The organism is Streptomyces zaomyceticus, assembly GCF_014656215.1.
GTDB classification, from domain to species: Bacteria; Actinomycetota; Actinomycetes; order Streptomycetales; family Streptomycetaceae; genus Streptomyces; species Streptomyces zaomyceticus.
In genome coordinates this window covers 457677-571407 of the sequence record NZ_BNBZ01000001.1, presented here as the reverse complement: position 1 = coordinate 571407, position 113731 = coordinate 457677, and the positions used below count along the sequence as shown (strand labels likewise).

At 72.1% G+C, this 113731-nt stretch carries 97 protein-coding genes, 4 tRNA genes, 4 pseudogenes and 1 riboswitch (2 of these 106 only partly in view); of the genes and pseudogenes, 58 read left to right on the top strand and 47 right to left on the bottom strand.

Annotated elements, in window-relative coordinates:
* From IE311_RS02490 to bcp, 3 genes are all read right to left on the bottom strand, one after another.
* Positions 1-837: the 5' portion of an HNH endonuclease signature motif containing protein gene (locus tag IE311_RS02490; protein WP_189829813.1), read on the bottom strand. Its footprint begins 162 nt before the window's first position; 837 of the gene's 999 nt are visible here — the first part of the coding sequence; the start codon lies at positions 835-837; its stop codon lies beyond the left edge, outside the window.
* Between the two features lie 134 nt (positions 838-971).
* Positions 972-2471, bottom strand: coding sequence for a glycine betaine/L-proline transporter ProP (proP, locus tag IE311_RS02485; RefSeq protein ID WP_189829812.1), 1500 nt, complete (start codon positions 2469-2471; stop codon positions 972-974).
* A gap of 169 nt (positions 2472-2640) precedes the next feature.
* Positions 2641-3114 (bottom strand): thioredoxin-dependent thiol peroxidase, encoded by a 474-nt coding sequence (gene bcp / locus IE311_RS02480; RefSeq protein WP_189829811.1) that lies wholly within the window; start codon positions 3112-3114, stop codon positions 2641-2643.
* A gap of 148 nt (positions 3115-3262) precedes the next feature.
* Between bcp and IE311_RS02475 the strand changes: the two genes are divergently transcribed.
* The 3 genes from IE311_RS02475 (at position 3263) to IE311_RS02465 (ending at position 4523) form a co-directional block, all read left to right on the top strand.
* Positions 3263-3583, top strand: coding sequence for a DUF3618 domain-containing protein (locus tag IE311_RS02475; protein WP_189829810.1), 321 nt, complete (start codon positions 3263-3265; stop codon positions 3581-3583).
* Between the two features lie 100 nt (positions 3584-3683).
* A complete protein-coding gene (locus IE311_RS02470; RefSeq protein WP_189829809.1) occupies positions 3684-4022 on the top strand; it encodes a GroES family chaperonin in 339 nt (112 codons plus the stop codon).
* Between the two features lie 77 nt (positions 4023-4099).
* Positions 4100-4169, top strand: a riboswitch (guanidine-III (ykkC-III) riboswitch).
* Positions 4170-4202: 33 nt separating this feature from the next.
* Entirely contained in the window at positions 4203-4523 is a 321-nt protein-coding gene (locus IE311_RS02465) for a DMT family transporter (protein ID WP_093800677.1), read from the top strand.
* On the opposite strand, the gene IE311_RS02460 is transcribed toward IE311_RS02465, so the two are convergent.
* Positions 4517-6910, bottom strand: a complete 2394-nt coding sequence (locus tag IE311_RS02460) for a transglycosylase domain-containing protein (protein ID WP_189829808.1) — start codon at positions 6908-6910, stop codon at positions 4517-4519. The two genes, IE311_RS02465 and IE311_RS02460, sit on opposite strands and share 7 nt — an antisense overlap.
* Before the next feature lie 166 nt (positions 6911-7076).
* Between IE311_RS02460 and IE311_RS02455 the strand changes: the two genes are divergently transcribed.
* The 4 genes and pseudogenes from IE311_RS02455 to IE311_RS02440 all read left to right on the top strand — a co-directional run.
* Complete coding sequence (locus IE311_RS02455) at positions 7077-7877, top strand: ABC transporter permease (protein ID WP_189829936.1); 801 nt, start codon at positions 7077-7079, stop codon at positions 7875-7877.
* Positions 7878-8022: 145 nt separating this feature from the next.
* A complete protein-coding gene (locus tag IE311_RS02450) occupies positions 8023-8799 on the top strand; it encodes an ABC transporter permease (protein ID WP_189829935.1) in 777 nt (258 codons plus the stop codon).
* Between the two features lie 8 nt (positions 8800-8807).
* A pseudogene (locus IE311_RS02445) lies at positions 8808-9786 on the top strand (ABC transporter ATP-binding protein).
* Between the two features lie 6 nt (positions 9787-9792).
* A pseudogene (locus tag IE311_RS02440) lies at positions 9793-11067 on the top strand (DUF445 domain-containing protein); the annotation flags it as partial.
* A gap of 48 nt (positions 11068-11115) precedes the next feature.
* Here the strand turns inward: IE311_RS02440 and IE311_RS02435 are convergent.
* The gene (locus tag IE311_RS02435; RefSeq protein WP_189829806.1) at positions 11116-11415 is read right to left on the bottom strand and encodes a hypothetical protein; all 300 of its coding nucleotides are present in this window, start codon (positions 11413-11415) and stop codon (positions 11116-11118) included.
* 37 nt (positions 11416-11452) lie between these two features.
* On the bottom strand, positions 11453-12538 hold the full coding sequence (locus IE311_RS02430) for a hypothetical protein (protein ID WP_189829805.1): 1086 nt from the start codon (positions 12536-12538) through the stop codon (positions 11453-11455).
* A gap of 158 nt (positions 12539-12696) precedes the next feature.
* Between IE311_RS02430 and IE311_RS02425 the strand changes: the two are divergent.
* Positions 12697-13391 (top strand): annotated as a pseudogene (locus IE311_RS02425) (aspartate/glutamate racemase family protein).
* Positions 13392-13676: 285 nt separating this feature from the next.
* On the opposite strand, the gene IE311_RS02420 reads toward IE311_RS02425, so the two are convergent.
* Positions 13677-13982, bottom strand: coding sequence for a hypothetical protein (locus IE311_RS02420; RefSeq protein WP_189829804.1), 306 nt, complete (start codon positions 13980-13982; stop codon positions 13677-13679).
* Between the two features lie 714 nt (positions 13983-14696).
* Between IE311_RS02420 and IE311_RS02415 the strand changes: the two genes are divergently transcribed.
* From IE311_RS02415 to IE311_RS02395, 5 genes are all read left to right on the top strand, one after another.
* Positions 14697-15392, top strand: coding sequence for a hypothetical protein (locus IE311_RS02415; protein WP_189829803.1), 696 nt, complete (start codon positions 14697-14699; stop codon positions 15390-15392).
* 17 nt (positions 15393-15409) lie between these two features.
* Positions 15410-16837 (top strand): ParB N-terminal domain-containing protein, encoded by a 1428-nt coding sequence (locus tag IE311_RS02410; protein WP_189829802.1) that lies wholly within the window; start codon positions 15410-15412, stop codon positions 16835-16837.
* Complete coding sequence (locus IE311_RS02405) at positions 16834-18660, top strand: DEAD/DEAH box helicase (protein ID WP_189829801.1); 1827 nt, start codon at positions 16834-16836, stop codon at positions 18658-18660. Before IE311_RS02410 ends, IE311_RS02405 begins: the two co-directional genes overlap by 4 nt.
* A 155-nt stretch (positions 18661-18815) precedes the next feature.
* A complete protein-coding gene (locus IE311_RS02400) occupies positions 18816-19106 on the top strand; it encodes a hypothetical protein (RefSeq protein WP_189829800.1) in 291 nt (96 codons plus the stop codon).
* A 92-nt stretch (positions 19107-19198) separates the two neighbouring features.
* On the top strand, positions 19199-20374 hold the full coding sequence (locus IE311_RS02395) for a DNA cytosine methyltransferase (RefSeq protein WP_189829799.1): 1176 nt from the start codon (positions 19199-19201) through the stop codon (positions 20372-20374).
* On the opposite strand, the gene IE311_RS02390 is transcribed toward IE311_RS02395, so the two are convergent.
* Both IE311_RS02390 and IE311_RS02385 read right to left on the bottom strand, forming a co-directional pair.
* The gene (locus tag IE311_RS02390; protein ID WP_189829798.1) at positions 20345-20824 is read right to left on the bottom strand and encodes a very short patch repair endonuclease; all 480 of its coding nucleotides are present in this window, start codon (positions 20822-20824) and stop codon (positions 20345-20347) included. The genes IE311_RS02395 and IE311_RS02390 overlap by 30 nt on opposite strands.
* 26 nt (positions 20825-20850) lie before the next feature.
* On the bottom strand, positions 20851-21858 hold the full coding sequence (locus tag IE311_RS02385; protein WP_189829797.1) for an SEC-C domain-containing protein: 1008 nt from the start codon (positions 21856-21858) through the stop codon (positions 20851-20853).
* 62 nt (positions 21859-21920) lie between these two features.
* Between IE311_RS02385 and IE311_RS02380 the strand changes: the two genes are divergently transcribed.
* On the top strand, positions 21921-22751 hold the full coding sequence (locus IE311_RS02380; protein WP_189829796.1) for a class E sortase: 831 nt from the start codon (positions 21921-21923) through the stop codon (positions 22749-22751).
* Positions 22752-22820: 69 nt separating this feature from the next.
* Here the strand turns inward: IE311_RS02380 and IE311_RS02375 are convergent, their stop codons facing one another.
* Entirely contained in the window at positions 22821-24317 is a 1497-nt protein-coding gene (locus IE311_RS02375; protein WP_189829795.1) for an MFS transporter, read from the bottom strand.
* Between the two features lie 103 nt (positions 24318-24420).
* Here IE311_RS02375 and IE311_RS02370 point away from each other — a divergent pair, with 103 nt between their 5' ends.
* From IE311_RS02370 to IE311_RS02355, 4 genes are all read left to right on the top strand, one after another.
* The gene (locus tag IE311_RS02370) at positions 24421-24957 is read left to right on the top strand and encodes a winged helix-turn-helix transcriptional regulator (RefSeq protein WP_189829794.1); all 537 of its coding nucleotides are present in this window, start codon (positions 24421-24423) and stop codon (positions 24955-24957) included.
* 206 nt (positions 24958-25163) lie between these two features.
* The gene (locus IE311_RS02365) at positions 25164-25460 is read left to right on the top strand and encodes a DUF6412 domain-containing protein (RefSeq protein WP_189829793.1); all 297 of its coding nucleotides are present in this window, start codon (positions 25164-25166) and stop codon (positions 25458-25460) included.
* Positions 25461-25636: 176 nt separating this feature from the next.
* Positions 25637-26377 carry a YidC/Oxa1 family membrane protein insertase gene (locus tag IE311_RS02360; protein WP_189829792.1) on the top strand — a complete coding sequence of 247 codons (741 nt, stop codon included), beginning with the start codon at positions 25637-25639 and terminating at the stop codon, positions 26375-26377.
* Between the two features lie 137 nt (positions 26378-26514).
* The gene (locus IE311_RS02355; RefSeq protein WP_189829791.1) at positions 26515-27372 is read left to right on the top strand and encodes a fumarylacetoacetate hydrolase family protein; all 858 of its coding nucleotides are present in this window, start codon (positions 26515-26517) and stop codon (positions 27370-27372) included.
* A gap of 80 nt (positions 27373-27452) precedes the next feature.
* On the opposite strand, the gene IE311_RS02350 is transcribed toward IE311_RS02355, so the two are convergent.
* Together IE311_RS02350 and IE311_RS02345 are read right to left on the bottom strand one after the other, a co-directional pair.
* Positions 27453-27938: a heme-degrading domain-containing protein gene (locus tag IE311_RS02350; RefSeq protein ID WP_189829790.1), complete on the bottom strand. Its 486-nt coding sequence runs from the start codon at positions 27936-27938 to the stop codon at positions 27453-27455.
* Positions 27935-29056 (bottom strand): Gfo/Idh/MocA family protein, encoded by a 1122-nt coding sequence (locus IE311_RS02345; RefSeq protein ID WP_189829934.1) that lies wholly within the window; start codon positions 29054-29056, stop codon positions 27935-27937. Before IE311_RS02345 ends, IE311_RS02350 begins: the two co-directional genes overlap by 4 nt.
* Before the next feature lie 71 nt (positions 29057-29127).
* Between IE311_RS02345 and IE311_RS02340 the strand changes: the two genes are divergently transcribed.
* The 13 genes from IE311_RS02340 (at position 29128) to IE311_RS02280 (ending at position 42164) form a co-directional block, all read left to right on the top strand.
* Positions 29128-30195 (top strand): ROK family transcriptional regulator, encoded by a 1068-nt coding sequence (locus IE311_RS02340; protein WP_229901664.1) that lies wholly within the window; start codon positions 29128-29130, stop codon positions 30193-30195.
* A gap of 320 nt (positions 30196-30515) precedes the next feature.
* Positions 30516-31550 (top strand): hypothetical protein, encoded by a 1035-nt coding sequence (locus tag IE311_RS02335; protein WP_189829789.1) that lies wholly within the window; start codon positions 30516-30518, stop codon positions 31548-31550.
* 50 nt (positions 31551-31600) lie between these two features.
* On the top strand, positions 31601-32359 hold the full coding sequence (locus IE311_RS02330; RefSeq protein WP_189829788.1) for a GntR family transcriptional regulator: 759 nt from the start codon (positions 31601-31603) through the stop codon (positions 32357-32359).
* Between the two features lie 171 nt (positions 32360-32530).
* Positions 32531-33667 carry a TIGR03364 family FAD-dependent oxidoreductase gene (locus tag IE311_RS02325; RefSeq protein ID WP_189829787.1) on the top strand — a complete coding sequence of 379 codons (1137 nt, stop codon included), beginning with the start codon at positions 32531-32533 and terminating at the stop codon, positions 33665-33667.
* Positions 33664-34350, top strand: a complete 687-nt coding sequence (locus IE311_RS02320; RefSeq protein ID WP_373313726.1) for a phosphonatase-like hydrolase — start codon at positions 33664-33666, stop codon at positions 34348-34350. The genes IE311_RS02325 and IE311_RS02320 overlap by 4 nt, the downstream gene beginning before the upstream one ends.
* Positions 34347-35399 (top strand): ABC transporter ATP-binding protein, encoded by a 1053-nt coding sequence (locus tag IE311_RS02315; RefSeq protein ID WP_189829786.1) that lies wholly within the window; start codon positions 34347-34349, stop codon positions 35397-35399. Before IE311_RS02320 ends, IE311_RS02315 begins: the two co-directional genes overlap by 4 nt.
* A complete protein-coding gene (locus IE311_RS02310) occupies positions 35392-36246 on the top strand; it encodes a 2-aminoethylphosphonate ABC transporter permease subunit (RefSeq protein WP_189829785.1) in 855 nt (284 codons plus the stop codon). The genes IE311_RS02315 and IE311_RS02310 overlap by 8 nt, the downstream gene beginning before the upstream one ends.
* Positions 36233-37030 (top strand): ABC transporter permease, encoded by a 798-nt coding sequence (locus IE311_RS02305; protein ID WP_189829784.1) that lies wholly within the window; start codon positions 36233-36235, stop codon positions 37028-37030. Before IE311_RS02310 ends, IE311_RS02305 begins: the two co-directional genes overlap by 14 nt.
* A 50-nt stretch (positions 37031-37080) precedes the next feature.
* Positions 37081-38139 (top strand): 2-aminoethylphosphonate ABC transporter substrate-binding protein, encoded by a 1059-nt coding sequence (locus IE311_RS02300; RefSeq protein WP_189829783.1) that lies wholly within the window; start codon positions 37081-37083, stop codon positions 38137-38139.
* Positions 38140-38282: 143 nt separating this feature from the next.
* Positions 38283-39821, top strand: coding sequence for an alkaline phosphatase family protein (locus tag IE311_RS02295; protein ID WP_189829782.1), 1539 nt, complete (start codon positions 38283-38285; stop codon positions 39819-39821).
* A 79-nt stretch (positions 39822-39900) separates the two neighbouring features.
* The gene (locus IE311_RS02290; protein ID WP_189829781.1) at positions 39901-40680 is read left to right on the top strand and encodes an HAD-IIA family hydrolase; all 780 of its coding nucleotides are present in this window, start codon (positions 39901-39903) and stop codon (positions 40678-40680) included.
* Between the two features lie 117 nt (positions 40681-40797).
* Positions 40798-41496 (top strand): PT domain-containing protein, encoded by a 699-nt coding sequence (locus tag IE311_RS02285; RefSeq protein ID WP_189829780.1) that lies wholly within the window; start codon positions 40798-40800, stop codon positions 41494-41496.
* Positions 41493-42164: a class F sortase gene (locus IE311_RS02280; RefSeq protein WP_189829779.1), complete on the top strand. Its 672-nt coding sequence runs from the start codon at positions 41493-41495 to the stop codon at positions 42162-42164. The genes IE311_RS02285 and IE311_RS02280 overlap by 4 nt, the downstream gene beginning before the upstream one ends.
* A gap of 746 nt (positions 42165-42910) precedes the next feature.
* Here the strand turns inward: IE311_RS02280 and IE311_RS02275 are convergent.
* Positions 42911-42984 (bottom strand) — tRNA-Lys (locus tag IE311_RS02275).
* Positions 42985-43167: 183 nt separating this feature from the next.
* Here IE311_RS02275 and IE311_RS02270 point away from each other — a divergent pair.
* The 6 genes from IE311_RS02270 to IE311_RS02245 all read left to right on the top strand — a co-directional run bounded on the left by IE311_RS02270 (position 43168) and on the right by IE311_RS02245 (position 51948).
* The gene (locus IE311_RS02270; RefSeq protein ID WP_189829778.1) at positions 43168-44571 is read left to right on the top strand and encodes a peptidoglycan-binding protein; all 1404 of its coding nucleotides are present in this window, start codon (positions 43168-43170) and stop codon (positions 44569-44571) included.
* 1051 nt (positions 44572-45622) lie between these two features.
* On the top strand, positions 45623-47392 hold the full coding sequence (locus IE311_RS02265) for an SPFH domain-containing protein (protein WP_229901663.1): 1770 nt from the start codon (positions 45623-45625) through the stop codon (positions 47390-47392).
* Between the two features lie 129 nt (positions 47393-47521).
* Positions 47522-48115 carry a lytic polysaccharide monooxygenase auxiliary activity family 9 protein gene (locus tag IE311_RS02260; protein ID WP_189829776.1) on the top strand — a complete coding sequence of 198 codons (594 nt, stop codon included), beginning with the start codon at positions 47522-47524 and terminating at the stop codon, positions 48113-48115.
* A gap of 68 nt (positions 48116-48183) precedes the next feature.
* Positions 48184-49923 (top strand): AMP-binding protein, encoded by a 1740-nt coding sequence (locus IE311_RS02255; protein WP_229901662.1) that lies wholly within the window; start codon positions 48184-48186, stop codon positions 49921-49923.
* A gap of 91 nt (positions 49924-50014) precedes the next feature.
* Positions 50015-51355, top strand: coding sequence for a sensor histidine kinase (locus IE311_RS02250; protein ID WP_189829775.1), 1341 nt, complete (start codon positions 50015-50017; stop codon positions 51353-51355).
* Entirely contained in the window at positions 51352-51948 is a 597-nt protein-coding gene (locus IE311_RS02245; protein ID WP_308439787.1) for a response regulator transcription factor, read from the top strand. The genes IE311_RS02250 and IE311_RS02245 overlap by 4 nt, the downstream gene beginning before the upstream one ends.
* Before the next feature lie 111 nt (positions 51949-52059).
* Here IE311_RS02245 and IE311_RS02240 read toward each other — a convergent pair.
* Both IE311_RS02240 and IE311_RS02235 read right to left on the bottom strand, forming a co-directional pair.
* Positions 52060-52133, bottom strand: a tRNA-Lys gene (locus IE311_RS02240).
* Between the two features lie 84 nt (positions 52134-52217).
* Positions 52218-52976 carry an IclR family transcriptional regulator gene (locus IE311_RS02235; protein WP_189829773.1) on the bottom strand — a complete coding sequence of 253 codons (759 nt, stop codon included), beginning with the start codon at positions 52974-52976 and terminating at the stop codon, positions 52218-52220.
* Positions 52977-53359: 383 nt separating this feature from the next.
* Between IE311_RS02235 and IE311_RS02230 the strand changes: the two genes are divergently transcribed.
* Both IE311_RS02230 and IE311_RS02225 read left to right on the top strand, forming a co-directional pair.
* Positions 53360-54433 carry an LLM class flavin-dependent oxidoreductase gene (locus tag IE311_RS02230; RefSeq protein WP_189829772.1) on the top strand — a complete coding sequence of 358 codons (1074 nt, stop codon included), beginning with the start codon at positions 53360-53362 and terminating at the stop codon, positions 54431-54433.
* A gap of 295 nt (positions 54434-54728) precedes the next feature.
* Positions 54729-56426, top strand: coding sequence for a glycosyl hydrolase family 18 protein (locus tag IE311_RS02225; protein ID WP_189829771.1), 1698 nt, complete (start codon positions 54729-54731; stop codon positions 56424-56426).
* 183 nt (positions 56427-56609) lie between these two features.
* Here the strand turns inward: IE311_RS02225 and IE311_RS02220 are convergent, their stop codons facing one another.
* A complete protein-coding gene (locus IE311_RS02220) occupies positions 56610-58553 on the bottom strand; it encodes a putative bifunctional diguanylate cyclase/phosphodiesterase (RefSeq protein ID WP_189829770.1) in 1944 nt (647 codons plus the stop codon).
* 356 nt (positions 58554-58909) lie between these two features.
* Between IE311_RS02220 and IE311_RS02215 the strand changes: the two genes are divergently transcribed.
* On the top strand, positions 58910-60160 hold the full coding sequence (locus IE311_RS02215) for a M6 family metalloprotease domain-containing protein (protein WP_189829769.1): 1251 nt from the start codon (positions 58910-58912) through the stop codon (positions 60158-60160).
* A 71-nt stretch (positions 60161-60231) separates the two neighbouring features.
* Here IE311_RS02215 and IE311_RS02210 read toward each other — a convergent pair.
* From IE311_RS02210 to IE311_RS02195, 4 genes are all read right to left on the bottom strand, one after another.
* Positions 60232-60305 (bottom strand) — tRNA-Lys (locus IE311_RS02210).
* Positions 60296-60922: a hypothetical protein gene (locus IE311_RS02205; RefSeq protein ID WP_189829768.1), complete on the bottom strand. Its 627-nt coding sequence runs from the start codon at positions 60920-60922 to the stop codon at positions 60296-60298. The genes IE311_RS02210 and IE311_RS02205 overlap by 10 nt, the downstream gene beginning before the upstream one ends.
* Before the next feature lie 167 nt (positions 60923-61089).
* Positions 61090-61446, bottom strand: coding sequence for a hypothetical protein (locus IE311_RS02200; RefSeq protein WP_189829767.1), 357 nt, complete (start codon positions 61444-61446; stop codon positions 61090-61092).
* Between the two features lie 131 nt (positions 61447-61577).
* Positions 61578-62192 carry a TetR/AcrR family transcriptional regulator gene (locus tag IE311_RS02195; protein ID WP_189829766.1) on the bottom strand — a complete coding sequence of 205 codons (615 nt, stop codon included), beginning with the start codon at positions 62190-62192 and terminating at the stop codon, positions 61578-61580.
* A 71-nt stretch (positions 62193-62263) separates the two neighbouring features.
* Between IE311_RS02195 and IE311_RS02190 the strand changes: the two genes are divergently transcribed.
* Positions 62264-62872 (top strand): peroxiredoxin-like family protein, encoded by a 609-nt coding sequence (locus IE311_RS02190; protein WP_308439785.1) that lies wholly within the window; start codon positions 62264-62266, stop codon positions 62870-62872.
* On the opposite strand, the gene IE311_RS02185 is transcribed toward IE311_RS02190, so the two are convergent.
* From IE311_RS02185 to IE311_RS02170, 4 genes are read right to left on the bottom strand one after another with little or no spacing between them, the layout of a single operon-like run.
* The gene (locus tag IE311_RS02185) at positions 62856-64217 is read right to left on the bottom strand and encodes an AAA domain-containing protein (RefSeq protein WP_189829765.1); all 1362 of its coding nucleotides are present in this window, start codon (positions 64215-64217) and stop codon (positions 62856-62858) included. The two genes, IE311_RS02190 and IE311_RS02185, sit on opposite strands and share 17 nt — an antisense overlap.
* Positions 64214-65803, bottom strand: coding sequence for a hypothetical protein (locus IE311_RS02180; RefSeq protein WP_189829764.1), 1590 nt, complete (start codon positions 65801-65803; stop codon positions 64214-64216). Before IE311_RS02180 ends, IE311_RS02185 begins: the two co-directional genes overlap by 4 nt.
* Positions 65804-65840: 37 nt before the next feature.
* On the bottom strand, positions 65841-66986 hold the full coding sequence (locus IE311_RS02175; RefSeq protein WP_189829763.1) for a hypothetical protein: 1146 nt from the start codon (positions 66984-66986) through the stop codon (positions 65841-65843).
* Complete coding sequence (locus IE311_RS02170; RefSeq protein WP_189829762.1) at positions 66925-67794, bottom strand: phosphatase PAP2 family protein; 870 nt, start codon at positions 67792-67794, stop codon at positions 66925-66927. The genes IE311_RS02175 and IE311_RS02170 overlap by 62 nt, the downstream gene beginning before the upstream one ends.
* A gap of 143 nt (positions 67795-67937) precedes the next feature.
* On the opposite strand from IE311_RS02170, the gene IE311_RS02165 reads away from it, so the two are divergent.
* Positions 67938-68531, top strand: coding sequence for a histidine phosphatase family protein (locus tag IE311_RS02165; RefSeq protein ID WP_189829761.1), 594 nt, complete (start codon positions 67938-67940; stop codon positions 68529-68531).
* Positions 68532-68633: 102 nt separating this feature from the next.
* On the opposite strand, the gene IE311_RS02160 is transcribed toward IE311_RS02165, so the two are convergent.
* Positions 68634-69920 carry a tetratricopeptide repeat protein gene (locus IE311_RS02160; protein ID WP_189829760.1) on the bottom strand — a complete coding sequence of 429 codons (1287 nt, stop codon included), beginning with the start codon at positions 69918-69920 and terminating at the stop codon, positions 68634-68636.
* A 226-nt stretch (positions 69921-70146) separates the two neighbouring features.
* On the opposite strand from IE311_RS02160, the gene IE311_RS02155 reads away from it, so the two are divergent.
* Together IE311_RS02155 and IE311_RS02150 are read left to right on the top strand one after the other, a co-directional pair.
* Positions 70147-70590 carry a hypothetical protein gene (locus IE311_RS02155; RefSeq protein ID WP_189829759.1) on the top strand — a complete coding sequence of 148 codons (444 nt, stop codon included), beginning with the start codon at positions 70147-70149 and terminating at the stop codon, positions 70588-70590.
* A 183-nt stretch (positions 70591-70773) separates the two neighbouring features.
* Entirely contained in the window at positions 70774-71640 is an 867-nt protein-coding gene (locus IE311_RS02150) for a spermidine synthase (RefSeq protein ID WP_189829758.1), read from the top strand.
* A gap of 52 nt (positions 71641-71692) precedes the next feature.
* Here IE311_RS02150 and IE311_RS02145 read toward each other — a convergent pair whose 3' ends face one another.
* Positions 71693-72271, bottom strand: a complete 579-nt coding sequence (locus IE311_RS02145; protein ID WP_189829757.1) for a hypothetical protein — start codon at positions 72269-72271, stop codon at positions 71693-71695.
* Positions 72272-72349: 78 nt separating this feature from the next.
* Between IE311_RS02145 and IE311_RS02140 the strand changes: the two genes are divergently transcribed.
* The 5 genes from IE311_RS02140 to IE311_RS02120 all read left to right on the top strand — a co-directional run bounded on the left by IE311_RS02140 (position 72350) and on the right by IE311_RS02120 (position 80370).
* Entirely contained in the window at positions 72350-73051 is a 702-nt protein-coding gene (locus IE311_RS02140; protein WP_189829756.1) for a response regulator transcription factor, read from the top strand.
* Complete coding sequence (locus IE311_RS02135; RefSeq protein ID WP_189829755.1) at positions 73048-74454, top strand: sensor histidine kinase; 1407 nt, start codon at positions 73048-73050, stop codon at positions 74452-74454. Before IE311_RS02140 ends, IE311_RS02135 begins: the two co-directional genes overlap by 4 nt.
* A 179-nt stretch (positions 74455-74633) precedes the next feature.
* Positions 74634-76145, top strand: a complete 1512-nt coding sequence (locus IE311_RS02130) for a glycoside hydrolase family 18 protein (protein ID WP_189829754.1) — start codon at positions 74634-74636, stop codon at positions 76143-76145.
* Between the two features lie 224 nt (positions 76146-76369).
* Positions 76370-79039, top strand: a complete 2670-nt coding sequence (locus IE311_RS02125; protein WP_189829753.1) for a cellulose binding domain-containing protein — start codon at positions 76370-76372, stop codon at positions 79037-79039.
* The gene (locus IE311_RS02120; protein WP_189829752.1) at positions 79024-80370 is read left to right on the top strand and encodes an endo-1,4-beta-xylanase; all 1347 of its coding nucleotides are present in this window, start codon (positions 79024-79026) and stop codon (positions 80368-80370) included. Before IE311_RS02125 ends, IE311_RS02120 begins: the two co-directional genes overlap by 16 nt.
* A 105-nt stretch (positions 80371-80475) precedes the next feature.
* On the opposite strand, the gene IE311_RS02115 is transcribed toward IE311_RS02120, so the two are convergent.
* The 4 genes from IE311_RS02115 to IE311_RS37275 form a co-directional block, all read right to left on the bottom strand.
* Positions 80476-80551: transfer RNA gene (locus IE311_RS02115), tRNA-His, on the bottom strand.
* A gap of 118 nt (positions 80552-80669) precedes the next feature.
* A complete protein-coding gene (orn, locus tag IE311_RS02110; protein ID WP_189829751.1) occupies positions 80670-81272 on the bottom strand; it encodes an oligoribonuclease in 603 nt (200 codons plus the stop codon).
* 129 nt (positions 81273-81401) lie between these two features.
* A complete protein-coding gene (locus IE311_RS02105) occupies positions 81402-82571 on the bottom strand; it encodes a helix-turn-helix domain-containing protein (protein ID WP_189829750.1) in 1170 nt (389 codons plus the stop codon).
* 444 nt (positions 82572-83015) lie between these two features.
* Entirely contained in the window at positions 83016-83393 is a 378-nt protein-coding gene (locus IE311_RS37275) for a hypothetical protein (RefSeq protein ID WP_373313724.1), read from the bottom strand.
* Between the two features lie 343 nt (positions 83394-83736).
* Here IE311_RS37275 and IE311_RS02095 point away from each other — a divergent pair, with 343 nt between their 5' ends.
* Together IE311_RS02095 and IE311_RS02090 are read left to right on the top strand one after the other, a co-directional pair.
* Positions 83737-84258, top strand: coding sequence for a universal stress protein (locus IE311_RS02095; RefSeq protein ID WP_015033782.1), 522 nt, complete (start codon positions 83737-83739; stop codon positions 84256-84258).
* A gap of 296 nt (positions 84259-84554) precedes the next feature.
* The gene (locus IE311_RS02090; protein WP_189829749.1) at positions 84555-85118 is read left to right on the top strand and encodes a GPR1/FUN34/YaaH family transporter; all 564 of its coding nucleotides are present in this window, start codon (positions 84555-84557) and stop codon (positions 85116-85118) included.
* A gap of 148 nt (positions 85119-85266) precedes the next feature.
* Here the strand turns inward: IE311_RS02090 and glmS are convergent, their stop codons facing one another.
* Together glmS and IE311_RS02080 are read right to left on the bottom strand one after the other, a co-directional pair.
* Positions 85267-87084 carry a glutamine--fructose-6-phosphate transaminase (isomerizing) gene (glmS, locus tag IE311_RS02085; protein ID WP_189829748.1) on the bottom strand — a complete coding sequence of 606 codons (1818 nt, stop codon included), beginning with the start codon at positions 87082-87084 and terminating at the stop codon, positions 85267-85269.
* A 60-nt stretch (positions 87085-87144) separates the two neighbouring features.
* Positions 87145-87420 carry a hypothetical protein gene (locus IE311_RS02080; protein ID WP_189829747.1) on the bottom strand — a complete coding sequence of 92 codons (276 nt, stop codon included), beginning with the start codon at positions 87418-87420 and terminating at the stop codon, positions 87145-87147.
* A gap of 193 nt (positions 87421-87613) precedes the next feature.
* On the opposite strand from IE311_RS02080, the gene IE311_RS02075 reads away from it, so the two are divergent.
* The gene (locus IE311_RS02075; RefSeq protein WP_189829746.1) at positions 87614-89257 is read left to right on the top strand and encodes a beta-N-acetylhexosaminidase; all 1644 of its coding nucleotides are present in this window, start codon (positions 87614-87616) and stop codon (positions 89255-89257) included.
* 82 nt (positions 89258-89339) lie between these two features.
* On the opposite strand, the gene IE311_RS02070 is transcribed toward IE311_RS02075, so the two are convergent.
* The 10 genes from IE311_RS02070 to IE311_RS02025 form a co-directional block, all read right to left on the bottom strand.
* Positions 89340-91127 carry an IucA/IucC family protein gene (locus tag IE311_RS02070; RefSeq protein ID WP_189829745.1) on the bottom strand — a complete coding sequence of 596 codons (1788 nt, stop codon included), beginning with the start codon at positions 91125-91127 and terminating at the stop codon, positions 89340-89342.
* Entirely contained in the window at positions 91124-91654 is a 531-nt protein-coding gene (locus IE311_RS02065; protein WP_189829744.1) for a GNAT family N-acetyltransferase, read from the bottom strand. The genes IE311_RS02070 and IE311_RS02065 overlap by 4 nt, the downstream gene beginning before the upstream one ends.
* Positions 91651-92934, bottom strand: a complete 1284-nt coding sequence (locus tag IE311_RS02060) for a lysine N(6)-hydroxylase/L-ornithine N(5)-oxygenase family protein (RefSeq protein ID WP_189829743.1) — start codon at positions 92932-92934, stop codon at positions 91651-91653. Before IE311_RS02060 ends, IE311_RS02065 begins: the two co-directional genes overlap by 4 nt.
* Positions 92921-94360, bottom strand: coding sequence for a pyridoxal phosphate-dependent decarboxylase family protein (locus tag IE311_RS02055; RefSeq protein WP_189829742.1), 1440 nt, complete (start codon positions 94358-94360; stop codon positions 92921-92923). Before IE311_RS02055 ends, IE311_RS02060 begins: the two co-directional genes overlap by 14 nt.
* A gap of 186 nt (positions 94361-94546) precedes the next feature.
* Positions 94547-95410: a siderophore-interacting protein gene (locus IE311_RS02050; RefSeq protein ID WP_189829741.1), complete on the bottom strand. Its 864-nt coding sequence runs from the start codon at positions 95408-95410 to the stop codon at positions 94547-94549.
* A gap of 112 nt (positions 95411-95522) precedes the next feature.
* Positions 95523-96683, bottom strand: a complete 1161-nt coding sequence (locus IE311_RS02045) for an acyl-CoA dehydrogenase family protein (protein WP_189829740.1) — start codon at positions 96681-96683, stop codon at positions 95523-95525.
* 8 nt (positions 96684-96691) lie between these two features.
* On the bottom strand, positions 96692-97621 hold the full coding sequence (locus tag IE311_RS02040) for a hydroxymethylglutaryl-CoA lyase (protein WP_229901661.1): 930 nt from the start codon (positions 97619-97621) through the stop codon (positions 96692-96694).
* Positions 97618-99543: an acetyl/propionyl/methylcrotonyl-CoA carboxylase subunit alpha gene (locus IE311_RS02035; protein ID WP_189829739.1), complete on the bottom strand. Its 1926-nt coding sequence runs from the start codon at positions 99541-99543 to the stop codon at positions 97618-97620. The genes IE311_RS02040 and IE311_RS02035 overlap by 4 nt, the downstream gene beginning before the upstream one ends.
* A 23-nt stretch (positions 99544-99566) precedes the next feature.
* The gene (locus IE311_RS02030) at positions 99567-101174 is read right to left on the bottom strand and encodes a carboxyl transferase domain-containing protein (RefSeq protein WP_189829738.1); all 1608 of its coding nucleotides are present in this window, start codon (positions 101172-101174) and stop codon (positions 99567-99569) included.
* Between the two features lie 126 nt (positions 101175-101300).
* Positions 101301-101498 (bottom strand): helix-turn-helix transcriptional regulator, encoded by a 198-nt coding sequence (locus IE311_RS02025; RefSeq protein WP_189829737.1) that lies wholly within the window; start codon positions 101496-101498, stop codon positions 101301-101303.
* Positions 101499-101528: 30 nt separating this feature from the next.
* On the opposite strand from IE311_RS02025, the pseudogene IE311_RS37445 reads away from it, so the two are divergent.
* The 3 genes and pseudogenes from IE311_RS37445 to IE311_RS02010 form a co-directional block, all read left to right on the top strand.
* Positions 101529-103151: pseudogene (locus IE311_RS37445) on the top strand (transposase); the annotation flags it as partial.
* Between the two features lie 408 nt (positions 103152-103559).
* Positions 103560-104162, top strand: coding sequence for an SACE_7040 family transcriptional regulator (locus IE311_RS02015; protein WP_189829928.1), 603 nt, complete (start codon positions 103560-103562; stop codon positions 104160-104162).
* Between the two features lie 73 nt (positions 104163-104235).
* Entirely contained in the window at positions 104236-105012 is a 777-nt protein-coding gene (locus IE311_RS02010) for a phosphatase (RefSeq protein WP_189829736.1), read from the top strand.
* 72 nt (positions 105013-105084) lie between these two features.
* Here the strand turns inward: IE311_RS02010 and IE311_RS02005 are convergent, their stop codons facing one another.
* The 4 genes from IE311_RS02005 to IE311_RS01990 form a co-directional block, all read right to left on the bottom strand.
* The gene (locus IE311_RS02005) at positions 105085-106032 is read right to left on the bottom strand and encodes a cation diffusion facilitator family transporter (RefSeq protein WP_189829735.1); all 948 of its coding nucleotides are present in this window, start codon (positions 106030-106032) and stop codon (positions 105085-105087) included.
* A gap of 24 nt (positions 106033-106056) precedes the next feature.
* Complete coding sequence (locus IE311_RS02000; RefSeq protein ID WP_189829734.1) at positions 106057-106926, bottom strand: acyl-CoA thioesterase; 870 nt, start codon at positions 106924-106926, stop codon at positions 106057-106059.
* Complete coding sequence (locus IE311_RS01995) at positions 106927-108084, bottom strand: acyl-CoA dehydrogenase family protein (protein WP_189829733.1); 1158 nt, start codon at positions 108082-108084, stop codon at positions 106927-106929.
* 82 nt (positions 108085-108166) lie between these two features.
* Positions 108167-109339 carry a helix-turn-helix domain-containing protein gene (locus IE311_RS01990; protein WP_189829732.1) on the bottom strand — a complete coding sequence of 391 codons (1173 nt, stop codon included), beginning with the start codon at positions 109337-109339 and terminating at the stop codon, positions 108167-108169.
* A 163-nt stretch (positions 109340-109502) separates the two neighbouring features.
* Between IE311_RS01990 and IE311_RS01985 the strand changes: the two genes are divergently transcribed.
* Entirely contained in the window at positions 109503-110108 is a 606-nt protein-coding gene (locus tag IE311_RS01985; RefSeq protein ID WP_189829731.1) for a hypothetical protein, read from the top strand.
* Here the strand turns inward: IE311_RS01985 and IE311_RS01980 are convergent.
* Positions 110092-111573: a PucR family transcriptional regulator gene (locus IE311_RS01980; protein ID WP_189829730.1), complete on the bottom strand. Its 1482-nt coding sequence runs from the start codon at positions 111571-111573 to the stop codon at positions 110092-110094. The two genes, IE311_RS01985 and IE311_RS01980, sit on opposite strands and share 17 nt — an antisense overlap.
* 129 nt (positions 111574-111702) lie before the next feature.
* On the opposite strand from IE311_RS01980, the gene speB reads away from it, so the two are divergent.
* The gene (gene speB, locus IE311_RS01975) at positions 111703-112680 is read left to right on the top strand and encodes an agmatinase (RefSeq protein ID WP_189829729.1); all 978 of its coding nucleotides are present in this window, start codon (positions 111703-111705) and stop codon (positions 112678-112680) included.
* 96 nt (positions 112681-112776) lie between these two features.
* Positions 112777-113731, top strand: the 5' portion of a protein-coding gene (locus IE311_RS01970; RefSeq protein ID WP_189829728.1) for a thiamine pyrophosphate-binding protein. Its footprint extends 728 nt past the window's final position; only the first 955 of its 1683 coding nucleotides appear in the window; the start codon lies at positions 112777-112779; its stop codon lies off the right edge, out of view.

The following is a 113731-nucleotide window of genomic DNA, read 5'->3' as shown; positions in this document are numbered from 1 at the left end:
GCCGCACTCGACGCAGCGATACGGGACGCCTACCTCGGTGAGCGCGCGGTGGAGCCGATCGCGGCTTTCGCGCGACGACCCTTCGGGGCGGACCCGGAATACCGTGTGCGCGATGGCTTTCGGCGCCGCGACTCGCACGGTGCCCCACGTGCGTCGTTTGAAGTGCGACGTGTCGAGACCCAGCTCGGCTACTCGGCGTCGTACCCGGCGGTGATTCTGGTCGCTCACCTGGAGACCGAGCGCGCGCATCACGTCGGCGAAGCTGGCGGCAGCAGTCACCGCTGCTCGTAGGCCGTCCTCCGGAACTCCGACGCGCCTGTGAGTGAAGTGGGCGATGTCAATTCCGCGCTTGTGGAGCATGTGCCTGAGCGCGGCCCGGGATCTGCCGTCATCGCCTACGCCCAGCAGGCGCGCCATTGCCCTGATGCTCTGCGTGGCCGCTGCGGCTGTCTTGAGCTCTTCCGTGGTGAACGGAAGGTCCGTGGTCGATCGATTCAGGCCGGGGAACTGCGTCACGTCGATTCCGGCTGCTGCGATCCGTCTGCTGATGTGGGAGAGCGTTCCGGTGGCCGGGGGCACGCCGAGCTTCTGCGCGACCTCGCGGAGCGTCGTAGAAGTGGCGACCGCCTCGGCAATGGCGCTGTCTGTGTACTTGCGCCAGGGGCTTTGCTGCTTGAAATGGCTGGTGTCGATGCCGTACTCGGCCACCTTCGTCTGCAGTGTGCGGCGTCGGCCCCCGCTCTCACCGACGCCGAGGCGGCGCATCAGATCCGCCCACCCGCTCGCCTCCTCCACAACGGCAGTGAGCCGTTCCCTCGTGTACGTGCTCGTCCCCATCGCGTCCCTCCCCAGTTCGGATCCCGTACGGATCAACGACCCGAATATCGGACGGTCACGTCATATCGCGTACGAAAAGCGGAGCGGCCCGCACCGGGGTGTCCGGTGGGGGCCGCTCCGGTGGGAACGCGGGGTCAGAACCTCGGTTCCGGGGCCTGGGACATCACCATTTCCGCCGCTTCCTCCGGGGTCTCCACCGACGGTGGGGAGCCCTCCAGGGGCTGTCGGGCCGTCTCCTTCATGCAGGCCACCGCGATCACTCCGACGAGCGCCGCGCCCATCGCGTAGTACGCCGGCATCAGGCTGCTGCCCGTCGCGCCGATCAGGGCGGTGATCACCAGCGGGGTCGTACCGCCGAACAGCGAGGCCGACAGGTTGTAGCCCACCGAGAGGGAGCCGTAGCGGACGTCCGTCGGGAAGAGCGCAGGGAGCGCCGCCGACATCGTGCCGAGCATGCAGACCAGTGACAGGCCGAGCATCAGCATGCCCGCCGTGATCGCCGGCACGCCGCCCCGGCCGATCAGCAGGAACGCGGGCAGCGACAGCAGGAGGAAGCCCAGCATGCCCGCCATCAGGACCGGCTTGCGCCCGAAGTGGTCGCTCAGGCGACCGACCTGAGTGATGATCAGCATGAGGAGGACCATCACCGCGAGCAGGATCAGCAGCCCGTGGGTCTCGCTGTAGCCGAGCTCGTCGGAGAGGTACGTCGGCATGTACGACAGCAGCATGTAGTCGGTGATGTTGTACGCGCCGACGAGCGCGATGCAGAGGATCAGCGTCGGCCACTGTTCCCGGAATATCCTCGCCAGGTCACCCTTGGTCGTGGTCTCCACGGTGTCGGCCGCCTCCGAGGCGCGCGCCGACTCGCTCTCCAGCTTCTGGAAGGCGGGCGTCTCGTCGAGCCGCAGCCGCAGGTAGAGGCCGACCAGGCCCAGCGGGCCGGCCACCAGGAACGGCACGCGCCAGCCCCACGCCTCCATCGTGTCGGAGCCGAGCCAGGTGGTGAGGGCCGTGACGAGGCCGGCCGCGGCGACGTATCCGGCGAGGGTGCCGAACTCCAGGAAGCTGCCGAAGTAGCCGCGGCGGCGGTCGGGCGCGTACTCGGCGATGAAGGTCGAGGCGCCGCCGTACTCGCCGCCGGTGGAGAAGCCCTGGAGCATCCGGAAGAGGACCAGGAGCGCGGGTGCCCAGAAGCCGATCGAGGCGTACGAGGGGATCAGGCCGATCGCGAAGGTGCCGACGGCCATGAGGATCATGGTCAGTGCGAGGACCTTCTTGCGGCCGAGCCGGTCACCCATCGGGCCGAACACCATGCCGCCGAGCGGGCGGACCAGGAAGGCGACCGCGAAGGTCGCGAACGACGACAGCAGCTGGACCGTGTCGTTGCCGGACGGGAAGAAGACGTGGCCGAGGGTGACGGCGAGGTAGGCGTAGATGCCGAAGTCGAACCATTCCATGGCGTTGCCGAGCGAGGCCGCCTTCACGGCCCGCTTGACCGCCGCCTCGTCGGTCACCGTGATGTCGGTCCGGCGCAGCCGGGGCTTCCGGCGCCGGGTGACGGCCCGGAACAGGTACGGATGGCGCCGCTGGGCCTCGGGATCGGCGGCGGGATCGTCGCGGTCTGTGGCCGGCATGGCCGTACGTCCTCTCTCCGGGAAAACTCCAGAGGACCTTCTGCGCGGTCGTGCCGTTCGCAAACGGAAACCGCCCGGGAATGGGACGTGGGTCACGTCCCGTTCCCGGGCGGTGTGTCACGTCGCCCGGCTCCGGGCGTCGTCACGTCGCCCCGTCCGGGGCGTCCGGTCAGGCTTCGATCGAGAGGTCCCTGAGGATCTTGGCGACGTGGCCGGTGGCCTTCACGTTGTAGAAGGCGTGCTCCACCTTGCCGTCCTCGTCCACGACGATCGTCGAGCGGATCACGCCCGTCACCGTCTTGCCGTAGAGCTTCTTCTCGCCGAAGGCGCCGTACGCCTCCAGGGTCTCCTTCTCCGGGTCGCCGACCAGCGTGACCTTGAGGTTCTCCTTCTCGCGGAACTTCGCCAGCTTCTCCGGCTTGTCCGGGGAGACGCCGATGACGTCGTAGCCCGCGGCCGCGAGGAGGTCCAGGTTGTCCGTGAAGTCGCAGGCCTGCTTCGTGCAGCCGGGGGTGAGGGCGGCCGGGTAGAAGTAGACGATGACCTTGCGGCCCTTGTGGTCCGCGAGGGAGACCTCGTTGCCGTCCGCGTCGGGCAGGGTGAAGGCGGGGGCGGTGTCGCCGGGCTGCAGTCGCTCGCTCATGGCTCTCCTCGGGATGGTTCGCGTACGCGTTCAGAGCCTAATGGGGGTCTGGGACGACCCGAAGGCGACAGAGCTGACAGACTGTCCACAAGGACCGATCAACGACCGGATCACGACCCCACCGGATCACGACTACGGAGGCAGCGCGGTGTCGGATGCCAGGACCCCTGCGCAGATCGAGGCGGACATCGTCCGCCGGCGCGAGCAGCTCGCCGTCACTCTCGACGAGATCGGCATTCGGATGCACCCGAAGACGATCATCGGGGACGCGAAGGCCAAGGTCGCCTCGACGGTCGACCAGACCGCCGGGCGCGCCTTCGTCGCCGTCAACCGGGTCGTCTCGGATGTGAAGGCACGTTTCACCCATGAGGACGGCGCGCCCCGCCTGGAGCGTGTGGTGCCGGCGGCCCTGGTCGCCGTGGCGGTGATCGGGCTGCTCGCCGCGTCCTCCCGCAAGGGCAGGGGATGACCCCTCCCCGCCAGGGGCAGGGGATGACTCCTCCCCGCCACGGGTGGGGGACGACCCCTCCCCGCGGTGGGTGTCACGGCCGGGCAGGTAGGTTCACCCCGTGAGCGAGAACACGCACGACAAGCTGCCCATCCGGATGCTTCACGACCGGGTCCTGGTCCGCACCGACTCCCCGGAGGGGGAGCGGCGTTCCGGCGGCGGCATCCTGATTCCGGCGACCGCCGCCGTCGGCCGCCGGCTTTCCTGGGCCGAGGTGGTGGCGGTCGGTCAGAACGTCCGTACCGTCGAGATCGGCGACCGGGTGCTCTACGACCCGGAGGACCGTGCCGAGGTCGAGGTGCGGGGTGTCGCGTACGTCCTGATGCGGGAGCGGGATCTGCACGCGGTGGCCGCGGACCGGTTCCAGGGCACGACGGACTCGACCGGGCTCTATCTGTAGCCGTGGATCCGCAGCCGTGCGGCTGTGGCGGTGATTTTTCCGGAAGGCCCTGGTGACCACTGTCACCAGGGCCTTCCGTCGTTCTTTGCTAGCCTGGGGACACCCGACGAGACGCGCCGTACCGGGATTCCGACAAGACGACGCACCCCTGTTGTTCCGTCTCGCGGAGGTGTTGTCGTCATGGCCTGGGTTCTTCTTGTCGTCGCGGGTCTGCTGGAAGTCGGCTGGTCGATCGGGATGAAGTACACCGACGGCTTCACGCGGCTCTGGCCCAGTGTGTTCACCGGCGCGGGGATCGTCGCCTCCATGGTGCTTCTCTCGCATGCCGCCAAGACCCTGCCCATCGGTACCGCGTACGGCGTGTGGGTCGGGATCGGCGCGGCCGGTGCGGCGGTGCTCGGCATGGTGGTGCTCGGGGAGCCGGCGACCGCCGCCCGGATCTTCTTCGTCTGTCTGCTCCTGGTCGCCGTGGTGGGGCTCAAGGCGACCTCGGGTCACTGACCGGGGCCGGATCGGGGCGGGGCGGGTCTGCGGGGGGTCGCTCCCGGGCCCGCCTGGCCCGTCTCGCCCGCCTCTCCCGTTCCTCCCGTCGCTCCGGTACCGAAGCCCTCCTCGGCCGTGCCGGGCGTGTCGGCGGTGTCGGGCCGGTGGGGCCTGTCGGGGGTGCCGGCCGTGTCGGGCCGGTCCGTTCCCCGGGGGTCGTCGGGTCGCCCGGTCTTGTTGGCCCTGACGGCCTCCTCGACCCTGTCGGTGCCGTCCCTGCCGTCCCTGCCGTCCCTGCCGTCGACTCCGTCGGTTCCGGTGGCCGCGTCGGTGCCCTCCGGGCCGTCCGGGAACGGTGGTACCGGGGGCATCTCCGTCGCCCCCGGCATCAGCCGGAGGTCGAAGTCCCGCGGCGCGGTCCCCGCCAGGGCCTCGCGGGTGAACTCCCCCCAGATCTCGGCAGGGGGCCCGCCGCCGTTGATCCGGGTCTGTCCGAGGGCTCCGTACAGGGACTCCTGCCGGCCCGTCTCCGGGTCCTGGCTCATCAGGGCGACGACCGTCGCGAGTTCCGGGGTGTAGCCGGCGAACCAGGCGGCCTTGTCGTCCTCGGCCGTGCCCGTCTTGCCCGCGGCGGGCCGGCCGGCGGCCTGCGCGGCCGTTCCGCTGCCCACCTCGACGACGCTCCGCAGGATGGCCGTGGTCGTGTCGGCGGCCTCGCGGCTCACCGCCTGCCGGGTCTCGCCGGCCGGTGCCGTCAGCTCCTGGTCGTCCCTGGTGATCCGTTCGACCAGGGTGTACGTGCCGTGCCTGCCGTGCGCGGCGAGGGTGGCGTAGGCCGTGGCCATGTCGAGGACGCTGGCGGTGGCGGGGCCGAGCGCGATGGAGGGTGAGGCGGTGAGGTCGGGGGTGGAGCCGGGGAGCCCGAGGGCGATCGCGGTCCGCCGTACGTGTCCGGGGCCGACGTCGACGGCCATCTGGGCGTACACGGCGTTCACGGAGAGGTCGGTGGCGGTGCCGACGGGGATCTGTCCGTAGTTCTCGTCGTCCTCGTTGGCGGGGTCGTACGGTCCCCCGTTCCAGCCTTCGACCGGGCGCCGGTTGCTCCCGTCGTAGAGGGTGTGCGGGGTGATGGTTTCGCCGTGCTGGGTCTGGGAGCCGCTCTGTACGGCGGCCGTGAAGACGAAGGGCTTGAAGGTGGAGCCGACCTGGTAGTCGCGGCGGGTGGCGTTGTTGACGTATTGCCGGGTGTAGTCGACGCCGCCGTACATGGCGAGGACCTTGCCGTTCGCGGGGTCGACGGCCGCCGCCCCGACCCGTACGTACCGGTCGGCGGGGACGCGCGTGGGGTCGAGGCGGGTCATGACCCGTTCCTCGACGGCCTGGACGAGTGCGTCCTGTTTGGCGGGTTCGAGGGTGGTGGTGATGCGGAAGCCGCCGCCGGCGAGGGTCTTCTCGTCGACGATGCCGTGGTCGGTGAGGTACTCCTCGACGGCCTGGACCAGGTAGCCGCGCTGTCCGGAGAGGCCGGTCGCGGGGCGGGCGGTCTGGGGAGCGGGGAAGCGGACGCCGGCGCGGTCGGCGCGGGTGAGCCAGCCCTCGGTGACCATGCCGTCGAGGACGTAGTTCCAGCGGGCGACGGCCTTGGCGCGGTTCTCGGGGTGGGTGGTGACGTCGTAGGCGTTGGGGGCCTTGAGGAGGGAGGCGAGGTAGGCGCCCTCGGCGGTGTCGAGGCGTTCGACGTCCTTGCCGTAGTAGGCGCGGGCGGCGGCCTGGACGCCGTACGCGTTCCGTCCGAAGTAGCTGGTGTTCAGATAGCCCTGGAGGATCTCCTCCTTGCTCTTCTCGCGGCCCAGCTTGATCGCGATGAAGAACTCCTTCGCCTTGCGGGTGAGGGTCTGCTCCTGGCCCAGGTAGTAGTTCTTGACGTACTGCTGGGTGATGGTGGAGCCGGACTGGCGGCCCTTGCCGGTGACGGTGTTCCAGGCGGCGCGGACCATCGCCTTGGGGTCGACGGCGCGCGAGGTGTGGAAGTCGCGGTCCTCGGCGGCGAGGACGGCCTGCCGGACGGTGAGCGGGACGCGGTCGAGCCGTACGTTCTCGCGGTTGACCTCGCCGTCCCGGGCGAGGGGGCTGCCGTCGCGGTAGAGGTAGACGTTGGACTGGGCGACGGCGGTGGCGTTGGCGGGCGGGATCTCCACCAGGAGGTAGCCGGCGGCGAAGGCGCCGGCGAGCAGCAGGGTGCCGAGGAGGAGGAGCCCGGAGAGGGTGCGCAGGAGGCGGCGGGGACGGCGCTTCGGTGCGGGGGGTGGCTTCGGTGCGGAGAGGGTGGGGTCCCTCGGCTCCCAGCTCGTCGGGCGGGCTGGCCGGGGGGCGTCGGAGTCGCTCGTGCCGGAGGAAAGGGGCATGGCATCTCATATTGCCCCCAAGGTGACGAAACTCCTGAATGCGACCCGAAGGTGACGGAAAATCCGGTCGCGGTGTCGCCGTGGGCCCCGCTAGGGTCGTGCGCTTCGGCGTTTTTCCGCCTTTGACGGACTTGATGTCCCACGCACCGGAAGGGGGAGCGGCATGCTGCGGCTGTACGCGACGGTGGCCGCGGGCGGCTTCCGGCGTCATGCCACCTATCGGGTGGCGACGGCGGCGGGTGTCTTCACCAACACCGTCTTCGGCTTCATCCTGTCGTACACGTACATCGCCCTCTGGGACGAACGCCCGCAGCTCGGCGGGTACTCCATGGACGACGCCCTCGCCTATGTGTGGATCGGGCAGGCGCTGATCACGGTCTGCGGGATGATGGGCGGCGGCTTCGAGGACGAGCTGATCGAGCGGATCAGGACCGGTGACATCGCGGTCGACCTCTACCGTCCCGCCGACCTCCAGCTCTGGTGGTTCTCGGCCAATCTGGGCCGGTCCGCCTTCCAGCTGCTCGGCCGGGGCGTCGTCCCGATGGCGGTCGGCTGGCTGGCCTTCCGCTTCACGCTGCCGTCGGGGCCGGGGTCCTGGCTCGCGTTCCTGGTGGCCGTGGCGCTGGGCTCCACGGTCAGTTTCGCGATCTGGTACCTGGTGGCGATGAGCGCATTCTGGCTGATGGACGGTCAGGGGGCGGTGCAGATGGCCTGGCTGGGCGGCCTGTTCTTCTCGGGGATGCTGCTTCCGCTGAACGTCTTCCCGGGGGCGCTGGGCGAGATCGCCCGGGTGCTGCCGTGGGCGTCGCTGCTCCAGGTGCCGGCCGATGTGTACCTGGGGAAGTACGAGGGCCTGGGGCTCGTGGGGGCGTACGCCTTCCAGGGCTGCTGGGCGCTGGTCCTGTTCGGCGCGGGTCGGGCGGCGCAGGCGGCGGCGACCAGGAAGGTGGTGGTCCAGGGTGGCTGAGGTCGCGGGCGCGGACCGGCCGGACCGGGCGGACGGCTCGCCCCAGGGAGGCGGGGCGGGCGGGGCGGACCGCTCGTCCCAGGAGGGCGGGGGCCCCGGAGGGCGTACGTACGGACTCCTCGCCGACTCCTGGCGTACGTACCGCATGGTCGCCGGCATGTGGATCCGCTCCACGATGACGTACCGCTCGTCCTTCGTGCTCACGCTCCTCACCAGCTTTTGCGCGACCTTCTTCGACTTCGTCGTCATCCTCCTGATGTTCGGCCAGGTGGAGGGCCTCGGAGGCTTCGCGTTCGCGGAGGTGGCGCTGCTGTACGGGACGGCGGGCACGGCGTTCGGGATCGCCGACCTGACGATGGGCTCGCTGCAGCGGATGGGCAGGCGGGTGCGGGACGGCTCGCTCGACACGTTCCTGCTGCGCCCGGCGCCGCTGCTCGCGCAGGTCGCGGGGGACAAGTTCGCGCTGCGGCGGTTCGGCCGGGTCCTCCAGGGGCTGTTCGTCCTGGTGTGGGCCCTGGTCCTGCTGGACGTGGAGTGGACGCCGCTGAAGGTGGCCCTGCTGCCGGTGACGGTGGTCTGCGGGGCGGTGATCTTCTCGGCGGTGATGGTGCTGGGCGCGTCGGCGCTCTTCTGGATGCAGGACGCGGCGGAGGTGACGAGCTCGTTCACGTACGGCGGGAACAACCTCCTCGCGTACCCGCCGACGATCTTCGCCCAGGACCTGGTGCGGGGTGTCGTGTACGTCGTGCCGCTGGCGTTCGTGAACTGGCTTCCCGCGCTGTACATCCTCGGCCGGCCCGCCCCGGCGGGGGTGCCGGAGTGGGCGGCGTTCGTCTCGCCGCTGGTGGCGGCGGCCTGCTGCGGGGTGGCGGCGCTGGCGTGGCGGGCCGGAGTCCGTTCGTACCGATCGACAGGAAGCTGAGGCGGGCCGTGCCCTTCATCGAACTGGAATCACTGGAGAAGACCTTCACGGTCCGCCGGAAGGCAGGCCTGTTCCGGCGTGAGAGGAGAGAGGTCCGGGCGGTCGACGGCATCAGCTTCGGCGTCGAGCGGGGCGAGATGGTCGGCTACATCGGCCCGAACGGCGCCGGGAAGTCGACCACGATCAAGATGCTCACCGGCATCCTCACCCCCACCGGCGGCCGGCCGTCGGGTCGCCGGCATCGACCCCTCGCGCGAGCGGACCCGGCTGGCGCAGCGGATAGGGGTGGTCTTCGGGCAGCGGACGACGCTGTGGTGGGACCTGCCGCTGAAGGACTCGTACCGGCTGATGCACCGCATGTACCGCATCCCCGACGCCCGCTACCGGGAGAACCTCGACCGCTGTGTGGAGCTCCTGGAGCTGGGGGAACTGCTCGACGTACCGGTACGGCAGCTCTCCCTCGGCCAGCGGATGCGCGGCGACATCGCGGCCGCCCTCCTCCACGACCCCGAGGTGCTGTACCTGGACGAGCCGACCATCGGCCTGGACGTCGTCTCGAAGGCGAGGGTGCGGGAGTTCCTCCGCACCCTCAACACCACACAGGGCACCACCGTCCTCCTCACCACCCACGACCTCACGGACATCGAGCAGCTCTGCTCGCGGGTCATGGTCATCGACCACGGGCGGCTGATGTACGACGGGGAGCTCGCCGGCCTGCACGCCGTGGGGGAGAGCGAACGCCTCCTCGTCGTGGACCTGGAGCGGGAACTGCCCCCGATCGACGTGCCCGGGGCCCGCTTCGTACGGTCGGAGGGCCCCCGCCAGTGGCTCGCCTTCCCGGCCACGTCCTCCGCGGCCCCGCTGGTGGCGGAGGTGGCGGCGAACCATCCCCTCCTCGACCTCTCGGTGCGGGAGCCGGACATCGAGACGGTGATCGCGAAGATGTACGGGGGAACTCGGGACGAGCGCCGGGAGTCCCTGATGTAGGAGGTCGGGCCCATGGTGAGTTTTTCGTACACGGCGGCGGACGAGGAGAAGAGCAGAGGCGTCCGCCGGATGAAGACGCTGGCGACGTCGCTGCTGCTCGCCGTGGCGGTGATCTACGCCCTGGCGACGTGGGCGGAGAACGCGGGCTGGGGGGCCTGGACGGGCTATGTCGCGGCGGCGGCGGAGGCCGGCATGGTCGGCGCGCTCGCGGACTGGTTCGCGGTGACGGCGCTGTTCCGGCACCCGCTGGGCCTGCCGATCCCGCACACGGCGATCATCCCGACGAAGAAGGACCAGCTGGGCGCGTCACTGGGCCAGTTCGTGGGCGAGAACTTCCTGTCGGCCGATGTCGTACGCGGCCGGCTGGCGGCCCTGGGCATCGGCGCCCGCCTGGGTGGATGGCTGGCGGACCCGGCCCACGCGGACCGGGTGACGGCGGAGGCGTCCACGGCCCTGCGGGGCGCACTCACGGTCCTCCGGGACGCCGACGTCCAGGCGGTCGTCGGCGAGGCGATCACCCGGCGGGCGGAGGCGGCGGAGATCGCACCGGGCCTCGGCAAGACCCTGGAGAAGATCGTCTCCGACGGGGCGCACCGCCGGGCGGTGGATCTCGTGTGCACCAGGGCGCACGACTGGCTGGTGACCCACGGCGAGTCGGTGATGGACGCGGTCCAGGGCGGGGCGCCGGGCTGGACGCCGCGCTTCGTGGACAAGCGCATCGGCGAACGCGTCTACAAGGAGCTCCTCCGCTTCGTGACGGAGATGCGGGACATGCCGGGCCACCCGGCGCGCGGCGCGATCGACCGCTTCCTCACCGACTTCGCCGCCGACCTCCAGGCGGACACGGACACCCGGGCGCGCGTGGAACGCCTGAAGTCGGAGCTGCTGGCCCGCCCCGAGGTCCAGGACATCATCGCCTCCGCCTGGTCCTCGATCCGCAACCTGATCATCGCGGCGGCCGAGGACGACCGCAGCCAGCTCCGCCTCCGCGCCCGCGCCTCCCTGATCTCCCTCGGCAAGCGCCTGTCGACGGACGCCCGCCTCCAGTCGAAGGTCGAAGGCTGGGCGGAGGACGCGGCGGCGTACGTGGTGACGACGTACCGGGGCGAGATCACGTCCCTGATCACGGACACGGTCGCGGGCTGGGACGCCACCCAGACCTCGAAGAAGATCGAGGCGAACATCGGCCGAGACCTCCAGTTCATCCGCATCAACGGCACGGTGGTGGGCGCCCTGGCGGGGCTGCTGATCTACACGGTGAGCCATGGGGTGGGGGGCTGAGGGGCAGTGCGGCGGCGGTCCGGGGGGCGGGGCCCCGGCCCGGGGGGCCTACTTCCCGCGGGTGACGGCCCAGGAGGCGGCGGCCATGCCCCCGGCGACGGAGAACACGGCGGGCCAGGCGCCGATCTTCTTCGCGAGGGGATGGGACCCGGCGAAGGCGGCGACGTAGGCGGTGCCGAGCCCGGCGGCGACCTTGGCCCCACCGACCTGCTGCCACTCCCGGGCGGCGACCCCACCGGCCAGGGCGAGCACCGCACCCCCGAGGGGCCGCTTCCTGGTCCACCGGGCAACGGCGTAACCGCCCACGAGTCCGGCGGCGGCGATGGCGGGGGAGGGGATGCGGGGCATGACGGGGCCTTTCGGTTCGACGGGTCGTCCTACGAGCCTACGAGGGGGTGTGAACGCGATCCGTGTCGGGCACGGACGTCGCCTCGGGCGGAGTGGCAGGGGCACTGGAGGGGGCGGTGGCAGGGGCGGGGGCGCATTCGGCGCAGAGGGTCTCGTCGGCGAGGGGCCGGAACAGCATGGGCTGGGTGTGAGGGCCGGAGCACTCGCGTGTGCCTTCGAGGCGGACGGAGAGCCGGATCCGGGCGGGGGTGGGCGGGGGCAGGGTCGGCAGGGTACGGGGCGGGACGTCTCGGAGGAGATAGCGAACGAGACCGCCGGGCCGGTGCACGGGCGTCCCGGTGCCGGGCAGGCCGCGCAGGACGTGCTCGTGGACGTCGGCGGACGAGTGCCCGGCGTCGAGCCAGCGGGCGGCGAGGCGGGCGAGCTCGTCGCGCATGCCGGGCGGGATGTGCCGCAGGGCGGGGGAGAGGAGGGGCAGCGCCCCGACGAGGGCGCGGGCGTCCTCGAGGTGGGGGCCGGCGGTCCGGCCGTCGGCGGGCAGGGAGGCGGGGGCAGGCTCATCGACGGCCTCGACGGCCTCGACGGCCTCGACGGCCTCGACGGCCTCGACCGACTCAGCCGACTCGGCCGCCTCGGCCGGAAGGTGGGAGGTGTCTTCCCTCAGGTATTCATCTGGATAACCGTCGGTCACCGGGGTGGTCGGCTGACCGGCGGCCGGTTTCCGGGGACTCGGTACGACCTGCGGGGATACGCGGTTCGTGCAGGTGGGGAGCGGTGACCGGGCGAGGAGGCCGGCGGCCTCGTCGGAGGTCAACGGGGTGCTGGAGACGAGCTGTTGAGTGACCCAGCGCCCGCCGGGCCCCTGAATCCGCCGCTCATGTACGAACCCCTCCTCCTTGAGCTGACGCTTGGCGCGGGTGAAGGCGCATCCCCCGATCCGGGCACGTTGGGCGGTCGTGGAGAACGACTCACGCGCGTGAGTGGGGAGGGAGAGCTGCCAGGTCAGAAGCCGAACGGCGTCGGAGGTGAGCCGAGGATGCCGAATGATCTCGTGCGAGAACTGACTGAAGGCGCGGGAGGGCGCGTTAAAGTGCCGGTAGATCACAGTGGAGTCCAGTTCCATGAGTGGTTCAGGCCCTCGCCGATGGCTGCGAACCGTCGGTGGGGGCCGTTTTGCGTGAACGTACCGCACGGGTTGTGTCCAGTTCGACACGGTGAGTGAAGATCGCCCGTGTGGGTGACTGAGGTGCGGCAGGGGGCTCGTGGGTGAGGGGCGTGGCGATGAGGACGATCGGGCTGATCGGCGGAATGAGCTGGGAGTCGACGGCGGAGTACTACCGCTTGTTGAACGAGCTCACGCGTGAGCGCCTCGGTGGGCTCCACTCGGCGCGGTGCATGCTGTACTCGGTGGACTTCGCGGAGATCGAGCGGTTGCAGGTCCAGAACCGCTGGACGGAGGCGGGCGAGATCCTGGCCGCGGCCGCTCGGGCTCTGGAGGCGGCGGGCGCGGACATGGTGCTGATCTGCACCAACACCATGCACAAGGTCGCCGACCAGGTGGAGGCGGCGGTGTCCGTCCCTCTGCTGCACCTGGCGGACGTCACCGCAGAGGCGGTGCGGGCGTCGGGCCTGCGCCGAGTCGGCCTGCTGGGCACGGCGTTCACGATGGAGCAGGACTTCTACCGAGGCGCCTGGAGGCCGGGGGACTGGATGTACGCACCCCGGAGGCCGAAGGGCGCGAGATCGTCCACCGCGTGATCTACGAGGAACTCTGCCTGGGCATCGTGCGGGAGGAGTCACGGGCCGCGTACCGGAAGGTCATCGCGGACCTGGTCGCCGACGGTGCCGAAGGCATCATCCTGGGCTGCACGGAGATCGAGCTTCTCATCGGCTCCGAGGACAGCCCGGTCCCGCTCTTCCCCACCACACGACTCCACGCGGCAGCCGCCGTGGGCGCGGCCCTTTCAGCCGAATAGCCCGGGCCACCGCGGGTCAACCGGCAACGGGAGTGCGGGCGCGGGGGGCGAGGCCCTGCGGAGCGCCGGTTGCGGCCGGGGCGCCGGGGGCGGCTGCCGGTCGGTGGGTGGGGGCGAGGCCGGGCATCGGTTGCGCGTCGGTGCGGCGCGGTCGGCGAGCGGTGGGGCTTGGCCAGTGGCGGGGACCGGTGGACGAAGTCCCATGGGTCGGGGGTGCGCGGCAGTTCGATGGGGCGGCCCGGGACCGGATGGGCGGTGAAGAGGTTGTACTGACCCTGTTCTTTGTCAGGTCTGTGCCGGCGTATGCGCAAGCGCGGCCCGGAGGATCGCTCCGGCATCGTCTGCCAAGCCCAGGGCGTGCAGCTCAACTGCGATGCGCATGACGTCCTCTTCGGCGCGGCTTCGGCCGTTGATGGCAATGACTGTGTCTGCGAGGTCATCCTGCCCGTCACGCAGCAGTGCGATGGCCGCTGCACTCTCCAGAGGGGACAGTGATGCCGCAGTGTCCTGGATGAGGGCGACCGCGTGACCGATCTGTCCGCTTCCGTGGAGAGTGGAAGCGCTGGTAGCGAGCTGCTGCGCCGCAGCCACATCACGCGCTCTCCGCTGCCGGTCCCCCGTCCCGCGGGGGACCGGCAGCGGAGTACGGTGCGTGAGAGAGGCCGGATTGCTTCCCTCCGCAGTAGCGGGTCGCGGCGAACTTATGGAGACCTGACGTGCAAGAAGCCGGCTGTTCTCGCCACGAAGCCGCTGGTTTTCGCTGAGTACCGGACCACAGTTCTGGCAGAACGTTGTCTCGGCTGACGCATGGAGCCTGCGCAGCTCCGCCGGAGAAAACATCACCGTGCCAAGTACTGCCCGTTCGGCAGCGAGTCTGTGGAGCACGAGGACCAGTTCTATGGGGGGCTTCCGGCGCCCGCTGCGGTAGCGGGAGAGTTCGCTCGGGTCCTTCTGCCACCCCTCTGACGCCAGGAGTGCCGCAGCCTCGGCCAGCGTTCTGACTGCCAGGTGCTCGTAGAGAGCAGCTATCGCCCCAGCGAGCGCCTTCCGCCCTGGTGGCAGGTCCGGCATTGCCATGGCCGTGCCCGCTGAGCTTTTTCCCGCCATGTCCATTCCTCCCGAAGGCGCGCAGTTCATTGTGCAGCAGAGGGATTTGACTACCTTGCGCGCAAAGCCAGCTGGAGGTAGACGGCGCCTCTGGCTGCCGTGCTGAATGGTTGAGTCAGCCGGAAGTCCGGCAGCGCAGGCGCTCTCAGACCTGCCCTGTCTGTTGAACGGCTCTTCAGGGTGTTCGTTGAGCGGAGGATGCAAGTGGCAGTTCCGTCGTGGCTCGACAAGTCGTTCGGCAGCAAGGTCCGTGCTGGCCTGTGGTTGGTGTCGGAGGTCGGGGAAGGCAACATCTTCACTAAGGGGCAGCTCCGGGCAGCGTTCCCGGAGGTGGCACAGATCGACCGCCGGGTGCGTGATCTGCGGGATCACGACTGGCAGATCGACACCAGGCGCGAGGACGAGTCGCTCCACCTCGACGAGCAGCGTTTTGTGAAGAAGGGGGCTGACATCTGGCTTCCCGGGCAGTCGAAGTCCCCGAAGGAGAAGTCCGGGCTGACCGCAGCTCAGCGGACCAAGGTGTTCGTGGCTGACAGCTTCCTGTGCCGGTCCTGCGGCATCGGTGCGGGCGAGTCGTTTGGCGACGGAGGCCAGGACGCGCAGCTGGACGTGGCACGGCGTCAGGTGCGGATGCCGGACGGAACAAGCGAGATCCAGCTTGTCACCGAGTGCAACAGGTGCCGGGTGGGTGGCCGCCAGCGTCAGGCGGACCTGGCCGGTGTACTGGGCAGCATCGAGCGCCTTACCCCGCTGGAGCGGAGTGTGTTCCTCGGCTGGCTGAACGCCGATCACCGCGACCCGAGCCCGCTGGAGCGGCTCTGGGGCGCATACCGCACCCTGCCCGAGCTGGCACGTGAAGCGGTACGGGACGCTGTCCACGGCACGGCCAAGTAACGAATGAGGGGAAGCAGATGAAGCAGGAATTTCCGTTGCCGCCGCGCGCTGCCGAGTTCAGCGAGCTGGTCAGGAAGCGGCTTGAGGACGTTAAGAGCGCCGGCGGAACCCGCGAAACGGTCACGGTGGACTGGAACGGCCAGGCGCTTCACTGCGAGGTGATCGACTGCCCCATCAGCTCTGTCTTTTACAACCCCGGAACTCACCGCATCTGGGCGCAGCGCAGTCACGACCCCGTCAAGGACGCGGCTCTGACCGCAGACCCCTGGACGGGAGGAAGCCAGGAGTACCTGCGGTTCCTCCTCCAGGCCGACCCGGCCGATCCCAACCGCAGGGACCCGGACTTCGACAAGCTGAAGGAGAGCCTTGAGCAGTTCGGACAGAATGATCCCGGTCTGATCACCTACAGCGGAATCCTCGTCAACGGCAACACGCGCACGGCAGCACTCCGTGAGCTGGGCCGGCAGACGATGCGGGTCGGCGTTCTGCCGGAGTCGTTCAACTGGGACGACATCAGTACCGTCGAACTGGCCCTCCAGCTGCGCCGGGACCACCGGCGGGACTACTCGTACATCAACCGTCTCCTCGCTATGGAGGAGCAGGCTGGCCTCGGCCGGACGCCCGATGCCATCGCGAAGGACTTCCGTATCCGGCCGTCCACCTACCACCAGGAGCGCTGGATCCTCGGCACGATCCGTGAGCAGATCTCGCGCAGTGCGAACGGCGGTGCGGCCGGGCTGCGACTCGTGGATTTCGAGGACCACCAGGAGAAGCTCAAGGAACTCCACCGCGCTTACGAGAAGCTTGCTTTGGTCGACCCTGACCGTGCGGACGTCCTGAAGGAACTTCGTATGGCAGCCATTGTCATGGGCTTCGCCAAGACGGACGTGCGGCATATCGATGAGGGCTTCCGTGACCGGTACCTGTCCCGGACGATGTCCCCCGACTTCAGCGGGCCGGCGGGTGAGCAGGCGGCCGTAACTGTGCCCGGCCTGGGCGGCGTGACGCTTCCTGGAGCTTCCTCCGCGGTGTCGGTGGCCCGGGCGCTGAATGACAAGGTGCTCCGTGCGAAGGCGATGGCCAGTGCCTCCAGCGATGTGGCTTCTGATCAGGACAGGAAGCAGGCTCAGGACGTCTTCCAGGAAGCGCGCGAAGCTTTCGACCAGGCGATTGACGCTGCCGGTCGTGACGCGAGGCTGAAGAAGAGGAAGCAGATGGCACCCGCCCGTATCGCGGATGCCTGCGCCGATATTGACCAGAGCGTAGTGGAACTCGTGCAGGCACGGGCCTCGCGCAGCCTTGACGAGGAAGCTTTCGACGAAGCCGTAATCAAGTTGCGCGAGAGCCTGCGCAAGCTCGCTCAGCAGGCGGGGCGGGGCACCGCGACCCCTGGTGACGGTGTGGCCTGGCTCATCGAGGCTGTTTCTCTGGAGACCTCCGGATGAGTGAGGTCACCGCGGGTATGTCGCTGCGTCTCGATTTCGATGAGACGCGCACGAAGGTCGTTCTCCGGACGACGGAAGAGCACCGGGGCGAACTCGTTCAGCTGGCCGCCCGTTTCAGGTCGGGCGGCCAGCTCGGCCCGGTAGCGGCCGTCGTCGAGCTCAATGATCTGCTGGGGGGCCTGAGTGCCCTTTCCTCCTGGCCGGACGCTTCCGGTGTCGAGTGGGCTCCGGAACTTCAGGAGCTGGTCGTTGGCGTCCTCCAGGACGCCCAGGCGGTCAAGGAACGCCTGGATGCGCCGGACCATACGGGAGAGATCCATCCGGACGAGGTTCCCTTTCTGCTGGGAGAGGAGTGGAAGGCTGATCTGAGCGATTTCCAGCGGCGTGATGTAGCCAAACTGCTCTCGCTTCAGCACGGCGCCAACTTCAGTGTTCCCGGTGCCGGCAAGACGCGCGTGGGCCTGGCCGTGTATGCCAGCCAGAAGGCACAGGGGAAGGCCAGCCGGCTACTCATCGTCTGCCCCAAGTCCGCTTACGAGTCGTGGCAGTACGAGAGCGCGGTCTGTTTCCGGCATCCGCTGCGCACGGACATCCTCGCCAAGTCGTACGACCAGTGGGCGGAGGTGCTGATCGTCAACTACGAGCGGCTGGACCGGTCGCTCACGACGCTGGCTGCATGGCTGAAGGCTGCCCCCTCTGTGATCATCCTTGACGAGGCGCACCGCATGAAGCTCGGCGCGCGGGGTACGTACGGCGCTGCCTGCATGGCCCTCGGGCCGCTCGCCAGGCGCAGGCTGATCCTTACCGGCACGCCGGCCCCCAACGGGGCCAAGGACCTGGAGAACCTGCTCGGATTTGTCTGGCCAGGGCATGGACAGCGCACGGTCACACAGGCGGTCGCCGGCGGTGACCTGGCGTACGCGAGCACCGTCCTGCGTCCCTTGTTTACCCGCACGACCAAGCAGGAGCTCGGGCTCCCGCCGATGTCGCTCCAGATGCGTTATGTGGACATGCCGCCACTGCATGAGGAGATCTACACATCACTGGTAGGAGGAGAGGCGAGCGGTGCGGCGCGCGAAGATCTCAGCGCGCTCGGGAAGACCGCGCTGCGGCTGCTGATGGCCGCAGTGTGTCCGGCGCTCCTGACCGAGGGGGCGAACCGGTACGACCCGCTTGCTTACCAGCTGCCCCCACTGGAGGTGCCGCAGGGAAGTTCGCTCTACTCCCTCATGCAGAACCTTCCGGACCACGAGATGTCGCCCAAGTACCAGGAAGCGGCGCTTATCGTGGCGGAGAATGCAGAAAAGGGACGCAAGACGCTTGTCTGGACAACTTTTGTCAGAAGTCTCGCCACGCTTGAGAAGCTCCTGGGAAAGTTTGGCCCCGCGGTGGTGTACGGAGGGACTCCCGACAGGGAAGAGCAGCTGCGCCGCTTCCGTGAAGACCCGGACTGCATGGTGCTGATCTCCAACCCGGCCACCTTGGGTGAGGGAATCAGCTTGCATCAGGTTTGCCATGACGCCGTTTATGTGGACCGGGACTTCATGGCTGGACGGTTCCTGCAGAGTATGGATCGCATCCACCGCCTCGGCCTGGCGCCTGATACGGACACGAACGCCACGGTCCTGGTGGCCCGTAACACCATCGACGAGGTGGTCATGACCCGGCTGGAACAGAAGCTGGATTTCATGGGGAAGATCCTCGATGACCCGTCCGTCCAGCAGCTTGCTGACCTGGAGGAGGAGCCGGCGGTCGCGGCGGGGCTGGCCCCGAGTGACATGGAGGCCTTGCTGAGTCACATGGGCGTGCCTCAGAGGCGCTGAGTACTCGGAGAGGTGGCGCAATCTCCGGCGGCAGTGTCACTTGGCGCTGCTTGCCGGGGCGAGTGGCGGGTGTACGAGAGATGGTCACATGTGCCGCCGCGGCGGAGCAGTACGCGGACGAGCCTGGTACCCATGCGCGGCTCACGCTCGGGCATGTGAATCCACACAAGGCCGGCGGCGGTGCGAATGCTGAAGACCTGATCACTGAATGTGCCCGGTGTGACGAGACCGTGAAGCATCTCACCGGTGTACAGATGACCAAGGGGCAGGTCTGGGACCGGGTGAAGGAGCTCCCGGTTCAGGGCAAGCGCCACGTGCTGGCCTGGATGAAGGCCGATCTCCGCCCTCTCAGCCCAGCGGAGAAGGTGTGGGGCATGTACCGGCAGCTCCCCGCAGCAGTGCGTGAAGAGTTGGAAGGCGACCTTGTATCGGTCTTGAAAAGCTGACCGCAGGAAGTGGTCGCAGGTCGGTCTCGTGCTTCCTGTCAGCGGGAGATGCGACACTTGCATGTCTGCAAGCACCGCACCTGGAGGGGTCCATGGGAACCACCGACCGCAAGCTGACCTCGATTGAGATCTGTGCGGGTGCCGGTGGCCAAGCGGTGGGGCTTCACCAGGCTGGCTTCCGGCATCTCGCGCTGGTCGAGATCGACAAGCATGCCGCTGAGACACTGCGGCACAACATCGAGAACCGGCCTGAGTGGCGCTGGGAGAAGGAGCACTGCCTGGTCCGCCAGGTAGACGTCAAGAGCTTCCGCCCCTTGGAGGAGGTTCCGGCCCCTGAATCGGATGGGGGCGAGTCTTTCCCCGAGGGCGGGGCAGGACTGCTCAGGCCGCGCCAGCTCGATCTCCTTGCTGGCGGGGTTCCCTGCCCGCCGTTCTCTGCTGCGGGCAAGCAGCTCGGCCGTGAGGACGAGCGTGATCTGTTTCCCACCATGCTCGACCTTGTTGATCAGCTCCAGCCCCGCGCGGTAATGATTGAGAATGTTCGCGGCCTGCTGGAGCCCGAGCGTAAATTCCGCTACTACCGCAACCACATCAAGAACCGGCTCCGGAAGGCCGGGTATGTGATTTGCGGCTGGCGGGTTCTGCATGCCCAGGACTTCGGGGTGCCGCAGCTCCGCCCTCGCGCAATCCTGGTTGCCATCAGGGAAGACGAGTACCGGGGCTTTTCCTGGCCGGAGCCGGAAAAGAAGATCAGGACGGTTGCTCAAGCACTGGGCCCGTCTATGGAGCGACGGCTTGGCGGTAAGGACTCTCCTCGCTACGTGGAGTGGTTGAAGAACGCGAGCCTGGGCACGGTCGCCCCCACGCTGGTGGGTGGTTCCAAGAAGCACGGCGGCGCGGACCTTGGCCCCACGAGGGCGAAGAAGGCATGGGCCGCTCTCGGCGTAGATGCCATGGGTGTAGCCAATGACGAGGACAAGATGGTCGACCCCGACCGTGACCTTGGCACTCTGGAACGAGGGCCCAAGCTCACGGTTGCGCAGGCAGCCCTGATCCAGGGCTTTCCCGAGACGTGGGAATTCAAGGGGGGCGGGAAGACTGCTCGCTACCGGCAGGTCGGGAACGCATTCCCTGCTCCGGTCGCCGCGGCGGTCGGCGAGAGCATCAGAGAAGCACTGTTGCGCACCGGCCCCCTTCATGAAGATCCCACTCCGGAGTTCGAGGCCGAAGACGACCCTTCACTCGTTGCGCCGGAGCTTCCTCTCTAGAAGCTGATTCCGGCGTTCGAGGACCGCGTGGAAAACAGCATCCGCACATTCTTCGGGGGCTTGGTGTTCCCAGAAGCGCAGAACCGTCCAGTCGGCATCAGTAAGACGACGGTCGGTGTCCCGGTCGCGGGCTATATTGCCCGCGACTTTTTCTGACCAGTATCCGGGATTTGTTTTGGGCGGGACGTAGTGCTCAGGGCAGCCGTGCCAATAGCACCCGTCGACGAAGACCGCCACCTTCGCTGGACGGAAGACGATGTCAGCCGTGCGCCGCAGATCAGGAAGGGGCCTGGCTGCTACCCGGTAGCGGAGCCCTTGGGCGTGCAGGAGCCTTCGCAGAAGCCGCTCCGGCCTGGTGTCTCGGCTCCGGATCGCCTGCATGTTGCGGCGTCTTCCTGCGGACGACGCCCAGGAACCTTCCGGAGGGACCCAGGGCCCGGCCTCGTGCATCTGCCAGTTCCTTTCGGGAGCGGCTGCTAGTTCTGTGCGCCCCCGTGGCACTCCCCGTACGTCCTCTCCGAACCGCACCAGCAGTCCTCGCTGCGCCCCGGTGGCCAAGCCGCCGCCTTGCCCCGGGCCGCCAGGGTTGTCGCGTACTGGGGGAGCAGGTCCGCGTTCGAGGGGTGGGTGGATTCCGAGGCCGCGAAGGCTTCGTATGAGGGGACCGTCGCCCGGACGATGCCCAGGTTCGGGGTGCCCGCCTGGGCGAGTTCTCGGAGTGAGGCCTCGATGTCGGTCAGGTGGGCTCTGTACGTGGGGTACTCCGCCTCCAGTTCCGGGTAGGCCGCCAGCAGCTCGTCCAGTTCCGGTTCCGGCCAGTGGAGGACCGCCACCGGGAACGGGCGGGAGAGGGCCGTGCGGTACGTGCCCAGTTCCGAGCGGAGTCTCGTGATCTCCGCCTGGAGTTCCGCCGGGTCCTCCGAGCCCAGTGACCACAGGCGCTTCGGGTCGTGGAGTTCGTCGAGGGGGACCGCCGCCGTGTGCAGGCGGTCCGCCAGGTCGTCCCCCTCGTCGTGCGGCAGGGCCAGCATCCTGCGGACGCGGTGGCGCGTCGCCAGGAGCGACTGGGTGGCGTGGGGGAGTTCCTCGGAGGTGACCAGGAGGTCCGCCGCCTCCGTCAGCGTGGACTCGGCCGCCTCCAGTTCGTCGTGGGCCTCCAGCGTCTCCGCCGCGATCTCCCACGGTGCCGCGTCCTCGGGCTTCTCCCGCCGGATGCCCTCGATGATCGCCCGGGCCTCGGCCTCGTGGCCGTACTCCCACAGGTTCGCCGCCTTCAGCGCCCTGATCAGGAGCGGGTTCCCGGGGGAGGGGGAGGAGGCGAGCAGGGTGTCGTAGAGGGCCGTCGCGGCCGGGCGGTCGCCCGCCAGTTCCAGGTGTGCCGCGGCCTGGAGGTAGAGGGGTTCCCGGTCTCCCGGGTACTGCCCGGCCGTGCGCAGCAGGCGCTCGGCTTCGGTGGCGTGGGCGGCAGGCGTGTCGGGGCGCATGCCCTCCACCGTACTGCTGTACGGGCCTGGAGAGTTGGCGCCTCAGCGCTTATCGTGCCCGCGTGCGGGCCAGGGTGGGGCAGCGGGTGCCGGTCGTCGTCCAGTCGCGAGGGCGGCGCCGTACGGGTGCCCGTGTGCTGTGGGTGTGTGCCGAGACCGTCGTCACCTGCGGGGTCGTCGTTCTTCTTCTCGTGGTCCATCAGCTCTGGTGGACCAATCAGCAGGCCCGCGCCGAGGCCGGCCGGCAGGTGCGGGTCCTGGAGCGGGAGTGGGACATCTCTCGCCCCGTCGATTCCCCCGCCGATCTCCCCGCCGGGTCCCCCACCGATTCCTCCGGCGGTGCCCCGGCGGATGTTCCGCGGGCCGAGGAGCCGTCCTCCGATTCCTCCGCCGGCGACCCGGCCGACTCCGGGACGCCCGCCCCGACTCGTACCGGGGCCCCCGCCCCGTCCTCCTCCGCCGCCTTCGCCGTTCTCCGTATCCCGCGTCTCGGTCTCACCGTTCCCGTCGCCCACGGAGTGTCCAAGCGGTCCGTGCTCGACAAGGGGTACGCCGGGCACTATCCCGGTACGGCCGCCCCCGGCCGGACCGGGAACTTCGCGCTCGCCGGGCACCGCAACACCCACGGTGAGCCCTTCCGGTACATCAACCGGCTCGTGAAGGGGGACGAGATCTCCGTGCGGACCCGGGACGCCACGTACACCTATCGGGTCGACCGGATCCTGCCGCGGACCGCTCCGCGGGACGTGGGGGTGGTGCGGGCCGTGCCCCGGTCGATCGTCAGACCCTCCTACGGGTACGACGCCCCCGGCGCCTATCTCACCCTCACCACCTGCACCCCCGAGTTCAGCAGTGCCCATCGGCTCGTCGTCTGGGCGAAGCTGGTCCCGTAGTGAGGCTCGTCCGGGTGATCGGACGCCGGCCCCACCTGCTGTGGCTTCCCCTCCCCTACCCGGAGGAGTTCACGGACGCGGCCGTCGTCCGAGAGCCAGCGTGATCCCGGCGCCGGTCAGGGCGAGCGCCGCCGAGACCAGCACGGCGATGTCCGGGCCCGTCGCCGCGAGCGCCAGCATCAGGGCCACACCCGCCGAGGAGCCGATGTAGCGCGCGGTGTTGTTCGCCCCCGAACCCATCGCCGCCCGCTCCGGCGGTACGGAGTCGACCGCGAGCCGGGGCAGCGCCGCGTTCAGGAGGCCGCTGCCCGCGCCGGCCACCACCAGACCCGGGAGCAGGCGCGGCCAGGAGCCGGCCGGACCGTCCAGGGAGCCCAGCAGGGCCAGGACTCCGGCCGCCGACAGGACGAACCCGAGCGTCAGCTGGTACGGGGCGGAGAGCCGTCCCGCGAGTCGGCGCGACTGGAGGGCCACCAGGAACGCCGTGCCCGACCAGAGCACGAACAGCCACGCCGCACCGAGCGGCGACATCCCCGGCCCGGCCCCCGTCCCCGCCTGGAGCAGCGCGGGCACCACGCTGAACAGGCCGATCACCGCCAACCCCGTGAACAACGCCCCCAGCGTCGACGCCAGGAAGGCGGGCCGCCGCAGCAGCGCCGGCTCCACCATGGGGGTACGGCTCCGATGCTCGACGGCCACGAACAGCGCCACCAGCACCAGGGACGCGAGGAGCAGCAGGGCCACGGGGAGCCGCAGCCAGCCGTCCCGGCCCAGGGTGAGGGCGGTGAGCAGCGCCGTTAGGGCCAGACCGAGGACGGTCGCGCCCGCGAGGTCCAGCCGGGGGCCCGCCGCGGCGGGTTCCGCTGTCGCGCGGTCGGGGTGGGGGTCAGTCGGGGCCGGTCCTCCTGCTGCCCGGTCCGGGTGGGAGCCCGCTCCGAGCGGGCGTTCCGCCGCTCGGTCGTCCGGCAGCGTGCGCGCGCCCACGGCCGCGATCACGAGCGCCGCGACGCCCAGCGCCTCGTACGCGAGCCGCCAGTCCACCAGGCTCAGCGTGCCCGCGAGCAGCGGGCCGAGCGCGATGCCGCCGCTGACCGACGCTCCCCATATGCCGGTGGCCCTGATCCGGTCCCGGCCCGCCGGGTACGCGTGGGCGAGCAGCCCGAGGCTGCCCGCCAGGACCGCCGCGCTTGCCGCGCCCTGGGCGATCCGGGCGGCGGTGAAGGTGAGGGTGGAGCCCGCGAGGCCGCCGAGGGCGGTCGTGAGGCCGAGGGCGAGGGTGCCGAGGAGGAAGATCCGGCGGCGCCCGTGCGCGTCGGCGAGGCTGCCGGCCACCAGGAGGAGGACGGCGAGGCCGAGGGGGGTGCCGTTGAGCAGCCAGGCCCGGGCGGAGTCCGGCGTCCCGAAGGCGGCGGCCATGTCGGGGAGGGTGAGCATCGGGGCCGTGTAGTTCATCAGCGCGACGGCGGTGGCCGCGGCGGTGACGGCGAGGGCGGCCCCGGGGCGGGTGCGGGTGGGGACGCCCCGGGGCGGGGCGGGGGTGTGGGCGGTGGGCGCGGGCTGGGGCATGGGAGACCTTTCCACCCGTCGGTTCGGTGAACGAACTCGGTGCAGACGGTCAAGGTACCAGCATGGTTCATTCATTGAACCTTGATTGGGTACGCTGCATTCCATGGCCCTCGGCAAGGACTACGCCCAGCAGCAGTGCTCCATCGCCCGCGCCCTCGAAGTCGTCGGCGAGCGCTGGACCCTGCTCGTCGTCCGCGACGCCTTCTACGGCGTACGCCGCTACAACGACTTCCTCGTCCACCTCGGCGCCCCCCGCGCCGTCCTCGCCGCCCGGCTCCAGGCCCTCGTCGAGGCCGGCGTCCTCGACCGGCGGCGCTACCGGGAATCACCGCCGCGCGACGAGTACGTGCTGACCGGACGCGGCCTCGCCCTCTGGCCCGTCCTGCGCTCGCTCGGCGCCTGGGGCCGGGCCGAGCTCCCCGGAGCCGTAGCGGTACGCCACTTCCACCACGCCGACTGCGGCACCGAACTCGGCGCGTACGGCGAATGCCCGGCCTGCCGCGTCCCCGTCCCTCCCGCCGACGTCGAGATGCGGCCCGGCGCCGGGCTCGACCGGGACCCTGCGGACCCCGTCAGCCGTGCCCTCCTGGCGCCTCGCCGGCTCCTCACCCCGCTGCAGCCGGGGCAGGAGCCTTCGTAGCGGGGCCGCGAGCCCGCATCCGGCCAGGACCCGCATCCGGCCAGGACCCGCACCAGGCCAGGAGTCCGCATCCGGCCGCGAGCCCCCGCGGCTGGGCGACGCGGGAGATGAGAAGTGCCGATTTCCTCCCGGTCGCGGGAACTTCCGGATCGTTCCGCACGTCCTCTCGGTGAGACACCGCGCGGCGGTCGAGAGGGGGTGCGGAGATGACGACCAGAAGCCTGGTCCTGCGCGTCCTCGCGCCGCTCTTCTTCCTCCTCGCCCTCGCCGATCTCCTCCTCTCCGACGGCGCCGGCGTCTCCGCCGCCGTCGCCCTCGCCGCGACCACCGTCGTCTGCGCCCTGTTCGGAGCCCGTACGGCCCCGGCCGTACCGCCCACCGCCGTCCGCACCGCCATCCGCGACCGCGAGCGGCGCACCGCCTTCCTGCCCCAGCGCGATCCCGACGCCGCGGGGCGTCGCAGACCCCGCGCTCCCGGCCGTCCCCTCCCGACGGCCGCGTAGGGAGCCTTTCGCGCACCGCACAGGCGCGCACCCCGTGAGACGCGCACCCGAGAGGTGCGCACCCTCCCGGGTGCGACGCTCAGGGGCGCACCCCGCACCGGACACCCTTCACGCGGATCCGTCATGCCGAGAAACACCATCTCCCCGGCACGACGAGACCCCATGGAGGGCTCCCCTTGTCCGTCATCCTTTCCGCCTTCGGCTCCCTGGTCGAGCGGCTCGCCGACCTGCTCCAGCCGCTCTTCGCGACCACCGCCACGGCCGCCGCGATCGTCCTCTTCACGATGCTCGTGCGCCTCGCGATCCACCCGCTGTCCCGGGCCTCGGCCCGCGGTCAGAAGGCGCGCACCCGGATCGCGCCGGAGCTCGCCGCGCTCCGCAAGAAGCACGCCAAGAACCCCGAGCGGCTGCGGAAGGCGACGATGGAGCTGCACGCTCGGGAGAAGGTGTCGCCGTTCGCCGGCATCCTGCCCAGCCTGCTCCAGGCGCCCGCGTTCCTGCTCATGTACCACCTGTTCTCCGGCGACCGCATGACCGGGCACACCCTGCTCGCCGCTCCGCTCGGCGACCACTGGGCCGACGCCCTCGCCCACGGCGGTGTCCTCGGTCCGGCCGGGCGGGTCTACCTCGTCCTCTTCGCGCTCGTCGCGGCCGTGGCCACGTTCACGTACCGGCGCACCAAGGCCCAGCTCGCCGCCCAGCCCCTCGACCTCGGGCAGCCCACGCCGGGCGCGGGAGCCATCGCCAAGGTGATGCCGCTGCTCTCCTTCGCGACCCTGATCACGGTCGCCGTCGTCCCCCTCGCCGCCGCCCTCTACGTCGTGACCAGCACCACCTGGACCGCCGTCGAGCGGGCCTTCCTCTTCCGGGACCAGGGCCGGAAGGAGGGCACCGCACCGCTTGCTACTCGCGCGTAAGGGTCCAGTGGCTGAACGGGGTCTTGCAGAGTGACCCGTTGTCTTGGAGGATCGACCAATCCTCCGATGGCCGCACTCCATCGGCCGGGGTACCTCAGGGCCCTTCCCGGGCCCGCCTCGACCACAGGGAGAAGTCCATGAAGCTGCTGCGTGTCGGCCCGCCCGGAGCCGAGCGTCCCGCCCTGCTCGACCAGGAGGGGACGCTTCGCGACCTGTCCGCGCTGGTCGACGACATCGACGGCAGTCTGCTCGCCGACGGCTCCGCCCTGGACCGGGTGCGAGCCGCCGCCGGCGCGGGAGTGCTGCCCGCGCTCGACGTCACCGGGCTGCGCGTCGGCCCGCCCGTCGGGCGGATCGGCAAGGTCGTGTGCATCGGGCTGAACTATCACGGGCACGCCGCCGAGACCGGCCAGGCCACCCCCGCCGAGCCCGTCGTCTTCCTCAAGGCCGCCGACACCGTCGTCGGCCCGGACGACACGGTGCTCGTACCGCGCGGCTCGGTGAAGACCGACTGGGAGGTGGAGCTCGCCATCGTCATCGGCCGCACCGCCCGCTACCTGGAGACCGACGAGGAGGCGCTCGCGCACGTCGCCGGGTACGCCGTGGCCCACGACGTGTCCGAGCGCGAGTTCCAGATCGAGCGCGGCGGCACCTGGGACAAGGGCAAGAACTGCGAGACCTTCAACCCGCTCGGCCCCTGGCTGGTCACCGCCGACGAGGTGCCCGACCCGCAGGCGCTCGGCCTGCGGCTCTGGGTCAACGGCGAGCTCAAGCAGGACGGTCACACCTCGGACCAGATCTTCCCGGTCGCGGAGGTCGTCCGGTACGTCAGCCGGTTCATGACCCTCCACCCCGGCGACATCATCAACACCGGCACGCCCGCGGGTGTCGCGATGGGGCAGCCGGAGCCCAAGCCGTACCTGCGCCCGGGTGACGTCGTCGAGCTGGAGGTCGACGGGCTCGGCCGGCAGCGGCAGGAGCTCAAGGGCGCCTGATCCCGCCCGGCACACCCTTCCTCGCACCCTTCCTCGGGAGAACGGCGGCGCCCCGCGCGGGGCGCCGCCGCTCTCCGTCGTCAGCCCGCGGCGGAGGCGGGCGAGCCGCCGATCAAGCGCTCCAGCGCCTCGACGACCATGGCGTGGTCCTCGGCCTGCGGAAGCCCCGAGACCGTGACCGAGCCGATCACGCCCGCACCCTCGACCGCGAGGGGGAACGCGCCGCCGTGCGCCGCGTACCGGTCGGGGTCGAGGCGCGAGGACTCCTCGAACGTCGTCCCCTTGGCGCGGAACCGGGCCCCGACCAGGAACGAGCTCACGCCGTACCGCTCGACGACCCGTCGCTTGCGGTCGATCCAGGCGTCGTTGTCCGCACTGGAACCGGGCAGCGCGCAGTGGAACAGCTGCTGGGGCCCGCGCCGGATGTCGATCGCCACCGGCGCCTCCCGCTCGCGCGCCATGCCGACGAGCAGGGTGCCGAGCGTCCAGGCGTCCTCGTACGTGAACCGGGGGAGGACCAGCCGGGCTTCCTGGGCCTCCAGCTCGCTCACCTCCCGGTCGTTCACAGCGCCACCGTGATTCCCTCGCGGGCGGACCGCTTCGCCGCCTCCAGGACATCGAGCGCGGCCGCGGCCTCGTGCGCCGTGACCGGGTTCTCGCCGGTGCCGCGCAGGGCGTCGGCGACGGCCGCGTAGTACGCCGGGTAGTCGCCCGGCAGGGACTCGACCGGGGTGCCGCCACCGGTCAGCGGGGACTCGCCGGAGCCGAGCCGGCCCGACAGCTCCTTCGGCTCCACGCCCCACACCGCGCCCGGCACGGGCCGCAGGCCCTCGCGCAGGGCGGCCTCCTGGGGGTCGAGCCCGTACTTCACGAAGCCCGCGCGCTGCCCGAGCACCCGGAAGCGGGGGCCGAGCTGGGCGGTGGTGGCGCTGACGTACAGGTGGGAGCGGACACCGTTCGCGTGGGTGAGCGCGAGGAAGGTGTCGTCGTCGGCCTCGGCTCCCGGCCGGCGCACGTCCGACTCGGCGTACACCGAGACCACCGGGCCGAAGAGGACGAGGGCCTGGTCGACGACATGGCTGCCGAGGTCGTAGAGCAGCCCGCCGATCTCCGCGGGCGCGCCGGACTCGCGCCAGCCGCCCTTGGGGAGCGGACGCCAGCGCTCGAAGCGGGACTCGAAGCGCTGGACCTCGCCGAGCGCGCCCTCGTCGACGAGCCGGCGCAGGGTGAGGAAGTCGTTGTCCCAGCGGCGGTTCTGGAAGACGGAGAGCAGCAGGCCCCGCTCCTCGGCGAGGGCGGCGAGGGCCCGGGCCTCGACGGCGGTCCCGGCCAGCGGCTTGTCGACGACGACCGGGAGACCGGCTTCCAGGGCGGCCGTGGCGATCTCGACGTGCGTCTTGTTGGGGGAGGCGACGACGATGAGATCGAGTGCGTCGGCCGCTCCGTCCTCCCACAGCTCCTCGGGGGTGGCGACGACCCGGACGCCGGGGTGGGCGGCGCGGGCCTCGGCGGCCCGCTCGGGGTTGCCGGTGGTGACGGCGGCGAGGGTGAGGTCCTCGGAGGCGGCGATCAGCGGGGCGTGGAAGACGGAGCCCGCGAGGCCGTAGCCGACGAGTCCGACGCGGAGGGGGGTGCGGGGGGAGGTGCCCGTCGTGGCGGGGCCGGTGGGGCCCGCGCCGGTCATGTCGGTGCCAGTCATGCCCCTCACTTAAGCAACGGTGTTGCCAAAGTGCAAGCGACAGCGACAATGGGCGGGTGAAGACGGACCTGGGTGGAGTGAACGTGCCGGCACTGCGCAGCCACAACGCGGCGCTCGTGCTCGACCTGTTGCGTGTGGCGGGCGAGACCGGGATCAGCCGTCTGGAGCTGGCCGAGCGGACCGGGCTCACCCCGCAGGCCGTCAGCAAGATCACCGCACGGCTGCGGACCGAGGGCCTCGCCACGGAGGCCGGACACCGCGCCTCGACCGGCGGCAAGCCGCGCACGGTCCTGCGGCTCGTCCCCTCCGCCGGGTACGCCGTCGGCGTCCACCTCGACCGCGACGAGCTGACGACCCTCCTCACCGACCTCGCCGGCACGGTCGTCGCCCTCCGCCGACGCGCCCTGGACCTGGGGGAGGGCGCCGGCCCGGTCCTGGACGCGGTGACGGAGGAGGTGCGGGAGCTCCTGGCCGAAGCGGCCCCGCCCGGCGCCGTCCTCGGGGCCGGGGTCGCCATGCCGGGCCCGCTGGACCACCGGGCGGGGGTGCCGGGCCGGGTGACCGGCTTCCCCGCATGGGAGGGCCACCCCGTCCGCGAGGAGCTGGCCGGGCGCCTCGGGCTGCCCGTCGTCCTCGACAAGGACACCAACGCCGCCGCTCTCGGCCTCGCCCTGCGCCCCGCCGCCCCCGACTCCTTCGCCTATGTCCACCTCGGTACGGGGCTCGGCGCGGGACTCGTCCTCGGCGGGGCGCCGCTGCGGGGCGACAGGACGGGGGCGGGCGAACTCGGCCACCAGACCGTGCAGCTCGACGGACCCCCGTGCGACTGCGGCGGGCGCGGCTGCCTGGAGGTCCTGTGTCTGGCGGCCGTCGCGCGCGGCGACACGGCCGGGGCCGCGCGCATCCTCGGCGCGGGCGCGGCCAACCTCGTACGGCTGCTCGACATCGACCAGGTGCTGCTGGGCGGCCGGGTGGTCCTCGCGGCGCCGGAGGGGTACGCGGCCGGGGTGCGGGAGGTCCTGGCCGGACTGGGCCTGACGGCGCCGGTGGAGGTGGCGGGGGAGCGGGACGCGGTGGCGGTGGGGGCGGCCTGGCTGGTCCTCGCGCCGGTCTTCGGCGCCTAGATCTCTTCCGGATCCTGCCGGTCGGGCCCGCGTCGTCCGGTGCCGGAGTCTCCCCAGGCCGTCAGGCGAAGGGTCTCCCCAGGCCGTCAGGCGAGCAGGCGAGCAAGCAAGCAGACAGGCGGGTCGGCGGACACGCGGGAACGCAAGCACGCGGGAACGCAAGCACGCGGCGAAGTACGACAGTAGGAAAGTAGGCCGATCGGGCGGATCGGCCAGGCCGTTCGGGGGGTGCGCCCGGCGTCGCTCCCCGGCCCGCCCGCCCCCGCGTGGCAGCGTCGCGGCCGACCCGTACGCCCGCGAGCAGCAAAGGCCCTCCGCCCATGGCAACCACCCCCCCGCGACCGCGCGGCACCCGCGCCGCCCTGACGACGGCGGCCGCCCTGGCCGCCGCCGCGACGGCCCATCTGGCGGGCGCCGCACCGGCCCTGTCGGTACCGGCCCTGTCGTCCCCGGCCTCGCCGGCCGGCCCGTGGGCACCCGCGCCCCCGGCCCCCCACGCCCCCGCGCCCGATCCCCCCGCCCCCACCTGCGGCACCCCCACCGGCTCCGCCTTCCCCCTCGACACCCGGATCCACGGCGGCCCCGCCGACTACCCGGCCGGCGGGTCCTTCCAGGAGTGGAAGCTCGACCTCACCAACACCACCGACGCGCCCTGCTCCGGAGTCCACCCCGTGCTCGTCCTCGCGGACCGGGGGCGGGTGCTGCGGCCGGAGCAGATCCGCTTCGAGTTCTACGACGAGGTGGGCGCGCGCTGGCGGCCGGTGACCTTCGAGGCGACCGATGAGGCGGAGAACGTGGGCGTGTTCACCGGCCCCGACGGCCCCGACGGCTCCGCAGACCCCGACGGCCCCGACGGCCCCGACGGCTCCGCGGACCCGGGCGGCTCCGGCAGGTCCGACGGCTCCGACCTCCTCGGCGGCTTCGGCGGCTTCGCCGTCCCCGCGGGCCGGACCCTCACCGTGCCCGTACGGCTCGCCTTCCGCGCGGAGGCCGCTCCCGGCGACGTCGTCGTGAACGCCGCCGTCGTGCAGCGCCGGGGCATCGACGGCGACTGGGTCGGCGAGTCCGGCGACTACCGCCTCACCATCGGTCCCGCCCGGCCCGCGGACCCGGGAGACCCCGTACCTGACACATCCGGCGCGCCCGACCCCTCCGGGTCTCCCGCGCCCGCGTCCCGGCCGCCGGGCTCCCCCCGGGACCAGGAAGCCCCCGTGGCCGCCGACCTCGGCAACGAACTCGCGCGCACGGGACGGCAGTCGAAGGAGTACGCCCTGCTCCTCGCCCCGGTCGCCGTCGCGCTCGTGCTCCTCGGCGTCGTCCTCGTCCGCGCCCACCGCCGCCCGCGGCACCGCTGAGCCATGCCACGTACACCTTCCCGTTCATCCCCGTCTGCGACCATCCCCCGGTGACCTACCAGAACACCCCCGGCGCCCCCGTCAACTCCGGCGTCCCGGAGCACGGCCGCGTGCCCAAGTACTACGCCGTCAAGGCGAAACTCGCCCTGATGGTCGACGAGTTGGGGGAGGGCGGGCTACTGCCCACCGAGCGCGACCTCGCCGTCCGGTACGAGGTGTCCCGCGAGACCGTCCGGCAGGCGCTGCGCGAACTCCTCCTGGAGGGGCGGCTGCGCCGCCGGGGCCGGGGCACGGTCGTCGCGGGCCCGAAGCTCGAACAGCCCCTCTCGCTCGCCAGCTACACGGAGGGCGTGCGCCGGCAGGGCCGCCGCCCCGGCCGCAGCCTCATCTCGCTCGACCGTTTCCCCTGCCCGGAGGCGCTCGCCCCCGAGGTCGGCGCCGAACGCGGCGAGCCCGTCTGGCACATGGAGCGCGTCCTGCTCGCCGACGACGAGCGGGTCGGTCTGGAGAGCACGTACGTCTCCGAGGCCCGTGCCCCGCGACTGGACACCGAGTTCGACCCGGACTCCTCCTTCTACGCCTACCTCCACGACCACCTCGGCATCTCGTTCGGCGACGCCGACGAGCGCATCGAGACGGTGCTCGCCACCCCCCGTGAGGCCCTGCTGATCGGCACCCCGCCGGCGCTTCCGATGCTGCTGCTCCACCGTGTGTCCCGGGACACCTCGGGGCGGCCCCTGGAGCGGGTCCGCACCCTCTACCGGGGGGACAGGTTCAGCTTCACCGCGCATCTGGGGGAGCAGGGCTGAGTCCCCCCGTACGGGGCGGTCTCTGCGGTGTCGGGGCGGGCCGGACCGGCACGGACCCGGAGGCTCGGATCACGAGAAGGTAACGGGTCTGGTCCAAGCTTGTCGGTCCGTTCACCGTCCCGTCGTCCACCCGCCCCGTCCGGGACACCCGCCGCCACGACCGTCGACGTCATGAAGGTGATCGTCGTAGGAGCCGGCGTGGTGGGAACCATGCACGCCTGGCAGGCAGTGGAACGCGGCCACGAGGTCGTACACATCGAGCGCGAGACCGAAGCGCGCGGGGCGTCCCTCCGCAACTTCGGGCAGATCTGGGTGAGCGGACGGGCGGGCGGAGAGGAACTGGACACCGCCCTGCGCGCCCGCGAACTCTGGGAGGGCATCGGGGCCCGGGTCCCCGGGATCGGCTTCCGGGCCAACGGCTCCCTCACCCCCGTACGGAACGAGCTGGAGCTCGCCGTCGCCGAGGCCGCCCTGGCCCGCCCCGACGCCGCCGCCCGCGGCTACGAGCTGCTCACGCCCGCCGAGGCCCTCGCGGTCAACCCGGCCCTGCGCGGCGCGTTCGCCAAGGGCGGGGCCCAGGCCGCGCTCCGGTGCGAGCGGGACGCGGCCGTCGAACCACGCCTCGCGCAACTCGCCCTCCGCGAGGCCCTCCTGGCCACCGGGAAGTACACCTTCCTGCCGAACCGCGAGGTCCGGGACGTCGTCGGAGAGAACGCCGTCCGCGACGACCGCGGCGAGGTCCACACCGGCGACGCCGTCGTCCTGTGCACCGGCGCCTGGCTCTCCGGACTCGTCCGCGAGATCGCCGGCGAGATACCCGTCCGCCGGGTCAGGCTCCAGATGATGCAGACCGAACCCCTCGGCGAGCCCCTCACCACCTCCGTCGCCGACGCGGACTCCTTCCGCTACTACCCGGCCTACGCCTCCGAGGCCCTCGACGCCCTCAAGGCCGGACAGCCGCAGGACCCGACCGCCGCCGCCCACGGGATGCAGCTGCTCATGGTGCAGCGCCTCGACGGCGGACTGACCATCGGCGACACCCACGAGTACGAGCACCCCTTCGCCTTCGACACCCTCGAAGACCCCTACGAGCACCTCACCCGCGTCGTCGAGTCCTTCCTCGGCCGCCCGCTGCCGAAGATCAGACGCCGCTGGGCCGGGGTGTACGCGCAGTGCGTCGACACCGGCCGGGTCGTGCACCGCCAGCGGGTCCGCGACGGCGTGTGGCTGGTGACCGGGCCCGGCGGCCGCGGCATGACCTGCTCGCCCGCCATCGCCGAGACGACCGCGAACGAACTGGGCTGGTGAACACCGTGAACGATCTCGACCTCGTCGTCCTGGACATGGCCGGCACCACCGTCGCCGACGGCGGCCTCGTCGAGCGGGCCTTCACCGCCGCCGCCGAACGCCTCGGCGAAGACCCCGCCACGATGATCGACTACGTCCGCGCCACCATGGGCGAGTCCAAGATCTCCGTCTTCCGCCACCTCCTCGGCGGCGACGAGACCCGCGCCCGGCAGGCCAACACCGCCTTCGAGGAGGCCTACGGAGAACTCGTCACCGGCGGCCTGATCGCCCCCGTCCCCGGCGCGGCCGAGGCGATCGCCGAGCTGAAGGAGGACGGCAGGACCGTCGTCCTCACCACCGGCTTCGCCCGGGTCACCCAGGACGCCATCCTCGACGCCCTCGGCTGGCGCGACCTCGTCGGCCTCACCCTCTGCCCGGCCGACGCCGGCGGCCGGGGCCGCCCGTACCCCGACATGGTCCTCGCGGCCCTCCTCCGCACCGGAGCCGTCGACGACGTCCGGCGGATCGCCGTCGCGGGCGACACCTCGTACGACATGCTCAGCGGCGTCCGCTCCGGCGCCGGGACCGTCGCGGGCGTCCTGACGGGCGCGCACGACGAGGCGGCGCTCAGGGCGCACGGCGCGACGCACGTCCTGGCCTCGGTCGCCGAACTCCCCGCGCTGATCAGGGAGTCCGACGCATGACCAGCGGCATCCGCTTCGACGCCGTGTCCGTCGCGTACGGCGGCACCACCGTCCTCGACCGCCTCGACCTGACCGTCGAGCCCGGCGAGGTGATGGCCCTCCTCGGGCCCTCGGGCTCCGGCAAGACCACCGCGCTGCGGGCCGTCGCGGGCTTCGTGCGGCCGGCCGCCGGGCGGGTGTTCATCGGCGACCGTGACGTCACCGGCCTCCCGCCGTACAAGCGGGGGATCGGGATGGTCGTCCAGCAGTACGCCCTCTTCCCGCACCTGCGGGTCGAGGCCAACGTCGCCTTCGGCCTGAAGGCGCGGAAGACGCCGAAGGGAGAGATCCCCGGCCGGGTCGCCGAGGCCCTGGAGATGACCGGCATGGCCGCCTACGCCCACCGGTACCCCCGGGAGCTCTCCGGCGGCCAGCAGCAGCGCGTCGCCATCGCGCGGGCGCTCGCCATCCGGCCCGAGGTCCTCCTCCTCGACGAGCCGCTGTCCGCGCTCGACGCCCGGCTGCGCTCCGGAATGCTGGCCGAACTCGCCCGGCTGCACCGCGAGTTGCCCGAGGTGTCGATCCTGTACGTCACCCACGACCAGGTCGAGGCGCTGACCCTCGCGGACCGCATCGCCGTCATGGACAGGGCCCGGCTCCAGGACTGCGGCACCCCGCAGGACCTGTACCGCAGACCGCGTACGGAGTTCACCGCCTCGTTCGTCGGCAACGCCAACCTGCTGCCGGTGACCGTCGGCACGGGCGGGGTCGCCTTCGGGGAGACCGAGCTGAAGGTCGCCACCGACGGCGTGACCCCCGGCGCGGGCGCCACCCTCTGCGTACGGCCCCACCTGGTCGGACTCGGCGACGGCCCGAACGCGCTGCGGGGCCGGATCGCCGAGGTCCAGTGGCGGGGCTCCACCCACCGGCTGTACGTGGAGGTGGACGGACACCGGGTGAAGGCCGACGTACGGGAGCTGCGGGAGACGCCACCGCTCGGGGCCGAGGTCACGCTGCACTTCGCGCCCGACGACGCGGTGCTGCTCGCAGCGGGGGTGTCGGATGGCTAGCGCCGTGGGCGCCGCCGCCCCGGCCGGACGGGCGCCCACGAGGAGGCGCACCACCCCCGTCTGGGTCTGGGCCCTTCCCCCCGTCGCCGTCCTCGCGCTCGTCTTCCTCTATCCGCTGGCCCTCGTCGTCCAGGAGTCCCTGGCCCCCGGCGCCTACACCGACGTCCTCGCCTCCGCGTCCTTCCGCGAGGCCCTCGGCACCACGGTGTGGCTCGCCGTCGCCTCCACCGCGGGCTGTCTGGTCCTCGGCTTCGTGCTCGCGGTCGTGATCGCGTTCGTGCCGTTCCCCGGCGGGAAGGCGGTGGCGAAGTTCATCGACGTCTTCCTCTCCTTCCCGTCCTTCCTGATCACCCTCGCCCTGCTCTTCCTCTACGGCACGGTCGGGATGGCCAACGGCCTCTGGACCGACGTCACCGGCGACCCCGCGGGGCCGTTCCGGTTCCTGACCACCCCGTGGGGCGTGCTGCTCGCCGAGATCACGTACTTCACCCCGTTCGTGGTGCGGCCGCTGCTCGCCGCCTTCTCGCAGATGGAGACGGCCCAGCTGGAGGTCGCCTCCTCGCTCGGCGCCCGGCCCCTGCGGATCGTCCGGCAGGTGATCCTGCCGGAGGCGCTGCCCGCGCTCGCCGCCGGCGGCAGCCTCGTCCTCGTCCTGTGCCTCAACGAGTTCGGGATCGTCCTCTTCACCGGAGCCAAGGGTGTGACGACCCTCCCGATGCTCGTCTACGGCAAGGCGATCCTCGAATCGGACTACGCCGCCGCGTGTGTCGTCGCCGTCGTCAACGTCGCCCTCTCCGTGGGCCTCTACGCCCTCTACCGGGGGGTGAGCCGCCGTGCTGGTGCATAGCCGTACGGGCAGGTGGACGGCCTGGATCGTGTTCGCCGTCCTCTTCGTCCCGCTCTTCGCCCTCCCGCTCCTCGTCATCGTCGCCGCCTCGTTCTCCACGAACTGGTCCGGCGCCCTCCCCTCGGGACCGACCACCGCGCACTACGCGGCGGCCGTCCGCGGCGAGTCCCTCCAAGCCCTCACCACCAGCCTGGTCACCGCCGTCACCGCGAGCCTGATCGCGCTGACCGTCGGCACCTGGGCCGCGCTCGCCGGGGCCGCGCTCGGCAGGAAGGGCAAGAGGGTCCTCGACGCCCTGTTCATGCTGCCGGTCGCCGTACCGTCCGTGGTCGTCGGCCTCGCCGTCCTCGTCGCCTACTCGCAGCCGCCGGTCCTCCTCAACGGCACCCGCTGGATCGTGATCCTCGCGCACACCGTCCTCGTCACGGCCTTCGCCCACCAGTCGGTCTCGGCCGCGATCGAGCGGCTCGACCCGATGTACGAGCAGGCGGCGGCCGGCCTCGGCGCCCGCCCCTCGTACGTCCTGCTCCGGGTGCGGCTCCCGCTCCTGCTGCCGTCCCTGAACGCGGCCGCCGGACTCTGCTTCGCCCTCTCCATGGGAGAGCTGAGCGCCACGATGATGCTCTATCCGCCGGACTGGATGCCGCTCCCGGTGCTCGTCTTCACCGCCACCGACCGTGGCTCCCTGTTCACCGGCTCGGCGCTCGCCGTGGTCCTCATGACCGCCACCCTGCTCGTCCTGCTCGCCGTCTCCCGTATCCGCAACCGAGCTTCCTTCCGCTAGGGGATGTCCGGACAGGACACCCCCCGCAACCTCCAGGAGAGAACGACGCCATGCGCATGTACGCCAAGCCGATCGCCGCCGTCACCGGCTCCCTCGTCCTCGCCGTGGGCCTCACCGCCTGCGGCGGTTCCTCCGCCGCCTCCGACGAGAAGACCGTCACCGTCTACAGCGCCGACGGCCTCAAGGGCGAGGCGGGCGACGGCTGGTACGACAAGGTCTTCGCCGACTTCGAGAAGAAGACCGGAATCAAGGTCGAGTACGTCGAGGGCGGCTCCGGGGAGATGGTGCAGCGCGCCCTCCGCGAGAAGAGCAACACCCAGGCCGACGTCATCGTGACCCTGCCGCCCTTCATCCAGCAGGCCGGCTCGAAGGGGCTGCTGCAGAAGTACACCCCGCAGGGCGCCGACCAGGTCGGCGGCGGCGACAAGGCGAGCGACGGCACCTGGACCTCCGTCGTCAACAACTACTTCGGCTTCGTCCACAACAGGAAGGAGCTGCCGGCCGCCCCGAAGAGCTGGGAGGAACTGCTCGACGCGAAGTTCGAGAACAGGATCCAGTACTCCACCCCGGGAGTCGCGGGCGACGGCACCGCCGTCCTCATCAAGGCGATGCACGACTTCGGCGGCCGGGAGCCGGCCATGGAGTACCTGAAGAAGCTCCAGGCCAACAACGTCGGCCCGTCCTCCTCCACCTCCAAGCTCGCCCCCAAGGTGGACAAGGGCGAACTCCTCGTCGCCAACGGCGATGTGCAGATGAACTTCGCCCAGTCCAAGTCCATGCCGAACCTGGGGATCTGGTTCCCGGCCAGGGGCACGGGCAGGCCCACCACCTTCGCCCTGCCGTACGCGGCCGGCCTGGTGAACAAGGCCCCGCACGGCGAGAACGGCAAGAAGCTCCTCGACTTCATGCTCAGCGAGGGCGCCCAGCGCGAGGTCAGCGCGATCGGCGGCGGCTTCCCGGCCCGCAAGGACGTCAGGCCCACCGACGCCAACGCCATCGAACTCGCCAAGCTCCTGGAGGGCGTCGAGGTCTTCGAGCCGGACTGGGCGGACATCGACAAGAACCTCACGACGTACGTCGACGCGTGGAAGTCCGCGACCGGAAGCTGACCGGAAGCCAAGAGTTCACCGTACGACTCTGGAAAGCCCCGGAACATCGCGGAAAGATAACGGGTACGAACCAACGCCCCTGAGAGATCAGGGGCGTTGGCGTGCGTCCCCGCCCCCTTCCCCCTCTGACGGAGGACTCCGACATGCCGAACACCGGCATCTCCCGCCGCACCGTGCTCGCCGCCGCCGGTGCCACCGCGGCCGTCGCCGCCACCGGTATCGCCACCGCCCCCGCGGCGACGGCCGCCGCCGCGCCCACACTCCCCAACGGCACCAGCAAGGACAAGGTCCTCGTCGTCGGCATGGACGGCCTGCGGTACGACCGGATCGACGCCGCCAAGGCCCCGCACCTCAAGTCCCTCATGACGAACGGCACGTACGGCCGCTCCCTGCTCTACGCCAACCCCATGGCCGCCACCTCCTCCGGCCCCGGCTGGTCCACGATCTCCACCGGCGTCTGGCCCGACAAGCACGGCGTGAAGGACAACACCTTCGCCGGCAAGAACTACGGCCGGTACCCCGGCTTCCTCGCCCGCCTGCACCAGGTCCGCCCCGAGCTCTCGCTCTTCGCCGCCGTCGACTGGCCCGAGCTGGACACCCACGGCACGGTCACCCCCGGCGCCGACGCCAAGCTCGTCTACAACAACGACTACGTCGTCAACGACCTCGTGATCACCGACATCACCGAGGACATCCTGCGCAACCAGAACCCCGACGTCCTCTTCGTCTACTTCGGCGAGACCGACGAGATCGGCCACAACAACGGCGCCGCCAGCCCCAGGTACCTCGACGCGATCGACGTCCAGGACGGCTACCTCGGCCGGCTGCTGACCGCGATCAAGGCCCGCCCGGCCTACGCCACGGAGCGCTGGACGGTCGTCGTCACCACCGACCACGGCCACACCGACGGCGGCGGCCACGGCGGATCCTCCATCGAGGAGCGGCGCACCTTCGTCCTCGCCCAGGGCCCCGGCATCGTCGCCGGCGCCCGCCCCATCGACACCCGCCTCGTCGATGTCGCCGCGACCGTCTTCCACCAGCTCGGCATCACGCCCGACCCGTCCTGGGGCCTCGACGGCAAGCCGATCCAGCAGCGCTCCACCGACCCGTTCGACAGCCTCTACGGCTCGCTGACCGGCCGCGTCGACGAGACCGGCATCCCCGCCGGAGTCCTCGGCTTCACCCGCACCCCGCCCAGCGGCTGGTCGGTCGTCAACAACGCCATGGGCACCGGCGGAGTGACCGAGTGGCGCGGCTGGTCCTTCGCCACCGACGAGTTCTGGTCCCGCTCGCAGCGCGACCAGTCCCGTGAGCTCAATGTGCGCGCCCGGGGCGTGTTCGCCGTCGCCGACTCCGACGAGTGGGCCGACAAGACCTTCTCCGGTCCGTACGACTCGACCCTGGTCACCCCGGCGTACGGGGTCTCCGGCGCCTCCTCGGTCACCCTCGACTTCACCACCTTCTACCGCCAGGAGGGCGCCCAGACCGCCCAGGTCCTGGCGAGCTTCAACGGCGGTACCCCGACCCCGGTCAAGAGCTACACGGCCGACGCCGTCTCCCAGCCCCAGTCGCTCACGGTCGCCGTCCCCGCCGGCGCCTCCAGCGTGAGCTTCCGCTTCCGCTACACCGGTGCCAACAACTGGTACTGGACGATCGACGGGGTCAAGGTCACGGCTTCCTGATTAGGCTGGGGGCGTCGCCACAGCGCTGTCGCGGCGTCCCCAGCACACCGCACGTTTGTACGGCAGGAGTCCCGCACCCATGGCAGAGCGCAAGCCGATCGAATCCTGGCTGACCGACATGGACGGCGTCCTCATCCATGAGGGCGTGCCGATCCCCGGCGCCGACGCGTTCATCAAGAAGCTGCGGGAGACCGGGAAGCCCTTCCTGGTCCTGACCAACAACTCGATGTACACGGCCCGCGACCTGCACGCCCGGCTCGCCCGGATGGGTCTCGAAGTGCCCGTCGAGAACATCTGGACCTCGGCCCTCGCCACCGCCAAGTTCCTCGACGACCAGCGCCCCGGCGGCACCGCGTACGTCATCGGCGAGGCGGGTCTCACCACCGCGCTGCACGACATCGGCTACGTCCTCACCGACCACGACCCCGACTACGTGGTGCTCGGCGAGACCCGTACGTACTCCTTCGAGGCGATGACGAAGGCCGTCCGCCTGATCAACGCCGGCGCCCGCTTCATCTGCACCAACCCCGACGAGACCGGCCCGTCCCTCGAAGGCCCGCTGCCGGCCACCGGCTCCGTCGCCGCGCTGATCACGAAGGCCACCGGCAAGGACCCGTACTTCGCCGGCAAGCCGAACCCGCTCATGATGCGCACCGGCCTCAACGCCATCGGCGCCCACTCCGAGTCCAGCGCCATGATCGGCGACCGGATGGACACCGACATCCTGGCCGGACTGGAGGCGGGCATGCAGACCTTCCTGGTGCTGACCGGGCTGACGTCCCAGGCGGAGATCGACCGCTTCCCGTTCCGCCCGTCCAAGATCGTCGACTCGATCGCGGACATCGTCGACCGCGTGTAGCGGCCACCGGAGCGCCCCGCGCGGTGCCCCGCGCGCGCTCCGTGCCCGCCTCCGTGCCGCCCCTGCGGATGCGAAAAGCCCCGATCCGGGTGACCCTGCCAGTACCAGGAGGTCACGATGCGTTCAGGTCCCATTGCTCTTCGTGCCGCAGGGGCGGCCTTCGTACTCGTACTGGCACCCACGGCCGGTAGCGCGTACGCCCACGACGGGGTGAAGGTCACCGTCACCCCGTCCACCGCCTCGCCCGGTGCCGACGTCGACGTCCGCGTCCAGGGCTGCAAAGGCACGACCGGTGCCGCGAAGTCCCAGGCGTTCGTCGCCGACGCGGAACTCACCGGCAGGGACGGTGGGGGCGCCCCGCTGTTCGGCGACACCACGGTCAGGTCGGGCCTCGAGAACGGCACGTACAAGGTCAGCGTGACCTGCGACGGCCACGACCACCCGGATGTCGGCACGGTGCGCGTCGAGCACCGGAAGCCCACCCACGAGCCGACGCGCAAGCCCACCCACGAGCCGACGCGCAAGCCGACGCACAAGCCCACCCACGAGCCGACCCACGAGCCGACCCACCACGCGAGCCCGGTCGCCCCGGTCCGCGCCGGTGGCGGCGGCGCCGCCGCCTTCGCCGCCCCGGCCGCCCCCGGAGTCGCCCAGACCACCAGCGAGAGTGGCCTCGGCACCCCGTACACCCTGCTCGGCCTCGGCCTCGCGGCCGTCGCCGCCGTGGCGGTCGCCTTCCGCAGCTCCCGCCGCCGCGCCCCCGGCTCCGGAACGGGTACGGGCACGGGCACGACATCGGGTACGGGTACGGAATGACGGCGTCGTCCGGACCCCGCCCGGCGGGCAACGGGCGACTCGTCACCGGCGTGGCCTGGGCGCTGCTGCTGTCCGGGCTCTGGCTCTGGGGCCGCGAGGCCACCGAGGGCCCCGGCGGCAGCTCCGCGCCGACCACCGGCGACATCGCCGCGGTCGGCCGCCCGCTCGGCGCGGCGCTGCCCCCGGCCAGGGACCCGCTCGCGCCCCTCGAACCCCGGCGGGTGGAGATCCCCTCCCTCGGCATCGCCGCGCCCGTCGTGGCACGCGGCCTGGACAGCACGGGCGCGATCGACCCGCCGCCCTACGAGATGCCGCACACGGTCGGCTGGTTCGGCTCGGGCACCCGGCCGGGCGCCGTCGGCCCGGCCCTGCTCGTCGGCCATGTCGACACCGAGACGCGGCCGGCCGTCTTCTACGGCCTGAGCGCGGCCCGGCCCGGCGCGAAGGTCCGGGTCACCCGGACGGACGGATCGGTCGCCGAGTTCACGGTCGACGACGTCCAGGTCTACCCCCGGGAACACTTCGACGCCCGCAAGGTCTACGGCGCGAGGGATCCCCACCGTGCGGAACTCCGCCTGATCACGTGCGGCGGCACCTTCGACCGCACGTCGAACACGTACACGGCGAACGTGGTGGTCTCGGCCTACCTGACCGCCGCCAAAACCTGATCCCCCACCACTGAGAGCCTCCGTTCCTCCCTCCCCAGAACGAAACGCGCACGACCCGACGCCCTTCGCCCCCCGTTGTGGGCATTCGTTCCGCTGGGGCGGAACGGGTGGGCACAACGGACGTCGCCCTTGCCGGGCGCTCAGGCTTCAATGCCGTAACCCGCACCCGTTGCGCGGCGCACTGGTGGTGCGGGTCCAGGCGCAGGGGGCGGAAGCGCTGCCAAGGGCGCCGTCCCGTGTGCCCACCCGTCCCGCCCCGCGGGACGATTGCCCACACGGCGGGTGGGTGGGGGCGCGGCCCCGGCCAAGGGCCACACGGGCCGGTGGCGGACCAGGTGCCGCCGGGCCGGCGGACCGGTGCCCGTACAGGGCCGACGGGCCTGCCCGTGCAGGCGTGGCGGGTCTGGCGGGCGTGGCCGGGTCCCGGCCGGCGGCTTCGCGTCCCGCAGCCGCCGCCGACCGGGCCGGTCCTCGACCGCAGGGCTCACGGGCGCGGGAGGGGCCCGGTGCCACCGCGGGAGGTCGGGGTTCCGGACACTGTAGAGGCCCCGCCCCGCCCGGCCCAGAGTGCTGTCGTGTCACGAGGGTCACGCCGGTCCGGACGTGACCGAAGGGCGGGGGAGCGGCGCGACCCGTACGCACCGCAACTGGCCCGCAACGCACGGTGGTTCGAAGGCGGCGGCCGAAAGAAGGCCGGAATACGACCAAGACCCCCTCACCATCGGTGAGGGGGTCTTGACTTTGCGTGCGCCGCCAGGGACTCGAACCCCGGACCCGCTGATTAAGAGTCAGCTGCTCTAACCAACTGAGCTAGCGGCGCCTGCTGACAGAGAGAACTCTACCTGACGTGTGGGGGTGCTCCTGACCAATACCGGTCACCTCCGGCCTGTCGGATGGTCGTATCAGGCCGTCGATCCGTCAAAATGCGATTTGTCCAGACAGTTGAGACACTGACGCCCAAAACCAAGGGTCAAAAGATCTTGACGAGTGTGGAGGGGAATCCATGAGCGTGCCGGTCTTCGAGGAGTTCGAACCCGCGGCCGACTGCGGCTGCCCGGGCTGCGCCCGGCAGCGGCGTGACCTCGTGCTTGGCCTGCCCGTCCGGGAGGGCGGCCACCCCGCCGCGCACGGCGCCCGTCGCGCCCTGGTCCTGGTGACGGCGGCGGGGGTGGTCCTCGGCGGCGGCGGGGCCGCGGTGGCGACGGCCCTCCCGCCGCCGGCCCGACCGTTCACCCCGGCGGAGCCGACGGACCCGGTCGGCCCCACGGACCCGGTCGGCCCCACGGACCTGTCGGACCCCGTGGACGCGCCCGACACCCCGCAGGGCGGTCGGGGGCCGCTGCACGGAGCGCCGGGCCCCGGCCCCGACCCCTCTCCGGCCTCGACGCCGACGAGCAGTCAGGTCTCGACCGCCTCGCTGCGGCAGACGACCCGCGCCGAGATCATCAACCGCGCCAAGCTGTGGGTGACCGCCCAGGTCCCGTACTCCATGGAGAAGTACTGGACGGACGGCTACCGCCAGGACTGCTCCGGCTACATCTCGATGGCCTGGAACCTGCGCAGCAACGAGTGGACCGGCAGTCTCGACCGCTTTGCCGAGCGGGTCGACCGCACCGAGCTCCAGCCCGGCGACATCCTGCTCTTCCACAACCCGGACAACCCGACGCGCGGCTCGCACGTCACGCTCTTCGGCGGCTGGACCGACTACACCCACACCTCCTACGTCGCGTACGAGCAGACCAAGCCGCGCACGCGGAAGCAGGCGACGCCGATGGCGTACTGGGAGAACTCCAACCGGTACGTGGGATACCGCTACAGGGCCCTGGTGAGCGGCGGGGGCGGCACCGGCACCACCGGCGGCGGGGCGACGCCCACGGCGACGCCGTACCCCGGCGTGGCGATGTTCGGCCCCGGCGCGAACAACGCGTACATCACCCAGCTCGGGCGGCTCCTCGTCGACCGCGGCGGCAAGAAGTACTACAGCAAGGGGCCCGGCCCGAAGTGGGGCGAGGCGGACCGGCGCGCGACCCAGGCGTTCCAGCTGGCCCAGGGCTGGAAGGGCAAGGAGGCGGACGGTCTCCCCGGCCCCGAGACGTGGCGGCTGCTCGTCACCGGCAAGGGCAGGAACATCGGCGGTTCGAGTGGTTCGAGCGGGTCGAGTTCGAATGCGACGGGGTTTCCCGGGCGTGGCTCCTTCCGTCCGGGCCAATCCAACGCATATGTGGAGAAGCTGGGCAAACAACTGGTGAAGCGGGGCTTCGGCAAGCACTACCTGTCGGGACCCGGTCCGCGCTGGACGGAGGCGGACCGCCGCAACGTCGAGGCGTTCCAGCGGGCACAGGGCTGGCGCGGCGCAGCGGCCGACGGCTACCCGGGCCCGGAGACCTGGCGGCGTTTGTTCCGATGACCCCGAGAGCATGAGGTGGACCCGAATGACGGCATCGACCCCGAGCCCCGCCGACTCCGGCGCGGCGGCCTCACGTGACGCGGCCCGCACGGCGAGACGTCTGACGGACGGCACCCTCCCGCGCACCTCCCCTCCCCAGGGAGCACCCCCGGGCACCCCGCCGCCGACCCGGCAGGACACACCGGCGGAGCCGGAGCGGAACGGCGCGTCGGGGGAGACGGCCGCCGCGCCGACACCGAACGAGGACGGCGCACCACACTCCGTGCCGCATTCCGCACCGCTGTCCGGGGCGGACTCCGCACCGCACTCCGCGCCGCCTTCCCGGGCGGACTCCGCGGTGGACGGCGTGGCCGGCCCTACGTCGGGCGGCGCGCCTGCCCCCGCCCCGGCCGGCGGGCCGGACTCCGCCCCGGCCGCCGCGCCTGCCCCGACCGCCGGAGCGCCTGCCTCTGCGGCCGCGACGTCAGCCGCCGCACCCACGACGTCCGCCCCCGCACCCACAACGTCCGCACCCACGACGTCCGCCCCCGCCCCCGGTGATCCGGCGGCGCCGCACGGGGACGGGGAGTCGGAGCCGCCGCGCGGCAGGGTCCCGGTCTGGCCGGAGCCGGGCGCGCGCGGCGGTGGTGGCGCGGCCCCGGCGGACACGGGCTCCTCCTCCACGGGTACGTGGCCGGCCGCCGACCCGTCCGGGCGCCCCGGTACGTCACCGGGCCACGGTCCGGGGTCTGTCGGTGCGTCAGCAGACCACGGTCCGGGACCTGCCGGTGCGCAGCCGGTCCACCTGTCGGGATCGTCCGGCACGCGGCCGGGGGAGTCCGCCGCGTACGCCGGCGGCGCGACGACGGGCCCGTCCGCCGGCTCCGGGTCCGGGTCCGCCCCGGCGTCCCCGGCTCCCGTGGCGCGCACGGGCCCGCCGGAGCCGGGGTCGTCGGGCACCCGGCACGTCTCCCCGGAGGGGGCCGCCGGTACGGCGTCGGCCCGGCCGGGCGGGTCGCCCTCCGGTCCCACGGGTACGCGGCCGGGCGATCCGGCGAGTTCGGCCGGCCCGTTGCCGGTCCGCCCCGTCGGGTCCGTCTCCGGTACGGCGTCCGGCGCGTCGGCCGTCCCCGGCGCCGCGCCGAAGGGCCCGGCCGCGACCGGTCGCCCCGAGCCGTCCGGGGGCACGACGATCCCCCGTGTCCAACCCGTCGCGCCGGCCTACCCGGGGACGCGGCAGGCCGCCCCGACGGGATCCTCCGGTGCCCCGGCCGCCCCCGGCACCGCGCCCTCGGGTACGGGCAAGCACGCCCGCCCGGCCGCCACCCCCGCCCCCGCGGCCTCCGGTTCGCCCTCCGCGCCGAAGGCCTCCACTCCTGCCGTCACCGTGCGCTCCGGGGGCCCGGCCCCCGTACCCGTCGCGGTCGCCCCGCCGGCCGCCGCGCCCGGCGCCACGCCCGACCGTCCCGCCCGGCGTGGCGACACGCCCGACTTCGGGCGGATCGCCGGCGCCGGTGTCGGCTCCGTCGCCGTGCCCGTCGCCGCCGTCGTGCGGGTCGCGCGGCGGAAGAACGTGATCGGCTCCGAGACCACCGGCTCCATCCCCGTCCATCTGCTCTTCCGCGACGAGCCGGGAACCGCGCGGCGCCCCGCGGCGGGCGAGGACGACGGGGGGCCCGACACCGTCGCCATGGCCGCGCCCGCCATCCCGGCCCCGTCGAAGGTCCAGGCCGTGCCCGGCGCCGAGTCCCCGACCAACGGCACGCCGAAGTCCACGTCCGGGCCCGCGCACGCCAAGGGGACGGTCAAGGCTCCCGCCAAGACGCCCGTGAAGACGCTCGACAACGGGACCGGCAAGGCATCGGCCAAGGCGTCGGCCGGGGCGTCCGCCAGGGCGGCCGCCGCGGTTTCCGCGTCCCGGCCCGCTCCCACCGCCGACCCCGCGCTCGTCGAGCGGCCCGCTCCTGTGCTGCCCGGATGGGTCGGCGTCGCCGGTGGGGCCCTGGCGCTCGCCGCGTGCGCGGCGGTCGTGTGGTGGGCCGGGGCCGTGCCCCAGGAGGCGTCCCGGATGCTGCGGCTGCCGGAACGCCCGTACAACGGCATCCATCTCGGCCAGTGGGCGATGCTCGCGCTCGGCGTGGTGCTCGCCCTGTTCGCGCTCGGTGGTCTCGGCCGGGGCCGGGTCGGGTACGCCTGGGTGCTGACCCTGTTCGGGGACTACCGCGGCACGGTCCGCCGTACCGGTCTGGTCTGGGTCAGCCCGCTGCTGCTGCGGCGCAGGGTCGACGTACGGCTCCGTCACTGGCGCAGTGAGCCGCTGCCGGCGGTGGACGCCAAGGGGACCGCGCTCGACGTCGTCGTCCTCGTGGTGTGGCGGGTGCGGGACACGGTCCGGGCGGCGCTCGGGGTCGACGGGCACGAGGACTATCTGCGGGAGCAGGTGGAGGCGGCGATGGCCCGGGTGCTGTCGCAGCTTCCGGCGGACGCCTTCCACGAGGACGCCCCGACGCTCCGGGACGCGGAGGCCGTTGGCGAGGCCCTGACGCGGATGCTGTCGGCGGAGTGCGCCCCGGTCGGTGTGGACGTGTTCTCGGCGCAGCCGACGCGGATCGAGTACGCCCCGGAGGTGGCGGCGGCGATGACGCGCCGCCGGATCGCGGCGATCGACGCGAAGCACCGGGACAGTGTTCTCACCTCGGTGGTGGACGCGGTGGACGACGTGGTCCACCGGCTGACCAGTCGTGGTCTGGTGGAGCTCGACGACTACGAGCGCAAGGCGCTGGTCAAGGACCTGACGGTGGCGTTCTACACGGGGAGGACGGGTCCGGTAGAGGGGGCCTGAGGGGATGGACATGTTCAACTTCCGTCCATACCTTGGTACTTGGTCCAGACCAAAATCGGTACGACGTAAGACCGCACGCGTGCGCGCACGGCCCAACGGAACTCCCCCACGTTTTCCTGGAGCGACAGCATGCGCAAAAAGTCAGTCGGGTCGGCGGTGGTGGCGCTCGGCGTCGCCGGCGCCACCCTCTTCGCCACCGGTAGTGCCGGCAGTCACGGCTACACCGACTCGCCGATCAGCCGCCAGAAGCTCTGCGCCAACGGCACCGTGACCAACTGCGGCAACATCCAGTGGGAGCCGCAGTCGGTCGAGGGCCTCAAGGGCTTCCCCTCCGCCGGTCCCGCCGACGGGAAGATCTGTTCCGCCGGGCTCTCGCAGTTCGCCCAGCTGGACGACCCCAGGGGCGGCGCCTGGCCGGCGACCCAGCTCAGCGCCGGGCAGAGCTACGGCTTCCGCTGGCAGTTCACGGCCCGGCACCGCACCACCGACTTCAAGTACTACATCACCAAGAACGGCTGGGACCCGAGTCAGAAGCTGACCCGGGCCGCGCTCGACCCCCAGCCGTTCCTGACCGTCCCCTACAACAACCAGCAGCCGCCGGCGACCCTCTCGCACTCCGGGACGATCCCGGCGGGCAAGACGGGCCGTCACCTGATCCTGGCGGTGTGGACGATCGCGGACACCGCGAACGCCTTCTACGCCTGCTCGGACGTCAAGTTCTGACGGACGGGCGGTCCCGTGGCCGTTCCTGACGGTTCATTTCTGATGAACCGTCAGTTACAGTCCGGCCCATGAGGGGTGCGGACACCGTCGCGGAACTCGTAGGGCGCCAATGGGACGACCACCGGATCGGGCTGAGGGACGAGCACCACACCCTCACCCACCACCAGGTCGCCGCCGGCGCCGCCGCGCGGGCCGCACTGCTCGTGGACCTGATGCCACCCCTGCCGGGGGGCGAGCCGCACCTCGGCATCCTGCTCGACAACACGCCGGAGTACCCGCTCTGGCTCAGCGCGGCGGCCCTCGCGGGGGCCGCCGTCGCCGGGATCAACCCCACCCGGCGCGGCGCCGAACTCGCCCGGGACATCCGGCACACCGAGTGCCGGGTCCTGGTCACCCAGCGCGCCCATCTGCCGCTCCTCGACGGCCTCCCACTGCCCGGACTGCGCATCCTCGTCACCGACACCGAGGCGTACCGGGAACTCCTCGCCCCCTACGGGAGCGCCCGCCCCGGCGACGCCCGCCTCGGCCCCGTACGCCCCGACAGCCGCTTCCTGCTCTCCTTCACCTCCGGTTCCACGGGCGCGCCCAAGGCCGCCCTGTGCAGTCAGGGGCGGCTCGCGGCGGCCGGCGCCTCCCTCGTCCGGCACTTCGGGGTCGGCCCGGACGACGTCCACTACGTCTGCATGCCGATGTTCCACGGCAACGCGGTGATCGCCGACTGGGCGCCCGCGCTCGCCGCCGGTGCCGGAGTCGCCCTGCGGGCCCGCTTCTCCGCCTCCCGCTTCCTCCCCGACGTACGCCGGTTCGGCGCCACCTACTTCACCTATGTCGGCCGGGCCGTGCAGTACCTCCTCGCCACCCCGCCGGAACCCGACGACCGCAGACACCCGCTGCGGCTCGGCTTCGGCACCGAGGCGGGGGCGGTGGACGCGGCCCGCTTCCGGGAGCGCTTCGGGGTCCCGCTCGTCGAGGGGTACGGCTCCTCCGAGGGCGGCGCGGCGATCCAGCGCACCCCGGACACCCCCACGGGAGCGATCGGACGGGCCGCGCAGGGCGACGACCTGGCGGTGGTGGACGCCGGGACGGGCCTCGAATGCGCACCGGCCCGCTTCTCGCCCACCGGCCGGCTCCTCAACGCCTCCGAAGCGGTCGGCGAGCTCGTCAACCGCGGCCGCAGCCCGTTCGAGGGCTACTGGCGCAACCCCGAGGCGGAGGCGGCCCGGCTGCGCGACGGCTGGTACTGGACGGGCGACCTCTTCTACCGGGACGCGGACGGCTACCTCTACTTCGCGGGCCGCACGGACGACCGGCTGCGGGTCGACAGCGAGAACCTGGCGGCCGCGATGATCGAGCACATCCTGGCCCGCTGGGACCGGGCCGCGGGCGTCGCGGTCTACGCGATACCGGACCCGGTCGCGGGGGACCAGGTCATGGCGGCGCTCGCCCTGCGCGCGGCCGAGGTCTTCGACCCGGAGGAGTTCGCGGCGTTCCTGGCCGCGCAGGAGGACCTGGGGACGAAGATGCCGCCACGGTTCGTCCGGGTGATGACGGAACTCCCGCTGACGGCGACGAACAAGATCCACCGGGTGGCCCTGCGCCGGGACTCCTTCCTCTGCCCGGACCCGGTCTGGTGGCGCCCGGCGCCGGGTGTGCCGTACGAACCCCTGACCCCGAAGGCGGTCGCCGCCCTCCGCGCCGCCTACGCCCACCACGACCGCGCCCCGTCCCCGCACCACCCCGACCGGCCCGGCCCCTCCGGATCCCGCCCGGCCCGCGGATCCGAAAGGGACGACCCGGCGCGCGGCTGACCGAGGCGGGCGCGGTAGGCCCAGCCCCACCCCCGTCGCACCCCCCAGCCCCATGGCCCCGCCCCGAGCGCGAGCCCTACGGTGGGGCCGCATGGAACCCCGTACCCCCTGGCAGGCACTCACCCGCCCCCGTTTCCTCCTCGGACCCTGGCCGTGGCGGGCCGTCGCGTACCTGGTCACCGGGGCCCTCCTCGGCGCCGCCGTCTGCGCCGTGTTCCTGCTGCTCGGGCTGTTCTCCCTCTTCCTCGTCGGGCTGCCGCCGCTGCTGCTCTCCGGGCTCGCCCTCGGCGGCATCGAGCGCCGGCGCCTCCGGCTCGTCGACCTCGACCCGGCCCCCGATCCTCACCGGGTCCCCACCGCCCCCGGCCCGGCCGCCTGGCTCCGGCTGCGGGCGGGGGAGCAGGCGACCTGGCGGGAGTTGGCGTACGCCCTGCTCCTCGCCACCGTCCTGTGGCCGCTCGACCTCCTCGCCGTCGCCGTCGGGGTCGGCCTGCCCGTCACCCTTCTCGGCGCGCCCGTCCAGCTGGCCGTGGACGGCCACGAGGCCAAGGTCGTCAAGGCGTATCTGGTGACCTCCTATCCGGAGGCCTTCGCCGCCGCCCTCCTCGGCGCGCTGCTCCTCGTGGCCCTCGCGTATCCGCTCGCCGCCGTCGCCGGTGCCAGGGCCGCCCTCGCCCGGGCCCTGCTCGCCCCGCGCGAGACGGGCGAGCGCGGCGGCAGGATCGGCGAGGTCATCGCCTCCCGGGCCCGGCTCGTCGACGCCTTCGAGGCCGAGCGGCGCCGGATCGAGCGCGATCTGCACGACGGGGCCCAGCAACGCCTGGTCGCCCTCACCATGACCCTCGGCCTCGCCCGGCTGGACGCCCCGCCGGGGCCGCTCGCCGAGCAGCTGGCGAAGGCGCACACGGAGGCCGGGCGGGTCCTGACCGAGCTGCGCGAGCTCATCCACGGCATCCATCCGCAGGTCCTCGCCGACTACGGGCTCGGTCCGGCCCTCGCCGACGCCGCCGACCGGTCCGCCGTCCCGGTCACCGTCGACGTCGAGCTGCCCCGGCTGCCGGTGTCCGTCGAGAGCGCGGGCTATTTCGCCGGCTGCGAGGCGCTCGCCAACATCGGCAAGCACAGCGGGGCGAGCCGGGCGGGCATCCGGGCGCGGCACGCGGGCGGTGTGCTGCGGATCGACATCGAGGACGACGGACGGGGAGCGGCCGATCCGGCCGGGGGCACCGGGCTCACCGGACTCGCCGACCGGATCGCCGTCCTCGATGGCACACTGGCGATCATGAGCCCGCCGGGCGGGCCGACCCTCCTCCGAGTGGAGATCCCGTGTCCCGCACTGACCGACAGCCCGGCCCCGACCGACAGCCCGGCGCCGGCCGGAAGCTCCGTGTCGTCCTCGCCGAGGACAGCGTCCTCCTCAGGGAAGGACTGATCGGGCTCCTGGCCCGGTTCGGCCACGAGGTCGTCGCCGCCGTCGGCGACGCCGACGGCCTGCGGGAGGCGGTCGGCGCCCACGACCCGGACATCGTGGTGACCGACGTCCGGATGCCGCCCGGTTTCCAGGACGAGGGGCTGCGGGCGGCGGTCGCGCTCCGCGCCGAGCGGCCCGCGCTGCCGGTGCTCGTCCTCAGCCAGTACGTGCAGCGCAGCTACGCAGCCGACCTGCTCGACGCGGGGGACGGGACCGGCGTCGGCTACCTCCTCAAGGACCGGGTCGGGCAGGTGGAGGAGTTCCTGGACGCGCTCGCCCGGGTCGCGGACGGCGGGACGGTCGTCGACCCCGAGGTCGTACGGCAGCTGCTGCGGCGGCACCGGGATCCGCTGGAGGCGCTGACCCCGCGCGAGCGCGAGGTCCTCGGGCTCGTCGCCGAGGGCCATTCGAACGGGGCGATCGCCCGGCGGCTGGTCGTGACCGAGGCCGCCGTGGGCAAGCACATCGGCAACATCCTGGCGAAGCTGGACCTGCCTCCGGCCGAGGACACCCACCGTCGGGTCCTGGCCGTCCTCACCTACCTCAGGGCCTGAGAGCGGCTCGGCCCCGGTCGGGGGCGGTCCGCTCCCTACCGGGCACGTCCGCTCCCGAGGGAAGCGGGCACGAAGAAGCCCCCCGCTTCCGCGAGGGGCTTCTTCCGTCTGTGCGCCGCCAGGGACTCGAACCCCGGACCCGCTGATTAAGAGTCAGCTGCTCTAACCAACTGAGCTAGCGGCGCTTGCTGACAGAGAAAATACTACCCGGTCCCGCGGGGTGCTCATGACCACCCCGCGCGACCGGGCCGTCAGGCCCCTCGAATGCCTCAGATCGCCAGCGCCATGACCACCGGAGCGGCCCTGCGGTTCAGCGTGTCGGCGGCCGAGCGCAGCCGGTGGGCGTGCTCGATCGGCAGGGAGAGTGCCAGGCAGCCCACGGCGGAGCCGGCCGTCAGCGGAACGGCGGCGCAGACCGTGCCCACCGCGTACTCCTGGAGGTCGAGCACCGGGACCGTCGGCGGCTGGCTGTCCAGCTTGGAGAAGAGGATCCGCTCGCTGGTGATCGTCCGGGAGGTGAGCCGGGCGATCTTGTGGCGGGAGAGGTGGTCCCGCCGTCCGTTCTGGTCGAGCTGGGTGAGCAGGCACTTGCCGACCGCGCTGGCGTGCGCCGCGGAGCGGAAGTCCACCCACTCGTTGACCTTGGGCGTGCGCGGGCCGTCGGCGAACTGGGTGATCTTCACCTCGCCGTCGATGTACCGGCTGATGTAGACCGCGGCGCCGACGGAGTCGCGCAGCTCGGTCAGGGTCTCCTGGAGTTTCGCCTCCAGGGCCTCGCGGCGGGTCATGCCGGAGCCGAGGAGGACGAGGGAGTCCCCGATCACGTACGCGCCGTCGGCGACCTGCTCGACGTACCCCTCGCGCCGGAGCATGAGGAGCAGCGAGGAGAGGTGGGCGACGGGCAGGCCGGTTTCGCGCGCGATCTGGACGTCCGTCACTCCGCCACCGTGCCGTGAGATCGTCTCGAGGACGCGCAGGGCGTATTGCACCGAGTGGAACGGCGCGGTGGGCTCGGGCTTCAGCGCCACGGTTTCCCCCTACCAGGTTGTGACCGCAAGCTTTCGTACCACGATAGCCGCCAAGCACCGTTTACGGGGCGGGTGTTGGCGAGAATGATGCGGAGCATCCGGGCCCCTACGCTGGGGCGCACCACCCTGGCATATGCCACGGTCATGAGTGCTTCGCAGAGTCTCAGGTCAGGGCCGTGCGCCGGGATGCTCGCACAGGTGTTCGGCCCCCGGGGGACGGGAGATTTTTTATGCGGAAGCGGACGCGGAGGGGTCCCGGCCGATGGCCGAGAACCGCCGGAATAAACGGAGACCCCCTCCTGTTTTCCCCGTGATGTAGCCGATCGACGTGTCCGGGTGGTGCGTCGGCGAAGTGTCCGAGAGTGCCGAGGAGGGTCCCGAAGGTGACCGACGCTATTCGAGGAGAGGCGCGGGGGACCGCGCCCGTACCGCTGTCCGTACTGGACCTGGTGACCGTCGGCAGCGGCAGGACCGCGACCGAGGCACTGGCCACCAGCGTCGAGCTGAGCAGGCTCGCCGAGCGGCGCGGCTTCCACCGGCACTGGGTGGCCGAACACCACTCCATGCCCGGCGTCGCCTCCTCGTCCCCGGCGGTGATCCTCGCCCATCTCGCCGCCCACACCCGGCGCATCCGCCTCGGCTCGGGCGGCGTCATGCTGCCCAACCACGCCCCGCTCGTCGTCGCCGAGCAGTTCGGCACCCTGGAGGCCTTCGCCCCGGGCCGGATCGACCTCGGCCTCGGCCGCGCGCCCGGCACCGACGGGGGAACGGCCGCCGCCCTCCGGCGCACCACCACCCTGAACGAGGGCGCGGACGACTTCCCCGAGCAACTCGCCGAGCTGACCCGGTTCCTGGACGACGACTTCCCGGACGGCCACCGGTACGCCCGGATCCACGCCGTGCCCGGCCCGGTGCAGGGCCCCACGGGCCGGCCGCCGATCTGGCTGCTCGGCTCCTCCGGCTTCAGCGCCCGGCTCGCCGGTCTGCTCGGGCTGCCCTTCGCCTTCGCCCATCACTTCTCGGCCAGGAACACGATCCCGGCGCTCGACCTCTACCGGGAGTCCTTCCGGCCCTCGGCGCTCCTCGACACCCCGTACGCGATGATCGGCGTCTCGGCGTTCGCCGCCGACGAGGCGGCGCAGGCCCGCCGTCAGGTCCTCGCCGGGGCCCTGGCGATGCTGCGGCTCCGCACCGGCAGGCCGGGTCTCGTGCCGACGCCGGAGGAGGCGGAGGCGTACGGGTTCAGCCGCGCCGAGCGGGAGTTCGTCGACGACTGGCTGGCGAACATCGTGTACGGCACCCCGGACGAGGTCCGCACGGGCCTGGACGACCTCCGGAAGCGGACGGGTGCGGACGAGCTGATGATCACCGCCAACGGACACGGCGGGGAGGCGCGGGTGCGGAGCTACGAGCTCATCGCGGACGCGTACGAACTCCCGGAGCTGCCGGAGGCGTAGAGGCGCGGCGGGTGTTCCGGGCCGGGGGCGCCCGGGTAAAAACCCTGATCTCCGCGACCGGTTGGTTCCTGCACGGATCCCGCCCGCGCCAACCGTAAGTGAACCTTAAACCGCTCGTCACCGATGGTGGCGGGCGGTTCCGTTTTGTGCTGCGGGTCTCTGACGAGGACTTTCTTCGGGTAATTGGTCTAGTCCTCAATCTGGTTCAGACCATTGACGCACTGTTCACGTGCCGGTTATCAATCTTCCACCCCTGTACGGCACCACCCCCGCACTCCCCCCATGGAGGCCGCACGTGCACCCCCGTAAGCCATTGATCGCCGCGCTCCTGAGCTCGGCCCTCGCCGCCGGCGCGCTCGCCGCGACCGTCGGCATCGGCTCCGCCCAGGCGGCCGACACGACGACCACTGCCTCTGCGGGCAATGTGCGCATCGCGTACTACGACCAGTGGAGCGTCTACGGCAACGCGTTCTACCCCAAGCACCTCGACACCCGGGGCATCGCGGGCCAGCTGGACGTCATCAACTACTCCTTCGGCAACATCCACCCCACCAACCTCACCTGTTTTATGGCCAACAAGGCCGCGGGTGACGACAACAACCCCAACGCGGGTGACGGTGCGGGCGACTCGTACGCCGACTACCAGAAGTCCTTCGGCGCGGCGGACAGCGTCGACGGCGTCGCCGACAAGTGGGACCAGCCGATCGTGGGCGTCTTCAACCAGTTCAAGGAACTGAAGGCGAAGTACCCCAACCTGAAGATCAACATCTCGCTCGGCGGCTGGACCTACTCCAAGTACTTCAGCGACGCGGCGAAGACGGACGCGAGCCGCAAGAAGCTCGTCTCCTCCTGCATCGACCAGTACATCAAGGGCAACCTGCCCGTCGAGGGCGGCTTCGGCGGCGCGGGCACGGCGGCCGGCATCTTCGACGGCATCGACATCGACTGGGAGTACCCCGGCTCCTCCGGCGGTCACCTGGGCAACCACTACGCCCCCGAGGACAAGCAGAACTTCACGCTGCTCCTCGCCGAGTTCCGCAAGCAGCTCGACGAGTACGGCGCCGCCAACGGCGGCAAGAAGTACATGCTGACCGCCGCCATGCCGGCCGGCCAGGACAAGATCAAGTACATCGAGACCGACAAGATCGGCCAGTACTTGGACTACGCCAACATCATGACGTACGACATGCACGGCGCCTGGGACGGTGACGGGCCGACGTACCACCAGTCGCCGCTGTACTCCGGTGCGAACGACCCGACCGACGTGATCGCGCCGGGCACCGAGAAGTACTCGATCGACAACGCGATCGACTCCTGGATCGACGGCAAGCCCGCCTACGGCATCGCGGGCGGCTTCCCCGCCAACAAGCTGACCCTGGGCTACGAGTTCTACTACCGCGGCTGGAAGGGCGTCCCGGCCGGGTCCGCCAACGGCCTCGCGGGCACCGCGACCGGCGGCTCCAACGTCCGCCCGCTCAGCCAGCAGGCCGGCATCGCGCACTACAAGGAGCTCGGCGGCATCGTCGACAACGCGTCGACGACCTTCTGGGACGACCAGGCGAAGGCCTCGTACTTCTACAAGGACGGCGAGTTCTTCACCGGCCTCAACCAGAAGTCCATCCAGGCCCGGGTGGACTACGCCAAGCAGCGCGGCCTGGGCGGCGCGATGATGTACTCGCTCCTCGGTCTGGACGAGAACGCCACCCTGCTGAAGCAGATCAACACCGCGCTCGGCGGCACCACCACTCCGCCCACCACGCCGCCGACGACCACCCCGCCGACGACGCCCCCGACCACCCCGCCCACCACGCCTCCGACGACGCCGCCCACGGGCTGCGGCTCGCTCCCGGCGTACGTGGCCGGCACGATCTACAACGCGGGCAACGAGGTCTCCCACAACGGCCGCAAGTACAAGGCCCAGTGGTGGACCCAGAACGAGACGCCGGGCACGACCGGCGAGTGGGGTGTCTGGAAGGACCTCGGCGCCTGCTGAGCGACTGACCTTCGGTACCCCTCATGAAACGCTGCCCCCGCCCGGAATGTCCCTCCGGCCGGGGGCAGTCCCATGCCCTCGCGCGCCGGTGCGCCCGGGCCGGCCCGGGCGGCGCGGCCGGGGCCCCGAGGCTTCTCCGGACCCCGGGAGGCGGGTCCCCGCACCCGGAGGCGCGCCCGGTCCTCAGACGCTCAGCGGTTCCGAGCCGATCAGCTCGGCGATACGGTCCGGGGCCACCGCCCGCGAGTACAGCCAGCCCTGTCCCGTGTCGCAGCCGATGCTGCGCAGCCGGCTCGCCTGCCCCGAGGTCTCCACGCACTCCGCGGTGACCGTGAGCCCCAGCCGGTGCGCGAGCTGCACCAGCGCCTCGACGATCAGCTCGTCCGCGGGGTTGGCGTGCTCCTCGTCCTGGAAGCCCCGGACGAACGACCCGTCCAGCTTGAGCACCGAGACCGGCAGCCGGCTCAGATAGGCCAGGTTCGAGTAACCGGTGCCGAAGTCGTCGATCGCGATCCGCACGCCCATGTCGCTCAGCGCCTGGAGGGCCTGGAGCGGCCGTCCGGCCGAGCCCATCACGGCGGACTCCGTCAGCTCCAGCTGGAGCAGATGCGGGGCGAGCCCGGTCTCCGCGAGGATGCCGGCCACGTCCGCGACCAGGTCGGAGTCCCAGACCTGACGCACCGCCACGTTCACGCTGACGAAGAGCGGGCGCTCGCGCGGATGGTCCTTCTGCCACTGCCGGGCCTGACGGCAGGCGGTGCGCAGCACCCACCGGCCCAGCTCCACGATGGAGCCGTCCTCCTCGGCGATCGCGATGAACCGATTCGGCGCGAGCGAGCCGAACTGCGGGTGGTTCCAGCGCACCAGCGCCTCCACCCCGCGCACCGCTCCGTCCGCCAGATCCACCAGGGGCTGGTACTCCAGGGCGAACTCCCCGCGCTCCACGGCCGGACGCAGGGTGGAGGAGAGGGCCTGCCGGGTCATCCGGTGCGCGTTGCGCTCCGGGTCGAACAGGGTCCAGCGGGCCTTGCCGTCCGCCTTCGCCCAGTACAGCGTGGTGTCGGCGGCCTGCATCAGGGCGGTCGCCGTCGTTCCGTGCCCGGAGCGCTCGACCACCCCGATCGAGGCGGAGACCGAGAGCCGCTGGCCGCCCAGGTCGAAGGGCTGCTGGAGCGCGCACAGCACCGAGCGCGCCAGGTCGGCCAGTTGCTCCGTGCCGGTGGAGTCCTCGACCAGGACCGCGAACTCGTCGCCGCCGAGCCGTGCCACGAGATGGCCGCCGCTGCGGGTGTAGCCGTCGCTGTCCGCGCACTCCGTCAGGCGCGCGGCGACGGCGGCGAGGAGACGGTCGCCCACGCGGTGGCCGAGGGTGTCGTTGACGGCCTTGAAGCCGTCGAGATCGAGGTAGCAGAGACCGATCCGCCCTGTTCTGCCATACCCGTAGGACTCGTACGAAGAGCTGATCGCCCCGCCCGTTCCCGGGTCGCCGGTGATGCCGGAGTCGGCGGCGTCCTGGGCGGAGGCCTCCAGGGCCGCCGAGAGGCGCTCGAAGAACAGGGCGCGGTTGGGCAGTCGGGTCACCGGGTCGTGCATCTGGAGATGGCGGAGCCGTGCCTGGAGTTCGCGCCGGTCGCTGATGTCCGTGATCGACAGCAGGACGCGCCTGCTGTCGGGCACGGGCGCGACGGTGACCTCGGCCCACAGCGAGCGCCCGTCGGCGTGCTTGAGGCGGCGGGTGCAGCGGAAGCGGGAGCGGCGGCCGCGCAGTACCTCGCGGTACGCGTGCCAGGTGCGCCCGTCGGACGCGAGGTCGACGAGATCGGCGGCCGCCTGGTCCCGAAGGGCTCGGGGCTCGGTGCCGAGGAGGGCGCCGAAGGACTCGTTCGCGGTGACGACCACGCCGTCCTGGTCGACGACGGCCATGGCGAGCCGGGCGGCCCGGAAGGCGGCACGGTAGTCACGGAGTTCGGCGGCCCGGCGGTCCACGTCCCGCGAGGGGAATCGCTCGGCGTACTGCTCGGCGTACCGCCCGCCGTGCTGTCCGGTGTGACGCTCCGTGAGTGCGGGCTCCGCCGCGTGCGTCTCCGGCGGCTCTGGGTGCACCGGTCCTTCGGGGGTTCCGCTCACCGCTGGCTCCCGTAGTGCAGTCGGGCCGGTCGCATGTGGTCGGGACGGTCGGCCGGGGAAGAGTGTGCCGATCATAGAGCCCGCGCGGGGGAGCCTTCCAGCTTCGTGCCGCCCAGGGGGAGCGTCCGACGCTGTGAATCTGCCCACCGTCGCACCCCGCCCGATCGTTTCTGCGCGGGTCTGACACGGGTCGATGAGGACGTGACCGAATGTGACTTTCCGTGAACTGAAGTGCGCTCGTGTCGCGTCGACCCTGCGGCGCGCCTTCACCCGACCGGGGCAGCGGAAACGTGCGAAACGCCGCAAATCGTCACAAGGTGGTTGAGGAGTCCCGCATTCCCGAATCGGAGGTCCACGTGAGGGGTCAGCAGCCACTCGGGGGAGTGGAACGCGCACGGCTGCGCGCGGGGGCGGCGGCCTTCACCTCGCTCGCCGCCCTGGCCGCCACCGGCCTCGTCGCCGGCCCCGCCGTCGGCGCGACCTCGGCGAGTCCCTGCGCCCTGCCCCGCACGGCGGCCCATCACTCGCTCGGCCTCGACACCTGGAACAGGTCGTATCCGCGCCCCGACCGCGCGCTCGACGCGGTCATGATCTTCCTGTCCTTCCCGGACGCCGAGCCGCTCACCGATCCGGCCGAGCTCACCGCCGACCACTTCCCCGCCACCAGCGAGTACTTCGCCCGCGCCTCCTACGGCCGTTTCGTCCTGCGCCCGCACCCCCAGCGCGTCTGGACCCCGATGCCGAAGGAGTCGAGCGCTTACGACATACAGCGCGACTGGGACGCCGGGCAGCGCGCCGCGTACCTCCGGGACGCGATCGCCGCGGCCGACACGAGCGTCGACTTCTCCCGGTACGACATCGTCTATCTCGTCGCCGACCCGGACGCGCCCGGTGTGGACTCCGACGCCACCAAGGTCGTCAACCTCGAACACCCCATGAAGGTCGACGGGACCGAGATCAAGCGGGTCGTCACCGTCTTCGAGCGGCATCCGCCCGACCGGAACGTCCTCGCCCACGAGACCGGACACGTCTTCGACCTGCCCGACCTCTACCACCGCCCGGAGGACGGCAAGGGCGACTGGGACACCCATGTGGGTGACTGGGACGTCATGGGCAGCCAGTTCGGGCTCTCCCCGGACCTCTTCGGCTGGCACAAGTGGAAGCTCGGCTGGCTCGCCGGCGACCAGGTGACCTGCGTCCAGGGCGCGACGCCCCGGATGGTCACCCTGGAGGCGACCGACACCCAGCCGAGGCCCGGCGCGACCCTCGGCACCCGGCTCGCCGTCGTCCGCACGGGACCCGACAGCGTCCTCGCGGTCGAGGCCCGCAGCGACGCCGGGAACAACTCCGAGACCTGCACCGAGGGCGTGCTCGTCTACCGGGTCAGGGGCGGCGCGGCCTCCGGCGACGGCCCCGTCGAGGTCGTCGACGCGCACCCGGCCACCGAGGCCTGCGGGGACCGCTCGGTCTACCCGCCGCTCGCGGACGCCCCCCTGGGGGAGGGCGAGACCCTCACCGTGCCCGGCGCCGGCGTCCGGGTCGAGGTCACGGACCGCACGCGGGCCGGCGGCTGGACGGTCAGGATCACGCCGCCCGCCGTCGAATGAGGGGACGGACCCGGGAGCCGTACCCCAAAACGAAGAAGCCCCTCGCTTCCGCGAGGGGCTTCTTCTGTCTGTGCGCCGCCAGGGACTCGAACCCCGGACCCGCTGATTAAGAGTCAGCTGCTCTAACCAACTGAGCTAGCGGCGCCTGCTGACGTCGTAGACATTAGCATCAGGATCGGCGGGAGGAAAAATCGATACCCGCACGTCGGCGGCGGAGGCCGCCCGGACGGCCCGCACACAGGCCCAGAGCATCACCTCGGGACCGGGCAGCCAGGGGTTCCGGGTGTCGGGCGCCACCAGCCAGCGCGGCCCGGAGGCGCCGGAGGGCACGAGCGGGGGCACGGTCACCGCGTCACCGGCCCCGTGACAGAGCGGCCGGGGGACCGCCTCGCCCCACTCCTCCCAGTCGAGGAGGGCCGGCAGCCGCTGGGCCGTCCCGGGCGCGGCGAACAGCATCATCCGCCCCCGGTGCACGGCGACGGGCCCCGAGCCCGGGCCCTCCTCCCACAGCCGGTCCAGCATCCGGCGGCCGAAGACCGGGTCCACGTTGACGACGTCGAAGACCGTGCCGCAGGGCAGCGCCGCCGGTGAGTCCGGCCTGGCCTCCCAGCGGGTGAGCGCGGCCGCGCCGCCCCCGGCGGCCGAGGCGAGCCAGGCGGCCCCGTCGGCGGTCACCCGAGCGGTCTGGTGCCGTCCCTCGTCACCCTCCCGGAGGAACCGGAAGATGTCGTGCGGGGTCTCTTCGCGCAGCCACGTCGTCATGACTCCAGATCTACCGGGAGTCACATGCCGGTCGCCGAGAGTTCACGAAACCCCGGACAGGTGGAGCGGGAGGGGAGTATCGTGCACCCCCGGCATATGCCAGGGGTGCTTTTTCGGCCACCGCCGGACGGCGGCACACCCGCTCGCGGGCGGCTGTCCGTCCCCGCTCAGTCCTCCGAGGGCTGCCCGTTCGCCCGGATCAGATCATGGCCGAACTCGATCATCTTCCGCGCGTAGTCCTCGGTCCACTGTGCCCGCTCGGCGACGTCCGCCGCCGTCAGCCGGTCGAACCGGCGCGGATCCGCCAGCTGCGCCGCGGCGATCGCCTGGAACTCGGTCGCCCGGTCCGTCGCCGCGCGGAACGCCAGGGTGAGCTCCGTCGCCCGGGACAGCAGCTCCCGCGGATCGTCTATCGACTCCAGGTCGAAGAAGTGCTCCGGGTCGGCGGTCGCCTCGGCAGGCTCGAAGACCAGCGGAGCAGGCCTGAGCCGCCGCTGTCCGCTTCGCTCCGCGGGTTCCGCCATCGCTGTTCTCCTCTTCGCGTTTCACCCACCGGCGCTCGGCGCACCGGCTCTTCGCATGCGGGCGGCCCGGAACCCCGGGCCTTCTTCCAATGTCCCGCGCTCCGCAAGAGGGCGTCGGGGCCCGGCTCCGGTCAGTCGTCGAGACCGCGCAGGAGCAGCCGCAGGCCGCCGAAGAACTCCTGGTCGGGGTCGACCTCGCCGGCCGCCCGCGCGGTCCGCGTCAGATGCGGGAAGCGGTCCTCCGGCAGCGCCGCGATGGCCGTCGTGCCCGGTCCGGCCAGCGGTCCGAGATGTTCGAGCTGGATCGCCCCGGTGACGTATCCGTGGAGCGCGCGCAGGGCGACGACCCGCCGTGCGCCGTCGACGCCCGCCTCGGTCAGGATGCCGAGCACGGTCTCCGACCAGAGCAGCCCGCCGGGTGCGCGGTGCCGGTGGGCGAGGGTCAGCGGGACGGCTTCCGGGTGGCGGGCCACGGCGTCGCGCAGCCGCCGGACCATGGTCTCGATCCGGTCGCTCCAGGGCGCGTCCGCGGCGGGCGGGGTGGTGTCGACGTCGTTCAGGACGCGGTCCACCACGAGCCCCTCCAGCTCCTCGCGGTCGGCGACGTAGCGGTAGAGCCCCATGGGGCTCATGCCGAGTTCCTTGGCGACGGTGCGCATGGAGAGGGCGGGGAGTCCGTCGCGGTCGATGACGGCGAGGGCGGCGGCGGCCAGCCGGTCCGGGGTGAGTGAGCGGGGTCGTGGCATGACGGTTGACAGCGTACGCCCTACGCCTAACCTGTTGAGAGTACGCCGTACGCCTACGAGGATGGTGTCCCATGCGCATGTCCCCGAACCCGACCCGCACCCGCCCGGCACCCGGCGACCGGGTGCCGACCCGCACCCTCACGCCCGTCCTCGGCCCCGCGCTGACCCTCCCGGACCCCGGACGGACCGTCCACGTCCAGTTCCGGCGCTTCGCGGGCTGCCCCGTCTGCAACCTCCATCTGCGGTCGGTGGTCCGGCGCCACGAGGAGATCGAACGGGCCGGGATCCGGGAGGTGGTGTTCTTCCACTCGCCCGCCGAGGAGCTGCGCGAGCACGTGGCCCACCTGCCGTTCGCCGTCGTCGCCGACCCCGACAAGCTGCTGTACGCCGAGTTCGGCGTGGAGTCGCACCGCCGGGCCCTGCTCGACCCGCGCGGCTGGCACGCGATCGTCGGGGGCGTGCTCCGTGACGCCTGGAGGCTGCTCCGCGGCAGGGGCAGGCTGCCGGCCACCTCGCAGCCGGCCGGCCGCCTCGGTCTCCCGGCCGACTTCCTGATCACCCCCGAGGGCCGTGTCGCCGCGGCGAAGTACGGCGAGCACGTCTACGACCAGTGGTCGGTCGACGAACTCCTCGCCCTGGCGGCGGAACTCGGGGACGGGAAGGTCAGGGCGTCCAGCTGACCCGGTGCTCCTCCAGGTGCGAGAGGACCGCGTGGTTCGCCTCCCAGCCGTCCGGGAACGAGACGGCGACGCCCAGCTGGACCGGTTCCGTCGACGGGTGGGCGTCGAGCAGGTCCGCCACCCCCGCCCGGCAGACCACCACACACGCGTGCCGGTGCCGGGAGGCGAGCACACACAGCCGGCCCGTCTCCAGATGGAAGGCCGTCGCGTCGGGCCGCCCGGACAGCGGGTGGAGGACGACCGTCACGTCGTACTCACGCCCCTGGAGCCGGTTCGCGGTGTCCACGGTCACGCCCGTCACACCGAGCTCCGCGAGCGCCGCCCGGACCGCGGCCGCCTGGTCGCGGTGGGCGGTGCCGACCGCGACCCGGTCGGGCGTCAGGGGCACGGGGGTCTCCGAGCGCTCCGAGACCGCGGCCCCGCCCCGGTCCAGGAGCCGGCGCACCACCAGGGCGACCGCGCCGACCGCCTCGGGATCGGTGCGCGGGGTGTGCCGGGCCGGAAGTTCGAGCAGACCCCAGCCCGACTCCGCCGCCTCGTCGAGGACCCGGTCGGGACCCGAACCGTCCGACGCCACCCCGAAGGAGAGCTTCCGGTCCCCGTCCCCGGTGCCGCTGCGGAACGGAGTGAACGGATAGAAGGCGTCCGAGACCAGCGGCGCCGCCGAGGCGGGCAGCCGCCAGGACACCGGCAGCCGGTGCTGCGGCAGCTCCGGGTTGTGCGCGAGCAGGGTGGAGACCGCGCTCGCCGACGGGTCGTACGAGAGGCCCGCCCACTGCTCCGCGCCCACCACCGAGAACGGGTCCAGCTGCCCGGGGTCGCCCACGAACAGCGCCCGCTCGAAGAGCCCCGCCACGGCCAGCAGCGCGTCCGAGCGCATCTGGTACGCCTCGTCGACGATCGCGTGCGCCCAGGGCTCGACGTTCTTCACATGCGCCCACTTGGCCGCCGTGGACAGGACGACCGGCAGACCGGCGAGGTCACCGGCCTTCGCCGACTTCCGTACGTTCTCCAGGTCCTCGAGCGCCTTGTCGTACGGGTCGCTGTCGTTCGAGTGCAGCCGGCCCACCTCCAGGTCCGGCTCCTTCTCGGCGAGCCGCAGCACCAGATCGTCCACCTGCGCGTTCGTCTGGGCCACCACCATCAGACGGCGACCGGCGGCGGCCAGTTCGAGCGCGGCCCGCACCACGAGCGTCGACTTCCCGGCGCCGGGCGGGGAGTCCACGACGACACCGCGCGCGGTGCCGTGCAGGGTGGCGGCCAGGATGTCCGCCGTCGCCCTCCCGGCCGCCGCCGACGGGTCGAAGGCCCCGGCGGTCCCCGGCGCAAGGTCGAACACGGTCACAGCACATCCTCCGGAGTCACGGCGTCGGGCAGTTCCACGGCGTCCGCGCGGGGCGGACCGCCGTGCGTCCAGGGCGTCTCCTCCGCCTCCGGCAACTGCGGCCCCACCCGCTGGTCGTGCTCGAACAGCGTCCAGGCGATCCGCTCGCCCTTCTCCGGCACCGAACCCTCCGCGGGCTCCTTCGACCGGCCCATCCTGTCGAGGATCCGCAGCAGCAGCGCCCCGTCCTCCTCGTACCGCACGAACTCCGCCGACTGCGGTTTCCCGTCGAGCGAGCGGAACACCTTCACCTTCTCGCCCAGGTGCGGCCGGTCCTCGGTGCGGACCGTGAGCAGCGGGCGCGGTGCGGGCCGCTTCGACTCCGTCCAGGCCATCGTCACCTCGACCACCTCGGCCGTGAACGCCTCGCCCGACAGCCTCCGCCCGGCCAGGACCAGGGGATCGTCGAGGGCCTCCTGCGCCTCCAGCTGACCCTGCGCCTGCTCCCGCGCGGCGAGCTTCCGGGCCGCCGTCACGGCGTCGTCCCGGCGCGGCTGCGGCGGCTCACCGGCGGTGACCCGGTCCCGGTGGGCGGTGAAGGACCAGCGGTCGCGGGTCCAGCGGTCCTCGACCCTGGCCCCCTCCGGCAGCTCCCGGAGCAGACCGATCGCCCGCCAGACCGCCTCCCACGTCGGCTTCATCCGGGAGGCGACCAGCCGGCGCACCTCCCTTTCTGCCCGGTGCAGTTCGCCGAGCCCGCGCTCGGCGGCCTCGCCGTCCTCGGCGGCGCCGACGGCCTGCCGGGCCCGGTCGTACCGCTCGATCGCGGGTGCGAGGAGCCGGTTGTCGAAGGCGGGGTCGGTGGCGGGTCCGGCCGGTGGGCACAGCAACTGCCCCTCGGAGTCCCGCCCGACCTCGGCCCGCAGCGCCGCCTCGGAGCCCGGCTCACCGTCGTGGGGATCGATCCACGCGAGCAGCGCCCCCAGGTGCTGGTCCTCCAGGGAGGACTGCCCGGTCGCCCAGTGCCGGTTGAGGAGATCGGTCGCCGACAGCAGCAGCGAGGAGCCGGGCACCCGGGCCCGGTCCCCGAAGTGCGTCAGCCAGCGCCCGAGCAGCGGGACGCGCGGCGGCGCCGGGAACGGCGTCTCCGGGTCCTGCTCGGCCGTCCGCCGGAACCGCGTCGACCGCCCGAGCAGCCGTAGGTACTCGACGCCCGCCCGGCTCGGCACGATCAGCTGCGGCGCGTCCGCGCACAGCTCGACCTCGACCTTCACCTTCTTGCCGGTCTCGGGATCGACCTCGCTCCGCTCCGCCGCCTCGACGACGTCCGCGAAGGAGTCGATGTACGGCAGGACCTCCTCGGCCAGCTCGGCGAGGAACGCGAACCGCAGGTCACGGTCCCGGGGCTGGGCCACCACCAGAAGCCGCGGCTCCTCCGGGTCGGTGCCGACGAGCGCGCCCAGCGGGGCGCCCGCCTCACCGGCCGTCGTCAGCGGGACGAGGACGAGGGGCCGCCCGGAGAGCCGCCGGTGCCGGACGGTGGCGAGCGGCTGCGCCCGGCCCGACTCGACGGCCTCCATCCGGGCCAGGGTGGAGATCAACGACATGCGGGGGCCTCCCGGGGCACGGCGCGGGCGAGGGTTGTCAGCAGGGGCATTCGACGTGCTCCCGGGGAGTGCGTGCGGCCGCCGACTCCAGCGCCTCCTGGCGCAGTGCGCGCGCCCGGCGCAGCGCCGCCACCGCCGGGTCCTCCGGATCGCCTTCCTCGCCGCGCGCCGCCGCGAGGACCGCGCCGACCGTCGTCAGACCGCCCAGCTCCCCCCGTACCGAACGGCCCAGGGTCTCCACGGCGCCCGCCTCCCGGGCCCGCGACCGGCAGTGGAAGGCCAGCTCGCAGGCGGCCAGGCACTCCGGCGCGTACTGATGGGGCACGCACTCCACGGCGGCTGTCAGCTCCTCCGGCGAGCGCTCCGCCACATCGAAGCTGACGCCCTCCGGCAGGGCTGCCGCGATCTCGTCGATCCGGGTCAGCCGGGCGAGCTGACGCCGGGTGACCGACCGCTGCTTGCGGACGTCGACGACCGAGGCCGTCGGCACGTTCGAGAAGTCCTTCGGGCAGACGAGGAGCACCGACTGGGCGACCCGCGCGCCCTCCGTCAGCGCCGCCACCCGTTCGAGGGCCAGCACGTACACCGCGGCCTGGCGGGCCGCCGCGCCCACCTTCGACGCGTCCGCCGCGCCGTCGACCATCGGGAAGGACTTGATCTCCACGACCGTCCACCCGCCGTCGGGACGGACCACCACCGCGTCCGGCTCCAGATACACGGGTGAGCCCGCCACTTCGAGGGCGAGCAGCGGATGGTCGAGCAGCGTCCACCCGTCGGCCCCGGTCGCCTCCCGCAGCGCCAGCGCCGTGCGCGCCACCCGTCCCTGGGGGCCGGCCGCGGCCAGATCGGGCACGGACACCGTGCCCGGCTCCTCGACCCCGATCAGACGCAGCAGCTCACGGCCGCCGTCCGCCTTGACCTTCGCCTCGAAGGAGTTGCCCCGCACGATCGCGAACTGCGACTGTCCGAACGGGGCCGGCGAGCCGAGCTTCGCGGCCAGCGCGGACTTGTCGACCCCGGCGCCGTCGAGCAGGGCGCGTCGCCTGCACCCGGGGTTCGCGGCCAGCGCCGCGAGGGCCCGCGCGTCCAGCGGACGCGGCGGGACGGTCGGTCCGCGCAGCTCAGCGAGAATACGTGTCGTCTGCGGGGGTCGTGACAGACCGCTGTCCTGGGATGCGCTCACCCGCGGAAGTCTCGCATCCGGCACTGACAACCGGGGGCGCTTCGGCGACCCGGGGTGTTTCGGCGGCCCGGGACACGGCCGCAGTCCCGCGCACCCGGCCGGCCAGACGCAGCGCGTAGGGGGTCAGCAGCAGACCCGCGCCCATCACGGCCGCGCCGGCCACCGCGTCGAGCAGATAGTGGTTCGCGGTCCCCATCACGACAACCGTCGTGAGCAGCGGATACGCCACCCCGAGGGCCTTCGCGGCGGGCGTCCGCCCGTACCGCCACAGCATCACCCCGCACCACAGCGCCCAGCCCACATGGAGGCTGGGCATCGCCGCGTACTGGTTCGTCATGCCGCCGAGCCCGCGCGGCGCGCTGGCCTCGCCGCCCCACCAGCCGTACGCGCTGAAATGCGCCATCGTGTCGGTGAAGCCGTACGCCGGGTCGAGCAGCCGGGGCGGGCAGGTCGGCAGCAGCGTGAAGCCGACGAGACCGAGCAGCGTGGAGACCATCAGCCAGGTGCGGGCGGCCCGGTACCGCGCGGGACGGCGCCGGAAGAGCCAGACCAGGATCGCCGGGGTGACGAGATAGTGCAGTGAGGCATAGGCGAAGTCCGCGGGTATCCCGAGCGCGGGCACGCCGGTGAACAGCCGGTTCAGCGGATGCTCGGCGTCGATCCCGAGCAGCTCCTCGAAGCGCAGGATCGCCAGCCCGTGCTCGACGGCCGAGGCCTCGTCGCCCCGTACGAGCAGCCGCCCGCCGGTGTAGGCCGCGTACACGACCGCGAGCAGCGACAACTCGGCCCACCAGCGTGGCTTGCGCATCGAAAGGTCCCCCCAGACGGTGATCGCCCCGGGGGAGGGGACGCGGGGAGTCGCCCGGGGGTTGCCCGGACGTCACCCCGAATGCATCTGGGCGATGATGGGAGAGGCACGTCCGCACCGTGAAACCCCTGGAGATCCTTCCCATGGCACCGCGCATCCTGCTCGCCCGGCACGGCCAGACCGAGTGGTCACTTCTCGGCCGGCACACCGGCAGGACCGACATCCCGCTGCTCGACGAGGGGCGGCGCGGCGCGAAGCTGCTCGGTGAGCGCCTGCACCGCGGCCCCTGGCAGGGACTGCCCGGCATGGAGGTGCGCACCAGCCCGCTGGTCCGCGCCAGTGAGACCTGCGAACTCGCCGGCTTCGGCGAGCGGGCCGAGCCCTGGGACGCGCTGATGGAGTGGGACTACGGGGCGTACGAGGGGCTGACCCCGCCCCAGATCCAGGACATTCGGCCGGGCTGGTTCATCTGGCGCGACGGAGTCCCCGAGGGCGAGACGATGGCGCAGCTCTCGGACCGTGCCGACGAGGTCGTGAACTGGGCCCGGTCCGCCGACCGTGACGTCCTGGTCTTCGCGCACGGGCACATCCTGCGCTCGATCGGCGCCCGCTGGCTCGGCGAGGACGTCTCCTTCGCCTCCCGCATCCGCCTCGACCCGACGAGCCTGTCCGTCCTCGGCTGGGCGTACGGCGCCCCGGCGGTCGAGCGCTGGAACGACACCGGGCACCTGGAGTAGAAGACCTCCCCGGCGGGCCGGACCGGACCGTCGGAAGGGCCCCGTCGGGAACTCGTCGGCGAACCCGCCCGTGAGGCACGCCCGGGAGTTCCGTCCGGGACCTCAGTACGAGGCCAGGACCCGACGGGTCTCCGAGAGCATTCCGCGGATCCGCGCCGAGGCGATGCCCTCCAGGGACTCCGTCACCCGCTTCGCCTCCGCCGCGGCCTCGTCCGGGCGGCCGGCGTGCGCCAGGTCCTTGGCGAGATGCGCGCGGTAGAGCGCCAGGTTCCGCGCGAAGTGCGGGTTCTGCAGGACCGTGGCCCGGTGGGCGTGCCGGGCCGCCCGCCCCCAGTCGCCCAGCGCCGACCAGCACTGGGCCTCCAGGGCCTCCCGCTCCGGCTCCCCGAAGAACGACATCCACTCGGGGTCGCCGTCGGCCGGGCCCCGGTCGAAGAAGCCGTGGGCGCGGCCGAGGGCCTGCTCACAGGCCGAGCGGTCGCCGATCCCCGCCCACGCGGCGGCCTCCCGCAGCGACAGCAGGGAGAGGAGCCGGGCCGAGCCCAACGGCTGCGCGGCCCGCAGACCCGCCTGCGCCGCCCGTACCGCCTCGCGGTACCGGCCGGTGTCCCGGGCCAGGAACGAGGTGTTGCAGAAGGCGTGCGCCTCCAGGGCCGGGTTGCCCGACACCCGCGCGGTGGCCAGGGCCTCGGCGTAGTGGGAGCGCGCGTCGTCGTGGCGGCCCGAGTCGTGGGCCAGCCACCCGACGGAGAGGGAGAGCTCACCCGCGCCCGCGTGCAGCCGGTCCTCGGTGGAGCGGCGGGTCATGGTCCCCGTGTCGAGCAGCGTGTACGCGGCACGCAGCGGCTGGGCGGCGACCTTGTAGAGCCCGTCGGCGCCGTGCCGGTCGTCGAGCAGCCGGATCCGGCGTACGGCGTCCTCGACGGCGAGCACCTCGGCCTCGCCGATCCGGTGGGTGCCACGGGGGGCGGGGATCGCGACGGCGGGGCCGCCGAGTCCCAGCGAGGCGGCCGCCAGGGTGGCGGAGCCGCTCGTCATGAATGCGCGACGCAGCACGTCGCTCTCCTCATCGTTCCGGGGCGGGATGGCGGCGGGAGTCGGAGCCCCGGCCGCGACCGGCTGCCGCCGGCCGCGCACCGTCTCCCGCGCGGAGAAGCCCAGGTCGGAGAGGCCAAGACCGGGGAACATATGCAGGAAGACCCGTTCGTACGCGTAGTTGGGGCAGCGGATCTCGCCCGCTTCCACGCGCCCGATGTAGCGGGCGTCGCACGCGACCTGTTCGCCGATCTCCCGCGCCGCCCGACGAACCGTCGCGGCGAACTCCGCCGGCGAGTGCTGTCCGCGGAGCCGTCGGAAGGCGAGATTGGGAACTGCCCGTGACATCGCCATGGCCGAGCCCTCTCCTGTGCTGCCGGGTGTTCCGGCAGCACAGGAACGTACCTGCTGTGACCGGACGCGTACGCAGAGTTTGGCTACAAATCGGATATCTCGCCTGTGATCTGCCATGAACTGCCATCCTTTGCGGCGGCATGGCGCCGTAGCCGTTGACGCGCACGGGCGTTGAACCGTAAGGGAGAGACGGAACGTGTCTCCTCAGGAGCGAGGAGGGGTCCCCATGTCGGAGATCGGTTCGCAGTCGGCCACGTGGCACGCGCCCGCCCCGGAGGCCGACGGGCCCCAGTCCGCCGCCGAGCCCTGGGACCTGGTGACCGTGCCGGTCCGGCAGGGCCTCGAGGCCGTGGACATCCTGCGTCGCGGTGCCGCCCCGGCCGTCGGCCCCGTCGTCCACGACGGCACCTGCGACACCCTCGGCTTCCTGGTCCCGCCCGGCACGGCCGCCGCCTGGGACATGCCCGGCAGCGCGTGTACGCGGACCTCGGGGCGGGGCCTTCGCCTCCCGGAGCTGCCCGAGCTCCCCGAACCGGCCGGGGACGCCCCCCGCCCCGCCGGCTGGCTGCTGCCCCCGGGCGACACGGACCCGGTCACCGACCCCGTCGTGCTGCGCCGGGCGCTCGGAGAGGCGGCCCGGCTCATCGAGGCGGCCGACGGCTGTCACTGACCGACCCGACCCGACCCAGCCTGAGCTGACCTGACCTGACCTGACCTGAGTTGACCCGACCCGACCCGACCCGACCCGGTTCGGCGAGGCTGCCGACTGCCGTCACCGAGGCCGCCCAACCCGGTGGATCTCCCGCCCCCGGCCGTCGGGCGCCGCCCTCGCGCCAGGACCGATAATGGGCCCGTGGCCAGGAACAAGCAGCGCGACCGGGCGGCGGCCGCCGCCTCCGTCGTCGAGACCGTGGACGGCGGGCTCGCCGAACTCATACCCGACCGGGAGCGCCCGCGCGCCTGGACGCTCCTCATCGACGGCGCCCCGCAGTCCCACGTGGACCTCGACGACCCGGCCCACCTCTCCTTCGAGTACCAGCGGCGCCTCGGCCACATCGCCGACCTCGTCGCCCCGCCGAACAAGCCGCTCCAGGTCGTCCACCTCGGCGGCGGAGCCTTCACCCTCGCCCGGTACGTCGCCGCGACCCGGCCGCGCTCCACCCAGCAGATCGTGGAACTCGACGGGGCCCTCGTCCAGCTCGTCCGCCGGGAGCTGCCGCTCGACACCGGGGCCCGTATCCGGGTCCGCTCCGCCGACGCCCGCGCCGGGCTCGCCAAGGTCCAGGACGGCTGGGCCGACCTGGTCGTCGCCGATGTGTTCAGCGGGGCCCGCACCCCGGCCCATCTGACCAGCACCGAGTTCCTCGCCGAGGTGCGGCGGGTGCTGCGGCCCGGCGGCTTCTACGCGGCGAACCTCGCCGACGGTCCGCCCCTGACCCATCTGCGCGGCCAGATCGCCACCGCCGCCTCCGTCTTCCCCGAGCTGGCGCTGACCGCCGATCCGACGGTGCTGCGCGGCCGCCGCTTCGGCAACGCCGTGCTGCTCGCCTCCGACCGGGAACTGCCGGTGGCCGAGCTGACCCGCCGGGTCGCCACCGACCCGCACCCGGGTCGGGTCGAACACGGGCGGGCGCTCGCCGACTTCGCCGGGGGAGCGGCGCCGGTCACCGACGTGAGTGCCAAGCCCTCACCCGTACCGCCCGCGTCCGTCTTCCGCTGACCACGCAGGGGCGCGCCGCCGCGGCCCGGACGCCACGGCCCGGACGGGCGGCTCAGACGGCGCGGTCCTCGATCTCCACGCGGGGCGCCGTGTCGTGCCACACGCAGAAGACGGACAGCTCGCGGCCGTTCGCGGTGAACGTGACCCGGATCCAGCTCGGCTGCTTCCACACCTGCATCTGCCAGCCGGAGGCCGGGATCGCCGAGACCAGCTCGGCCGAGGTCTCGCCCAGGTCGAAGGTGACCCGGCCGCCGTCCACCGTGTAGCTCTTCACGTTCGAACCGGAGTCGGCCGGGGGCGTGGTGGGGGCATCGGTCGTCGGCTTCGGCCGCCGGGACGGGGAAGTGGACGGGGTGGCCGGGGTCGAACGGTCGGCGCTCGGCGTGGGCTTCGTCGTGGCGGGCGCGGAGGGCTCGGTGGTGCCGGGCCGCCGGGTCGAGGAGGTCACCGGATCGCTGCCTGCCGTGACCGGCTCGTCGGCGCTGCCGGCCGGGAGGGGCAGTGCGCGCGGGGGGTCGTACACAGTGCCGGACAGCACCGTGTGCACTCCCCACCAGGACAGAGTGACCGCCGCGCCGGTGGCGAGCGACCAGGCCAGGGCGTGAACGAGTCCTCTTCGCATCGGGGCCATATTGCACCACGTCCCCGGAACCCCCGCCGGAGGGTGGCCTCTCCTTCACATTCCCCCGAATGGCGTACGGTGCGGCCCATGGCAAGTGTGCTCGTGGTCGAGGACGACCAGTTCGTGCGCTCCGCCCTCATTCGTCAGCTGTCCGAGGCGTCCCACACGGTACGGAGCGTCGGTACGGCTCTTGAGGCGTTGCGCGAGGTCGCCCATTTCCGTTTCGACGTGGTCATCCTGGACCTCGGACTGCCCGACCTGGACGGGTCCGAGGCGCTCAAGATGCTGCGCGGAATCACCGACGTACCGGTGATCATCGCGACCGCCCGGGACGACGAGGCGGAGATCGTACGGCTCCTGCACGCCGGGGCCGACGACTATCTCGTGAAGCCCTTCTCGGTCGACCACCTCTCGGCCCGGATGGCCGCCGTCCTGCGGCGGGCCCGGTCCGGCGGGGGCGAGGCGCCGCCGTCCCAGGTGATCCGGGTCGGGGGGCTCACCGTCGACCCGTTGCGCCGTCAGGCGGAGCTCGACGGGGCGCCGCTGGACCTGACCCGGCGCGAGTTCGACCTGCTGGCCTTCCTCGCCGGGCGGCCCGGTGTCGTCGTCCCGCGCAAGGAACTGCTGGCCGAGGTGTGGCAGCAGTCGTACGGGGACGACCAGACCATCGACGTCCATTTGTCATGGCTGCGGCGGAAATTGGGTGAAACGGCCGCCCGGCCCCGCTATCTGCACACCCTGCGCGGGGTCGGTGTGAAGCTGGAGCCGCCCCGGGAGCCGCAGCCGTGAGATGGGCCCTCGTCAAGGTGTCCCTGGCCGTCACCGCCATGGTCGTCTTCGCCTTCGCCGTACCCCTCGGGCTCGTCGTCAAGGAGATGGCCCGCGACCGGGCGTTCTCCAACGCCGAACGGCGGGCCGCCGGCCTCGCCCCGGTGCTCGCCATCACCACCGACCGCGAGGAGCTCGACAAGGCCGTCGCCACCACCGAGGACGGGTCCGCCGGACGGCTCGCCATCCACGTGCCCGTCGGCGAATCCGGCGACACGCCCCTGGAGATCGGCACCCGGCGGGCGGGCGACGAGGAACTCGCCGCCACCCGCCGGCTCGGCCGGGCCTCCATCGCCGAGGTCCCCGGCGGTTTCGTGCTGCTCCAGCCCACCGCCCTCAGTAGCGGCAAGGTCGCCGTCGTCGAACTCTTCGTCCCCGAGGGCGAGGTGTCCAACGGCGTCGCCACCGCCTGGCTGGTCCTCGCCGGGGTCGGCATCGCCCTGATCGTCGGCTCCGTCGCGGTCGCCGACCGGCTCGGCGTCCGGATGGTGCAGCCCGCCCAGCGGCTCGCGGGCGCCGCCCACGACCTCGGCGAGGGCAAGCTCGGCGCACGCGTCCCCGAGGAGGGGCCGCCCGAACTCAAGTCGGCCGCCGTCGCGTTCAACTCGATGGCCGACCAGGTCGTCCAACTGCTCGCCAACGAGCGGGAACTGGCCGCCGACCTCTCCCACCGGCTCCGTACCCCGCTCACCGTGCTCCGGCTCAACGCCGCCTCGCTGGGCTCGGGACCGGCCGCCGAGCAGACCCGCGCGGCCGTCGAGCAGCTGGAGCGCGAGGTCGACACCATCATCCGCACGGCCCGCGACGCGAAGCCGCAGACCCAGGCCACCGGGCCCGGCGCGGGCTGCGACGCCGCCGAAGTGGTGCGCGAGCGGATGGAGTTCTGGTCGGCGCTGGCCGAGGACGAGGGCCGCCGGGTCCGGGTCGCGGGCGTCGACCGCCCGGTCCGCATCCCGGTCGCCCGCCCCGAACTCGTCGCCGCGCTCGACGCCCTGCTCGGCAACGTCTTCCGCCACACCCCCGAGGGCACGGCCTTCTCGATCGACGTGCACAACGGCGACGACGCCGTCATCGTCCTGGTCTCCGACGCGGGTCCCGGCATCGCCGACCCCGCGGCCGCGCTCGCCCGGGGCAACAGCGGTGCCCGGGACGGCTCCACGGGCCTCGGCCTCGACATCGTGCGCCGGATGGCCGAGACCACCGGCGGTGACGTGCGCATCGGGCACTCGGTGCTCGGCGGCACCGAGGTCCGGATCTGGATCGGGCTCGACGGGCGCCGCACGGGTGCCACCGGCCGCCGTGGACACCGCCCGGCCCGCCGTCGGCGCGGGGGCACGGGCACCCGCCGGGCCGTCGACGGCTGACCGTCCGGCCCTTTCCCCCTCTTCCCCCGGCGCGGAACCTTTCGTGGTTCCGATGCCTTCCTTAAGCGGACCCTAAGGATCCCGACGGGTGTCCCCGGACGCCCGTTTGTCCGTTCTCCGGTCGCTAGCGTGCTGCCGCACCCCTTCCCCACCCCCCAGCACCCAGAGGCAGGCACGCGATGGGCACCAGTTCGCACCGGCGCACGACGAGCACCAGGACCAAGGTCGTCGGGGCGATCGTCGCCGCGGCGGTCGTCGGCGGCGCCGCGTTCGCGCTCACCGGTACGGCCCAGGCCGCCGCGGTCGGCGCCGCGTACACCAGGACCAGCTCCTGGACCGGTGGCTACACCGGCCAGTACGTCGTCACCAACGAGACCTCCGCCGCCCAGTCCGACTGGACCCTGGAGTTCGACCTCCCCGCCGGCACGACCATCAGCTCCCTCTGGAACGGCGAGCACACCGTCTCCGGCAGCCATGTCACCGTGAAGCCCGCGAGCTGGAACAAGCAGCTCGCACCCGGCCGGTCCGTCACCGTCGGCTTCGTCACCTCGGCCGCCGGACAGGCCGGCGACCCCGCCAACTGCCTCATCAACAAGGCCGCCTGCTCCGCCGGAGGCACCGCCCCCACCCCCAGCGGCCGCCCCACCGGACAGCCCACCGTGACGGCCTCCCCTTCGGCCACCACGACCCCGAAGCCGACCGCCACGGCCACCACGAGCCCGAAGCCGACGGCCACCGCGACCACCGCGCCGACCCCCACCCCGACGCCCACCGCGACCGCGACCGGTGCCCCCGCCGCCGCTGCGAGGTACGCCCCGTACGTCGACACCTCGCTCTATCCCGCGTACGACCTGCTCGCGACCGCCGACGCCACCGGGGTGAAGGAGTTCAACCTCGCCTTCATCACCTCCGGCGGCTCCTGCGCCCCGCTGTGGGGCGGGGTCACCGACCTGGCGAACGACAAGGTCGCCGCCCAGATAGGCGCCCTGCGCGCCAAGGGCGGTGACGTCCGGGTCTCCTTCGGCGGCGCCGCCGGTCACGAACTGGCCCTGAACTGCTCGTCCGCCTCGGCGCTGGCCGCCGCGTACGGCAAGGTCGTCGACCAGTACAAGCTGACCAAGGTCGACTTCGACGTCGAGGGCGCGGCCCTGCCGAACACCGCCGCCAACACCCGCCGCTCGCAGGCGATCGCCCAGCTCCAGAAGTCCCACCCCGGCCTGAACGTCTCCTTCACCCTGCCGGTCATGCCCGAGGGCCTGACCCAGCCGGGCGTGGACCTGCTCGCCGACGCCCGGCGCAACGGGGTCCGCGTCGACGCCGTCAACATCATGGCGATGGACTACGGCCCGGCGTACAGCGCCGACATGGGGACGTACGCGATCCAGGCCGCGACCGCCACCCAGGCCCAGATCAAGGGCGTCCTCGGGCTCTCCGACGCGGCCGCCTGGAAGGCCGTCGCCGTCACCCCGATGATCGGCGTCAACGACGTCACCACCGAGATCTTCAAGGTCGACGACGCCACCCAGCTCGTCGACTTCGCGAAGTCCAAGGGGATCGGCTGGCTCTCGATGTGGTCCTCGACCCGTGACAAGCAGTGCCCGGACGGCGCCGTGAACCGCGCCGACGCCACCTGCTCCTCGATCCTCCAGCAGCCGCTGGCCTTCACGAAGGCCTTCGCCGCCTACAAGTAGGCCCCACGGCACCACCCCAGGAACCATCTCGCCCCCCCCACCGCGCGCCCCGGCCGGAGACACCCCACCTCCCGGCCGGGGCGCGCACCCCTTTTCCCGGGCCCCTCCCGTGCCCGCCTTCCCGCGCCGCCGTCGAACGTCTTCGACGATTCCCGGACCTTGACCGTGTTCTGACAGCACCTCAATAGTGGGAGCGCTCCCATCCAATCTTCGACGGGATACCCATGCGCACCACACGCCATCTGCTCGCGGGGCTCGCCCTCACCGCGGGCCTCCTCACGGGGGCGGTACCGGCCACCGCCGCCCCCACCCCCGCCGCACCCCCGGGCACGGCCGTGCCGGCCGCCGCGGCGTCGTCCTACACCTGGAAGAACGTGCGCGTCGACGGCGGCGGCTTCGTCCCCGGCATCGTCTTCAACCGGACCGAGAAGAACCTCGTCTACGCCCGCACCGACATCGGCGGCGCCTACCGCTGGAACCAGGCCGCCTCCACCTGGACCCCGCTGCTCGACTCCGTCGACTGGGACCACTGGGGCCACACCGGAGTCGTCGGTCTCGCCTCCGACGGCGTCGACCCCGACAAGGTGTACGCGGCGGTCGGCACGTACACCAACGACTGGGACCCCGGAAACGGCGCCGTCCTGCGCTCCGCCGACCGCGGCGCCACCTGGCAGCGCACCGACCTCCCCTTCAAGCTCGGCGGCAACATGCCCGGCCGCGGCATGGGCGAGCGCCTCGCCGTCGACCCGCACCGGAACAGCGTCCTCTACCTCGGCACCCCCAGCGGCAACGGCCTCTGGCGCTCCACCGACTCCGGCGTCACCTGGTCGAAGGTCACCTCCTTCACCAACCCCGGCGGCCATCAGCAGGACCCCACCGACACCAGCGGCTACAACTCCGACCAGCAGGGCATCGTCTGGGTCACCTTCGACGAGTCCACCGGGACCGCCGGCAGCGCCACGAGCACCCTCTACGTCGGCGTCGGCGACAAGCAGAACGCCGTCTACCGGTCCACCGACGCCGGCGCCACCTGGACCCGGCTCCCCGGCCAGCCCACCGGGTACCTCGCCCACAAGGGCGTCCTCGACGCGGAGAACGGCTACCTCTACCTCGCGTACAGCGACACGGCCGGCCCGTACGACGGCGCCAAGGGGCAGGTCTGGCGGTACGCCACCGCCACCGGCACCTGGACGGACATCAGCCCCGTCGCCGAGGCCGACACCTACTACGGCTTCAGCGGCCTGACCGTCGACCGCCGGCGCCCCGGCACCGTCATGGTCTCCGGCTACAGCTCCTGGTTCCCCGACACCCAGATCTTCCGCTCCACCGACAGCGGCGCCGGCTGGACCAGGGCCTGGGACTACACCTCGTACCCGAACCGGTCCAACCGCTACACCATGGACGTCTCCTCCGTGCCCTGGCTGACCTGGGGCGCCGACCCCGCCCCGCCCGAGCAGACCCCGAAGCTCGGCTGGATGACCGAGGCCCTGGAGATCGACCCCTTCGACTCGAACCGCATGATGTACGGCACCGGCGCCACCGTGTACGGCACGCAGGACCTCGGCAAGTGGGACACGGGCACGCCCTTCACCATCCGGCCCATGGTCCAGGGCCTGGAGGAGACCGCCGTCCTCGACCTGGCCTCCCCGCCCTCCGGGGCCCCGCTGATCAGCGCCCTCGGCGACATCGGCGGCTTCCGGCACACGGACCTCACCAAGGTCCCCTCGATGATGTTCACCGGCCCCCACTTCACCTCCACCACCAGCGTCGACTTCGCCGAGACCAAGCCCGGCACCGTCGTACGCGCCGGGAACCTCGACGGCGGTCCTCGCGTCGCCTTCTCCACCGACAACGGCGCCGACTGGAGTGCCGGACAGGAACCCCCGGGCGTCACCGGCGGCGGCACGGTCGCCGCCGCGGCCGACGGCACCCGGTTCGTCTGGAGCCCGGACGGCACGGGCGTCCACACCGGCACCGGCGGCGCCTGGACGGCCTCCACCGGTGTCCCGGCCGGGGCGACCGTCGAGTCCGACCGCGTCGACCCGCTCACCTTCTACGCCTTCGCCTCCGGCACCTTCTACGCCAGTACGGACGGCGGAGCGAGCTTCACCGCCCGCGCCACCGGCCTTCCCGCCAAGGGCAACGTCCGCTTCAAGGCCGTCCCCGGCCGGAAGGGCGACATCTGGCTCTCCGGCGGCGCCCCCGACGCCACCTACGGGCTCTGGCACTCGACCGACGGCGGAGCCACCTTCACCCGGGTCTCCGGCGTCGAGCAGGCCGACACCGTCGGCTTCGGCAAGGCCGCCCCGGGAGCCGCGTACCCCGCCCTCTACACGAGCGCGAAGATCGGCGGAGTCCGCGGCGTCTTCCGCTCCACCGACGCGGGCACGAGCTGGGTCCGGGTCAACGACGACGCCCACCAGTGGGGCTGGACCGGCGGCGCGATCACCGGCGATCCCCGGGTCTACGGCCGGGTGTACGTCTCCACCAACGGCCGCGGCATCATCTACGGCGACACGAGCGAGACCGGGGGCGGTGACGGCGGCGGTACCACCGAGCCGCCCGCGCCCACCGGTGCCTGCAAGGTCGCGTACAAGGTGACCAACCAGTGGCAGGGCGGCTTCCAGGCCGACGTCACCCTCACCAACACCTCCACCACCGCCTGGACCGGCTGGAGCCTCGGCTGGGACTATCCGGCCGGCCAGCGCGTCGACCGGATGTGGAACGCGACCCCCGCCCGGACGGGCACCGCCGTCACCGCCCGGAACGCCGACTGGAACGGCGCCGTCGCCGCCGGGGCCTCCGCCTCCTTCGGCTTCACCGGCACCTGGACGGGCACCAACCCCGTACCGGCCGCCTTCACCCTCGGAGGTGCGACATGCTCCGCCGCCTGATCACCGCCGCCGCCCTCCTCGCCGCGGTCCTCACCTCCGCCACCACCCCCGCCTCCGCGGCCGACACCCCGCTGCGGGACCTCGCGGCGGCCCGGGGGATCTACCTCGGCACCGCCGTCACCGGGGGGAAACTCACCGGGGGGTACGGGGACCTCGCCGGGGCCCAGTTCGGCTCCCTCACCCCCGGCAACGAGATGAAGTGGGACGCCGTGGAGCCCGCCCGGGGCACCCACGACTGGACCGGCGCCGACCGGGTCGTCGCCTTCGCCGAGGCCCACGGCCAGCGGGTGCGCGGCCACACCCTCGTCTGGCACAGCCAGCTCCCCGGCTGGCTCACCGGCGGCAGCTGGACCGCCGCCGAGCTGCGCACCCTCATGACCGACCACATCACCGCGGAGGCCGGCCGTTACAAGGGCCGCATCGACCACTGGGACGTCGTCAACGAACCCCTGAACGAGGACGGGACCCTGCGCCCCTCCCTCTGGGGCGCGGCCCTCGGCGAGTCGTACATCGCGGACGCCTTCCGCGCGGCACGCGCCGCCGACCCGGCCGCGAAGCTCTACCTGAACGACTACTCGACCGACGCCGTCGGCGCGAAGAGCGACGGCATGTACGCCCTGGTGAAGCGGCTCCTCGCGCAGGGGGTCCCGGTCGACGGGGTCGGCTTCCAGGCCCATCTCGTCCTCGGCCAGGTCCCCGCCTCCCTGGAGGCCAACCTGCGCCGCTTCGCCGAACTCGGTGTGGACGTGGCGATCACCGAGCTGGACATCCGGATGACCCTGCCCGCGACCGACGCCAAGCTCGCGCAGCAGAGGGCGGACTACGCCGCCGTCCTGCGCGCCTGCCTCGCCGTCACCCGCTGCGCGGGCGTCACCGTCTGGGGCTTCACCGACTCCGACTCGTGGATCCCGGACTTCTTCCCGGGCCAGGGCGCGGCGACTCCGTACGACGAGAACCTCGCGCCCAAGCCCGCCCACGCCGGAATCGCCGAGACGCTCGCCCCGGTGACCCCACCGGCCCCGGGTGTGTGCTCCGTCACATATGCGGTCAGCAGCCAGTGGACGGGCGGTTTCACGGCCCAGGTCACCCTCCGGAACACCGGCGCGGCCGCGCTGAACGGCTGGACCGTGCGCTGGACCCAGCCGGCCGGCCAGCGGGTCACCCAGGCGTGGAACGCGGCGGTCACCCAGACCGGGGCGGAGGTGACGGCCTCGCACCTCCCGTACAACGCCACCGTCCCGCCGGGCGGCACGGTCGCCTTCGGCTTCAACGGCGCCTGGTCGGGCACCAACCCGCCCCCGGCGGCCCTCACCTGCGCCACCGGCATTTAGCCCGGAACTCCGCCCCGCACTCGGTCCGGTGCGGGGGACCGGCGCGTGGGTCCGAGCGCGGAAACGACTCAGGCCCCGGTTCTTTCGAACCGGGGCCTGAGCCATTGGGGTGAGTAACGGGACTTGAACCCGCGACATCCTGGACCACAACCAGGTGCTCTGCCAGCTGAGCTATACCCACCATGCCCGGCGGTTTTCCCGAAGGTTTCCCCGACCGGCCGAGAAGAAGTCTACAGGGTTCTGGAGGGTGCTCGCGCCCCCATTGATCGGGGGCGCGAGCAGGCCCTACGCGAAGGGGTTCATTCGGCCGGTACGACGTGCCGGGCCGCGATCCGCTTCGCGGTCTCCGAGTCCGGGCCGGGCTGCGGGACGAAGACCGCCTCGCGGTAGTAGCGCAGCTCCGCGATGGATTCACGGATGTCGGCGAGCGCCCGGTGGTTGCCGTTCTTCTCCGGACTGTTGAAGTACGCCCTCGGGTACCAGCGGCGGGCCAGCTCCTTGACCGAGGAGACATCGACGATCCGGTAGTGCAGGTGGCTCTCCAGGGCGGCCATGTCCCGGGCGAGGAAGCCGCGGTCCGTGGAGACCGAGTTCCCGCACAGGGGTGCCTTGCCGGGCTCCTTGACGTGCTCGCGGATGTACGCGAGGACCTGGGCCTCCGCGTCGGCGAGCGTGGTGCCGTCGGCGAGCGCGTCGAGCAGCCCCGAGGACGTGTGCATCTGGCGCACGATCTCGGGCATGGTCTCCAGGGCCGCGTCCGGCGGGCGGATCACGATGTCCACCCCGTCGCCGAGCACGTTCAGTTCCGAGTCGGTGACCAGTGCGGCCACCTCGATGAGTGCGTCGTCCGTCAGCGAGAGCCCGGTCATCTCGCAGTCGATCCACACCATGCGATCGTTCATGCGTCCACCTTAGGGGCTCTTCCCCCCACCCGAGCGGGTCGAGCGCCCCGAGCAGCCCTGAGGGCGCCCGGGGGAGGTCTCCCCGGGCGCCCTCAGGTCCTGCGATGCGCGGCTTGTGGCCGCGCGGCTCTACGGCGCGCTGCGCTGGCCCGGGAACGACGGGCGTCCCGGAGCGTAGACGTCGGACTGCGGCTTCCCCTGGTCCAGCGGGGACGGCGGACGCCGGATGCCGGCCGAGACCTGCGCCGGCACGACCGCGTCGAGCACCGCCGTGCCGACCTCGCCCTGCGGCCGCCTGGCGCGGTACGCCGCCCGGTAGGCGGCCGGCGAGGAGCCGAGCTGCCGCCGGAAGTGGCCGCGCAGTGCCACCGGGGAGCGGAAGCCGCACCGGCCCGCGACCTCGTCGACCGAGTAGTCGGAGGTCTCGAGCAGCCGCTGTGCCTGGAGCACCCGCTGGGTGATCAGCCACTGGAGGGGGGCCGATCCGGTCAGCGAGCGGAACCGGCGGTCGAAGGTCCGCCGTGACATGTACGCGCGGGCGGCGAGGGTCTCCACGTCGAACTGCTCGTGGAGGTGCTCCAGCGCCCAGGCGACGACCTCGGCCAGCGGGTCGGCGCCGATCTCTTCAGGTAAAGACCTGTCGAGGTAGCGCTCCTGACCGCCGCTGCGCCGCGGCGGGACGACCAGGCGGCGCGCCAGGGCGCCCGCGGCCTCCGTGCCGTGGTCGGTCCGCACGATGTGCAGACACAGATCGATTCCGGCCGCCGTGCCCGCGGAGGTCAGTACGTCCCCGTCGTCGACGAAGAGCTCCCGGGGGTCCACATGGACCGATGGGTAGCGCTTGGCGAGCGTCGGCGCGTACATCCAGTGCGTGGTCGCCGGGCGGCCGTCGAGCAGACCGGCCGCGGCGAGGACGAACGCCCCGGTGCACAGGCCGACGATGCGCGCGCCCTCCTCGTGGGCGCGGCGCAGCGCCTCGAGCGCCTCCGGCGGCGGCGGCGAGGTGATCGACCGCCAGGCCGGGACGACGACGGTGCCCGCGCGGCTGATGGCCTCCAGGCCGTACGGCGCGGTCAGTTCGAGCCCACCGGTGGTCCGCAGTGGGCCGTCCTCGCCGGCGCAGACGAGCAGTCTGTAGCGGGGCACCCCGGCGTCCTGCCGGTCGATGCCGAAAACGGAGAGCGGGATGGAGCTCTCGAAGATGGGGCCGCCACTGAACAGCAGCACCGCGACGACTTCGCGACGGCGGCGCCCGGTCAGTTTCCGTGCGGCCTCCGGTGCGGCGGAGTCCTGGCTCATGACGCTAAGCCCCCCTCGGTGTTCGCGTCTCCCTGGTCGTGTCGCTCCTGCACGTTTCCCCTCGGTTTTGCACGAGACCCCAGTCTTCGGTACCCATGATCGAATCTACTGTGTCCTGTGGCGCCGGCGTGACAAGTTCTCCATCCGGTGGATTGTCGACAAGGCCACTTGGCGCGAAGCGATCGATCGCGAAGTCTTCCGTCCGGCGGTCGCCGGGGGAAGGGCCGGTGGGGCGAACGCCCCCGTACGCGGGGGGTGCGAGCCTTTGTGGCGGGGGATTTCCGGGTGCCGGCGCCGGGGTTGGGCAACCGTTCCGCCAAGGACTCGCCGACAGATGGAAGTTGGCTGAAAACATATGGGTTCGCGTGTACGAACCTGTCAACTCCGCGGGGGGCGGGACCGAAGGGCGCCCCGATTGGGGGCGGTTTGTACCCGGCTACGTCCTCAGTAGCGACGCCTGCCGCGGGCGACCTCGCCGCGGAGGCCTCTTTCCGAGCGGCGCAACAGCACCCGACAGGCCGCCGTCACCGAGATGAGGCCGAGCGCGGTCCCGGCGGCGCCGCCGAGCGAGGTGCCGTAGGCGACCAGGACCACCGGGACCAGCACGCAGCAGAAGGCCGCCCAGCGGACGACGTCGCCGGCCTGCTCCGCCGCACCGGCGCCCGGCGCCACGCCCCTCGCTCCCGGCGCGGTTCCCGGAGCCGCGTCCGTGCGGGCGGCCGAGGAGAGGACGGGAGCCCGGCGGCGGCCGCGGGGGACGGCGAGCGTGGCGGTGGGGGCGGTGGAGGAGGTCTGGCCGGCGGCGGTCGATGGTGCGGGCACGGGCGGTCTCCCTGCGACGGTGGGCTGGACCTGTGGCAACGAGAAGCGGAACGTTCCGGTCACTCTGGGCGACGTCCGTTTGGCCCCCGTACGGACGCCTGTAGGGCACAACCGGCATTGCCAGATCCCGAGCCCCTGTTGCATGCTCCCTGGAACGCCGCGCGCGAGCGGCACGCACGTCGGGGAGTGGTACGGCGGGCTCTGGGCAGGAGAGGAGTGTCGCCGTACCCTTGGGGGTATGGGCTTGGGAAGATGATTCCCGGACACAGCTCCGCCGCCACCCGTCGTTCCGTCCCCTCCGCTCCCGTCCCTTCCCACGAGGACTCTCTTCGCCGAGACACCGATGGCCGGTCACGAATTCCCCGAACCCGCGGACCGCAAGCGCGTCGCCGACTCCACGGTCGACCCCCTCGCGGTCGAACAGCCACGTCATGCCTGCGACCCGGCCTTCCGGCACGGGGTCGTCGTCGGCTTCGACGGATCCACGTCCAGTGAGCGCGCGCTCGCGTACGCCATCGGCATGGCCAGGCGCTCCGGCTCGGGCCTGATCATCGTGCACGTGGCCAACCGGCTGCCCACCACGGTGTGGGCCGGCTGCGAGCCCCCCGTCTTCGTCGACGTGCCCGACCACCGCACCGAGGTCCTCGGTCTGGAGCTGGCCTGCGCCGAGCACCTCTCCGAAGTGCCCTGGATCCTCGTCGAGCGCGGTGGCGACATCTGTCACGAGCTGGAGGAGGTCGGCCGCGAGTACTCGGCCGACGCGATCGTGGTCGGCTCCACGCACGGAATCGTCGGGCGGATCTTCGGCTCGGTGGCCGGCCGCCTCGCGCGCCGCGCCCAGCGGCCCGTGATCGTCATCCCGTAGCACTTCCGGACATCGCCTCCGGGCACCCTTCCCGAAGGCCACCCCTGGCCCCTCTCCCGGACATCGCTTGCCGACGTCCCTTCCCGACGCCGCCGGCATCCCTTCCGGCACCGCCGGTACCCCTTCCCGACGCCGCCGACGTCACGGACGCCCCGTCAGGCCTCACCTTCAACTGTCGTTATCCAGACATAAATTAGGCCTTCCACAGGTGAATTGTGCGCTTGTGAAGGGTACATAAAGGTCACCGGATCACAGCAGCTCACGCAGCACACCTGCGCATCTGAAGGGAGCCCGCCGTGGACAACGAAGTCGCCGCGGGAAACACCACTTCCACTCTCGGCAACCTCGCACTCGGACTGACCCTGCTGGCCTTCGGCCTGGGCGGTACGGGTGCCATCGACAACGTCGCGGCAGCGGATGCCGCGGGCCTCGCCACCTGGGTCGGCGGGGTGACGCTCTTCCTCGTCGGCCTGCTCGCCCTGCGCGCGGGCGACAAGGGAGAGGGCACGGCGTTCGCGGCGCTCGGCGCCTTCTGGTTCACCTGGGGGACCGCCGTCGGCGGCGGGGCCACGGCCGATGCCGTGGGCGTCTTCCTGCTTCTGTGGGCGCTCCTGGCACTCACGCTGACGCTGGCCGCCAAGGGTGGCGGACTGTTCGGGCAGGGCGTGTACGGGCTGCTGTTCGTCGCGCTGCTGCTGCTCGGCATCGGGGCGCTCGCCGACAACGGCGGGCTCGCGAAGGCCGGCGGCTGGGTGGCGGCCGTCGCCGGTCTGGTCGCCTGGTACGGCGCCACGGCCGCGGTGGCCGGCTGGCCGACCGCGCTCGGCCGGGCGAACCGCAGCGCGGCCGCGGCGAGCTGACGGAGCGGCGCTCCGGAGGAGAACCGAGCCCTGAAAAGAAGCGGCCCCCCGTGCACCTGGGATGCACGGGGGGCCGCTTCGTGTCCGGTCGACCGCCGGGGGACAGGCCCGGCGGCGCGGCTCGGGGGGACAGGCCCCGAGGTCGCTGCTACTCGACCGTGACGGACTTGGCCAGGTTGCGCGGCTTGTCGATGTCGCGGCCCATGGCGAGCGCCGTGTGGTAGGCGAGGAGCTGGAGCGGGATACCCATCAGGATCGGGTCCAGCTCGTCCTCGTTCTTCGGCACGACGATGGTGTGGTCGGCCTTCGCCTGCGGCTGGTGCGCGACCGCGAGGATGCGGCCGCTGCGGGCCTTGATCTCCTCGAGGGCGGCGCGGTTCTTCTCCAGCAGGTCGTCGTCGGGGACGATCGCGACCGTCGGCAGGGCCGGCTCGATGAGGGCCAGCGGGCCGTGCTTCAGCTCGGAGGCCGGGTAGGCCTCGGCGTGGATGTAGGAGATCTCCTTGAGCTTCAGGGAGGCCTCGAGGGCGACGGGGTAGCCCCGGACGCGGCCGATGAACATCATCGACTGGGCGCCGGCGTACTCCGCGGCGATCTTCTTGATCTCGTCCTCGGTCTCGAGGATCTCCTGGATCTGCGCGGGCAGCTTGCGCAGGCCCTCGATGATCCGCTTGCCGTCGGTGACGGACAGGTCGCGGATGCGGCCCAGGTGCAGGGCGAGCAGCGCGAAGGCGGTGACCGTGTTGGTGAAGCACTTGGTGGAGACGACGCAGACCTCGGGGCCGGCGTGGACGTACACGCCGCCGTCGGCCTCGCGGGCGATGGCGGAGCCGACCACGTTGACCACGCCGAGGACGCGGGCGCCCTTGCGCTTGAGCTCCTGGACGGCGGCCAGCACGTCGTAGGTCTCACCGGACTGGGAGACGGCGATGTAGAGGGTGTCGGGGTCCACGACCGGGTTGCGGTAGCGGAACTCCGAGGCCGGCTCGGCGTCGGCGGGGATGCGGGCCATGGACTCGATGAGTCCGGCGCCGATGAGGCCGGCGTGGTACGAGGTGCCGCAGCCGAGGATCTTGATGCGGCGGATGGTGCGGGCCTCGCGCGGGTCCAGGTTCAGGCCGCCCAGGTGCACGGTGGAGAAGCGGTCGTCGATGCGGCCGCGCAGCACGCGGTCGACCGCGTCGGGCTGCTCGGAGATCTCCTTGTGCATGAAGGTGTCGTGGCCGCCCATGTCGTACGAGGCGGCCTCCCACTCCACGGTCTCCGGGGTGGCGGTGGTGGTCGCGCCCGAGGTCGTGTAGGTGCGGAAGTCGTCGGCCTTGAGGGTGGCCATCTCGCCGTCGTCGAGGGTGACGACCTGGCGGGTGTGGGCGATCAGGGCGGCGACGTCGGAGGCGACGAGCATCTCCTTCTCGCCGATGCCGAGGATGACCGGCGAGCCGTTGCGGGCCACGACGATGCGGTCGTTGAAGTCGGCGTGCATCACGGCGATGCCGTAGGTGCCCTCGATGACCTTGAGCGCCTCGCGGACCTTCTCCTCCAGGCTCTCGGCCTGGGAGCGGGCGATGAGGTGGGTGATGACCTCGGTGTCCGTCTCGGAGGCGAAGACGACGCCGTCGGCCTCCAGCTTGGCGCGGAGCTCCTGGGCGTTGTCGACGATGCCGTTGTGGACGACGGCGACCTTGTTCTCGGGGTCCATGTGCGGGTGCGAGTTGATGTCGCTCGGCGCGCCGTGGGTGGCCCAGCGGGTGTGGGCGATGCCGGTGGTACCGGTGAAGCGCTTGGGCACACGGGCTTCCAGGTCGCGGACGCGACCCTTGGCCTTCACCATCTTCAGGCCGGAGGCCTTCGGGCTGGTGACGACCATGCCGGCCGAGTCGTATCCCCGGTACTCGAGTCGCGCCAGGCCCTCAAGGAGCAGGGGGGCGACGTCGCGCTTTCCGATGTATCCGACAATTCCGCACATAAAGGTGAAACCCCTCCAGGTCAGTGGATGTACTCGGCCGTCCGGGCGGTCCGGTGTGCCTCAGCCGTAGACGATGCGGCGCAGTTGCCGGAGCGAGAGCTCCGGCGGCGCCACGGCCCGGTGCGGCAGTTCCGTCGAGATCCGTTCGAAGATCTCGGCGTTCACGGCCCCGCCGGACTGCAGTTCGCGGTGGCGGCGGCGGACGAACTCCTCGGTCGTCTCGTCGAAGTACGCCAGCACGTCGAGCACCACCCGGGCGGCCTCACCGCGCTGGAGCGCGGTGCTGCGGACCAGGTGGTCGATGAGGTCGTCGTGCGACGGGCGGCGTTCGAGCACCCGTGAATACTGAGGGGTCCTGCTCGCCTTCCGCAAGAATCCTGCCCGATATCGGGCAGGCGGGTCGGGATTCGCCCTCACGAAGAGGGGCTTGGTCCAGACCTTGACCGAACGGAGTGGTGGCGGTACGCATGGTGACGGTTCGGATATAGAACTCGACAGACGCGTCCAACGCCTGAAGGGGACCAAGCCTGTGAGACAGCGCCGAACGATTCCGCGCCTGATCGGATCCCTGCTCCTGGTGGCCGCCGCCGGTGTCGGCTGCGGCGAGGCCGCCGCCCTCGGCACCCGGGACGACAAGAGCGGCGACGGCAGGGCCGCCGCCGAGCCCGAGGTCCGCCCGCTCGGCCGCATCGTGCCCGTACCCGCCTCCGTCGCCCCCGGGGGCGAGCCCTACACCCTCACCCGCGCCACCCGCATCGGCGTGGACCCGGCCGACCACGAGAGCCGGGAGCTCGGCCGCTACCTCGCCGGGCTGCTCCGCCCCGCCACCGGCTTCGCACTGCCCGTCGTCGACGACGTCGCCGCCCGCGGCGGCATCCGGCTCCGCCTCAGCCCCGACGACACCGCGCTCGGGGACGAGGGCTACCGGCTCCGCTCCACGCCCGAGGGCCTCACCCTCACCGCCCGCGCGCACGCCGGCCTCTTCCGCGGCGTCCAGACCCTGCGCCAGCAGCTGCCCTCCGCCGTCGAGCGCAAGAGCGTCCAGAACGGCCCCTGGAAGGTCGCGGGCGGCACGATCACCGACACCCCGCGCTACGGCTACCGGGGCGCCATGCTCGACGTCGCCCGCCACTTCTTCACCGTCGACGAGGTGAAGCGGTACATCGACCAGCTCGCGCTCTACAAGGTCAACACCCTGCATCTGCACCTCTCCGACGACCAGGGCTGGCGCATCGCCGTCGACTCCTGGCCACGGCTCACCACCTACGGCGGCACCACCGAGGTGGGCGGCGGCCCCGGCGGCTTCTACACCAAGGACGAGTACACGGAGATCGTCCGGTACGCCGCCTCCCGCTACCAGGAGGTGATCCCGGAGATCGACATGCCGGGCCACACCAACGCGGCCCTCGCCTCCTACGCCGAACTCAACTGCGACGGCGTCGCCCCGCCCCTCTACACCGGCATCAAGGTCGGCTTCAGCTCGCTGTGCGTGCCGAAGCCCGTCACCTACGACTTCGTCGACGACGTGATCCGGGAGATCGCCGCGCTCACCCCCGGCCGCTATCTCCACATCGGCGGCGACGAGGCGCACTCCACCAGCCACGCGGACTACGTGGCCTTCATGGACAAGGTGCAGCCGGTCGTCGCGAAGTACGGCAAGAAGGTCGTCGGCTGGCACCAGCTCACCGGCACCACCCCCGCGCAGGGCGCCCTCGTCCAGTACTGGGGCCTCGACCGCACCCCCGCCGCAGAGAAGGAGCGGGTCGCCGCGGCGGCCCGCGCCGGCGCGGGCCTGATCCTCTCGCCCGCCGACCGCACGTACCTCGACATGAAGTACACCAAGGACACCCCGCTCGGCCTCGCCTGGGCCGGCTACGTCGAGGTGCGGCGGTCGTACGACTGGAATCCGGCCACCTATCTGCCGGGGGCGCCGGAGAGCGCCGTCCGGGGCGTCGAGGCGCCCCTCTGGACGGAGACCCTGGCCACCACGGACGACCTCGACGTGATGGCCTTCCCGCGCCTGCCGGGCGTGGCGGAGCTGGGCTGGTCGCCGGCGTCCAGCCACGACTGGGAGACGTACAAGGTACGGCTGGCGGAACAGGCGCCGCGCTTCGACGCCTTGGGCATCGACTACTACCGCTCGCCCCAGGTGCCGTGGCCGGCCGCGAAGTGAGCCACGCGTAGCCGGCCGGGCCGGACAGGGATGCGAGCCCTGGCGGGGGACCGTCCCCGCCAGGGCTCGCATCGGTCCGGGGTTACCTGAACCGCGCGATCGGGTTCACCAGGTCGCCGACCAGCTGGAGGGCCGCCGACGGGTCCGACAGGTCGACCATCTGCCGGTTGTTGCGGAGCTGGAGGCGGTTGAGGGCCGACAGCGCGAAGGTCTCCGCGAACATGTCGTACTGGGCGAACCGGTCCGACAGCTCCGGCTTCGACTCCTCGTAGCCCCGCACGCACTCCGCGACCGTCCGCCAGAAGTCGTCCTCGTCGAGGACGCCCTCCGTCGCGAGCGCCGACGCCAGGAAGCGGAAGAAGCAGTCGAAGACGTCCGTGAAGACCGAGAGGAGCTTCATGTCCTCGGGGATGTCCGCCCGGACCCGCTCCACCGCCGGCGGGAGCACCGCCGCCGGGTCCATGACGACGATCTCCTCGGCGATGTCCTTGAAGATCGCCCGGTCGACCGTGCCGTGCTCGTCGAGGACCAGGATCACGTTCTCGCCGTGCGGCATGAACGCCAGGTCGTAGGCGTAGAAGCTGTGCAGCACCGGCAGCAGGTAGGCGTCCAGGTACCGGCGGAGCCAGACCGCGGCCTCCAGGCCGGACTCCTTGATCAGCGCGCCCGCGAAGGACGCGCCGGTGTGGTCCACGTGGACCAGGGAGGCCATCGTCGCGAGCCGCTCGCCCTCGGCGAGGGTCGGCACCGGGGACTCGCGCCAGAGCGCCGCCAGCATCTTGCGGTACGGCGAGTAGCGGTCGGTCGCGGCCTCGTACTCCAGGTGCCGGTAGCCGACGGCCGCCCGCTCGCGGATGATCGAGAAGCGGGCCTCCTTGAAGACGGAGTCCGACTCGATCAGGCCGTGCAGCCAGTCGTTGATGGCCGGCGTGGCCTCCATGTACGCGGCCGACAGGCCCCGCATGAAGCCCATGTTGAGCACCGAGAGCGCCGTCTTGACGTAGTGCTTGGCCGGGTCCGAGGTGTTGAAGAAGGTGCGGATCGACTGCTGGGCCAGATAGGCGTCGTCGCCCTCGCCCAGGTACACCAGACGCTGCTGTGCGACCTCGGCCGCGAAGGTGACCGAGAGCTTGTTCCACCACTGCCAGGGGTGGACCGGCATCAGGAGGTAGTCCGCCAGGTCCAGGCCGCGGGTGGCGAGGGTCGCGGCGAAGCCGTCCACCGCGGCGTCGCCGAGCTCGGCGCGGACGAAGGCCTCGTAGTCGATGCCCGCGCCGGCGGTGAAGGTGGTGCGGTCGCGCCGCGCCGCCAGCCAGATCAGGTGGATCTCGCTCGCGGCCTCGGGGGCGTACGCGCGGAACTCGTCGACACCGAAGCCGAGCCGGCCGTTGTTGGCGACGAAGCAGGGGTGGCCCTCGGTCATCCCGGTCTCGATGGCCTGGAAGCCGGCCCGGGCCAGTTCGGCGGAGGTGACGGGCGGCTTGGTGGCCTTGAAGGCCGTGCCGGCGAGGGTGGAGGAGATCTCCTCCAGGTAGACCGGCAGGACCTCGTCGCTCAGGCCGAGGGCGCCGCGCAGTTCGGTGATGAACTGGAGCGCGTCGAGCGGGAGCTGCTCGTCGCCGCGGTGGCGGCTGATCGACTCGGGGTAGACCTGCCAGTGGTCGAGGGCGTACCGGTCCGCGGTGAAGCGGTACTCGGTGGCACCGTCGTCGGAGAGGACCCGGTAGCGGCTCTCGCCCAGCTCCTTGGGGTCGAGGAGCCGCTCGTGGACGAACTCGGCGAGGCCCTTGCGGATCAGGGCGCGGTTGGCGTCGGCCCAGAGCTCGGGGGTGAGGTGGGCGACGGGGTCGACGCGGGCGGTGGTGTTCACGCGGCGACTCCCACGGCGGCCTCGAACTGCTCCCGGGTGCAGAAGCTCAGCAGGGCCTTCTTCTCCGGCTTCTGGATCTCCCGCTCGGGGACGAAGCCGACGGCCTCGTTGAGCGCGTGGACGGCCTTGTTGGACACGTCGGGCTCGACGACCACGCGGGCGGTCGCCGGGTCGGCGAACAGCTCGGCCATCACGGCGGTGATCACCTTGCGGGTGAAGCCGTGCACCGGGGTGTCGGTCGGGGCGACGAGGAAGTGCATGCCGACGTCGCCCGGCCGCGGGTCGTAGAGGCCGACCAGCTCCAGGTGGGCCGGGTCGTAGCGCTCCATGAGGATCGCGGGCGTCCCGTCGACCAGGCCGATGAAGGCCTCGTGGTGCGGGTTCTCGGCGAAGGCCGTGTACTCGCGCACGACGTCCTCCCGGGTCGCGTCCTGCATCATCCAGAAGGCGGCCTTGGGGTGGGTGACCCAGGCGTGGAGCAGCTCCGCGTCCTTGAGGGGATCGAGCGGGCGGAAGCGGACGGTCATGCGGCGAACTCCTGGAAGGCGATGGTCTTCTCGACGGGGTAGTACTCGTAGCCCAGCATCGCCCCGATGATGTACGCGTTGCGGTACGCCCCCATGCCGAGGTCGGGCGAGGTGATCGAGTGGGTGTGCACGGAGGCGTTCTGCAGGAAGACCCCGCGGCCCGTCGTGTCGATCGCGTAGTTGCGGGCCACGTCGAAGCGGCCCTGGCCGTCCCGGTTGAGGCGGTCGGTGACCGGCTCCAGGAAGGCGGGGGCGGTGTACCGGTACCCGGTGGCGAGGATCAGGCCCTCGGTGTCCAGGGTGAAGTCCTTCTCCTGCTCCTCCTGGCGGAAGCCCAGGGTGTACGTGCCGGTCGACTCCTCGTACGCGGCGCTGTGCAGCGCGGAGTTGGTGAGGAGCCGGGTGGGCACGGGGCCGTTCAGGTTCTTCTGGTAGAGCAGGTCGAAGATGGCGTCGATCAGCTCGCCGTCGATGCCCTTGAAGAGACCCTTCTGCTCGGTCTCCAGGCGGTAGCGGGTCTTCTCGGGCAGTGCGTGGAAGTAGTCCACGTACTCCGGGGAGGTCATCTCCAGGGTGAGCTTGGTGTACTCCAGCGGGAAGAAGCGCGGGGAGCGGGTCACCCAGTTCAGCCGGTAGCCGTGGACGTCGATCTCGGCGAGGAGGTCGTAGTAGATCTCGGCGGCGCTCTGGCCGCTGCCGACCAGGGTGATCGACTTCTTCTTCTGGAGCTCCGCCTTGTTCGGGAGGTAGCGCGAGTTGTGGATCAGGTCGCCGCCGAGGTCCCGGCAGCTCTCCGGGACGTAGGCCGGCGTGCCGGTGCCGAGGACGATCCGGCGCGAGCGGAACGTTTCACCGGCCTCGGTGGTCACCGCGTACAGCTCGGTGGTCTCGTCGAAGGTCACCGAGGCGACCGTGGTCGAGAAGCGGATCGACGAGAGGCGCCCGGCGGCCCAGCGGCAGTAGTCGTTGTACTCGGTCCGCAGCGGGTAGAAGTTCTCGCGGATGTAGAACGAGTACAGCCGGCCCTTGTCCTTCAGGTAGTTGAGGAAGGAGTACGGCGAGGTCGGGTCGGCCATCGTGACCAGGTCCGACATGAACGGGGTCTGCAGGTGGGCGCCTTCGAGGAACATCCCCGAGTGCCACTCGAAGTCGGGCTTCGACTCCAGGAAGAGGCCGTTCAGCTCCTCGATCGGCTCGGTCAGGCAGGCGAGTCCGAGGTTGAACGGACCGAGTCCGATGCCGATGAAGTCGTGGATCTCGGTCGTCTCAGGCGTGGACAAGGGTCTCTCCCAGGTACTGCTCGGCGTGGCCGGCGATCAGATCGAGGACGGCGGCGATGTCGGCCGCGGTGGTCTCGGGGTTGAGCAGGGTGAACTTGAGGTACTGGCGGCCGTCGACCTTGGTCCCGGCGACGACGGCCTCGCCGGAGGCGAACAGGGCCTTGCGGGCGTGCAGGTTGGCCCGGTCGATGTCCTCGGGGGACGTGACGCCCTCCGGGACGTAGCGGTAGACGAGGGTGGAGAGCTGCGGCTCGACCACGACGTCGTAGCGCGGGTCGGCGGCGAGCAGGGCGAAGCCCTCGGCGGCCAGGTCGCAGACCTCGTCGAAGAGCCCGCCGACACCGTCGGCGCCCATCACGCGCAGGGTCATCCACAGCTTGAGCGCGTCGAAGCGGCGGGTGGTCTGCAGGGACTTGTCGACCTGGTTGGGGATCTGCTCGGCGACGGTCCGGGCCGGGTTGAGGTAGTCCGCGTGGTAGGTCGCGTGGCGCAGGGTCGCCCCGTCGCGGACCAGGATCGCGGAGGAGCTCACCGGCTGGAAGAAGGACTTGTGGAAGTCGACGGTGACCGAGTCGGCCCGCTCGATGCCGTCCAGGAGCCGGCGGCGGGTCGGCGAGGCGAGCAGTCCGCAGCCGTAGGCGGCGTCCACGTGCATCCAGGCGCCGTACTCCTCGGCCAGGGCGGCGATCTCGGGCAGCGGGTCGATGGAGCCGAAGTCGGTGGTGCCGGCGGTGGCGACGATCGCCATCGGGACGAGGCCCTCGGCGCGGCAGGCCGCGAGTTCGGCGGCGAGGACGACGGACTGCATCCGCTTGTCGCGGTCGACCGGGATGGAGATGACGGCGTCCATGCCGAGGCCGAGGAGCTTCGCCGACTTCTGGACGCTGAAGTGGCTGCACTCGGACGAGAAGATCCGGAGCCTGGACAGGTCGGTGCTCTTCGCCTCTTCGCGGGCCAGGAGCAGGGCCTGGAGGTTGGACTGCGAACCGCCGCTGGTGAACACGCCGTCGGCGGCGGGGCCGAAGCCGATGCGGCCGTTGGTCCAGTCGACGAGCTTGCGCTCGATGAGGGTGCCGCCCGCGCTCTGGTCCCAGGTGTCGAGCGAGGAGTTGACCGCCGAGAGGACGGCCTCGCCGAGGACGGCGGGGATGACCACCGGGCAGTTGAGGTGGCCCAGGTAGCGGGGGTGGTGGAAGTAGACCGCGTCGCGGAGGTAGACGCTCTCCAGCTCGTCGAGGGCGGCGGAGGAGTCACCGAGCGGCTTGTCGAGGTCGACGGCGTCGATGACGGGCGCGAGCTCGGCGGGGGTCACACCGGTGAACGGACCTCGCGTCGTGGCGAGTTTGTCCGCCACCCGCTCGACTCCTTCGATGACGGAGCGCCGGTAGCTCTCCGCCGTGGCGTCGTTGAGCAGGTGAGAGCGCATGGTGGGGGGCCTCCCGGTACGGGGCTCGGTCGCGCCCTCCGGACAGGAAAGGGGCGAGGGGCGACGCGGTGAAAACAAGGTTAGCCTAACCTAACTTTTCATCGCAACGCCCCTCACCCCCCATGAGGTACGGCAGTTGGTGTGCGTACCGCCCGGAGTGTCCGGATCGCCGGTGTGTGATCTCGGCTACGCGTCGTCCTGCGTCTCGTCCGGAACCTCGCGCAGCGCGTCCTCGGAGAGCCCCTTGCGCCAGTAGCCGACGAACGTCACCCGGCGGCGGTCGAGTTCGCGGTCCCGTACGAAGTGACGGCGCAGCGCCTTCACGGCACCGGACTCGCCCGCGATCCAGACGTACGGTGCCTCGCCGGGCAGTTCGACCCCGCGCACCGCGTCCACGGCGGACGGCGCCCCCTCCTCCCGCACGAGCCAGGTGACCGTCGCGTCGGCCCGTGTGGCGAGCTCCGTGCGGTCGCCGGAGTACGGCACCTCCAGGAACACCTGCGCGCGCGTGTCGGCCGGCAGCCACTCCAGGATCGCCGAGGCGGCCGGAAGGGCCGTCTCGTCCGCCCAGATCAGGACGGAGTCGGCGTCCTCGGGCAGCCGGAAGCGGACGCCGGTGTTGTCGGCGATCGCCGGGCCGAGCACCACCACGCGGTCGCCCGGCGTCGCGCGCCCGGCCCAGCGGCAGGCGGGGCCGCCGTCCTCGTGGATCGCGAAGTCGATGTCGACGGCGTTCTCCGAGTGCTCCGGCTCGGTGCGCTGCTCGCGGACGGTGTACGAGCGCATGACCGCCCGCTCGTCGTCGGGCATCGCGCGCCAGGCGCCGAGGATCGCGTACATGTCCGGCTCGTCCAACGGCGGCAGGACGGGCGCCTCCTGGCCGGGGTGCGGCAGGAAGAGGGAGAGCGACTGGTCGCGGCCGCCGGCGGCGAAGTTCTTCAGCTCGTCCCCCCCGGTGAAGGTGATGCGGACCAGGGACGGACCGAGCCGCCGCGTCCGGTCCACCCGCAGGTGGAAGAACTGGAAGGGGGCGGTCTCGGGGTTCGTCATGAAAACATAGGTTAGCCTAACCTCATAAACACAGGTAAGGGGGGAGGGCCCGTCATCCCCCTCGGGGTGACGGACCCTCCGTTCGAGCAGCGCCGGGCCGGGCCGGTTCGGCTCAGGCCTTGAGGCCCAGCTCCCGGGCGATCAGCATCCGCTGGACCTCGCTCGTGCCCTCGCCGATCTCCAGGATCTTCGAGTCGCGCCACATCCGGGCCACCGGGTACTCGTTCATGAAGCCGTAGCCGCCGTGGATCTGGGTCGCCTCACGGGCGTTGTCCACGGCCACCGTGGAGGAGTACAGCTTCGCGATCGCCGCCTCCTTCTTGAACGGCTCGCCCAGCACCAGCCGCGAAGCGGCGTCCCGCCAGCCGATCCGGGCCATGTGCGCCCGCATCTCCATGTCCGCGATCTTGAACTGGATCGCCTGGTTGTCGCCGATCGGACGGCCGAAGGCGTGACGCTCCTTCGCGTACTTCACCGACTCGTCGACACAGCCCTGCGCCAGACCCGTCGCGAGCGCCGCGATCGCGACCCGGCCCTCGTCCAGGATCCGCAGGAACTGCGCGTATCCGCGGCCCTCCTCGCCGAGCAGGTTCCCCACCGGGACCCGGACGTCGTCGAAGGACAGCTCCCGGGTGTCCGAGGCGTTCCAGCCGACCTTCGAGTACGGGGCGGCGACGGTGAAACCGGGCGTGCCGGAGGGGACGATGATCGAGGAGATCAGCGGACGGCCGTCGGGCTTGCGGCCGGTGACCGCCGTGACCGTCACCAGACCCGTGATGTCCGTACCGGAGTTGGTGATGAAGCACTTCGAACCGTTGATGACCCAGTCGTCGCCGTCCCGCACCGCCGTCGTACGGGTCCCGCCCGCGTCCGAACCGGCACCCGGCTCGGTCAGACCGAAGGCGCCCAGCAGTTCGCCGGCACAGAGCCGCGGCAGCCACTCGGTCTTCTGCTCGTCCGTACCGAAGAGGTACACGGGCATCGCGCCCAGCGAGACGCCCGCCTCCAGGGTGATCGCGACGGAGGAGTCGACCCGGGCCAGCTCCTCGAGCGCGATGCCGAGCGCCAGGTAGTCGCCGCCCATGCCGCCGTACTCCTCGGGGAACGGCAGCCCGAACAGGCCCATACGGCCCATCTCACGGACGATCTCGTAGGGGAACTCGTGCCGCTCGTAGTAGTCGCCGATCTTCGGCGCCACGACGTCGTGGGCGAACGCCTCGACGGTACGGCGGAGTTCCTCGTGCTCTGCGGAGAGCCGGTGGTCGAGGGACATGGGAATCGTCACTCCTTGTGGGAGAGGGCGCGGACGGTACGGGAAGGGCTGGGTCGGCCCAGCTGTTCGGCCATCCACACGCTTGTGGCGGTGAGGGCGGCCAGATCGACCCCGGTCTCGATGCCGAGACCGTCGAGCATCCACACGAGATCCTCGGTGGCGAGATTTCCGGTCGCGCTCTTCGCGTACGGGCAGCCGCCGAGGCCGCCGGCGGAGGCGTCGACGGTGGTCACTCCGTGGCGCAGGGCGGCCAGCGTGTTGGACAGGGCCTGGCCGTAGGTGTCGTGGAAGTGCACGGCGAGACGGGAGTCGGGGACGCCGGCCTCGTTCAGCGCCGTCAGCAGCGCCGCGACATGACCGGGGGTGGCGACCCCGATGGTGTCCCCGAGACTCAGCTCGTCGCAGCCCATCTCGGCCAGGGCCTTGGTGACCCGGACGACCTGCTCGACCGGCACGGCGCCCTCCCAGGGGTCGCCGAAGCACATCGACAGATAGCCGCGGACCTTGAGCCCGGCCTCTATGGCCCGGGTGACGGTCGGCGCGAACATTGCGAGCGCCTCGTCGACGGTCCGGTTCAGATTGGCCTTCGCGAAGGACTCGGTCGCCGAGGCGAACACGGCGACCTCACGGGCCCCGAGCGCCAGCGCGCGGTCGAGACCGCGCTCGTTCGGCACGAGCACCGGGAGCCGCACCGGCAGATCGCGGACCAGCGGGAACAGCTCCTCCGCGTCCGCCAGCTGGGGCACCCACTTGGGGTGCACGAAGCTGGTCGCCTCGATCGTGCCCAGCCCGGCGGCGGCGAGCCGCCGGACGAACTCGGCCTTCACGTCGGTCGGGACGGCCGTCTTCTCGTTCTGCAGCCCGTCCCGGGCGCCGACCTCGTGGATCCGTACCCGGGCGGGGAGGGAGGGGTCCCTCACGGTCATCGGCAGGCTCACGCGTCCTCCTCCTCACGCGGCGTCACCACGGCCAGGATCTGGTCCATGGCGACGGTCGAACCCGGCGTGACGTCCAGCTCGGTGACGGTGCCGGCGTGCGGGGCGGAGATGACGTGCTCCATCTTCATCGCCTCGACGACCAGCAGGCTCTGCCCCGCCTCGACCTCGTCCCCGACGGCCACCTTGACGACCGTCACGGTCCCGGGCATCGGCGCGGCGAGCGTGTCCGCCCCACCGTGCCGCGCACCGCTGAGCGCGGCGGCGACGGGATCGTGGTCCATGACGTGCCAGGAGTCCCCGTCCCGGCCGAGCCAGCCGCCGGCGCGGTGGAAGCGGTGCGCGATCCCGTCCACGGTGACCGTCACGGACGTGTCCGTGACCCGGGCGCCGGCCGGCGCCTCGACCATGACGGGTTCGAGTCCCGGTACCCGTACGGGGAAGGGGAGCGGGGCGGGACGGCCGCCCATCCGCCAGGCGCTCGGCACCGAGAACGGGTCCGTCCAGCCCTCCCGGGGCACCGGGGCCAGCCCGGCGAGCCGGACGGCGGCGGCCGCCGCGTACACCTCCGGCGGGACCTCGTCCGGGACCAGGCTGTCGGCGTCCCGTTCCACCAGGCCCGTGTCCAGGGCCCCCGCCACCACGTCCTCGTGCGCCAGGAGCCGGCGCAGGAAGCCCGCGTTCGTCGGGACGCCCAGGGTGACGGTGTCCGCCAGGGCCGCGCGAAGGCGGCGGAGGGCCGTCGGGCGGTCCGGGGCGTGGACGATGACCTTCGACAGCATCGGGTCGTACAGGGAGGAGACCTCCGTGCCCTGCGAGAGGCCCGAGTCCGTGCGGACTCCGTCGCCCGCGGGCTCGCTGAGCGCCAGGACCGTGCCGCCCGAGGGGAGGAAGCCCCGGGAGGGGTCCTCCGCGCAGATGCGGGCCTCGATCGCCCAGCCGGTGAGGGTGATGTCCTCCTGGCGGAACGGGAGCGGCTCGCCGGCCGCCACCCGCAGCTGCCACTCCACCAGGTCCACGCCCGTGATCAGCTCCGTGACCGGATGCTCGACCTGGAGGCGGGTGTTCATCTCCATGAAGTAGTACGAGGAGGGGTCGCCGCCCGGGACGATGAACTCGACCGTGCCCGCGCCGACATACCCGCAGGAGCGCGCCGCCTCGACGGCCGCCGCGCCCATCGCCGCCCGGATCTCTGGGGTCAGCAGGACGCTCGGCGCCTCCTCGATGATCTTCTGGTGGCGCCGCTGGAGGGAGCACTCGCGCTCGCCCAGGTGGATCACGTTCCCGTGGGCGTCGGCGAGGACCTGGATCTCGATGTGCCGCGGGCGGTCGATCCACCGCTCCACGAGCAGGGTGTCGTCGCCGAAGGAGGAACGGGCCTCGCGGCGGGCCGCCGCGATCTCGTCGGTCAGCGTCGACAGGTCGCGCACCAGGCGCATGCCCTTGCCGCCGCCGCCCGCCGAGGGCTTGAGCAGGACCGGGGCGCCCAGTTCGCGGGCCGCCGCCTCCAGTTCGGGGTCGGCGGCGCCCGGGACGACCGGGACCCCCGCGGCCCGCACGGTCTTCTTCGCCGTGATCTTGTCGCCCATCAGGGAGATCGCGGAGGCGGAGGGGCCGATGAAGACCAGGCCCGCGTCCGCGCACGCCTGGGCGAAGCCCGCGTTCTCGGCGAGGAAGCCGTAGCCGGGGTGGACGGCCTGCGCGCCGGTGCGGGCCGCGGCGTCGAGCAGCGCCGGTACGGACAGGTACGACTCGGCGGCCGGCGGCGGGCCGATCCGTACGGCGGTGTCCGCCTCCCGTACGTGCCGGGCGTCGGCGTCCGCGTCGCTGTACACGGCCACCGAGCGCACGCCCATCGCCCGCAGGGTGCGGATGACGCGAACGGCGATCTCGCCCCGGTTGGCCACGAGGACGGTGTCGAACATGCTGTGCATCTCCTGGGGGCCCTTCACATCCGGAAGACGCCGAACTGGGGGTCTCCCAGAGGCGCGTTGGCACAGGCGGTCAGGGCGAGTCCGAGGACCTGCCGGGTCTCCATCGGGTCGATGACCCCGTCGTCCCAGAGCCGGGCGCTCGCGTAGTAGGCGCTGCCCTGGGTCTCGTACTGCTCGCGGATCGGGGCCTTGAAGGCCTCTTCCTCCTCCGCGCTCCACCCGTCGCCCAGCTGGTCGCGCTTGACCGTCGCGAGGACGGACGCGGCCTGCTCGCCGCCCATGACCGAGATCTTGGCGTTGGGCCACATCCACAGGAAGCGCGGCGAGTACGCCCGGCCGCACATCGAGTAGTTGCCCGCGCCGTACGAGCCGCCGACGACGACCGTCAGCTTCGGCACCCGGGTGGTGGCCACGGCCGTGACCATCTTGGCGCCGTGCTTGGCGATGCCGCCGTGCTCGTACGCCTTGCCGACCATGAAGCCGGTGATGTTCTGCAGGAAGACCAGCGGGATGCCGCGCTGGTCGCACAGCTCGATGAAGTGCGCGCCCTTCTGGGCGGACTCGGCGAACAGGATGCCGTTGTTGGCGACGATGCCGACCGGGTGGCCGTGGATCCGGGCGAAGCCGGTGATCAGCGTCTGCCCGTACTCGGACTTGAACTCCTGGAAGCGGGAGGCGTCCACGATCCGGGCGATGACCTCGCGCACGTCGTACGGGGTGCGGGAGTCCACCGGGACCGCGCCGTACAGCCCGGCCGGGTCCACCTTCGGCTCCTCGACCGGCTCGACCGACCAGGGGAGCGGTCCGCGCTCCGGGAGCGTGGCGACGATGTTCCGGACGATCCGCAGCGCGTGGGCGTCGTCCTCGGCGAGATGGTCGGTGACGCCGGAGATACGGGAGTGGACCTCGCCGCCGCCCAGCTCCTCCGCCGTGACGACCTCACCGGTCGCGGCCTTCACCAGCGGCGGACCGCCGAGGAAGATCGTGCCCTGGTTCCGTACGATCACGGCCTCGTCGCTCATCGCCGGGACGTACGCGCCGCCGGCCGTGCACGAGCCGAGGACCGCCGCGATCTGCGGGATGCCCGCGCCGGACATCCGGGCCTGGTTGTAGAAGATGCGGCCGAAGTGGTCCCGGTCGGGGAAGACCTCGTCCTGCATCGGGAGGAAGGCGCCGCCGGAGTCGACCAGGTAGAGGCAGGGGAGACGATTCTCCAGTGCCACCTCCTGGGCGCGGAGGTGCTTCTTCACCGTCATCGGGTAGTACGTGCCGCCCTTGACCGTCGCGTCGTTGGCGACGATCACGCACTCGCGGCCCGAGACCCGGCCGATGCCGGCGATGACGCCGGCCGCCGGCGCCGCGTCGCCGTACATGCCGTTCGCGGCGAGCGGGGCCAGTTCCAGGAACGGGGAGCCCGGGTCGAGAAGTGTGTCCACCCGGTCCCTCGGCAGCAGCTTCCCGCGCGCGGTGTGCCGGGCCCGGGACTTCTCACCGCCGCCCAGCGCCGCCGCCGCGAGCTTGGCGCGCAGGACGGCCGCCAGCTCGTGGTGCGCCGCCTCGTTCGCCTGCCAGGCCGGCGAGGCGGGATCCGCCGCACTCGACAGCACAGGTGCCTGCTGCATCCCTCGAGCTCCCTTGCTCGGTTAATGAGCGTTAACGTATGCCGTTCAGGTTAACGACCGCTAACCGGGTTGTCTATCGCCGAAGCCCGCCGAGTCGCAGTGGTGCGGCCGCTTGATGGCGAAACGTTACGGCCGCCTGCGTGCAGGGTGCCGTTCTCGCCATGTGTCGAGCCCGTCGATCGACCAGAGCGGGGTTCGTCCCACGTAAAGCGCGGTGGGGAAGTCGCCGTGCCGGCCGTTGAGGTTGTAAATGGTCTTGATGCTGATGCCGAGGCGGTCGGCGGCCTGCTGGGCGGTGAGATATCCGGGGATCGTTGCTGCCATGGAGGAAACGTCAACACCCGGAGGGGGGTGATGGACGTGCAGGCCGCTCGTAGGTGTCGGGGGAAGGGCAAGGCCCCGAAGTGGAACAAGCCCGACGACGGGGCCGTGTCGGTGATGGTGCTGCCGTTGGCTGTCACCGATCCCGCCGACCTTGCCCGATTGAACAGCTTGTACGGGGCGATGTGGTCGATCAAGCGCGCCGTTCAGCGTGACGCTCGCGCCAAGGTGGACGCCTACTGGGCCGCGCCGCATGAGCGGCACCAGCAGGGGGCGAAGGTTGTAAGGCAGCGACTCGGGCTGTCCCGTAACGGCCTGGAACGATGTGCTTACGCCCATCTGGAAGCCTCCGGGCACCTCAGGCACCACTCCTCCAAGGCCCTGGCCATGCATATCGCGGACGAGGTATGGAACGGCGTCTCCCGGCATCTGTTTCCCGACGTGGCAGGCCGCCGGTCCGGCCGCCCGAAGGTCGGCCGCTACCACGACTTCACCCGCATCTCCGGACGGGCCCGTTCGCATACCACCGATAACAAATGGGAGACCTTCCGGCTGGTCGGCACCCTGACCGGCCACACTCTGGCCTACACCGACGGCGGTCGTTCCCTGGGGCAGCCTCGGCGGATGCCGAAGCCCACAGCGCCCGAGGGGCGTGTACGGACGGGGAAGGTGGCAGCCTCGGGCGTGGCGGGAATGCGTAAGGCGACCTGGTGGGACCACACCGGTCCTCTGGCTGTGGTGTTCGCCGGTGGCTCCGACAGCAAGCGCGGCGAATTCGTTCTTCCCGTCCGCATCCCTCAGCAGCCCGGCCGGAGAGCACGGGTGCGGCACTTCCTCGACGATCCGGGCCGGTGGCACAAGGTGGACCTTGTGCGCCGCCGGAAGGCGTCCGCGCCCGGCGGCTGGGTGTACGAGGCGCATCTGATGGTCCTCGGCCCCGGATACTCCTCTCCAGCCGTACAGGAGATGCGTCACGAGGCCGCCCGGCTCGACCGGATCGGCGGGGTGGACGGCAACGTCTCCAACCTGTCGGTCGTCTCCTTTCCCGCCCGGCTCGACGGCGGCACACCCGTCTCCACAGAGGTCACGCTCACCGACACCGAGCGAGCCCGGCTGTACAAGGAAGCAAAGGAGCGGCGGGGCCGCGCCAGGGCGCTTGAGCGCTCCCGCAGGGCGACGAATCGGCAGCAGTACGGGCTGTCGAGGAAACAGGCCGCCCGCGCCGAGCGTCGCGCCGCCAAGGGCCAGGAGCCCAAGACGGTGACGGTGCCAGGCGGTGCCCGCGCGGCCCGCTCGCACGGCGTTCCGCAGCAGGCGTACCGGCGAGACCGGCTCTCCGCCCGCTACCGGGAGCAACGTGTCCGGCAGGCCGAAGCCGCCGCCTCGGCCGCGGAGCGTCGCCGCCACGGCGCCCGCCTGGTGGCCCGGGAGATCATCGCCACCCACGGCCCCGTGCTCGTGGTCGAGGACTGTGACATCCGTACCTGGTACCGGCTGTGGGGCAGGCGCCTCTCCCGGACCACACCCGGCATGCTCATTGCCGCCCTGGACGCCGAGTGCAAGGCCGCCGGAGGCCGGCTCGTACGGGCCTCCACCTGGTCCACGGCCCTGTCGCAGCACTGCCTCTGCGGGGAACGCGTGAACAAGTCGCTGCGGGACCGCGAGCACAAGTGCCCCACCTGCGGCCTCGTTGGCAAACGCGACCTCGTATCCGCCGCCCTGGCCGCCTTCGTCCGCTTCCGCGACGTGGGCGACCCGAAGAGCGCGTACCTGGACCGCATCAGGTCCCGGCACGCACAGATCATCTACGCCCGAGCGCTGGAAGAAGCGCTGCGGGAGTCAACCACACCGAGCCCGAACGCCCCTCGGGGCGCGGGACGCGTGGCAGTCCCACGGCAACGCCGCGAGACCTCTGCTCCCCGAACCGCCGGACAGCGGCACCGAGCAACCCCGGATGAGCCACGCCTCGCGCGCGACCACGCCGGAAAGCCCGGTCCCCGTCCCGGCAGCAGCCCGCACCTCGCCCTCCGGGCGGCCTGTGGGTCACGTCTTAGAATCGAAGCCATGGCCATGACCACCACCCCGACTGCCACCGGCAGGACCGACGCCCCGACGCGACGCGAGCAGATCCTCAACGAGGCCGCCCGCCTCTTCGCCGAGCGCGGCTTCCACGGCGTCGGTGTGGACGAGATAGGGGCCGCGGTCGGCATCAGCGGCCCCGGCCTCTACCGCCACTTCCCGGGGAAGGACGCGATGCTTGCCGAGCTCCTGGTGGGCATCAGCGAGCGGCTGCTCGACGGGGGACGGCTGCGGGCCGAGGAGTCCGACGGGGACGCGCGTGCCTTGCTCGGCTCCCTCATCGACGGGCACATCGACTTCGCTCTCGACGACCGGCCGCTGATCACCCTGCACGACCGGGAGCTCGACCGGCTCAAGGACGAGGACCGCAAGCGGGTGCGGCAGCTTCAGCGGCAGTACGTCGAACTCTGGGTCACCGTCGTGCGGGAGCTGTACCCCGACGCGGGGGAGTCGGAGTCCCGCACGGCCGTCCACGCCGTCTTCGGCCTCCTCAACTCGACCCCGCACCTGGCCGCGCTCGGCCGCCGCCCCATGGAGGAGCTGCTGCGGAAGCTGGCGCACGGGGCGTTCGGGTCGCTGGGGGGCTGACCCGGGCGGCGGTGGGGTCCAGTGAGCGGAACGGGTTGCACGTGCGGTCCGCGGCTCGGACAGAATGACCCCTATGCCGATACTCAGCCGCCCCGCCCTTGTCGAGCACCTCGTCCGCACCCGGATCGCGGGAGACGTCGCCACCCCGCGCGACAACAACCTCTCCCACTACCGCAAGCTCGCCAACGGCGACCGGCACTACTGGCTCGGCCTCGAGCTCGGAGACCGCTGGGCGGACGAGCAGGACGTGCTCGCGGTGATGGCCGAGCGCTGCGGTGTCGTCGACGACCCGGCCCACCGCGCCGGACAGGACACCATCGACCCCGAACTCACCGTCGACGGCCTGGAGCGGATGGCCGCCCGGCTCCGCAAGGCCGCCGCGGGCAAGGAGCGGGTCCTCTTCGCCACCGGCCACCCCGGCGCCCTCATCGACGTCCACAGCCGGGTCGCGGCGGCGCTGCGCGCCCAGGGCTGCGACATCGTCAGGATCCCCGGCGGGCTCGTCGCCGACGAGGGGTACGTCGTGCAGTTCGCGGACGTCGCCGTCTTCGAGCGCGGGGCGAGCCTCTGGCACACCCACTCCCCGGAGCCGATGAACGCCATCCTGGACGGGCTCGGCGAGGACGGCCGCCCCGATCTGGTGATCGCGGACCACGGCTGGGCCGGGCGGGCGGGTCAGCGCGGGATCGACTCCGTCGGGTACGCGGACTGCAACGACCCCGCGCTCTTCATCGGTGAGGCCGAGGGGACGATGCAGGTCACGATTCCGCTCGACGACCATGTCGTCGACCCGCGGTACTACGAGCCGATGACGGCGTACACCCTGGCCGCGGCGGGCCTGACGCCCTGACACCCGGACGCCGTGACGCCCGGACGCCGTACGGCCCCGCCGTGGGCCCGTGCCGTCGCGGCCCGTTCTCCGTCAGGGGCGGGGGCGGCGCTGGGCCAGGCCCGGGGTGGGGTCCAGGTAGACACGGCGGATCGACGGGAAGCGCTCCCTGAGCTGGTCCTCGGCGTCCTCGCAGGCCCACTCCACCTGCTCCGCCGAGGCGACGTCCCGGAAGTCGACCTTGGCGGCGATCAGGACCTCGCCGGGGCCCTGGATGAGCGTGGTCAGCTCGATGACGTCCACGATGTGCGGGACGGACAGCAACTCCTCGCGGACCTCGGCCCGTACGTGCTTCGGCAGCGGCCGGCCGATGAGGAGCTCGGCGTTGGAGCGGCCCAGCACCCAGGCCACGTACACGAGCAGCGCGCCGATGAGCAGGGAGGCGACGCCGTCCCAGACGCTGGATCCGGTGATCTGGACGCCGATGAGGCCGCCCGCCGCGAGCATCAGCCCGGCCAGGGCGGCGGAGTCCTCCATGACGACCGCCTTGACGGTGGTGTCGGGCGTGAGCCGCAGATAGCGGGTGAAGGGGGCCCGCGCCCGTTCCGCCTCGGCCTTGACCTGCTTCACGCCGGTCCGCAGGGAGTAGCTCTCCAGGACGAAGGCGATGCCGAGCACGATGTACGAGATGAGCGGATCGCCGACCTCCTCGCCGTGGGTGAGGGTGTGGACGCCGTCGTAGATCGAGAAGACCGCGCCGCCCACGAAGGTCGCCACGGCCGCGAGCATCGCCCAGACGTACCGTTCGCCCGCGTACCCGACGGGATGGTCCTCGTCGGCCGGCCTGTCGCTCCGCTTGAGCGCGGTGAGCAGCATGCCCTCGGTGACGGTGTCGGCGACCGAGTGGGCGGCCTCCGACATCATCGCGCTGGAACCGCTGACGACACCGGCGACGGCCTTGGCGGCGGCGATCCCCAGATTCGCCACCGCCGCCACGATCACCGTGAACGTGCTCTCACCGTTGCCCGACTGCTCTGCCATGACATCGGACGCTATGTCCGGTCGTCAGCGCGGCACGCGAACGACACCCTCCTGGATGACCGAGATGGCGAGCCTGCCGTCCTGTGTGTAGATCCGGGCCTGGCCGAGGCCGCGCCCGCCGGAGGCGGTCGGCGACTCCTGGTCGTACAGCAGCCATTCGTCGGCCCGGAAGGGGCGGTGGAACCACATCGCGTGGTCCAGGGACGCCCCGACGACGTCCCCGACGGCCCAGCCGCCCCGCCCGTGCGCGAGCAGGACGGAGTCGAGCAGCGTCATGTCGGAGACGTACGTGGCGAGGACGACGTGCAGCAGCGGGTCGTCGGCCAGCTTGCCGTTGGTGCGGAACCAGACCTGGGAGCGCGGCTCGCGCGGCTCCCCGACCGAGCCCCACGGGGGGACCTCGGCGTAGCGGAGGTCGACGGCCGCCCTGGCCTCGATCAGCCGGTCCGCGACCTCGCGGGGGAGGTGGCGGGGCAGCATCTCGGCCGGTGTGGGAAGCGACTCCGGGTCCGGCGCGGCCGGCATGTCCGCCTGGTGGTCGAGCCCCTCCTCGTACGCCTGGAAGGAGGCGGAGAGGTGGAAGATCGGCTGCCCGTGCTGGACGGCGACGACCCGGCGGGTGGTGAAGGAGCGTCCGTCGCGGATGCGGTCGACCGTGTAGACGATCGGCGCACCCGGGTCGCCGGCGCGCAGGAAGTACGCGTGGAGCGAGTGGGCGAGCCGGTCCGCCGGGACGGTCCGCCCCGCCGCCACCAGCGCCTGGGCGGCCACCTGGCCGCCGAAGACGCGGGGGACGAGCGCGGAGCGGGACTCGCCCCGGAAGATGTCCTGCTCGATCCGCTCGAGGTCGAGCAGATCGAGCAGGTCATCCAGTGCGTGGTGCGACTGCGGCACTTACAGGCCCATCGACTTCGCGATGATCGACTTCATGATCTCGCTGGTGCCGCCGTAGATGCGGTTGACGCGGTTGTCGGCGTACAGGCGGGCGATCGGGTACTCGTTCATGTAGCCGTAGCCGCCGTGCAGCTGGAGGCAGCGGTCGATGACGCGGTGCGCGACCTCGGTGCAGAAGAGCTTGGCGCTCGCGGCCTCGGCCGGGGTCAGCTCGCCCGCGTCAAGGGCCTCCAGGGCGCGGTCGGCGACGGCCTCGGCCGCGTCCACCTCGGCCTGGCAGGCGGCCAGCTCGAACTTGGTGTTCTGGAAGTGCGCGACCGGCTTGCCGAAGACCGTGCGGTCCGTGACGTACTGCTGGGCGAAGCGGACGGCGGCCTTGGCCTGGGCGTAGGCGCCGAAGGCGATGCCCCAGCGCTCGGAGGCCAGGTTGTGGCCGAGGTAGTAGAAGCCCTTGTTCTCCTCGCCGAGGAGGTCCTCGACGGGCACCTTCACGTCGACGAAGGCCAGCTCGGCGGTGTCGGAGGTGCGCAGGCCGAGCTTGTCCAGCTTGCGGCCGATGGAGTAGCCCTCGGACTTGGTGTCCACGGCGAAGAGGGAGATGCCGTGGCGGCGGTCCTCGGCCGTCGGGGCGGACGTGCGGGCGCAGACGATCACGCGGTCGGCGTGGACGCCACCGGTGATGAAGGTCTTGGAGCCGTTGAGGACGTAGTGGGTGCCGTCCTCGGAGAGCTTGGCGGTGGTCTTCATGCCCGCGACGTCGGAGCCGGTGCCCGGCTCGGTCATCGCCAGCGCCCACATCTCCTCGCCGGTGACGAACTTCGGCAGGTAGCGCTTCTTCTGCTCGTCGGTGGAGAGCATCTTGATGTAGGGGAGGGCGAGCAGCACGTGCACGCCGGAGCCGCCGAACTGGACGCCCGCGCGGGAGGTCTCCTCGTAGAGGACGGCCTCGAACTTGTGGGTGTCCAGGCCCGCGCCGCCGAACTCCTCGGGCACGTTGATGCCGAAGATGCCCAGCTCGCCGAGCTTGTCGTAGAACTCGCGGGGCGCCTGGCCCGCCGCGAACCACTCGTCGTAGACGGGGACGACCTCGGCCTCGATGAAGGCGCGGATGGTCTCCCGGAACGCCTCGTGGTCCTCGTTGAATACGGTACGGCGCACGGTGCGTCTCCTCCGGTGTGCGGGGCGGGCCCAGTTTGTCTAAGCGCTTGCTCAGGGTTCTGGGTACGAAGTTACCGACCAGTCAATCCCCCTGTCCAGAGTTCGTGCTTGTGATCCAGCGCCTACCGGCGGAGTCGTACATGGACACGGGCCGCCCCTTCGCCCCGCTCGTCCGGAAGGGCGCGCCGTCCTCGTCCCCGATCCGGACCGTGCCCCGGCGCCCCTGCGAGCTCCACTCCAGCTCCAGGTACCAGCGGCAGTCGCACTTCGCCGCTCCCGCATAAATCAGCAGCTCCTCAGGCTCGGCGGCACTGACCTTGTACGGGAAGGAGACCGCCGGGAGCGTCCGGCCCTCCTGCCCGGAGGCGTCGTACCCGTCCAGCGCCCGCGCCACCGGCCGCGGCCGGTCCAGGTCCACCTCGAAGCGCCGAGGCGTCACCGCCCCGCCGCACCCGTCGTCCATCCGGTACGCCGCCCACGGCAGCGGCGCGCCCCGCTTCACCACCCGCACGTGCAGCGCCTGGAGCACCACCGCCGCCGCGCCCTTCCCCTGCACCGACACCCGCACCAGGGTCTCCCCGCCGTCCACGGCCCCCTGCGCCGCCGCCCAGCTCCGCGCGTCGGCCGCCTCCGGCGGGGGAGCGGGCGTCCGCTCCGCGAGGTAGGTGTGCCCGCACCCGTTCTTCCAGAGGTCCGAGGCGACCGTCCACGTCAGCGGCGCCGGTGGTTCGGCGGCCCGCTCCCGGGCCTTCCCGGGCAGGAGTACGGCTCCGAGCGTCACCGTCGCCACGACCGCCAGCGCCCCGCCGACCACGCCCGCCCACCCCGGACGGCGCCTCCGCCGCCCGGACGGGAGGCCCGGCACGCGCGCGGGAACGGATTCCGGCTCGGGCACGCGCGCGTGCACGGGTTCCGGCTCGGGCTCGGGCGCCGCCACCGGAGCCGGCTTCGGCGCCGGGCTTGGCTCGGGCGCCTGCTCCGGGCCGGGTTCCGGTGCCGCCGGGCGGCGCGCGCCGTCCGCGTGGGTCCAGGCCGCCTCCAGGGCCCGCCGCTCCTCCTCGTCGGCCCCGCACAGCAGGGCGAGGCGGTCGACCACGGCGAACTCCTCCGGGACGGTCGCGCCGGAGCAGTAGCGGTGGAGGGTGGAAGCGCTGACGCTCAGGCGCCGGCCCAGCGCCTCGTAACTCCTCCCGTCCCGTGCCTTCAGCGCGCGCACGAGCCGCGCGAACTCCTCGACGGCGGCGTCCTTCGGCATTCCATCCCCCTCGCCCCTGCGTCCCACCCTTCACGTCCTTGCACGTCAGCGGGGGTGGAATGGTTCCGGGACGGAGGGCGGGCGCGTCACCGTTGCAGGTGGCGGGCGCCGGCCCGACGCTGGTGGAGCACTGACCGAACGACCCGACGGGGGATCCACCACCATGAACAAGCTCCGTACCGCGCTCGCCACCGCCGCCGCTGCCGCCCTGGGCCTCGCGGCCCTCGCCACGGCCCCGGCGCAGGCCGCCGCCCAGCCCGCCTTCCTCGCCGCCTCCCAGATGCCGCCGTCGTCGACGCCGTGGACCGCCACCCAGGTCTTCACCGGCGTCCCGGAGAACGGCGGCGCCCTCTGCGCCCCGTACAAGATCCCGGCGCAGAACAGCCGCTACCGCGAGTTCAGCACCGAGCTCGACACCAACGGCGTCCAGATCACCAATGTCGCCCGCACCGAGGCCGACGCCGTGAAGCTGGTCGACACCCTCCGCAAGGCCCTCGCCGGCTGCGGGCCCCTCCTCGAGCGGCAGAACCCGGGCCTGCACGCCGTCAGCGCCGCCCACGGCAAGGTCGCCGTCGAAGAGGGCGCCTGGGTCTACAGCCTGGACACCGCCGACCCGCAGATCGGCATCACCGACATCCACCTCTTCTCGGTGGGCCGTGACGGCAGGACCGTCACCTTCGTCCGGTGGGGTCAGATGGGCGACCTGAAGGACGCCCCGCTGACGGCCTTCAAGACGACGACCAAGACCGCCGTCAACAAGCTCTACTGAGCGCGAACCACAGCTCCATCCGGACGTCCGGGTCGTCCAGGTCCCGGTCCAGCAGCCGGGCGCAGCGGGCGATCCGCTGACGGACGGTGTTGCGGTGGATGTCCATGGCCGCCGCCGTCCGGTCCCAGCTGCCGTGCAGGGACAGCCAGGTGCGCAGGGTCTCCGGGAGCGGTTCCGCCAGGGGAGCGAGCAGGGCGCGGGCGTGGGCGGCGGCCTCGTCCGGGTCGACCAGCGCGGCGATCCCCGCCGGGCGGTGCCGGACCAGGGGCGTCCGGGTGGCTTCGGCCCGGCGCAGGGCCCTCGCCGCCTGCGCGTCGGCGGCGGCGAGTTCGCCCGCCTCGGCGGGTGCGCCGACCCCGAGGGTCCAGCCGGGCTGGGCGGTCACGGGGGCGGAGGCGGGCAGCAGCAGGCGCACGGTCACGGGGGTGCCGTGGGTCGGGCCGCCGCCCGCCTCCGCCGGCGGCGTGGCATCCGCCAGGGGCGTGCCGAGCGCCGCCGCGAGCGAGGCCGCCGCGAACGGGGTGCCGTCGCCGCCCGAGGCGTGGACCACCGTCCACGGGCCGGGGCCCAGCGCGCCCGCGACCTCCGCGGGGGCAGCGCCGAGCAGCAGCCGGACCAGCGCCCCGTCCCGCACGGACACGTCCGCGCCCCGGTGCGGTGTCGTGAGCAGGGACAGCAGGACGACCGCGACCCCGGCGATCGTGTGGTCCCCGGGGCCGAGCCGTTCCGTCGCGACCCCGAGCGTCAGCCCGTCCCCGCCGCCCAGCGCGTACGCGGCGAGCCGGAGCCCGCCGCCGTCGCCGCTCGCCGAGGCCGGGCCGCCCGGACGCGGCCCGAGGACCCCGGCGAGCTCGCCCAGCGCCCGTGTCGCCTCCGCCGGAACGTCCCGGCCGGCCGCCACCGACTCCCCGCCGTCGGGGCCGAACAGCACCGCGCGTCCCGAGAGCCGCGAGGCGAGCGCGCCGAGCACCGCCGGGACCGGCGCGGGCCGGGCCGCGGCGGCGGCCAGGGACTGCTGCGCCTCCGTCACCCGGCGCAGCTCGTGCAGCCGCGCCTCCGCCATCAGCCGCCACAGGGCGCGCGCGACCGCCGTGAACGGGGTCTTCGGCGGCACCTCGACCAGGGGCAGACCGTGCCGGGCGCACGCCGTGACGAGTTCCGCGGGGACCGTGTCGTAGACCGGGGTCACCCCGAACGCGAGCGCCGCCGCCCCGGCCTCCACCACCCGCTCCACGTAGTGCGCCGGATCGGTGAGCAGCACGCCCGCGGTCATGAGCAGCTCTCCGCCGAGCAGGTACGGATACGGGTCGGCCATCTCCGAGGTGTGCACCCAGTGGATCGAGGCGTCCCCGGGCCCGGCGAGCAGCCGCAGCCCGAGGTCCCGGCGGGCGAGCAGCGCGGTCAGCGGGACCGGTGGTGCGGGGGGAGTGGAGAAGGGCTCCGTGTCCGAGGGGGACGTCGTCATGGATCCTTCGTACAGCATCGGCTCGTACAGTGGAGGAAACATACACTTCTGCACCGCTTTCCCGCCGCCTACCGTCGTGATGTCCAGCGGGCCGAGACCCACCCCGCCACACTCCAGGAGGACCCGACCATGAGCAGCAGCGACCAGAACACCCCGCGCGGCCCGATCGACTCGTCCCGCGTCCCGCGGTACGCCGGTCCCGCGACGTTCGCCCGGCTGCCGCGACTGGACGAGGTCGGCACCGCCGACGTCGCCGTGGTCGGCATCCCCTTCGACAGCGGTGTCTCCTACCGCCCCGGCGCCCGCTTCGGCGGCAACGCCATCCGCGAGGCCTCCCGCCTGCTCCGCCCGTACAACCCGGCGCAGGACGCCTCCCCGTTCGCCCTCGCCCAGGTCGCCGACGCCGGTGACATCGCGGCCAACCCGTTCAACATCCACGAGGCCGTCGAGACCATCGAGGCCGCCGCCGACGACCTGCTCGCCACCGGCGCCCGCATGATGACCCTGGGCGGCGACCACACCGTGGCCCTGCCGCTGCTCCGCTCCGTCGCCAAGAAGCACGGCCCGGTCGCCCTGCTCCACTTCGACGCGCACCTCGACACCTGGGACACCTACTTCGGCGCCGAGTACACCCACGGCACCCCGTTCCGCCGGGCCGTCGAGGAAGGCATCCTCGACACCGAGGCCCTCTCCCACGTCGGCACCCGCGGCCCGCTCTACGGCAAGCAGGACCTCACCGACGACGAGAAGATGGGCTTCGGCATCGTCACCTCGGCGGACATCTACCGCCGCGGCGCCGACGAGGTCGCCGACCAGCTGCGCCAGCGCATCGGGGACCGCCCGCTGTACATCTCCATCGACATCGACTGCCTCGACCCGGCCCACGCGCCCGGCACCGGCACCCCCGAGGCGGGCGGCATGACCTCCCGGGAGCTCCTGGAGATCCTCCGCGGCCTCTCCTCCTGCAACCTGGTCTCGGCCGACGTCGTCGAGGTGGCCCCCGCCTACGACCACGCCGAGATCACCGCGGTCGCCGCCTCGCACACCGCGTACGAACTGACGACGATCATGTCCCGTCAGATCGCGGCCTCCCGCACCGCGCAGTAGGACCCCGGCCGGGCGCGGCTCGCGCCGCGCCCGGCCCTTGCTGCAGGCTGTGCCCACCGGTCCGCACCCGACCTCCGAGCCACGCCGAGGGACCCCATGACCCACGACCACGACCTGGTCCTGCGCCCCACCGCCGCCCAGACCGAGGCCGCGCTCAACCCGCCCGCCGGGCGCAACGGCGGCGACCTCGTCGTCGAGACCCTCACCGGCCTCGGCGCCACCACCGTCTTCGGCCTCCCCGGCCAGCACGCCCTCGGCATGTTCGACGCGCTGCGCCGCTCCACCCTCCGGTACGTCGGCCTCCGCGTCGAGAACAACGCCGGCTTCGCCGCCGACGCCTACGGCCGGATCACCGGCGAGGCCGCCCCGCTGCTGCTCTCCACCGGACCCGGTGCGCTCATGTCGCTCGCCGCGCTCCAGGAGGCGGCCGCCGGCTCCGCCCCCGTCCTCGCGATCGGCAGCCAGATCCCGGTGGCCGGCCTCGGCGGCGGCCGGCACGGCTATCTGCACGAGCTGCGCGACCAGCAGGCGTCCTTCCGGGACATCGTGAAGTCGGTCCACACGGTCCGTACCCAGTCCCAGATCCCGTCGGCCATCGCCGCGGCCTGGGAGTCGGCGCTCACCGCCCCGCACGGCCCGGTCTGGGTCGAGATCCCGCAGGACGTGCTCCTCGCCGAGACCCGCCTGCCCGTGGTCACGTCGATGGACGCGACGCCCGAGGAGATCGCCCCGCGCCCCGAGCTCACGGCGGTCGCGGCCCACCTCCTGGCGAACGCCGAGCGCCCGGCGGTCATCGCGGGCGGCGGAGTCGTCCGCTCCGACGCATCCGGCAAGCTCCTCGCGCTCGCGGAGCGGCTCGACATCCCCGTGGTGACGACCTTCGGCGGCAAGGGCGCCTTCCCCTGGGAGCACCCGCTGTCGCTCCAGTCCTGGCTGGAGGACCGGCACACCACCGACTTCCTGGAGGACGCCGACGTCCTCCTCGTCGTCGGCTCGGGCCTCGGCGAGCTGTCCTCGAACTACCACACCTTCGCCCCGCGCGGCCGGGTGA

Coding starts and splice junctions, on each gene's coding strand:
- IE311_RS02140 (WP_189829756.1), top strand. CDS start 72,350: ATGGCAAGTGTGCTCGTGGTCGAGGACGACCAGTTCGTGCGCTCCGCC.
- IE311_RS02310 (WP_189829785.1), top strand. CDS start 35,392: ATGGCTAGCGCCGTGGGCGCCGCCGCCCCGGCCGGACGGGCGCCCACG.
- IE311_RS02095 (WP_015033782.1), top strand. CDS start 83,737: ATGGCCGGTCACGAATTCCCCGAACCCGCGGACCGCAAGCGCGTCGCC.
- IE311_RS02395 (WP_189829799.1), top strand. CDS start 19,199: ATGGGAACCACCGACCGCAAGCTGACCTCGATTGAGATCTGTGCGGGT.
- IE311_RS02430 (WP_189829805.1), bottom strand. CDS start 12,538: ATGGAACTGGACTCCACTGTGATCTACCGGCACTTTAACGCGCCCTCC.
- IE311_RS02145 (WP_189829757.1), bottom strand. CDS start 72,271: ATGGCCCCGATGCGAAGAGGACTCGTTCACGCCCTGGCCTGGTCGCTC.
- IE311_RS02195 (WP_189829766.1), bottom strand. CDS start 62,192: ATGCCACGACCCCGCTCACTCACCCCGGACCGGCTGGCCGCCGCCGCC.
- IE311_RS02355 (WP_189829791.1), top strand. CDS start 26,515: ATGAAGCTGCTGCGTGTCGGCCCGCCCGGAGCCGAGCGTCCCGCCCTG.
- IE311_RS02390 (WP_189829798.1), bottom strand. CDS start 20,824: ATGCACGAGGCCGGGCCCTGGGTCCCTCCGGAAGGTTCCTGGGCGTCG.
- IE311_RS02255 (WP_229901662.1), top strand. CDS start 48,184: ATGAGGGGTGCGGACACCGTCGCGGAACTCGTAGGGCGCCAATGGGAC.
- IE311_RS02375 (WP_189829795.1), bottom strand. CDS start 24,317: ATGCCCCAGCCCGCGCCCACCGCCCACACCCCCGCCCCGCCCCGGGGC.
- IE311_RS02200 (WP_189829767.1), bottom strand. CDS start 61,446: ATGGCGGAACCCGCGGAGCGAAGCGGACAGCGGCGGCTCAGGCCTGCT.
- IE311_RS02105 (WP_189829750.1), bottom strand. CDS start 82,571: ATGAGCCAGGACTCCGCCGCACCGGAGGCCGCACGGAAACTGACCGGG.
- IE311_RS02005 (WP_189829735.1), bottom strand. CDS start 106,032: ATGGCAGAGCAGTCGGGCAACGGTGAGAGCACGTTCACGGTGATCGTG.
- IE311_RS02035 (WP_189829739.1), bottom strand. CDS start 99,543: ATGTTCGACACCGTCCTCGTGGCCAACCGGGGCGAGATCGCCGTTCGC.
- IE311_RS02415 (WP_189829803.1), top strand. CDS start 14,697: ATGCAAGTGGCAGTTCCGTCGTGGCTCGACAAGTCGTTCGGCAGCAAG.
- IE311_RS02120 (WP_189829752.1), top strand. CDS start 79,024: ATGCTCCGCCGCCTGATCACCGCCGCCGCCCTCCTCGCCGCGGTCCTC.
- IE311_RS02260 (WP_189829776.1), top strand. CDS start 47,522: ATGCGCAAAAAGTCAGTCGGGTCGGCGGTGGTGGCGCTCGGCGTCGCC.
- IE311_RS02050 (WP_189829741.1), bottom strand. CDS start 95,410: ATGACGAACCCCGAGACCGCCCCCTTCCAGTTCTTCCACCTGCGGGTG.
- IE311_RS02300 (WP_189829783.1), top strand. CDS start 37,081: ATGCGCATGTACGCCAAGCCGATCGCCGCCGTCACCGGCTCCCTCGTC.
- IE311_RS01990 (WP_189829732.1), bottom strand. CDS start 109,339: ATGCCGAAGGACGCCGCCGTCGAGGAGTTCGCGCGGCTCGTGCGCGCG.
- IE311_RS02465 (WP_093800677.1), top strand. CDS start 4,203: ATGGCCTGGGTTCTTCTTGTCGTCGCGGGTCTGCTGGAAGTCGGCTGG.
- IE311_RS02025 (WP_189829737.1), bottom strand. CDS start 101,498: ATGGCAGCAACGATCCCCGGATATCTCACCGCCCAGCAGGCCGCCGAC.
- IE311_RS02295 (WP_189829782.1), top strand. CDS start 38,283: ATGCCGAACACCGGCATCTCCCGCCGCACCGTGCTCGCCGCCGCCGGT.
- IE311_RS02285 (WP_189829780.1), top strand. CDS start 40,798: ATGCGTTCAGGTCCCATTGCTCTTCGTGCCGCAGGGGCGGCCTTCGTA.
- orn (WP_189829751.1), bottom strand. CDS start 81,272: ATGAACGATCGCATGGTGTGGATCGACTGCGAGATGACCGGGCTCTCG.
- IE311_RS02065 (WP_189829744.1), bottom strand. CDS start 91,654: ATGACCGTCCGCTTCCGCCCGCTCGATCCCCTCAAGGACGCGGAGCTG.
- bcp (WP_189829811.1), bottom strand. CDS start 3,114: ATGAGCGAGCGACTGCAGCCCGGCGACACCGCCCCCGCCTTCACCCTG.
- IE311_RS02010 (WP_189829736.1), top strand. CDS start 104,236: ATGCCGATACTCAGCCGCCCCGCCCTTGTCGAGCACCTCGTCCGCACC.
- IE311_RS02280 (WP_189829779.1), top strand. CDS start 41,493: ATGACGGCGTCGTCCGGACCCCGCCCGGCGGGCAACGGGCGACTCGTC.
- IE311_RS02370 (WP_189829794.1), top strand. CDS start 24,421: ATGGCCCTCGGCAAGGACTACGCCCAGCAGCAGTGCTCCATCGCCCGC.
- IE311_RS02460 (WP_189829808.1), bottom strand. CDS start 6,910: ATGCCCCTTTCCTCCGGCACGAGCGACTCCGACGCCCCCCGGCCAGCC.
- glmS (WP_189829748.1), bottom strand. CDS start 87,084: ATGTGCGGAATTGTCGGATACATCGGAAAGCGCGACGTCGCCCCCCTG.
- IE311_RS02290 (WP_189829781.1), top strand. CDS start 39,901: ATGGCAGAGCGCAAGCCGATCGAATCCTGGCTGACCGACATGGACGGC.
- IE311_RS02055 (WP_189829742.1), bottom strand. CDS start 94,360: ATGCGCTCTCACCTGCTCAACGACGCCACGGCGGAGAGCTACCGGCGC.
- IE311_RS02165 (WP_189829761.1), top strand. CDS start 67,938: ATGGCACCGCGCATCCTGCTCGCCCGGCACGGCCAGACCGAGTGGTCA.
- IE311_RS02130 (WP_189829754.1), top strand. CDS start 74,634: ATGGGCACCAGTTCGCACCGGCGCACGACGAGCACCAGGACCAAGGTC.
- IE311_RS02385 (WP_189829797.1), bottom strand. CDS start 21,858: ATGCGCCCCGACACGCCTGCCGCCCACGCCACCGAAGCCGAGCGCCTG.
- IE311_RS02345 (WP_189829934.1), bottom strand. CDS start 29,056: ATGACCGGCGCGGGCCCCACCGGCCCCGCCACGACGGGCACCTCCCCC.
- IE311_RS02030 (WP_189829738.1), bottom strand. CDS start 101,174: ATGCAGCAGGCACCTGTGCTGTCGAGTGCGGCGGATCCCGCCTCGCCG.
- IE311_RS02205 (WP_189829768.1), bottom strand. CDS start 60,922: ATGACGACGTGGCTGCGCGAAGAGACCCCGCACGACATCTTCCGGTTC.
- IE311_RS02180 (WP_189829764.1), bottom strand. CDS start 65,803: ATGTCGTTGATCTCCACCCTGGCCCGGATGGAGGCCGTCGAGTCGGGC.
- IE311_RS02125 (WP_189829753.1), top strand. CDS start 76,370: ATGCGCACCACACGCCATCTGCTCGCGGGGCTCGCCCTCACCGCGGGC.
- IE311_RS02410 (WP_189829802.1), top strand. CDS start 15,410: ATGAAGCAGGAATTTCCGTTGCCGCCGCGCGCTGCCGAGTTCAGCGAG.
- IE311_RS02435 (WP_189829806.1), bottom strand. CDS start 11,415: ATGCCCCGCATCCCCTCCCCCGCCATCGCCGCCGCCGGACTCGTGGGC.
- IE311_RS02315 (WP_189829786.1), top strand. CDS start 34,347: ATGACCAGCGGCATCCGCTTCGACGCCGTGTCCGTCGCGTACGGCGGC.
- IE311_RS02450 (WP_189829935.1), top strand. CDS start 8,023: ATGGTCGCCGGCATGTGGATCCGCTCCACGATGACGTACCGCTCGTCC.
- IE311_RS01980 (WP_189829730.1), bottom strand. CDS start 111,573: ATGACGACGTCCCCCTCGGACACGGAGCCCTTCTCCACTCCCCCCGCA.
- IE311_RS02160 (WP_189829760.1), bottom strand. CDS start 69,920: ATGGCGATGTCACGGGCAGTTCCCAATCTCGCCTTCCGACGGCTCCGC.
- speB (WP_189829729.1), top strand. CDS start 111,703: ATGAGCAGCAGCGACCAGAACACCCCGCGCGGCCCGATCGACTCGTCC.
- IE311_RS02250 (WP_189829775.1), top strand. CDS start 50,015: ATGGAACCCCGTACCCCCTGGCAGGCACTCACCCGCCCCCGTTTCCTC.
- IE311_RS02325 (WP_189829787.1), top strand. CDS start 32,531: ATGAAGGTGATCGTCGTAGGAGCCGGCGTGGTGGGAACCATGCACGCC.
- IE311_RS02365 (WP_189829793.1), top strand. CDS start 25,164: ATGACGACCAGAAGCCTGGTCCTGCGCGTCCTCGCGCCGCTCTTCTTC.
- IE311_RS02335 (WP_189829789.1), top strand. CDS start 30,516: ATGGCAACCACCCCCCCGCGACCGCGCGGCACCCGCGCCGCCCTGACG.
- IE311_RS02405 (WP_189829801.1), top strand. CDS start 16,834: ATGAGTGAGGTCACCGCGGGTATGTCGCTGCGTCTCGATTTCGATGAG.
- IE311_RS02155 (WP_189829759.1), top strand. CDS start 70,147: ATGTCGGAGATCGGTTCGCAGTCGGCCACGTGGCACGCGCCCGCCCCG.
- IE311_RS02015 (WP_189829928.1), top strand. CDS start 103,560: ATGGCCATGACCACCACCCCGACTGCCACCGGCAGGACCGACGCCCCG.
- IE311_RS01985 (WP_189829731.1), top strand. CDS start 109,503: ATGAACAAGCTCCGTACCGCGCTCGCCACCGCCGCCGCTGCCGCCCTG.
- IE311_RS02045 (WP_189829740.1), bottom strand. CDS start 96,683: ATGTCCCTCGACCACCGGCTCTCCGCAGAGCACGAGGAACTCCGCCGT.
- IE311_RS02190 (WP_308439785.1), top strand. CDS start 62,264: ATGCGCATGTCCCCGAACCCGACCCGCACCCGCCCGGCACCCGGCGAC.
- IE311_RS02170 (WP_189829762.1), bottom strand. CDS start 67,794: ATGCGCAAGCCACGCTGGTGGGCCGAGTTGTCGCTGCTCGCGGTCGTG.
- IE311_RS02270 (WP_189829778.1), top strand. CDS start 43,168: ATGAGCGTGCCGGTCTTCGAGGAGTTCGAACCCGCGGCCGACTGCGGC.
- proP (WP_189829812.1), bottom strand. CDS start 2,471: ATGCCGGCCACAGACCGCGACGATCCCGCCGCCGATCCCGAGGCCCAG.